This window comes from Bradyrhizobium algeriense (genome assembly GCF_003062295.1).
Lineage (GTDB): Bacteria > Pseudomonadota > Alphaproteobacteria > Rhizobiales > Xanthobacteraceae > Bradyrhizobium > Bradyrhizobium algeriense.
The window spans coordinates 56,305-169,121 of the sequence record NZ_PYCN01000012.1; the positions used below are offsets into that span (position 1 = coordinate 56,305).

At 63.1% G+C, this 112,817-nt stretch carries 107 protein-coding genes, 1 tRNA gene and 3 pseudogenes (2 of these 111 only partly in view); 48 read left to right on the top strand and 63 right to left on the bottom strand.

Annotation, left to right across the window (positions count from 1 at the left end):
• From acuI to C7G61_RS22610, 4 genes are all read left to right on the top strand, one after another.
• Positions 1-165, top strand: the 3' end of a protein-coding gene (gene acuI / locus C7G61_RS22595) for an acrylyl-CoA reductase (NADPH) (protein ID WP_108518538.1). The gene continues 822 nt to the left of window position 1, outside the view; 165 of the gene's 987 nt are visible here — the last part of the coding sequence; its start codon lies off the left edge, out of view; its stop codon occupies positions 163-165.
• A 107-nt stretch (positions 166-272) separates the two neighbouring features.
• Positions 273-905, top strand: a complete 633-nt coding sequence (locus tag C7G61_RS22600; protein WP_108518541.1) for a hypothetical protein — start codon at positions 273-275, stop codon at positions 903-905.
• A 161-nt stretch (positions 906-1,066) separates the two neighbouring features.
• Positions 1,067-1,300 carry a DUF6894 family protein gene (locus C7G61_RS22605; protein ID WP_108518543.1) on the top strand — a complete coding sequence of 78 codons (234 nt, stop codon included), beginning with the start codon at positions 1,067-1,069 and terminating at the stop codon, positions 1,298-1,300.
• Between the two features lie 170 nt (positions 1,301-1,470).
• A complete protein-coding gene (locus C7G61_RS22610; RefSeq protein ID WP_108518545.1) occupies positions 1,471-3,159 on the top strand; it encodes a methyl-accepting chemotaxis protein in 1,689 nt (562 codons plus the stop codon).
• Here the strand turns inward: C7G61_RS22610 and C7G61_RS22615 are convergent, their stop codons facing one another.
• The 5 genes from C7G61_RS22615 to ygfZ form a co-directional block, all read right to left on the bottom strand.
• On the bottom strand, positions 3,160-5,880 hold the full coding sequence (locus tag C7G61_RS22615; RefSeq protein WP_108518547.1) for a DUF2339 domain-containing protein: 2,721 nt from the start codon (positions 5,878-5,880) through the stop codon (positions 3,160-3,162).
• 257 nt (positions 5,881-6,137) lie between these two features.
• On the bottom strand, positions 6,138-6,644 hold the full coding sequence (locus C7G61_RS22620; protein WP_108518549.1) for a tyrosine phosphatase family protein: 507 nt from the start codon (positions 6,642-6,644) through the stop codon (positions 6,138-6,140).
• A gap of 148 nt (positions 6,645-6,792) precedes the next feature.
• Positions 6,793-7,404, bottom strand: a complete 612-nt coding sequence (locus C7G61_RS22625) for a YfbR-like 5'-deoxynucleotidase (protein WP_108518551.1) — start codon at positions 7,402-7,404, stop codon at positions 6,793-6,795.
• Positions 7,401-8,027, bottom strand: a complete 627-nt coding sequence (locus tag C7G61_RS22630) for a DNA-3-methyladenine glycosylase I (RefSeq protein WP_108518553.1) — start codon at positions 8,025-8,027, stop codon at positions 7,401-7,403. Before C7G61_RS22630 ends, C7G61_RS22625 begins: the two co-directional genes overlap by 4 nt.
• Positions 8,024-8,905 carry a CAF17-like 4Fe-4S cluster assembly/insertion protein YgfZ gene (gene ygfZ / locus C7G61_RS22635; RefSeq protein WP_108518555.1) on the bottom strand — a complete coding sequence of 294 codons (882 nt, stop codon included), beginning with the start codon at positions 8,903-8,905 and terminating at the stop codon, positions 8,024-8,026. The genes C7G61_RS22630 and ygfZ overlap by 4 nt, the downstream gene beginning before the upstream one ends.
• A 149-nt stretch (positions 8,906-9,054) precedes the next feature.
• Between ygfZ and C7G61_RS22640 the strand changes: the two genes are divergently transcribed.
• A complete protein-coding gene (locus tag C7G61_RS22640) occupies positions 9,055-10,389 on the top strand; it encodes a dihydroorotase (RefSeq protein ID WP_108518557.1) in 1,335 nt (444 codons plus the stop codon).
• Positions 10,390-10,444: 55 nt separating this feature from the next.
• Here the strand turns inward: C7G61_RS22640 and C7G61_RS22645 are convergent, their stop codons facing one another.
• The 5 genes from C7G61_RS22645 to C7G61_RS22665 all read right to left on the bottom strand — a co-directional run bounded on the left by C7G61_RS22645 (position 10,445) and on the right by C7G61_RS22665 (position 12,940).
• Positions 10,445-10,711, bottom strand: a complete 267-nt coding sequence (locus C7G61_RS22645) for a hypothetical protein (RefSeq protein ID WP_108518828.1) — start codon at positions 10,709-10,711, stop codon at positions 10,445-10,447.
• 152 nt (positions 10,712-10,863) lie between these two features.
• Positions 10,864-11,502, bottom strand: coding sequence for an HAD family hydrolase (locus C7G61_RS22650; RefSeq protein WP_108518559.1), 639 nt, complete (start codon positions 11,500-11,502; stop codon positions 10,864-10,866).
• A gap of 6 nt (positions 11,503-11,508) precedes the next feature.
• Positions 11,509-11,886, bottom strand: a complete 378-nt coding sequence (locus C7G61_RS22655) for a TIGR02301 family protein (RefSeq protein WP_108518562.1) — start codon at positions 11,884-11,886, stop codon at positions 11,509-11,511.
• 62 nt (positions 11,887-11,948) lie between these two features.
• Positions 11,949-12,368: an NUDIX hydrolase gene (locus C7G61_RS22660; protein WP_108518564.1), complete on the bottom strand. Its 420-nt coding sequence runs from the start codon at positions 12,366-12,368 to the stop codon at positions 11,949-11,951.
• Between the two features lie 98 nt (positions 12,369-12,466).
• Positions 12,467-12,940: a hypothetical protein gene (locus tag C7G61_RS22665; protein WP_108518831.1), complete on the bottom strand. Its 474-nt coding sequence runs from the start codon at positions 12,938-12,940 to the stop codon at positions 12,467-12,469.
• Positions 12,941-13,044: 104 nt separating this feature from the next.
• On the opposite strand from C7G61_RS22665, the gene C7G61_RS22670 reads away from it, so the two are divergent.
• Complete coding sequence (locus C7G61_RS22670; protein WP_108518566.1) at positions 13,045-13,803, top strand: SOS response-associated peptidase; 759 nt, start codon at positions 13,045-13,047, stop codon at positions 13,801-13,803.
• A 51-nt stretch (positions 13,804-13,854) separates the two neighbouring features.
• On the opposite strand, the gene C7G61_RS22675 is transcribed toward C7G61_RS22670, so the two are convergent.
• Genes C7G61_RS22675 through C7G61_RS22690 form a run of 4 tightly spaced genes read right to left on the bottom strand, consistent with a single transcriptional unit; the run spans position 13,855 to position 17,362 of the window.
• Complete coding sequence (locus C7G61_RS22675; RefSeq protein WP_108518569.1) at positions 13,855-14,436, bottom strand: NUDIX hydrolase; 582 nt, start codon at positions 14,434-14,436, stop codon at positions 13,855-13,857.
• A gap of 21 nt (positions 14,437-14,457) precedes the next feature.
• Positions 14,458-14,913, bottom strand: coding sequence for a GNAT family acetyltransferase (locus C7G61_RS22680; RefSeq protein WP_420836784.1), 456 nt, complete (start codon positions 14,911-14,913; stop codon positions 14,458-14,460).
• 2 nt (positions 14,914-14,915) lie between these two features.
• On the bottom strand, positions 14,916-16,355 hold the full coding sequence (locus C7G61_RS22685) for an FAD-binding oxidoreductase (protein WP_108518835.1): 1,440 nt from the start codon (positions 16,353-16,355) through the stop codon (positions 14,916-14,918).
• Between the two features lie 14 nt (positions 16,356-16,369).
• Positions 16,370-17,362 carry an L-threonylcarbamoyladenylate synthase gene (locus tag C7G61_RS22690; RefSeq protein WP_190241925.1) on the bottom strand — a complete coding sequence of 331 codons (993 nt, stop codon included), beginning with the start codon at positions 17,360-17,362 and terminating at the stop codon, positions 16,370-16,372.
• A gap of 69 nt (positions 17,363-17,431) precedes the next feature.
• Here C7G61_RS22690 and C7G61_RS22695 point away from each other — a divergent pair.
• Positions 17,432-17,508 (top strand) — tRNA-Pro (locus tag C7G61_RS22695).
• Between the two features lie 593 nt (positions 17,509-18,101).
• On the opposite strand, the gene C7G61_RS44005 is transcribed toward C7G61_RS22695, so the two are convergent.
• Together C7G61_RS44005 and C7G61_RS22700 are read right to left on the bottom strand one after the other, a co-directional pair.
• Complete coding sequence (locus C7G61_RS44005; RefSeq protein ID WP_145963669.1) at positions 18,102-18,404, bottom strand: hypothetical protein; 303 nt, start codon at positions 18,402-18,404, stop codon at positions 18,102-18,104.
• A gap of 146 nt (positions 18,405-18,550) precedes the next feature.
• The gene (locus tag C7G61_RS22700; RefSeq protein ID WP_108518574.1) at positions 18,551-19,639 is read right to left on the bottom strand and encodes a mandelate racemase/muconate lactonizing enzyme family protein; all 1,089 of its coding nucleotides are present in this window, start codon (positions 19,637-19,639) and stop codon (positions 18,551-18,553) included.
• Between the two features lie 530 nt (positions 19,640-20,169).
• Here C7G61_RS22700 and C7G61_RS22705 point away from each other — a divergent pair.
• A complete protein-coding gene (locus C7G61_RS22705; RefSeq protein ID WP_108518577.1) occupies positions 20,170-21,486 on the top strand; it encodes a hypothetical protein in 1,317 nt (438 codons plus the stop codon).
• A gap of 98 nt (positions 21,487-21,584) precedes the next feature.
• The gene (locus C7G61_RS44010) at positions 21,585-21,836 is read left to right on the top strand and encodes a hypothetical protein (RefSeq protein WP_145963670.1); all 252 of its coding nucleotides are present in this window, start codon (positions 21,585-21,587) and stop codon (positions 21,834-21,836) included.
• A gap of 234 nt (positions 21,837-22,070) precedes the next feature.
• On the opposite strand, the gene C7G61_RS22710 is transcribed toward C7G61_RS44010, so the two are convergent.
• Positions 22,071-22,385: a hypothetical protein gene (locus tag C7G61_RS22710; RefSeq protein WP_108518580.1), complete on the bottom strand. Its 315-nt coding sequence runs from the start codon at positions 22,383-22,385 to the stop codon at positions 22,071-22,073.
• Positions 22,386-22,613: 228 nt separating this feature from the next.
• On the opposite strand from C7G61_RS22710, the gene C7G61_RS22715 reads away from it, so the two are divergent.
• Together C7G61_RS22715 and C7G61_RS22720 are read left to right on the top strand one after the other, a co-directional pair.
• Positions 22,614-22,814: a hypothetical protein gene (locus tag C7G61_RS22715; protein WP_108518582.1), complete on the top strand. Its 201-nt coding sequence runs from the start codon at positions 22,614-22,616 to the stop codon at positions 22,812-22,814.
• Between the two features lie 927 nt (positions 22,815-23,741).
• Complete coding sequence (locus tag C7G61_RS22720; protein ID WP_108518585.1) at positions 23,742-23,987, top strand: hypothetical protein; 246 nt, start codon at positions 23,742-23,744, stop codon at positions 23,985-23,987.
• Positions 23,988-24,378: 391 nt separating this feature from the next.
• Here C7G61_RS22720 and C7G61_RS22725 read toward each other — a convergent pair whose 3' ends face one another.
• From C7G61_RS22725 to C7G61_RS22760, 9 genes and pseudogenes are all read right to left on the bottom strand, one after another.
• The gene (locus tag C7G61_RS22725; RefSeq protein ID WP_108518587.1) at positions 24,379-25,347 is read right to left on the bottom strand and encodes an ABC transporter ATP-binding protein; all 969 of its coding nucleotides are present in this window, start codon (positions 25,345-25,347) and stop codon (positions 24,379-24,381) included.
• Positions 25,344-26,336, bottom strand: coding sequence for an ABC transporter ATP-binding protein (locus tag C7G61_RS22730; RefSeq protein WP_108518589.1), 993 nt, complete (start codon positions 26,334-26,336; stop codon positions 25,344-25,346). Before C7G61_RS22730 ends, C7G61_RS22725 begins: the two co-directional genes overlap by 4 nt.
• Positions 26,336-27,256 (bottom strand): ABC transporter permease, encoded by a 921-nt coding sequence (locus C7G61_RS22735; protein ID WP_108518592.1) that lies wholly within the window; start codon positions 27,254-27,256, stop codon positions 26,336-26,338. Before C7G61_RS22735 ends, C7G61_RS22730 begins: the two co-directional genes overlap by 1 nt.
• Positions 27,222-28,181 carry an ABC transporter permease gene (locus C7G61_RS22740; protein ID WP_108518594.1) on the bottom strand — a complete coding sequence of 320 codons (960 nt, stop codon included), beginning with the start codon at positions 28,179-28,181 and terminating at the stop codon, positions 27,222-27,224. Before C7G61_RS22740 ends, C7G61_RS22735 begins: the two co-directional genes overlap by 35 nt.
• Before the next feature lie 27 nt (positions 28,182-28,208).
• Positions 28,209-29,999, bottom strand: a complete 1,791-nt coding sequence (locus C7G61_RS22745; protein ID WP_108518596.1) for a peptide ABC transporter substrate-binding protein — start codon at positions 29,997-29,999, stop codon at positions 28,209-28,211.
• Positions 30,000-30,248: 249 nt separating this feature from the next.
• Positions 30,249-31,667, bottom strand: coding sequence for a M20 family metallopeptidase (locus C7G61_RS22750; RefSeq protein ID WP_108518598.1), 1,419 nt, complete (start codon positions 31,665-31,667; stop codon positions 30,249-30,251).
• A gap of 181 nt (positions 31,668-31,848) precedes the next feature.
• A pseudogene (locus tag C7G61_RS22755) lies at positions 31,849-32,241 on the bottom strand (MFS transporter); the annotation flags it as partial.
• The gene (locus tag C7G61_RS44780; protein WP_190241934.1) at positions 32,205-32,381 is read right to left on the bottom strand and encodes a hypothetical protein; all 177 of its coding nucleotides are present in this window, start codon (positions 32,379-32,381) and stop codon (positions 32,205-32,207) included. The gene C7G61_RS44780 and the pseudogene C7G61_RS22755, both read right to left, overlap by 37 nt.
• 108 nt (positions 32,382-32,489) lie before the next feature.
• Entirely contained in the window at positions 32,490-33,245 is a 756-nt protein-coding gene (locus tag C7G61_RS22760) for an IclR family transcriptional regulator (RefSeq protein ID WP_108518600.1), read from the bottom strand.
• 189 nt (positions 33,246-33,434) lie between these two features.
• Here C7G61_RS22760 and C7G61_RS22765 point away from each other — a divergent pair, with 189 nt between their 5' ends.
• The 4 genes from C7G61_RS22765 to hemC all read left to right on the top strand — a co-directional run bounded on the left by C7G61_RS22765 (position 33,435) and on the right by hemC (position 38,568).
• On the top strand, positions 33,435-34,448 hold the full coding sequence (locus C7G61_RS22765) for a tripartite tricarboxylate transporter substrate binding protein (protein ID WP_108518602.1): 1,014 nt from the start codon (positions 33,435-33,437) through the stop codon (positions 34,446-34,448).
• An 84-nt stretch (positions 34,449-34,532) separates the two neighbouring features.
• The gene (locus C7G61_RS22770; protein ID WP_108518604.1) at positions 34,533-35,315 is read left to right on the top strand and encodes an enoyl-CoA hydratase/isomerase family protein; all 783 of its coding nucleotides are present in this window, start codon (positions 34,533-34,535) and stop codon (positions 35,313-35,315) included.
• Positions 35,316-35,323: 8 nt separating this feature from the next.
• Complete coding sequence (locus C7G61_RS22775; RefSeq protein ID WP_108518607.1) at positions 35,324-37,432, top strand: acetate--CoA ligase family protein; 2,109 nt, start codon at positions 35,324-35,326, stop codon at positions 37,430-37,432.
• 161 nt (positions 37,433-37,593) lie between these two features.
• Complete coding sequence (hemC, locus tag C7G61_RS22780) at positions 37,594-38,568, top strand: hydroxymethylbilane synthase (protein WP_108518837.1); 975 nt, start codon at positions 37,594-37,596, stop codon at positions 38,566-38,568.
• A gap of 185 nt (positions 38,569-38,753) precedes the next feature.
• Here hemC and C7G61_RS22785 read toward each other — a convergent pair whose 3' ends face one another.
• The 10 genes from C7G61_RS22785 to C7G61_RS22830 all read right to left on the bottom strand — a co-directional run bounded on the left by C7G61_RS22785 (position 38,754) and on the right by C7G61_RS22830 (position 47,883).
• The gene (locus tag C7G61_RS22785) at positions 38,754-39,779 is read right to left on the bottom strand and encodes a D-alanine--D-alanine ligase family protein (RefSeq protein WP_190241926.1); all 1,026 of its coding nucleotides are present in this window, start codon (positions 39,777-39,779) and stop codon (positions 38,754-38,756) included.
• Positions 39,776-40,543: a putative zinc-binding metallopeptidase gene (locus C7G61_RS22790; RefSeq protein ID WP_244608419.1), complete on the bottom strand. Its 768-nt coding sequence runs from the start codon at positions 40,541-40,543 to the stop codon at positions 39,776-39,778. The genes C7G61_RS22785 and C7G61_RS22790 overlap by 4 nt, the downstream gene beginning before the upstream one ends.
• A gap of 497 nt (positions 40,544-41,040) precedes the next feature.
• On the bottom strand, positions 41,041-41,517 hold the full coding sequence (locus C7G61_RS22795) for a Crp/Fnr family transcriptional regulator (protein WP_108518613.1): 477 nt from the start codon (positions 41,515-41,517) through the stop codon (positions 41,041-41,043).
• A gap of 78 nt (positions 41,518-41,595) precedes the next feature.
• Positions 41,596-43,317 (bottom strand): SulP family inorganic anion transporter, encoded by a 1,722-nt coding sequence (locus C7G61_RS22800; protein ID WP_108518615.1) that lies wholly within the window; start codon positions 43,315-43,317, stop codon positions 41,596-41,598.
• Positions 43,318-43,357: 40 nt separating this feature from the next.
• Entirely contained in the window at positions 43,358-44,194 is an 837-nt protein-coding gene (ppk2, locus tag C7G61_RS22805; RefSeq protein ID WP_108518618.1) for a polyphosphate kinase 2, read from the bottom strand.
• Positions 44,195-44,384: 190 nt separating this feature from the next.
• Positions 44,385-44,609, bottom strand: coding sequence for a hypothetical protein (locus C7G61_RS22810; RefSeq protein WP_108518839.1), 225 nt, complete (start codon positions 44,607-44,609; stop codon positions 44,385-44,387).
• Positions 44,610-44,931: 322 nt separating this feature from the next.
• Positions 44,932-45,318 (bottom strand): ester cyclase, encoded by a 387-nt coding sequence (locus C7G61_RS22815; RefSeq protein WP_108518842.1) that lies wholly within the window; start codon positions 45,316-45,318, stop codon positions 44,932-44,934.
• A 224-nt stretch (positions 45,319-45,542) separates the two neighbouring features.
• Complete coding sequence (locus C7G61_RS22820) at positions 45,543-46,343, bottom strand: SDR family NAD(P)-dependent oxidoreductase (RefSeq protein WP_108518620.1); 801 nt, start codon at positions 46,341-46,343, stop codon at positions 45,543-45,545.
• On the bottom strand, positions 46,344-46,898 hold the full coding sequence (locus tag C7G61_RS22825) for a carboxymuconolactone decarboxylase family protein (protein ID WP_108518623.1): 555 nt from the start codon (positions 46,896-46,898) through the stop codon (positions 46,344-46,346).
• 40 nt (positions 46,899-46,938) lie between these two features.
• Positions 46,939-47,883 carry a hotdog family protein gene (locus C7G61_RS22830; protein WP_108518626.1) on the bottom strand — a complete coding sequence of 315 codons (945 nt, stop codon included), beginning with the start codon at positions 47,881-47,883 and terminating at the stop codon, positions 46,939-46,941.
• Between the two features lie 189 nt (positions 47,884-48,072).
• Here C7G61_RS22830 and C7G61_RS22835 point away from each other — a divergent pair, with 189 nt between their 5' ends.
• The 6 genes from C7G61_RS22835 (at position 48,073) to C7G61_RS22860 (ending at position 56,588) form a co-directional block, all read left to right on the top strand.
• On the top strand, positions 48,073-51,546 hold the full coding sequence (locus C7G61_RS22835; protein ID WP_108518629.1) for an indolepyruvate ferredoxin oxidoreductase family protein: 3,474 nt from the start codon (positions 48,073-48,075) through the stop codon (positions 51,544-51,546).
• Positions 51,547-51,699: 153 nt separating this feature from the next.
• Positions 51,700-52,137: a hypothetical protein gene (locus C7G61_RS22840; RefSeq protein WP_108518632.1), complete on the top strand. Its 438-nt coding sequence runs from the start codon at positions 51,700-51,702 to the stop codon at positions 52,135-52,137.
• A 178-nt stretch (positions 52,138-52,315) separates the two neighbouring features.
• On the top strand, positions 52,316-53,902 hold the full coding sequence (locus C7G61_RS22845) for an alkaline phosphatase D family protein (RefSeq protein ID WP_108518634.1): 1,587 nt from the start codon (positions 52,316-52,318) through the stop codon (positions 53,900-53,902).
• 180 nt (positions 53,903-54,082) lie between these two features.
• Positions 54,083-54,523: a GlcG/HbpS family heme-binding protein gene (locus C7G61_RS22850; RefSeq protein ID WP_108518637.1), complete on the top strand. Its 441-nt coding sequence runs from the start codon at positions 54,083-54,085 to the stop codon at positions 54,521-54,523.
• Between the two features lie 23 nt (positions 54,524-54,546).
• Complete coding sequence (locus C7G61_RS22855; RefSeq protein WP_108518640.1) at positions 54,547-55,563, top strand: Gfo/Idh/MocA family protein; 1,017 nt, start codon at positions 54,547-54,549, stop codon at positions 55,561-55,563.
• 77 nt (positions 55,564-55,640) lie between these two features.
• A complete protein-coding gene (locus C7G61_RS22860) occupies positions 55,641-56,588 on the top strand; it encodes a tripartite tricarboxylate transporter substrate-binding protein (RefSeq protein ID WP_244608420.1) in 948 nt (315 codons plus the stop codon).
• 35 nt (positions 56,589-56,623) lie between these two features.
• On the opposite strand, the gene C7G61_RS47050 is transcribed toward C7G61_RS22860, so the two are convergent.
• Positions 56,624-56,752: a hypothetical protein gene (locus C7G61_RS47050; RefSeq protein ID WP_274542286.1), complete on the bottom strand. Its 129-nt coding sequence runs from the start codon at positions 56,750-56,752 to the stop codon at positions 56,624-56,626.
• Between the two features lie 283 nt (positions 56,753-57,035).
• Here C7G61_RS47050 and C7G61_RS22865 point away from each other — a divergent pair, with 283 nt between their 5' ends.
• Positions 57,036-58,208: a thiolase family protein gene (locus C7G61_RS22865; protein WP_108518642.1), complete on the top strand. Its 1,173-nt coding sequence runs from the start codon at positions 57,036-57,038 to the stop codon at positions 58,206-58,208.
• 370 nt (positions 58,209-58,578) lie between these two features.
• Positions 58,579-59,859 carry an amidohydrolase family protein gene (locus C7G61_RS22870; protein ID WP_108518645.1) on the top strand — a complete coding sequence of 427 codons (1,281 nt, stop codon included), beginning with the start codon at positions 58,579-58,581 and terminating at the stop codon, positions 59,857-59,859.
• 18 nt (positions 59,860-59,877) lie between these two features.
• Here C7G61_RS22870 and C7G61_RS22875 read toward each other — a convergent pair whose 3' ends face one another.
• Positions 59,878-61,530 (bottom strand): FAD-dependent oxidoreductase, encoded by a 1,653-nt coding sequence (locus C7G61_RS22875; RefSeq protein WP_244608421.1) that lies wholly within the window; start codon positions 61,528-61,530, stop codon positions 59,878-59,880.
• Positions 61,531-61,719: 189 nt separating this feature from the next.
• On the opposite strand from C7G61_RS22875, the gene C7G61_RS22880 reads away from it, so the two are divergent.
• A complete protein-coding gene (locus C7G61_RS22880; RefSeq protein WP_244608422.1) occupies positions 61,720-62,592 on the top strand; it encodes a Bug family tripartite tricarboxylate transporter substrate binding protein in 873 nt (290 codons plus the stop codon).
• 74 nt (positions 62,593-62,666) lie between these two features.
• Here C7G61_RS22880 and C7G61_RS22885 read toward each other — a convergent pair whose 3' ends face one another.
• Both C7G61_RS22885 and C7G61_RS22890 read right to left on the bottom strand, forming a co-directional pair.
• Positions 62,667-63,911: an aminotransferase-like domain-containing protein gene (locus tag C7G61_RS22885; protein WP_108518652.1), complete on the bottom strand. Its 1,245-nt coding sequence runs from the start codon at positions 63,909-63,911 to the stop codon at positions 62,667-62,669.
• Positions 63,912-63,998: 87 nt separating this feature from the next.
• Positions 63,999-64,517 carry a DUF3124 domain-containing protein gene (locus C7G61_RS22890; RefSeq protein ID WP_190241928.1) on the bottom strand — a complete coding sequence of 173 codons (519 nt, stop codon included), beginning with the start codon at positions 64,515-64,517 and terminating at the stop codon, positions 63,999-64,001.
• A 76-nt stretch (positions 64,518-64,593) separates the two neighbouring features.
• On the opposite strand from C7G61_RS22890, the gene C7G61_RS22895 reads away from it, so the two are divergent.
• The 4 genes from C7G61_RS22895 to C7G61_RS22910 all read left to right on the top strand — a co-directional run bounded on the left by C7G61_RS22895 (position 64,594) and on the right by C7G61_RS22910 (position 70,061).
• Positions 64,594-66,321, top strand: a complete 1,728-nt coding sequence (locus tag C7G61_RS22895) for a cation:proton antiporter (protein ID WP_108518658.1) — start codon at positions 64,594-64,596, stop codon at positions 66,319-66,321.
• 219 nt (positions 66,322-66,540) lie between these two features.
• Entirely contained in the window at positions 66,541-67,617 is a 1,077-nt protein-coding gene (ribB, locus tag C7G61_RS22900) for a 3,4-dihydroxy-2-butanone-4-phosphate synthase (protein WP_108518661.1), read from the top strand.
• 173 nt (positions 67,618-67,790) lie between these two features.
• Positions 67,791-69,005, top strand: coding sequence for an acyl-CoA dehydrogenase (locus C7G61_RS22905; RefSeq protein WP_108518663.1), 1,215 nt, complete (start codon positions 67,791-67,793; stop codon positions 69,003-69,005).
• Between the two features lie 132 nt (positions 69,006-69,137).
• A complete protein-coding gene (locus C7G61_RS22910) occupies positions 69,138-70,061 on the top strand; it encodes an MBL fold metallo-hydrolase (RefSeq protein ID WP_108518666.1) in 924 nt (307 codons plus the stop codon).
• A gap of 139 nt (positions 70,062-70,200) precedes the next feature.
• Here C7G61_RS22910 and C7G61_RS22915 read toward each other — a convergent pair whose 3' ends face one another.
• A complete protein-coding gene (locus C7G61_RS22915; RefSeq protein WP_108518668.1) occupies positions 70,201-71,049 on the bottom strand; it encodes a DUF1499 domain-containing protein in 849 nt (282 codons plus the stop codon).
• Between the two features lie 447 nt (positions 71,050-71,496).
• Here C7G61_RS22915 and C7G61_RS22920 point away from each other — a divergent pair, with 447 nt between their 5' ends.
• Entirely contained in the window at positions 71,497-72,753 is a 1,257-nt protein-coding gene (locus tag C7G61_RS22920) for an SEL1-like repeat protein (RefSeq protein WP_244608423.1), read from the top strand.
• 84 nt (positions 72,754-72,837) lie between these two features.
• Entirely contained in the window at positions 72,838-74,028 is a 1,191-nt protein-coding gene (locus C7G61_RS22925; RefSeq protein ID WP_108518849.1) for a TAXI family TRAP transporter solute-binding subunit, read from the top strand.
• 172 nt (positions 74,029-74,200) lie between these two features.
• Here C7G61_RS22925 and C7G61_RS22930 read toward each other — a convergent pair whose 3' ends face one another.
• On the bottom strand, positions 74,201-75,829 hold the full coding sequence (locus C7G61_RS22930) for a fatty-acid--CoA ligase (RefSeq protein WP_108518670.1): 1,629 nt from the start codon (positions 75,827-75,829) through the stop codon (positions 74,201-74,203).
• A 155-nt stretch (positions 75,830-75,984) separates the two neighbouring features.
• Here C7G61_RS22930 and C7G61_RS22935 point away from each other — a divergent pair, with 155 nt between their 5' ends.
• Positions 75,985-77,070, top strand: coding sequence for an extensin family protein (locus C7G61_RS22935; protein WP_108518673.1), 1,086 nt, complete (start codon positions 75,985-75,987; stop codon positions 77,068-77,070).
• A 28-nt stretch (positions 77,071-77,098) separates the two neighbouring features.
• Here C7G61_RS22935 and C7G61_RS22940 read toward each other — a convergent pair whose 3' ends face one another.
• Positions 77,099-77,788, bottom strand: a complete 690-nt coding sequence (locus C7G61_RS22940) for a L,D-transpeptidase (protein WP_108518676.1) — start codon at positions 77,786-77,788, stop codon at positions 77,099-77,101.
• A 388-nt stretch (positions 77,789-78,176) separates the two neighbouring features.
• On the opposite strand from C7G61_RS22940, the gene C7G61_RS22945 reads away from it, so the two are divergent.
• Together C7G61_RS22945 and C7G61_RS22950 are read left to right on the top strand one after the other, a co-directional pair.
• A complete protein-coding gene (locus C7G61_RS22945) occupies positions 78,177-79,154 on the top strand; it encodes a magnesium transporter CorA family protein (RefSeq protein WP_108518678.1) in 978 nt (325 codons plus the stop codon).
• Positions 79,155-79,283: 129 nt separating this feature from the next.
• Positions 79,284-79,502, top strand: coding sequence for a hypothetical protein (locus C7G61_RS22950; protein WP_108518681.1), 219 nt, complete (start codon positions 79,284-79,286; stop codon positions 79,500-79,502).
• A 166-nt stretch (positions 79,503-79,668) separates the two neighbouring features.
• On the opposite strand, the gene C7G61_RS22955 is transcribed toward C7G61_RS22950, so the two are convergent.
• Both C7G61_RS22955 and pdxH read right to left on the bottom strand, forming a co-directional pair.
• The gene (locus tag C7G61_RS22955; RefSeq protein WP_108518684.1) at positions 79,669-80,421 is read right to left on the bottom strand and encodes an SDR family NAD(P)-dependent oxidoreductase; all 753 of its coding nucleotides are present in this window, start codon (positions 80,419-80,421) and stop codon (positions 79,669-79,671) included.
• A 115-nt stretch (positions 80,422-80,536) separates the two neighbouring features.
• Positions 80,537-81,178 carry a pyridoxamine 5'-phosphate oxidase gene (gene pdxH, locus C7G61_RS22960; protein WP_108518686.1) on the bottom strand — a complete coding sequence of 214 codons (642 nt, stop codon included), beginning with the start codon at positions 81,176-81,178 and terminating at the stop codon, positions 80,537-80,539.
• A 122-nt stretch (positions 81,179-81,300) separates the two neighbouring features.
• Here pdxH and C7G61_RS22965 point away from each other — a divergent pair, with 122 nt between their 5' ends.
• Positions 81,301-81,708, top strand: coding sequence for an RT0821/Lpp0805 family surface protein (locus C7G61_RS22965; protein WP_108518688.1), 408 nt, complete (start codon positions 81,301-81,303; stop codon positions 81,706-81,708).
• A gap of 147 nt (positions 81,709-81,855) precedes the next feature.
• A complete protein-coding gene (locus C7G61_RS22970; protein WP_108518690.1) occupies positions 81,856-82,821 on the top strand; it encodes a DnaJ C-terminal domain-containing protein in 966 nt (321 codons plus the stop codon).
• Positions 82,822-83,290: 469 nt separating this feature from the next.
• Here the strand turns inward: C7G61_RS22970 and C7G61_RS22975 are convergent, their stop codons facing one another.
• Both C7G61_RS22975 and C7G61_RS22980 read right to left on the bottom strand, forming a co-directional pair.
• Entirely contained in the window at positions 83,291-84,061 is a 771-nt protein-coding gene (locus C7G61_RS22975) for an anti-sigma factor family protein (RefSeq protein WP_108518692.1), read from the bottom strand.
• A 67-nt stretch (positions 84,062-84,128) separates the two neighbouring features.
• Complete coding sequence (locus C7G61_RS22980) at positions 84,129-84,617, bottom strand: RNA polymerase sigma factor (RefSeq protein ID WP_108518694.1); 489 nt, start codon at positions 84,615-84,617, stop codon at positions 84,129-84,131.
• A gap of 245 nt (positions 84,618-84,862) precedes the next feature.
• On the opposite strand from C7G61_RS22980, the pseudogene C7G61_RS22985 reads away from it, so the two are divergent.
• From C7G61_RS22985 to aroC, 5 genes and pseudogenes are all read left to right on the top strand, one after another.
• Positions 84,863-85,018: pseudogene (locus C7G61_RS22985) on the top strand (SDR family oxidoreductase); the annotation flags it as partial.
• Between the two features lie 11 nt (positions 85,019-85,029).
• Complete coding sequence (locus C7G61_RS22990; protein WP_108518697.1) at positions 85,030-85,629, top strand: histidine phosphatase family protein; 600 nt, start codon at positions 85,030-85,032, stop codon at positions 85,627-85,629.
• 46 nt (positions 85,630-85,675) lie between these two features.
• A complete protein-coding gene (locus tag C7G61_RS22995; protein WP_108518699.1) occupies positions 85,676-86,017 on the top strand; it encodes a type II toxin-antitoxin system TacA family antitoxin in 342 nt (113 codons plus the stop codon).
• The gene (locus C7G61_RS23000; RefSeq protein WP_108518702.1) at positions 86,005-86,535 is read left to right on the top strand and encodes a GNAT family N-acetyltransferase; all 531 of its coding nucleotides are present in this window, start codon (positions 86,005-86,007) and stop codon (positions 86,533-86,535) included. The genes C7G61_RS22995 and C7G61_RS23000 overlap by 13 nt, the downstream gene beginning before the upstream one ends.
• Before the next feature lie 90 nt (positions 86,536-86,625).
• Positions 86,626-87,714 carry a chorismate synthase gene (gene aroC / locus C7G61_RS23005; RefSeq protein ID WP_108518705.1) on the top strand — a complete coding sequence of 363 codons (1,089 nt, stop codon included), beginning with the start codon at positions 86,626-86,628 and terminating at the stop codon, positions 87,712-87,714.
• A 29-nt stretch (positions 87,715-87,743) separates the two neighbouring features.
• On the opposite strand, the gene C7G61_RS23010 is transcribed toward aroC, so the two are convergent.
• Positions 87,744-89,438, bottom strand: coding sequence for a GMC family oxidoreductase (locus C7G61_RS23010; RefSeq protein WP_108518708.1), 1,695 nt, complete (start codon positions 89,436-89,438; stop codon positions 87,744-87,746).
• Between the two features lie 119 nt (positions 89,439-89,557).
• Here C7G61_RS23010 and C7G61_RS23015 point away from each other — a divergent pair, with 119 nt between their 5' ends.
• Positions 89,558-90,742 (top strand): adenylate/guanylate cyclase domain-containing protein, encoded by a 1,185-nt coding sequence (locus tag C7G61_RS23015; RefSeq protein ID WP_108518710.1) that lies wholly within the window; start codon positions 89,558-89,560, stop codon positions 90,740-90,742.
• Between the two features lie 173 nt (positions 90,743-90,915).
• Here the strand turns inward: C7G61_RS23015 and C7G61_RS23020 are convergent.
• The 3 genes and pseudogenes from C7G61_RS23020 to C7G61_RS23030 form a co-directional block, all read right to left on the bottom strand.
• A pseudogene (locus C7G61_RS23020) lies at positions 90,916-91,451 on the bottom strand (REP-associated tyrosine transposase).
• A 125-nt stretch (positions 91,452-91,576) separates the two neighbouring features.
• Complete coding sequence (clpS, locus tag C7G61_RS23025) at positions 91,577-91,882, bottom strand: ATP-dependent Clp protease adapter ClpS (RefSeq protein ID WP_108518712.1); 306 nt, start codon at positions 91,880-91,882, stop codon at positions 91,577-91,579.
• Positions 91,883-91,930: 48 nt separating this feature from the next.
• Positions 91,931-92,248, bottom strand: coding sequence for a hypothetical protein (locus tag C7G61_RS23030; protein WP_108518714.1), 318 nt, complete (start codon positions 92,246-92,248; stop codon positions 91,931-91,933).
• Between the two features lie 199 nt (positions 92,249-92,447).
• Here C7G61_RS23030 and C7G61_RS23035 point away from each other — a divergent pair, with 199 nt between their 5' ends.
• Positions 92,448-93,320, top strand: a complete 873-nt coding sequence (locus tag C7G61_RS23035) for a DUF1194 domain-containing protein (RefSeq protein ID WP_108518716.1) — start codon at positions 92,448-92,450, stop codon at positions 93,318-93,320.
• A gap of 145 nt (positions 93,321-93,465) precedes the next feature.
• On the opposite strand, the gene C7G61_RS23040 is transcribed toward C7G61_RS23035, so the two are convergent.
• From C7G61_RS23040 to C7G61_RS23080, 9 genes are all read right to left on the bottom strand, one after another.
• Complete coding sequence (locus C7G61_RS23040) at positions 93,466-94,170, bottom strand: nucleotidyltransferase domain-containing protein (protein WP_244608424.1); 705 nt, start codon at positions 94,168-94,170, stop codon at positions 93,466-93,468.
• Between the two features lie 72 nt (positions 94,171-94,242).
• A complete protein-coding gene (locus C7G61_RS23045; RefSeq protein ID WP_108518718.1) occupies positions 94,243-95,490 on the bottom strand; it encodes a class I SAM-dependent RNA methyltransferase in 1,248 nt (415 codons plus the stop codon).
• Positions 95,483-96,238, bottom strand: coding sequence for a TlyA family RNA methyltransferase (locus C7G61_RS23050; protein WP_108518720.1), 756 nt, complete (start codon positions 96,236-96,238; stop codon positions 95,483-95,485). Before C7G61_RS23050 ends, C7G61_RS23045 begins: the two co-directional genes overlap by 8 nt.
• 17 nt (positions 96,239-96,255) lie before the next feature.
• Positions 96,256-96,819: a nucleoside 2-deoxyribosyltransferase gene (locus C7G61_RS23055; protein ID WP_108518722.1), complete on the bottom strand. Its 564-nt coding sequence runs from the start codon at positions 96,817-96,819 to the stop codon at positions 96,256-96,258.
• Positions 96,820-97,029: 210 nt separating this feature from the next.
• Entirely contained in the window at positions 97,030-98,976 is a 1,947-nt protein-coding gene (gene dxs, locus C7G61_RS23060) for a 1-deoxy-D-xylulose-5-phosphate synthase (protein ID WP_190241929.1), read from the bottom strand.
• Positions 98,977-99,307: 331 nt separating this feature from the next.
• Complete coding sequence (locus C7G61_RS23065) at positions 99,308-100,606, bottom strand: hypothetical protein (protein ID WP_108518726.1); 1,299 nt, start codon at positions 100,604-100,606, stop codon at positions 99,308-99,310.
• A 138-nt stretch (positions 100,607-100,744) separates the two neighbouring features.
• Complete coding sequence (locus tag C7G61_RS23070; RefSeq protein WP_108518728.1) at positions 100,745-100,996, bottom strand: exodeoxyribonuclease VII small subunit; 252 nt, start codon at positions 100,994-100,996, stop codon at positions 100,745-100,747.
• Positions 100,997-101,069: 73 nt separating this feature from the next.
• On the bottom strand, positions 101,070-101,996 hold the full coding sequence (locus tag C7G61_RS23075) for a histone deacetylase family protein (protein ID WP_108518730.1): 927 nt from the start codon (positions 101,994-101,996) through the stop codon (positions 101,070-101,072).
• Positions 101,997-102,085: 89 nt separating this feature from the next.
• On the bottom strand, positions 102,086-103,750 hold the full coding sequence (locus tag C7G61_RS23080; RefSeq protein ID WP_108518733.1) for a bifunctional metallophosphatase/5'-nucleotidase: 1,665 nt from the start codon (positions 103,748-103,750) through the stop codon (positions 102,086-102,088).
• A 237-nt stretch (positions 103,751-103,987) separates the two neighbouring features.
• Here C7G61_RS23080 and C7G61_RS23085 point away from each other — a divergent pair, with 237 nt between their 5' ends.
• From C7G61_RS23085 to C7G61_RS23095, 3 genes are all read left to right on the top strand, one after another.
• The gene (locus C7G61_RS23085) at positions 103,988-104,929 is read left to right on the top strand and encodes a ring-cleaving dioxygenase (RefSeq protein WP_108518735.1); all 942 of its coding nucleotides are present in this window, start codon (positions 103,988-103,990) and stop codon (positions 104,927-104,929) included.
• Between the two features lie 118 nt (positions 104,930-105,047).
• The gene (locus C7G61_RS23090; protein WP_108518738.1) at positions 105,048-105,254 is read left to right on the top strand and encodes a DUF1737 domain-containing protein; all 207 of its coding nucleotides are present in this window, start codon (positions 105,048-105,050) and stop codon (positions 105,252-105,254) included.
• Positions 105,255-105,772: 518 nt separating this feature from the next.
• Positions 105,773-106,579: a hypothetical protein gene (locus C7G61_RS23095; protein WP_244608425.1), complete on the top strand. Its 807-nt coding sequence runs from the start codon at positions 105,773-105,775 to the stop codon at positions 106,577-106,579.
• 331 nt (positions 106,580-106,910) lie between these two features.
• On the opposite strand, the gene C7G61_RS23100 is transcribed toward C7G61_RS23095, so the two are convergent.
• Entirely contained in the window at positions 106,911-107,126 is a 216-nt protein-coding gene (locus C7G61_RS23100; RefSeq protein WP_108518740.1) for a hypothetical protein, read from the bottom strand.
• A gap of 681 nt (positions 107,127-107,807) precedes the next feature.
• On the opposite strand from C7G61_RS23100, the gene C7G61_RS23105 reads away from it, so the two are divergent.
• The 3 genes from C7G61_RS23105 to C7G61_RS23115 all read left to right on the top strand — a co-directional run bounded on the left by C7G61_RS23105 (position 107,808) and on the right by C7G61_RS23115 (position 109,572).
• Positions 107,808-107,999, top strand: a complete 192-nt coding sequence (locus tag C7G61_RS23105; protein ID WP_108518742.1) for a hypothetical protein — start codon at positions 107,808-107,810, stop codon at positions 107,997-107,999.
• Entirely contained in the window at positions 107,996-109,117 is a 1,122-nt protein-coding gene (locus C7G61_RS23110) for a hypothetical protein (RefSeq protein WP_108518744.1), read from the top strand. The genes C7G61_RS23105 and C7G61_RS23110 overlap by 4 nt, the downstream gene beginning before the upstream one ends.
• A gap of 125 nt (positions 109,118-109,242) precedes the next feature.
• Positions 109,243-109,572 (top strand): GcrA family cell cycle regulator, encoded by a 330-nt coding sequence (locus tag C7G61_RS23115; protein ID WP_108518747.1) that lies wholly within the window; start codon positions 109,243-109,245, stop codon positions 109,570-109,572.
• 116 nt (positions 109,573-109,688) lie between these two features.
• Here the strand turns inward: C7G61_RS23115 and C7G61_RS23120 are convergent, their stop codons facing one another.
• Both C7G61_RS23120 and C7G61_RS23125 read right to left on the bottom strand, forming a co-directional pair.
• Positions 109,689-111,038 (bottom strand): hypothetical protein, encoded by a 1,350-nt coding sequence (locus tag C7G61_RS23120; protein WP_244608426.1) that lies wholly within the window; start codon positions 111,036-111,038, stop codon positions 109,689-109,691.
• A gap of 208 nt (positions 111,039-111,246) precedes the next feature.
• Positions 111,247-112,817: the 3' portion of an acyl-CoA dehydrogenase family protein gene (locus C7G61_RS23125; protein ID WP_108518749.1), read on the bottom strand. Its footprint extends 214 nt past the window's final position; 1,571 of the gene's 1,785 nt are visible here — the last part of the coding sequence; its start codon lies off the right edge, out of view; it ends in the stop codon at positions 111,247-111,249.

The window sequence follows — 112,817 nt, forward strand, 5'->3', positions numbered from 1 at the left end:
CCGCTGCCCCAGCGCAAGCTTGCCTGGAACCGCCTTGCAAGCGATTTGGATAAGGGGAAACTTGCTGATATTACTCAGGAAATAGCCCTCGACCAGGTCATTGGAACCGGTGCGCAAATACTCGCCGGCCAGGTCCGCGGTCGAATCGTGGTAAAAATTCTCTAACGGCGTTCAGACTTTACCAACCAACCTGCTCCAATGTTGCCACTGTTGATATGGTAAGCACGGGGTAAAGGCGGGCGCCCGCGCTATTGTTAAGTTGGAGTAGCTGCATGCTTGCGCGTTTGGTTCTGGGGGCCGTCACGGCAGTCGCGATGATCGTTCCTGCGCTCGCCGGGAGCATGAATGCTGACGAGGCGCGCAGGTTTGTGAGCGGCAAGGTTTTCGCCTTTACCTGTTTCGACGGTACCCGTGGCGCCGGCCGCATTCTCGAAGATCTCGGCGCAGCCGGTTCTGTCCAGTTCAGCGGCTCGGGCCCGATCCGCCATGTGCGCCTGCCCGGCAACACGCTGCAGATTCGCGGCCAGGCCGTTTGTGCTTCGATCAAGGGACTTCCGTTCGAGCCGTGCTTCAATCTCGACAAGCGCGACGATCGCTCGTTCCGCGGCTCCGTCTCGGGCATGGGCTTCGCCTATTGCGATTTCCGTCATCAGGGTGCCTCGCAGATGCTGATGGCGCGCTCCGTGGCGCGACCGCGCTCGCTGCATCGTCGGGACGAGCCGTCGCGCACGTCGGCTGACGCACGCGCTGAAGTAACGGGGCGGGTCGAGACGCCAACGGTCGAGAGCGCCAAGCTCGAGCCGGTGAAGGCCGAGCCGAAGCTGGAGCAGGTCAAGTCTGAACCGGCCAAATCCGAACCGGCCAAGACCGAGAGTGCCCCGGAGCTGCGCCGCTCGACCGATTGATCGCGCGGTAAGCCGGCCTCGGCTCCGGCGAATCCATTTCAGCTGACGAACGCCAACCCGTAGTCATACGGGCTGGCGGATTCACGTCCCGGTAGCGAATCTCATTCCAACTGGTGACCGGCAGAGAAGGCCGGGGGGCGGCCCAACCCATGAGATCAATCATGCCGGTGTATTTTTTTCGGATCAGCCACGGCAGCTACGCAGGCGCATCCGATCAGGGATCCGAATTCGCAAGCCGCGAGGCCGCCTGGACCGAGATGACCAAGGTCTGCGGTAACCTGCTCGGCAGCCTTTCGCGCAGCCTGAAACAGAACGCCGAATGGCAGATGGAGCTTCTGGACGAGGCCAAGAAGCCCGTGTTCAGGATTCGTCTTGTCGCCGAATCCGTCGGTTAGCGCTCGATCCGGCGTACGCCCCGGCGCCCGGTAATTTTACGGAGCGCCAAATTAACCATCGCTTGGAACCTGGCGCGTACCGTTGCCGAATATTCCCGGCGCATCGAAGATTTGACGGCAGTTCCTCATAATTCAGCGGCGCCTGTCTCCAACGCTTGAGAGAGCCAGCCATGTCCGCACTTTCCATTCGCGCCAAGGTCATCGCCGTGATCGCATTCATGCTGATCGCAATGTCCGGCATGGGCCTGCTGGCAATCCGCAGCATGCAGGTGATCAACGCCCATACGGTGGAAATCGCTTCGAGCTGGCTTCCGAGCGTCCGGGTGCTCGGTGAACTGCGCGCGAATATCAACCTGTTCCGCGTTGCACTCCGTGCCCATGTGATGGCGGAAACGCTGGAGGCGAAGGCCGCCAACGACAAGCGACTGGCCGGTATCCTCGAAAGGATCGCAAAAGATCGCAAGGCTTACGAGCCGATGATTACCTCTCCCGAAGAGCGCTCGATCTACGAGAACTGGGCGCGCGCCTGGGACAAGTACATCACCGGCGTTCAGGACGTGATCGAGTTGTCGCGTCAGAGCATCGGACGGATTCCCCATGAGGCGAGCGAAGCCATCTCCAAGAAGGTTGCGGTCATCGCCGCTGAATCCGATGCGTTCCTGGAAAAATCCATCAATCTCAACAATGCGGGCGCGGACACCGCGACCCGGCAGGCCGCGGAAGGTTATAATTTCGCGTTCTGGATTGTTCTGGGCGTTGTCGCCGCCGTCGTCATCTGCGGTGTCGGCGTGGGAATGTATCTCGTCCGCGACCTCTCGAGCGGAATTGCATCCATCGTGATGCCGATGCAGGCGCTGGGAAGCGGCGACCTGTCCGCCGCAGTAACGCGCCGCGGTGAGAAGACCGAAATCGGCGCGATGGCGGATGCCCTGCAGGTATTCAAGGATGCGCTGATCGCCAAGAAGGCCGCCGACGAGGCCGCCGCCCGCGATGCCGAAGCCAAGATCGAGCGCGGCCGTCGCGTCGACAGCATCACGCGGGACTTCGAAGCCATGATCGGCGAGATCGTCGAAACCGTGTCGTCCGCCTCGACCGAACTCGAGGCATCCGCAGGCACGCTGACTTCGACCGCGGAGCGCGCCCAGGAGCTTGCCACCACCGTCTCGGCAGCCTCGGAAGAGGCTTCCACCAATGTGCAGTCGGTCGCATCCGCCACCGAGGAAATGGCATCCTCCGTCAACGAGATCAGCCGGCAGGTGCAGGAATCCGCGCGGATGGCGAGCGACGCTGTGGATCAGGCGTCACGGACCAATGATCGCGTCGGCGAATTGTCGAAGGCGGCCGCCCGCATCGGCGATGTGATCGAGCTCATCAACAACATCGCGGGCCAGACCAATTTGCTTGCTCTCAACGCCACGATCGAGGCGGCACGCGCCGGTGAAGCCGGCCGTGGCTTCGCGGTCGTGGCGTCCGAGGTGAAGGCGTTGGCCGAACAGACCGCCAAGGCTACCGGCGAGATCGGCCAGCAAATCACCGGCATTCAGGCTGCGACCCAGGATTCGGTCGGCGCCATCCAGGAAATCTCGGGCACCATCGGAAAGCTTTCCGAAATTTCCTCCGCGATCGCAGCCGCCGTGGAAGAGCAGGGCGCGGCGACGCAGGAAATCTCCCGCAACGTGCAGCAGGCGGCGATGGGGACACAGATGGTCTCCGCCAACATCACCGACGTGCAGCGTGGCGCGACCGAGACGGAGACAGCCTCGTCACACGTGCTCACCGCGGCGCAGTTGCTGTCGGGCGACAGCAACCGTCTCAAGCTCGAGGTCGCCAAATTCCTCGAATCGGTGCGCGCCGCCTGATCAACTCCCTGTCGGTGTTGCCGGGGCGACCGGCGCTGCCTGTTGCCTGCGGAACAGGATCCGCTGGTACAGCCAGCCGATCGCCACCAGCACCAGGCCTAAGCACATGAACGACAGCGCGCGGTAGACGCCCGTGAGCGTCGACATGTCGATCAGGAAGGCCTTCAGGATCGTCAGTGCGATGACGACGGCGGAGGCCAGCCGCGCACGCTGCGAGTTGAAGAGAATGCCGATGCCGAGCAGCACCACGCCGAACGCCAGGTACGCGATCGAGTAAGTGTATTGTTCGGCGCCGGTGGTCGGGCCGACCGACATGACCGGGCCGTGATAAATTCTCCTGATTTCAAACGTCATATAGGCAAGCGCGAGAATGAGCGCTCCCGCCGCGATCGTGTTGGCGTAACTGACCGGGCGCCGGCCTGCGACAGCGTATGACAACAGCAGTGCGAGAACTGCGGGCAGGGCGTAGCCGAGCAGCAGCAGATTGATGACGGCGCCGCCGACGTCGATGTACCAGAGAATGGGGTTCTCCAGCATCAGCAGCCCGAACACCGCCGCAAGGCCTGCGAACGCCGTGAGCAGGATCGCGCCGGCATTGTGAATGACGCTGCCGGTACGGATACGCAGGCGCTCCAGCCCGATCGCCATTGCGAGCGCTACGCAGACTTGCAGCGCAACCTCGGTGAGGCCGGCGCTCTGGCGATAGACGTCGCCCTGATTGACGGCGTGGCGGATTTCCATGAACGCCAGCAGCACCGTGAACAGGATTGCCGCCGCCTCCACCGTCCGCAGCGGCGCGTCATCGCCGCCGCGGCGCAGCAAGATGCTGCCGGCCCAGAACGAGAGCGCCGGAATGCCGTAGCCCCACAATAGCCAGTTGAAGATCGGCGTGGTGCCGACTGCGGTGCCGACAATGCGCGGATCGTCAGCGATCCGCAGCACCACGATGGTGGCGAGGATCGCAGCAAGTACGCGCAGGAACGGAATCGGCCGCTGCGTCGAAATCCAGGCGGTACCTGCCGACATCAACGCCAGCGCAATCGTGAGCCAGCCTTTTTCCAACGCGAATGTCAGCGCCAGCGCCAGCGCGGCGAGCGAGCCGGTCGCAAACAGCGCGATTGAGGCCTGCAGTCCCGGACGGTCTTCGCGCTTGGCGAGGACCTCGGTCGCAGCGGCATAGGCCGCGGCGAGCGCGACCGCGAGAATCGCGAACGGGATCGAACGATCGAGATGGACGATGCGGGCGTAGAGTGCGACCAGCAGCGCCAGCGGCGTGAAGACCGCCGCGGCCGACCAGATCACCGGTATGATTGGTCCGACGGAGCGACCCTGCGCCAGGAAGCCCGCCACACCAAAACCTGCGGCGAAGATCGCGGCCGAAATCAGATGCAGCGACACCGACCCGTCCGTGGCGTTCGGTCCGATGTCTGACAACGGGCCGCCGGGCAGCACCAGCATGTCGGGATTGGCGCGAACGGCCCACTCAGCGAATACGACAAAGACCAATGCAGCGGCAGCCCCGACCGCGCCGGCGGCGGCATCGCTGCGCCAGGCGACCAGGAGACCGCCGGCCACCAAGAGGCCGAACACGATCATCGCGGTGTCGGCATGAAAACTGTTCAGCACGATCAAGGTGGCGCCGAGCAGATAGGCCGCAAGCGAGCCGGAAGAGATCGGCTCGACCTGTCCCTCGTCGGCGGGTGGGCCGAACATGAAGCCGGAGACCACGAGCAGGGCCGCAAGAATGAAACCGGCGAGCACGTGGAACGCATGCGGGCCGACCATCGACGGACCGCATTGCAGGCAGGGGAAGGTCCATAGCAGCGCAAACACGATGGTAGTGACCGCAAGCCAGCGCCACAGCCTGACACGCGCAAGTCCGAAAGCGGCTGCGGTGACGATCGCGAGATAGATGTAGAGCGCCCAGAAGTCCGGCTTGTCGGACGAGACCAGGACAGGCGTGACAAAGGCGCCGACGACGCCGAGACCGGCGAGCGCCGGCCCGTGCAGCAGCGCCGCGGCAAGCGTGCCCATCGCCACCAGTCCGAGCAGGATGAAGGCGGTAGCCGGCACCAGGAACTCGTACAGCGCATAGGCTGCATACACCGTGGCAAATGCCACTGCCGTTCCGGCGGCCGTCAGAATGGCCGGAATGTTGGCGATAGGCGTTGCTTCGATGGCGGAGATGCTTTCCTTGCGGCGGGTCCATTCGCCTGCCAGCAGCAAGGCGAGCGCAAACAAGCCGCCCAGCATCGTGCGCACGCCGGGGCCGAGCAGGCCGGCCTCGATCGAATAGCGCACCATGAAGAACCCACCGAGCGCCAGCGTCAGCCCGCCGATCCACACCACCCAGCGGGTACCGATGGTTTCCTCGAAGCCGCGGTCGGGCTGTGGCAATGGCGGCGGCGGTGTCGCCGCGCCGCCAACGGCCTGCTCTGATGTCTCGGGTGGCGCAACGGGGGCGACGGATTCTGCGTCGGGAACGAGGGGCGGTGGTGTCGGTGCGGCCGCGGTCGAGACCGGCGGCAGGGTCTGCTCGAACGCTTCAAATGGCGTCAGCGGCGGTGGCACGGGCGCGGCGGCGGCCGCCGGTGCCGACTGGATCGCATCCAGCCGCTGGCGCAACTCCGCCACCTGGTTCATGGCCTTTCGCGCGAAAATCAAAGCGACGATCGCGATCACGAGCGGCGCGAAGAAGAAAACGAAGGGTTCGTCGAACATGGAGCCTCCAGGCGGACGCGTCAGACCGTTAACCGGCCACGTCGGCAGCCCGGTCGCAATCCAGTGAGTGCAGTTTTGCCCGCTAAAAGTTCAAATGGGCCTGCGCCATCAGCACGTCATTCTTGTCCCGGACGCGGTGCAGCGCCCAGCGCTGCTCCGCAGAGCCGGGACCCGTGATTGCAGCGCATTGGACCCCGGATCAGCAGCGCACCACGCCGCAAGCACGGCGCGCTGCGCAGCATTCGGGGAACGCTGCGTCATTCCAGATCGAGCTGGAACGGCCGGCCTTCGACGGTCATGCTGCCCGGGCCCATCTCGTCGAGCGCGCGCAGCATCCGGCCCTCGCGCCCGAGCGCCTTGTCAGCGAGGCTGACGATCAGCCGGTTCGGGGAAGCGATCGGAGAGCGGGCGCGAATTTGCCGGGCAATCTCGATCTCGTTGCGATGCGGATTGAGTGCGCAGGCAGCCGCAAAGGCGCTCGCGGTCGAGCGGCTGATGCCGGCATAGCAGTGCACCACCATTGGCGCGCTGCGGTCCCAATTGCGGACGAAGTTCAGCACCCTCTCGATATGCTGGTCCGACGGCGCGACAAAACCGTCCATCTGCTCGGTGATGTCGTCCATCGACACTTTCAGATGGTTGGCCTCGAGCACCGAAGCCGGCCGCAGCACCTGATCGACATTGGCCATCACGGTGAGGATATGGCTGGCGCCGGTGGCTCTGACGGTCTCGGGGAGTGCGGCAAGCGAACAGATGTGAAGCATGGCGATCCTTGGGTAGCCCTTGCTGGCGATTATAAGCCGTAGTCCGTGGGGTGGGCAAAGCGAAACCGTGCCCACCACTTGTTTCAACGATCCTTGGAATCTGGTGGGCACGGCGCGAAGGCGCGCCTTTGCCCCCTACGGCGCCCGTTCAAGCAAGCAGCAGCTTGAATCGCGCCAAAAACTGCTTTTCGGCCCGGGCTGCGGTCCACGGCGTCAGATAATCGCGCACCGTGGCCTCGGGCAGGCCGGGATCCCTGCCGAACAGGCGCTTCGCCTCTCCTTCCGAAAATCCCGCCAGATGGGTGGCTTCGAGATAGGCCGCGCCGCGATCGGCCGCCTTGATGGCCTTGGTAATTTCGTCCGCCAGAACCGGCGGCAAACCAAAGCGAATATGGATCGCCGCCAGCAGGCGCTTCTCCACCACCTTGTAATCGCCGCCGAGCACCGCCTTGAACGGCGAGATCATGTCGCCGATGACATATTCCGGCGCGTCGTGCAGCAGCGCTGCAAGCCGGAAGCGGACGTCGACGCGCGGCATCTGCTCGCGCATGACGGTTTCCACCAGCAGCGTGTGTTGCGCCACCGAGAAAATATGCGCGCCGCTGGTCTGCCCATTCCAGCGTGCGACGCGCGCCAGGCCATGGGCAATGTCGGCAATCTCGATATCGAGCGGGGAGGGGTCGAGCAGATCGAGCCGCCGCCCCGACAGCATCCGCTGCCAGGCGCGATTGGCGATGCTGGTCGATCTTCGCGCCGTCATTTGGCCTTGAGGCGAGGCTTGCGAAGTTTGCCGCTGCAGGCCTCGTGGCAGAAGCACGTGACCAGATGGTCGTTGACCATGCCGGTGGCCTGCATGAAGGCGTAGACGATGGTCGGCCCGACGAATTTGAAGCCGCGCGCGCCGAGCTCCTTTGAAATCTTGACCGAGACCGGCGTCGAGGCCGGCACGCTGGCCGTGGTCTTGAACTGGTTGACGACGGGCTTGCCGTCGACGAAGTCCCACAAGAATTTTGAGAAGCCGGCGCCTTCTTCCATGATCTTCAGATAGGCCTTGGCGCTGTTGACGGCGCCTTCGATCTTGGCGCGGTTGCGCACGATGCCGGCATCGTTCATCAACGCGTGGATCTTCTTGTCGCTGTAGCGCGCGATCTTTTCCGGCTGGAAATCGTCGAACGCTTTGCGGAAGTTTTCGCGCTTGCGCAAAATCGTGATCCACGACAGCCCGGCCTGAAAGCCGTCGAGAATCAGCTTTTCATAGAGCGCACGGTCGTCATACTCCGGCACGCCCCACTCGGTGTCGTGATAGGCCATGTAGAACGGATCTTCGCCGGGCCATGGGCACCGTGTTTTGCCGTCGGCGTGCAGGCGCGCAGATTTGCTCATGCGACGGTCTGCTTCGGTGGGGTGCGAACGTCGTTCGGGTCGGTCAGCCGGATCGCAAGGCCGCCGGAGCTAAGCGACGCGCCGGCATCCAGCGCGTCCGCCACGCGATCGATCCGGAGCAGGGCCAGGCCCTTGCCACCAGCGGTCGAGCCCATGGTGCCGACTTGCTTGTCACCGGCGACAACCGGAATGCCGGTCTCGGGCGAAAAGTCTTCCAGCGTGACCCGCACGATCCGCGTGCGCGCGGTCCCGCGATGCTGCATCCGCGACACCACCTCCTGCCCGACATAGCAGCCCTTGTCGAAATCGACGCCGTGGAGGCGGTCCATATTGGCCTCATGCGGAAACGCGTCGCTATACATGAAATCGAGCCCGCCGCGCGGCACGCCCAAGGCGATGCGATGGGCCTCGTAGCCCTCGCTGTCCACGAGCTCGGCGCCGATCAGATCGGCGACCTTCTGCTTGAGATCTTCGGGCACGAGAATGCGCCAGCCAAGACCCTCATGCCGCGGATCGGCGAACGCCAGATCGGGCTTCACGGCCGGCTCGCCGTCCCACACCGCCAGCACGCCCATGCTGTCGGAGATGTTCTCCACCGCGACCTTGGCGCGCAGCTTGTAGAAGCCGAGCTTGTCGGCGAGGTTCTGGGCCAGCGCGCGGGGCGCATCGATCAGGAAGCCGCCGCCATGGCCAGCAGGGGCCTCGGTGATCAGGAAGTCGGCCGTGATCTTGCCCTGCGGCGTCAGCAGCGCGCCGAACCGGCCAAGGCCGGGCTGCAGCAGCGTGACGTCTGTGGTGACGAGGCCGTTGAGGAAGTTGCGGGCATCCTCGCCGCTGACCTTGACCACGCCCCGGTCCGGAAGAAACGCTGCTTTCATAAGCTAAATCAGCCTCTTTTGACGTGCTTTTTGAAGTTCCTGGGGAAACGCAGGTGGCGGATATCCCATCCGAAGTTAAGACGCTAAGGTGCCGCCAACAAGCCCCGCGGCGGCCTAGAAGCGGGTGCCTAAGGACCGATGAATCAGCGATGAATCAACGATTTGACACCATTCTAAAATCCGGCACCGTGGTCAATCAGGACGGCGAGGGCATCCGCGATATCGGCATTTCCAACGGCCGGATCGCGGCGATCGGCGGGCTCGGGCAGGCGTCCGCCGCCGAGACGATCGACTGCAAGGGCCTGCACGTCCTGCCCGGCGTGATGGACACGCAGGTGCATTTCCGCGAGCCGGGTCAGACCCACAAGGAGGACCTGGAGACGGGATCGCGCAGCGCCGTGATGGGCGGCGTCACGGCCGTGTTCGAAATGCCGAACACCGATCCGCTCACCGTCACGGAAGCCAACTTTACCGACAAGGTGAAGCGCGGCCGTCACCGCATGCATTGCGATTTTGCCTTCTTCATCGGCGGCACCCGCGAGAACGTGCAGGATCTTCCCGAGCTGGAGCGTGCGCCCGGCTGCGCCGGCGTAAAAGTGTTCATCGGCTCCTCTACCGGCGCGCTGCTGGTCGAGGACGACGAAAGCCTGCGGCGTATCTTTCAGGTGATCCGCCGTCGCGCTGCCTTTCATGCCGAGGACGAATATCGCCTCAACGAGCGCAAGCCGCTGCGCATCGAGGGCGATCCGCGCTCGCATCCGGTGTGGCGGGACGAGACCGCGGCGCTGATGGCGACGCAGCGGCTGGTCAATCTCGCGCGCGAAACGGGAAAACGAATCCATGTCCTGCACATCTCGACCAAGCAGGAGATCGAGTATCTGCGCGATCACAAGGACGTCGCGTCCTGCGAGGCCACGCCGCATCACCTCACCATGGCCGCGCCCGAATGCTACGAGCGGCTCGGCACCCGTGCGCAGATGAACCCGCCGGTGCGCTCGGCCGATCACCGCGAGGGTATCTGGTACGGCATCGAGCAAGGCATCATCGACGTGCTCGGCTCGGACCATGCGCCGCACACGCTGGAGGAAAAGGCCAAGACCTATCCGGCTTCGCCTTCGGGGATGACCGGCGTGCAGACGCTGGTGCCGCTGATGCTGGATCACGTCAATGCCGGGCGGCTGTCGCTGGCGCGCTTCGTCGATCTCACCAGCGCGGGCCCCGCGCGGCTCTACAACATCGCCTGCAAGGGCCGCATTGCCGCCGGCTATGACGCCGACTTCACCATCGTCGATCTCAAGCGCACGGAGACCATCACCAACAAGTGGGTGGCCTCGCGCGCCGGCTGGACGCCCTATGACGGCGTCCGCGTCACCGGCTGGCCGGTCGGCACCTTCGTGCGCGGCAGGCGCGTGATGTGGCAGGGTGAGGTGACGACGCCGTCAACCGGCGAGCCGGTGCGGTTTCTGGAGACGTTGAAGGCGTAGGGCACAATATTGCTTCGTCATCACCCGCGAAGCGGGCGATGACAGCGTAGTCGATCTACTGCTTCGCCAATTTCAGCGAAAACTCACCGTTCTTCACGCGAGTCGGCAGACCTTCCACGAACTTCGCCACTGCGTCCTCGCCGTAGGTCGAGACCAGTTCGGCCAGCGCCGTGAACAGGCACGCCTGCGCGAGACAGTCGCCATCGACACCATCGTGCCGCGCTTCCGCCCAGGCCTCGCTCAAATAGCTCAGCGCAGTCTGCTTCTGCTCGAAGTCGGGAAGCGGGTCGCGGGCGGTCGGGAACGAGGCTGGGCGGCTCATGAAGCTCAACGAAATCTGCGCGCGAACCAGGGCGGAACGCATCCTAACGCGACAAGCTGTAGCACGCGCGACAGGCTCGCCTAGGCCACATCTTTAGGAAGGGTTAACGGCGCTGCTCGAATTTCAGGCGACGACAAAAGTTCCCGCGCGTCTCACGCAATGCAGCCGAGGATCGCTCCCGGGGTCGCGCAAACATGGTGCGCGCCGGCCTCCAGCAACTCGTCCCGGCTGCCGTAGCCGTACAACACGCCGATGCCCTTCATGCCGTTGTTTTTCGCGCCGACCATGTCGTGGCTGCGGTCGCCGATCATCAGGGTTTTGGCCGGATCGACCGAAGCTTCCTTCAGCGCGTATTCGAGCAGATGCGACTTGTCCACACGGGTGCCGTCGAGTTCGGAACCGAACACGCGCTCGAAGTGATCGCGCAGCCCGAAATGATCGATGATGCGCTGGGCGAACACATGCGGCTTGCTGGTGGCGACGAACAGTCGGTGGCCGGAGGCGCAGAGCGACGTCAGCACCTCGCCGATGCCGTCGTAGACGCCGTTCTCATAGAGGCCGACATCGGAAAATCGCTCACGATAATACGTCACGGCGAGATCGGCCGACGTCTCCGCGCCAAGCAGCCTGACGAAGCTGGCGCGCAGCGGCGGGCCGATGCACCAGGTCAGTTCGTCCTCGGTCGGCATGGTCGGATGATCGAGCCTTTGCAGCGCATACTGGATCGAACGGGTGATGCCCGGCTTGGGGTCCGTCAGCGTTCCGTCGAGGTCGAAATAGATCGCGTCCATGGTTGCCTAGTTCGCGTAGCGCGCGGTGAGGTCGCGCGAGATCTTTGAGCCTTCCTCGATATATCTGCGGATCGCGACGGAGGCTGCAGGCGTGCAGGTCCGGTAGGTCTGCTGAAAGCCGTTATAGCCGCGGTTGAAACCCGCGATCATGCGGGCGCGGCGGTCGCCGGACGGGGTTTCGGCGTCGATCAGCGCCTGCATTTCGTTGCGCCATTTCGCCCCTTCATTGGAGCCGCAGATGCCCCGGAGGTAATGCAGGGTGCCGAGAATCTCGGCCAGCCGCTGCAGGTCGCCGTCAAACGGCGCGGCGGCATCCTGGGCCCGCACGGGGGCCAGGTGGCAGGCCGAAATGAGGATGAGGGCGGCGAGGGCGTGCTTGAGCATTTGAGGGCCGATATGCCCCCTCAATACGCCCGAGGCAAGGTGTGAGGCTCCGGGAACGGCCGCTAGACCAGCTTTCGGGCGGCCTCGATGACCTCCAGGAGGCCGCCGGTGACCTTGAGGTCGCCGAGCCCATCCGGCGCCAGCCATTTGAAATCGTCGTGCTCGTCGTTCAGGACGGGCTCCCTGGCCGTCCAGCGCGCCGCGAACGACATGATCAGGTAATGCCCGCCGCCGCCGGCCCCAGGCAGCACCTCGCGCCAGCCGGCCAGGCCCAGAATCTCGATTCTCAGGCCCGTTTCCTCGTCCACTTCGCGGTGGAGCGCCGTGTGCAGGGATTCGCCGAATTCGACCCGGCCGCCGGGGAACGAGTAAAAACCCTTGCCGGGCGAGCGGGCGCGGCGGACCAGCAGGACCTTGCCGTCACGAAAAATCGCGCCGCTGACGGCGAGTTGGGGGTGGGTCGGCTGGACAGGGGAAGCCAAGGGGGAATCCGGTAAGCAGGGAACTTGCGGTGCGAACGATCATGCCCGATCGGTTCGCGCAGGTCTAATACGACGAGACGGAGCGAGGCGTGGCGCGGCTAGTTCGACATCACCGCTTCGATGTCGCCCTCGGCGCTGCCGTTGATGACGCCGCCGGCCAGCGCCACCAGCGGCTTGACCCAGGCGGTGGCCTGCTCGGCCAGCGTGGCGCGGGTCTTGTCCTGTTGGGCCTCGCGCATGGCGTTGCCCACCGCGGTCAGGATCGAGGTCATGGTGGCGGTGAGATTGTCGAAATTGGCACGGACCTTGGGGTCGGCGCATTCATAGGCCTCGATCGCGAGGTCGCGGGCCTTGAAGTTGGAGGCCCAGAAGTGCTCGGCGTAAGACAGCGGGGTCCAGGTGAGAAAATCCTCCGCGCATTCCGGCATGTCCGGTACCATTTCGAGCAGCATGACGGCTTCGTTGAAATGATTCAGGTAGTCGGTGGCGAGCCCGGTGCGGGGATTGATGTTGGCGGCGCGCAATTGCTCCGCGCGCGCCTCGTCTATACGAGCCATCGTCGGTGGCGGCATCGGGCGATCGGATCGCACTTCTGTGGTGGCCATGAAGGTCATCTATCCCACTGTTAACATCGGGGGTTAACACCCATTAAACAGCGGCTTATCTTGTTCAGATAATGTGCGGACGTTTTGTAATTACCTCACCGCCTGCGGCACTCCGGCAGATCTTCGGCTATATCGAGCAGCCCAATTTCCCGCCGCGGTATAATATTGCGCCCACGCAGCCAGTTCCGGTTGTGATTCTGGAAAATGGCGGCCGCCATTTCCGGCTGATGCGCTGGGGACTGATTCCGTCGTGGGTCAAAGAACCCCGCAAATTTACGCTCCTGATCAATGCTCGTTCCGAGACGGTTCTGGAGAAGCCGGCGTTCAAGAATGCCATCAAGCGGCGGCGCTGCCTGATCCCGGCCGACGGTTATTACGAATGGCAGGATGCGAGCGGCCGCAAGCGGCCGTTTTTCATCCACCGGCGCGATGGTCGGCCGGTCGGCTTTGCCGCGCTCGCGGAGACCTGGATGGGGCCGAACGGCGAGGAGACCGACAGCGTCGCCATCGTCACCGCGCCTGCCAGCCGCGACCTTGCCGTGCTGCATCACCGCGTGCCCGTGACGATCGCGCCTGAAGAATTCGAACGCTGGCTCGACGGCCGCGCGTACGATGCAGACGATGTCATGCCGCTGCTGCGCGGGCCGACTGAGGGCGAGTTCGCCTGGCACGAGATTTCCACGCGCGTCAACCGCGTCGTCAATGACGACGCGCAACTGCTGCTGCCGATCACCGACGAGGAGCGCGCGGCGGAGGAGCCGAAGCCTGCGAAGAAGGCCGCGCCGCGCAAGGTGACGGCGGAGGATGACGGGCAGGGCTCGTTGTTTTGAAGCGTCATATTTGTAGGGTGGGCAAAGCGAAGCGTGTCCACCCTACGGTCCTCACCGAAAAATATGCAGCGCGGCGTATTGCAACAGCATGATCGTCTTCGCATCCACAATGCGGCCGTCTGATATCATCGCGAGCGCAAAATCGATCGGCAGTTCCAGCACCTCGATGTCTTCGCCTTCATCGGCGAGGCCGCCGCCGCTGCTGATGCGCATCGAGGGCTCGTATTCGGCGACGAAGAAGTGCAGCTTCTCGGTGACCGAGCCCGGACTCGAGAAGGCTTCGAAGATCTTCCTGATCTCGCCGAGCCGATAACCGGTCTCCTCTTCCGCCTCGGCCCGGATCCGCACCTCGGGCGCTTCGCCGTCCAATACACCGGCGGCGGCCTCGATCAGGAGATCGTCGTAGCCGTTGACATAGACCGGATAGCGAAACTGCCGCACCAGTATCACGGTGCGCTGCGCGATGTTGTAGGGCAGCACGGTGGCGCAGTTGCCGCGGTCATAGGTCTCTCGGGATTGCGTCTGCCACTCGCCGTTGGCGCGGCGATATTCGAACGTGGTTTTGTTCAAGAGGTAGTAGTCGTCGGAAAGGATCTCGACGTTCTTGACGCGGACGCGATCGGAGATGGTCATGGCTGCCCGTTCGTTTGGAAACTACGGCGTCGGCTCGCGGCCGTCGAGCCATTTGGCGAAGGTCACGGTCTGCTGGTTGTAATAGCCGAGCGACTGGTAGAATGCGTGGACCTGCGCATTGTCTTTGCGAACCATAAGTTGAAGCTTCAAGATGCCGGCCGCGCGCAGCCAGTCCTCGGCCGCGTTCATGATCGCACGGCCATAACCCTTGGCGCGGCGCTGTGGATCGGAGGCGACATAATAGACCCAACCGCGATGGCCGTCATGGCCGACCATCGCGGTCGCCACGATCGCGTCACCGTCGCGGCCGATCAGGATCGTTGAATTCGGCTCGCGGCGGGCGAGCGCAATGTCGGCTGCGGGATCGTTCCACGGCCGCGTCAGGCCGCAGGCCTGCCACAACGCGATAACGGTGGCGACATCGGCGTCCGCAATGTCGGCGATGGCGAGCGTGGGAATTATCTTCGCAGCCGTCACGGTCACAACACTTTGCCGGGGTTCATGATGCCGAGCGGATCGAGCATCGCCTTGATGCCGCGCATCAGCTCGATCGCGACCTTGTCTTTCACGTCGGGCAGTTCGTCACGCTTGAGCACGCCGATGCCGTGCTCGGCCGAAATCGATCCGCCCATCCGCATCACGATCGCGAATACCACCTCGTTGACCTCGTGCCAGCGCGACATGAAGTCGGCGGTGTTGCCCCCGATCGGCTGGCTGACATTGTAGTGGATGTTGCCGTCGCCGAGATGGCCGAACGGTACCGGCCGCGAACCCGGAATGAGTTTTACCACCGCCGCATTGGCTTCTTCGATGAACGCTGGCACCGCCGCGACCGGCACCGAGATATCGTGCTTGATCGAGCCGCCTTCCGGCTTCTGCGCGGCTGACATCTCGTCGCGCAGCTTCCAGAAGCCGGCGCGCTGGGAGAGACTGGCTGCGATCACGGCGTCGTCGACGATGCCTTCTTCCATGCCCTTGGCGAGGATCGCTTCCAGCGCGTCACGGGCGTCGTCGCGCGAGGAGGATAACTCCATCAGCACGTACCAGGGATGCTTGGTCGTCAGGGGATCGCGAATGTCGATGCCGTGACGCAGGCTGAAATCGACCGCGATGTCGGCCAGCAATTCGAAGCTGGTGAGGCTGCCGGCCGCCTCGTTCTGCGAGATCGAGAGCAGCTTCAGCGCCTCTGCCGGCGATTTGAGGCCGACATAGGCGGTCTCCACCGCACGCGGCTTTGGAAACAATTTTAGCGTCGCCGCGGTGATGATGCCGAGCGTGCCCTCGGCGCCGATGAAGAGGTTGCGCAAATCGTAGCCGGTATTGTCCTTCTTCAGTTTTGACAATCCGTTCAGGATCCGTCCATCCGCGAGCACAACCTCGAGCCCGAGCGCCATTTCGCGCGCCACGCCATACGCCAATGCAGCGGTGCCGCCGGCATTGGTGGAGAGATTGCCGCCGATGGTGCAGCTTCCTTCCGCGCCGAGCGACAGCGGAAACAGGCGATCGACCTCGGCCGCGTGCTGCTGCGCGATCTGCAGCACCACGCCGGCCTCGCACGTCATGGTGTTGGAAGCGGGATCGATCTCGCGGATCTTGTCCAGCCGCCGCATCGAGACGACGACTTCGCCATTGTGCGGGGTCTGTCCGCCGACGAGGCCGGTATTGCCGCCCTGCGGCACCAGCGCGATTTTGTGCTCGCTGGCGAGCTTGCAGATCGCGGACACTTCCGCCGTCGAGCCGGGCCGCAACACCAATGGCGAGCGGCCATGAAACAGGTCGCGTTCCTCGGTGACGTAGGGCGCGATATCGGCGGCATCGGTCACGGCATATTTGTCGCCGACGATGGCGCGAAACTTTGCGATCAGCTCGGCGGGAAGAGGCGGCACGGAACCTTTCTTGGAGCCCTGGACGATATTCATTTTCTTGTTCTCGTTCATTCTCGCCCGACTGCTGCGCGACGCAGCCGGTCGTTGATGGCTTCGCCCAATCCCTCGTTCGGGATGGGCATGACAGCGATGGTGCGCACGCCCTTGCCGTCGAGCGCGCGAAGGTGGCCGAACAGATTGGCGGCGGCCTCCGCAAGGTCGCCGCGCTCTGACAGATTCATCACTGTGGAGGTGGCGTCAATTCCCGAAATTGCTCCGAGGCCGAACGCGAGCAATGCTTCGCCGGGCTCCAGCGCTTGCGCGTTGAGGCGCACACGCGCGCGCGGCGCGTAATGGGACGTCAGCATGCCCGGCGCCAGCGGTTGCACGCTGTCGGTTCCGGCATCCGCCGGCGGCTGCACAAGCGCGCGGCCCAGCACGCGCACGATCTCCGCGCGCGGCACGCCGCCGGGGCGCAACAGCATCGGCGCATCGAAGCAGCCGACGACGGTGGATTCGACGCCGACGGCGACCGGCCCGCCATCGACGATCAACTCGATCCGCTCCGCAAGGTCGCTCTGCACATGGGCGGCGGTGGTCGGGGAAACGTGGCCCGAGATGTTTGCGGATGGCGCGACCACCGGGCCGCCGAACACACGCAGGATCTCGCGCGCCACAGGGTGGGCCGGTATCCGGATCGCGACCGTGTCGAGCCCGGCGGTGGCGAGGTCGGCCACCGCGCAGCTTTCCGTTTTCGGCAGCACCAGCGTCAGCGGGCCCGGCCAGAATGCCTCCGCCAGCGCGGTCGCAGCAGCGTCGAAGCGCGCGATTTTGCGGGCAGCGGCGATATTGCCGACATGGGCGATCAGCGGATTGAAGGCCGGCCGGCCCTTGGCCTGGTAGATGCGGGCAACCGCGGCCGGATTAGTGGCATCGGCGCCGAGGCCATAGACGGTCTCGGTCGGAAACGCGACCAGGCCGCCTTCGGCCAGGATACGCGCCGCCGCCGCCACGGCGGGCTCGCCGGCGGGCAAAATCTGGGTCTTCAGGGCAACATTCACTGTGATTAATTTCCTTAATCCGGCTGCTTGCGGTCGCCGACACCCAAGGCTATAAGCCGCGTTCCAAGTCGGAGTGTGGCTCAGCCCGGTAGAGCACTGCGTTCGGGACGCAGGGGTCGCAGGTTCGAATCCTGCCACTCCGACCAATTATTTTATCATTTATTCTTGCCATTCATTTTTCAGGGCTTTTTCTGATTGCTGGCGGTTCCCGAGTCAACCGGGAAGTCAACCGCGGATTCCCTGGCCTGAAACGAAACATAAACATGCGTTCTCGCGGCCCAATAAGCCCGAGGTTTGCCTGACCTTGTCCCTCAAACGAGAGGGAGCAGGGAATGCCGGATGCTTGCTGCACCCGCGGTCTCGTGTGCAAGATGGAGGTAGAGGCGCACACGAGCATACAGCCGGAGCCCGCCGGCATCCCCTGCGCAATGGCTTGACGGCTTATGCCGCGCTCCCTGGAGACGAATTCGTCTTGCCTCCATCGCTGCCCGCTTGATGGCTCAATCGATCCGGTCGGATCGAATTCGCCACCGGCAGCTTGGCACCAGCCACGGGTGTCGGGACCACACGGTTTTGCCGTACGCTTCAGCGCCGTACGTCTTGCGCGATGTATTCGCTCACGGATAACCGCCCTGCGAACAACTTCTCGCGCCTGACGCTGCCGCGTCCACCACATCCCGCCTCGCGTTCGTGACGATCGCGGACGTCGTGTGTACCGGTCCCGTGCTGAAGCTCAGTATTAGCGCGGACTGGTGCTAGTCCCGGAATCCCGGCCGGAACTCGCAGCACCCGAACCCGTCGTTGTCTGACTGCTGCTCGGATTGGGATGCCCGGGTGCATGCGCGGAAGCACCTGGTGTTTCCTGTTGTCCCACAAATCCGGACTGTCCGGAGTCGCGGGTCTTGATGCCTTTATCCGCTTCTTCTTGCATCTGCTTGTCAGATTGCATCTGTTGGCCAGGCGCCGTCGACTGCTGGGCCAGTGCCGGCGCGGCGATGGCAATGCCAAAAGCCACTGTCATGGCGAGAATTGAAGGTCGCATGAACCATCCTCCTATTGTTTCCTCTCCGCACAACGCGCGAGGCAGCGATGGTTTCCCCGGAGAACTTCGAAGGAGGAGAGCGCAGGAACCCGCGAACAGCCAGGTCGAGATTTACAGGACCGCTCAGCTTGGCGCAGCCACTGCGATCATTGTGCGAGCTGCGCCAATCCTTTCCAGTCGAAGCTGATTCCGTGGCCGGGCCGCGTTGGTGCCAATGCCGTGCCTTGGTGGAGTACGAGCGGGTGCTCGATATAGCGATCGAGCCCAAATCCGTGCGCTTCGAGATAGGAACGATTTGGGCAGGCCGCGAGAAGGTGGACCGTGACGTCGTGTGCGCCGTGACTGGTGACCGGAAGATTGAACGCTTCCGCAAGCCGCGCGACCTTCATGAAGGCGGTGACGCCGCCGCAATTGGTGACGTCGGGCTCGGGATAGGACACCGCGCCGGCTGCGATATAGTTCTTGAACTCCCAGAGCGAGCGCAGGTTTTCGCCGGCCGCAATCGGCACGCCGCCGGCAGCCATGATGCGGGCATGACCGGCAATATCATCCGGAATGATCGGCTCTTCGAGCCAGGTGAGGTCGTAGGGCTGCAACGCGCGCGCGGCGCGGATGGCTTCCTCGACGGTCCATTTCATGTTGGCGTCCGCCATCAGAGGAAAGCCGTCACCGAGATGTTGGCGCATCGCCTGCACGCGCGCGACGTCGGATGCGAGATCGGGGCGGCCGACCTTCATCTTGATGGCGCGAAAGCCCTTGGCAAGATTATCATCGGTTTGCTTCAGCAGCGCCTCGACGGAAAGATCGAGGTCGATGCCGCCGGCGTAGCAGGGCACACGAACGTCGAAGCCACCGAGCAGACGGAACAGCGGCAGATTGGCGCGGCGCGCCTTCAGGTCCCACAGGGCGATATCGAGCGCCGAGAGCGCAAGCACGGGCGGTCCGCCGCGCCCGCCATAATGCAGGCCCCACCAGATATGATGCCAGATGGCCTCGGTGTCGTCGGCGTGCCGGCCCTCGATCAGTTCAGGGATCTCCCGCTTGAGGATGTCGGCTATCGCGCCGCCATTACGCCCGACGGTGTAGGTGTAGCCCGTGCCTTCAGCCCCGTCTGAATCGCGAACGCGGCATGTCACCAGTTCGAAGGCTGCGATTTCGCCATGCGTGCTGTCGGAGAGGGTAACCGTCAGCGGGATCCGATAGAGTTCAGTCTCGACCGTTTTGATTGTTGTCATTGATTTCCACCCGATTTTTCTTCGTGCATATTGAATTGGGCGCGCCGATAGGTTGGTTTGACCCCCTTTCACTTTTGTCCACTTTACCGTGGTCCCGTTTAACGCACCACGTCCGGCACCGCGGACCTTAAGTTTGCGTAATCTCATTGCAGCCAGGAACGTCTGGACCATCTAGGTGACAGGCGGGAGCGTTAAAACCTGCCCTTCAACTGACACCCAGCGGCCGTGCTCAGAAAAGGCGAGCTGGGTTCTTTTGGATTTAGCGCAGGTCTTGCCTCATTGGCCTCAGAGGCGACGATGATTTCTACCTCTCAATTTCGAGATGCCCGCTGGTTGCAAAAAGACGATCGGCTCTTGCGCGCGATGTCTGAGGCCGGGGAGGGCCCGCTGATGACGGCCAAACCCAATCGGCCAACGACGTCCGTCAAGGTGCGTGCCGTCGACTCCGGCTCTGTCTCGCCAGCTCTATTCGAAGTGAACCCGATGCGGCCTTGAAACGTTAGATCAGGCACCCAATCGGCGGAATTTACGTGGAGAGCGTCAAGGCATATCTAGATCGGAAGTACCAGGAACTCAGGCTGATCAATGGCTGCCTGAGACACCCCTTGCCGTTGACCTGCCCGCGGTCGGTCAGCGAAGTCATTCGGCACAAGTTTCAGCTCACCGCTGCCCTTAAGGCAGAGCACGCCCTGCATGACTGGAACGTCACCGAGACGGCTTGGGCACATCCCGGCCAACAGCGCATCGGCCCCTTCGAATTTCGATACGACTACCAGCGCGCCGATCTCGATGTGCGCGGCCCCTCCTTCTACGAACGCGAGTGCGGCGCGATCGATACCATCTATACGGCTTCCGGCATGGCCGCGATCTCGGCTCTGCTGTTGGCGTCTGCCCGGGTGACCGGAGGGGCGGACATTGTGGTCCTGCCTGGTGCCTATGGTGAGACGCAGGAGTTCATCGAAGGCTATGCCGATCGTTTGCGGATGATTGCGCTGAAGCGTCCCTTGGAAGAGGGCGCTGCTCGGAGATCGGCTTCATCGCGGATAATGTTGCTGGACTCCTCCGCATCCGCTTCCGCGTTTGATGCCGGGCTTCAGTCCACGAAATCGGCGCCTGATCTCTTGATCTTCGATACCACCTGCTTCTCCAGCGCGTCAGGGCGCATCCGGCGGGTGTCGGGACGTGCTCGTGAATTGGCTATCCCCGTTGTCATGGTGCGTAGCCATACGAAGCTGGATTCGCTCGGGGCAGAGTACGGTCGACTGGGCTCCGTGACTTTCGTCAATTGGGAAAGGAACGTACCCCGCGGATCGAAGCTCAGGGAACTTCCGGTCGAAACGCGAAATGCTGTTCGGCTATTGGGCGGCGCGGCGCTGCCGGCGCATTTCCCTCCCTACATCGGCGCACCGTTATATCGCGAGCTGACGAACAAACGAATCGCGGCCATTTTGCGCAACAGCCGTCGTGCCAGCCGGTATTTTGCGACTGCTCTCCCAGGCTTGACGGCCGAACTCCATTTCGTTCACGGCCTCTACGTCACGATCGGCAGCCATCAGCCGCTTGATGAGGCAACGGCGAGACGGACGGCTGCGGAAATGAGCAACGATCTCGCCCGGACGGGTTTGCCAATCCAGCACGCAGGGAGTTTCGGGTTTGATTTTGCAGGGGCAGAATGGTTCCATAATCCCACGACTGATCGCTATAGCATCCGCATCGCGGTGTCCGATCTTCCCACCACGATCTGGGATGATCTTGGCGAAGCGATTGCCCGGTGGTGGTCGACGCACCAGCGCAGGAGACTTGAGAACCCATCTCACCGTTCCATGCCGAGTGCATTCTCTACCTGAGTATGCAGGGGCGCGAATTGGGGTAGTTTCCGTTGACGGACGTTTGAAACCTGCGCACGGCCCAAAGGTCACGTACAAATAAGTCACGTACAAATACGGTGAGCCAACGGTTCCCGTTTCCAAATCAAGAAATCAAGCGCAAGCTTCCCCTGTGCGCTGTGGGCAACAAGACAAGCTTAATGATTGAGCCGCAGATTCGTCTTAGGTTGCACTTGGGAACGACACCCGGCGTCAGCAGGGTGTTCATGGATGGAGGCTTGGATGCCCAGACAATTTGGCTTGAAGGCAACATCATCAGCCGCACGGCCGGCGTCCGCAGGATCATCCCGCGCAACGCCGGGCCGGAATGAACCGGCGGCTGCATTGAAGAGCCGTTCTCCGGGCAGTTCCGCTCCGGGCAGTTCCGAGGCGTCAAAGCTCGCTTCGCAATGCTCGGAGCTGCCGTTCTCACCGGCGAGCTGGCGCGGCGGCTGTGATCGGCGATCCATCTCGGCAGAGTGAAAATCCTCGCGCCGAAATCCTCCGCACCGAGGCGCGCTTGCCTTTGCTTTGGCCGCGCCGCGTCGATCGCGGCGGTCTCGACCTTACGTGCTCCGCTCGGGAAGGTCGCCAAGGAGATTTGACAGCTTGACCGCCAGCTTTCGCAGCCGGGCATTCTCTTCGAGCAGCACCCCGACATTATCGGTTTTCTGATGCTGCGCGTCATCACCCCGAAGTCCGTCGACTTCGTCGAGCAGGGGCGCCAGGGCGGTGAGAAGTTCGTCGCTCTGAAGCAGTGCTTCATTTGCCTGACGCACGTCATTGCCTTCACGCAGCGGCACGACATTGTCGGCATGTCCGACATTTCGAAATGAATCGCGGCGGGCTTGTTTGTCTTGCGGCGGATATTCGATACTCATGACACATTCCTGTTCACAAGGTGGCCCGGTCGTCGGTTCGACGACAACCTTTCCATTGAGTCGAGGGCGAATTTGCGTCGGAAAGGGAACAAGGATGAGGCTCGCCGGAAAGTCACACGTCCTTTGATTCACACGGCAGATCTAATTAGGCCAAATTTTTGACGTATCGCGAACCATTCTGACGTCCGCGCGGCTGGGGAGCAAACCATCTTATTTTGGGGCGTATCGATGACCGATTTCCTGACCAATGCGGATCACTGGCGCAAGCGCGCGGAACTGACAAGGGCGTTAGCCGCAAACGCCGTCAAGGACCAGGGGCGTTTGCTCAAGGTGGCGGAGGAGTACGACCGTCTGGCGGCTCACGCCGAACGGCGACGCAGTGCGATGGTCCCGGCTGGTTCCTACGCTTCGGCAAGCCGCCCCGAGTAAGTCCTGCTCCATCGAAAAACCGTCGGAAGAGGCGGGCATTTCCGCTTCAGTTGACGCATTCCGATGCTGTCGCCGCGGAGGAGTGCACCGCCAACCCCAGATGTGTGACCTGTAAAACACAACCGCGGGGTAACGTTCAAAGCATTGTGATCATGCGATTGCAGGAGAATCAACGAATCACCTAGACCGTTAGCGGGGCTGGGAAGCGGAGAGTTAGTATGAGAGTCGCTTCCTTAGAAAGTGTACTGACGGCGGCTACGCTGGTGTTGGCCATCGTTATCGTGCTGTGGGGAATCAAGATTTTCCACGGTGTATGAGCAGGCGTGCTGGCGTCGAACTGGAAACCTCCGGTCAAGAAGAGGTTCGCGACAAAGGCGTCACTTCCGCGGCGGCGGAGGCCTTTTCATTTTTAGTTGCCGACGCATAGTTCGCCGGAGGCTTGTCCCTTCCGACGCGTATCGAGTTTGGTTTACGGCCTGGCGCGAATTCCGCACAGGCCGCGAGAGGCATTGGTTGCAAGTCCGGCATGCATTTTGGTTATTATCTAATGATCGCAGCGCTCGTTCTCATGGGGCTGGAAGTTCTTTACGCGCTTTATCAACTGGCCACGTTTCTTTGAGAGAAACTTTTCGGCTCTGATTGAATCAGAACCCGTCCTAGATTGTTGTTTTGATGCGTTTTCCTGATGCGGAGCCGGTCCTGGTCCGAGGACATGCTCTGCTCGAAGGCGCCACACATCGCACGCGCAGGCTGCAGCGCCAGCCTCCGCGCGCTTCAAGATTCGCCGCAATCACGCCGCTTTAGCGCCGGGGTCGCGTCCGCGCGCTTCCAATTTTAGTCGCAAAATTGCCCGCCGACTCACCTCATTCTCCGCGCGCGACAAAGAGACTGGGGGCTCGTTCCGCATTTTAAAATTGGAGTATCATCATGCGAGTAGACCATCCGCAGCTTAATAAGCGAGACCGACGCGCAGAACCCTCATTTTGGGTTGAGGAACCGACCGACGACGCTCTTTCACTGCTTGAGAATGCCCTTCGCGGGGACGAGCCCGCCCTTCGTCACGACGACCAGGCCGACGAAGCTCATTCGCTGATCGAAGAGAATGCCCGGCTTCGGGAGCTTTTGGCTCAGCTATCGGACGTCATTCGCAAAAACGGCGTTCACCAGCGCTAACGCGCAACGAATTGATCGCGGCCCCGCCCCGGCAAGAGTGGTTCAACCACTGCCGCGGCGGGGCCGCTCCATTTTCGATGATTGAATTCACGCGAACGCGCCCGCACGGGACGCGGCGAATAATCGGACGGCACAGGCGCCGCCGGCAAGCTTCGACAAAAAGCGAACCGCCTGCCGCAGCTGACAGTGGCCCGCTTCAAAGCGGTCGTTCAAAAGAAACGACCCCAGCTTCGGGGGCTGGGGTCCACTGGGGTCGTTCTATGCCGGGGCGCGCCGATCCCCATGCCGACCCGGCATGTGCCCGAGGTAAATCTGATTCCAGCCGCTGTCTGTAGGGAACCCGACAGTGGCCTCATTCAAAAAAACGGTGGCCTATTTCAGCCAGTACCTGTCAGGCCAGATGGCAAGCCACGAAATGCCCGTCGCTGCCTTGCTTCAGTTCGGGCGCGCTTTCGCGGCAGCGCGGCTCGGCGATCGGGCAGCGGGTGTGGAAATGACAGCCGCGCGGCGGGTTCATCGGGCTCGGCACATCGCCTTGCAGGCGGATCCGCTTGCGCTTCACCTTCGGGTCCGGCACCGGCACGGCGGAGAGCAGCGCCTGGGTATAGGGATGCTGCGGATGGCGATAGAGATCGCGCGCGCTCGCCAGCTCGACGATGCGGCCGAGATACATCACCGCGACGCGGTCGGAAATATGCTCCACCACCGAGAGATCGTGGGCGACGAACAGATAGGTGAGGTTGAGTTCGGCCTGCAGATCTTCCAGCAAGTTGATCACCTGCGCCTGAATCGAGACGTCGAGCGCCGAAACCGGCTCGTCGCAGACGATGAACTTCGGCTCCACCGCGAGCGCGCGCGCAATACCGATGCGCTGGCGCTGGCCACCGGAGAATTCGTGCGGGTAGCGCCGCATGTGCTCGGCCTTCAGCCCCACCTTGACGAGCAGGCTCGCCACGCGGTCGTCCCGTTCGCTTGTCGAGGAGGCGAGCTCGTGGATGGTGAAGGCTTCGCCGAGGATCGCAGCGACGGTCATGCGCGGATTGAGCGAGGCAAACGGGTCCTGGAACACGATCTGCATGTTGCGCCGCATGGCGCGCAGGTCGCCGCCGGAAAGGCCGCGCACGTCGCGTCCGTCAAAGACGATCTCGCCTTCGCTGGGCTCAACGAGGCGCAGCACGCAGCGCGCCGTGGTGGATTTTCCGCAGCCGGACTCGCCGACCAGTCCGAGCGTTTCGCCGCGATTGACCGCAAACGACACGCCGTCCACCGCGTGAACGCGTCCGACCTCGCGCGAAAGGAGTCCGCCCTTGACGGAAAAATGCTTCTTCAGGTCGGTGACTTGCAGCAGGGGTTCGCTCATGAGCTTGCTCCCTGCGTCTGTTCGAGGTGGCAGGCCATGCGATGGCCCGGTGCGACCTCGCGCAGAACCGGTTCCGTTTCGGAGCAAGGACCGAAGGCGTAGCGGCAGCGCGGCGCAAAGCGGCAGCCGGGGGCGGGATTGATCAGCATCGGCACGGTGCCGCCGATCGCTTCCAGCCGGGTCTTGTGCGCGCTGTCGAGATCGATGCGCGGGATCGAGCGGATCAGGCCCTGCGTGTACGGATGGCGCGGGCTTGCGAACAGGCTGTCGACATCGGCCTCTTCTACCACCTTGCCGGCATACATGACGACGACGCGCTGCGCGGTCTCCGCCACGACGCCCATCGCATGGGTGATCAGCATGACCGCCATGCCGAAGCGTTCCTTCATGTCCTGCAACAAATCGAGGATCTGCGCCTGGATGGTGACGTCGAGCGCGGTGGTCGGCTCGTCGGCGATGACGAGTTTTGGCTTGCAGGCCAGCGCCATCGCGATCATGACGCGCTGGCGCATGCCGCCCGAGAACTGGTGCGGATAATCATGCACGCGGCCTTCCGCATTGGGAATCTGCACCAGCTTCAGCATCTCTATCGTGCGGGCCAGCGCCTCCTTTTTCGAGAGGCCCTCATGGCGGCGCAGGCTTTCGGCGATCTGCTCGCCGATCGACAGCACCGGGTTGAGCGAGGTCATCGGCTCCTGGAAGATGAAGCCGATCTGCTTGGCGCGGATGTCGTCAAGTTCGTGGCTTGTGAGCGGCACGAGATCGCGGCCCTCGAACAGGATCTGGCCTTCGACGATGCGGCCCGGCGGCATCGCGATCAGCTTCAGGATCGACATCGCCGTGACGGTCTTGCCGCAGCCGGACTCGCCGACCACGCAGAGCGTCTCGCCCTTGTTCAGCGCGATGTCGACGCCGTCGACCGCCTGCAGCATGCCGTCGTCGGTGGAGAAATGGGTTTTGAGGCCCTTGATCTCGAGCAGTGGCGCCATCAGATCACCCGCCTTGCATCGAGCGCGTCGCGCATGCCGTCGCCGATGAAGTTGATGGCAACGACCGCGACGAAGATGGCGCCGCCCGGAAACAGCGCCCAGTGGGCGGCGATGTCGAGAAAGTCCTTGGCGTCGAACAGCAACCGGCCCCAGGTCGGAACGTCGGGCGGGAAGCCGAGGCCGAGAAACGACAAGGTCGATTCCGCGATGATGGCGGCGGCGACGTCGATGGTGCCGGCAATGATCACCGGTCCGAGCGCGTTGGGCAGGATGTGACGCACCACCTGCCGCAGCGGACTGGCGCCGAGCGCGCGGGCGGCTTCGACAAAATCCTTTTCGCGCAGCGAGAGGAATTGCGCGCGCACCAGGCGGGCGACCGGCATCCAGCGCAGCCCGCCGATGACAAGCACGATCAGGATGAAGATACCGCCTTCGGGGCCGAACACGGCCTTCAATCCGTCGCGGAACAGGTAGATCAGGAGCAGCAGCAGCGGCAGTTGCGGCAGCGAGAGGAAGAGGTCGGTCAGCCACATCAGGGCATGCCCCAGCGCGCCGCGGGACATGCCGGCGAGCGCACCGATCACCGTGCCGACGATGACGGCGACCGCCATCGCGGCCAGCCCGACCGCGAGCGAGATGCGTCCGCCGTAGATCATGCGCGCCAGAATGTCCTGTCCGAGATCGTCGGTGCCGAAGGGATGGGCGAGCGAGGGGCCTTCAAGGCGGGCGTTGAAATCGATGTCGTTGATGCTGACGCGCCAGACGAACGGGCCGAACGCCACCGCCAGAATCAGGACGATCAGCAGGACCGCGCTGACCACGGCGAGCTTGTGGCGGCGATAGCGCCGCCAGGTCTCGCGCCAGGGCGACCAGGCCGGCCGCCGCTCAACGGAGGGAGATGCGAGGGTCAAGCCAGCCATAAAGGACATCCGCGATCAGGTTGAAGAGCACGACGAGACAGGCGAAGACGAACGTCACGGCCATCACGACCGGCGTGTCGTTGGAGAGAATGGAGGAGATCAGGAGCGAGCCGATACCCGGAATGCGAAAAATCTGCTCGGTGACGATGGCGCCGCCGAACACGGCGGGCATCTGCAGCGCGACCAGCGTGACGACCGGGATCATGGCGTTGCGCATCGCGTGCTTGACGATCACCCGGGCCTGCCCGAGGCCCTTGGCGCGGGCGGTGGTGACGTAGTCGAGGCGGATCACGTCCAGCATGGCCGAGCGCACGAAGCGCGTCATGGAGGCGGCCTGAAACAGGGCGAGCACCATCACCGGCATGATAGCCTGCCGGACCTGTTCAATCACCCAGCGGAACCCGGTCGCCTTGATGTCGGTGGTGTAGACGAAAGGCAGCCAGTCCAGCGTGATTGAAAAGAGCAGGATGAACAAAAGACCGGTGAAGAAGGTCGGCAGCGAAAAGCCGATAAAGGCGAGCGTGTTCGCGATCTGGTCGAAGATCGAATAGGGCCGCGTCGCGGCATAGACCCCGACCGGGATCGCAATCGCGAGCGCGAGCAGTTGCGCCGAGCCGATCACGTAGAGCGTCGTCGGCAGGCGCTGCAGGATCAGCGTGTCGACGTTCATCCGGCTGACAAAGGAAAAGCCCCAGTCGCCCTGCAGCATGGCGGTGATCCAGTGCAGGTAGCGGAGGTAGATCGGATCGTCGAGGCCGAACTTGGTCCGAAGCGCCGCCGCGACTTCGGGCGGCACGTTGGGATTGGTCGCGAGCTCACTGAAGGGATCGCCCGGCGCCAGCGCCAGCACGATGAACAGCACGAGCGAAATGCCGAGCAGGCTCGGCACCGCGATCAGGAGACGACGCAGGATGTACTGACGCATGAGAAACGATCCGCCTAACGCCGGCTATCAGGTCTCTCGATACCAGTCCTGGATATTGTCGGTGTCGTTGGTCCAGCCGCTGAGCACCGGGCGCAGCGAGTTGGTTGCGGCGCCGACCTTCAGGCGGTGCATCACCGGGATGACCACCGTGTCTTGCCACATGATGTCGTTGGCCTTGATGTAGAACGCGGCCCGCTTGACCGGATCGACTTCAGCCTCGGCCGCGTCGATCGCAGCGTCAAACTCCGTGTTGACCCAGCGCGGGAAATTCCTGCCCTGCCACTTGTTTTCCTTGGTGGCCACGAAGCGCGAATGAAAGCGCCGCATATGCTGGGCCGGATCCGGCTGGGTCATCGGAATCTGGAACATTTCGATGTCGGCATAGAATTTGGAATAGGTGTCCGGGTTGGCGACATCCGAAGAGAAAAAGACCGAGGCCACGACCGATTTCAATTCGACGTCGATGCCGGCCTTCTGGCAGGCCTGCTTGACGATGGCCTGGGTCTTCTGGCGCGGGCCGTTGATCGCGGTCTGGTACAGCAGCTTCAGCTTCTTGCCGTCCTTCTCGCGGATGCCGTCCGCGCCGACTTTCCATCCGGCCTCTTCCAGCAGCTGGGTCGCCTTCTCGATGCTGAATTCCCATTTCGTGTTCTTGGAGACGAACTGTTCGGGACCGTTGAGGAAGCTGGCCGTGGTGCGCCCGGCGCGACCGTAGATGTGCTTTTGAATGGCATCGCGGTCGACGAGGAGCGCCAGCGCCTTGCGAACGGCCGGATTGGAGAGCAGGGGATGCTTGGTCTTCATCGACGAACGTTCGCCGTCGACCTCGGTGTTGGGATCGGTGAAGTTCAGCGCAATGAACTCGATATCGCCGCCGGTCGAGTAGACAGTCTTGCCCTTGCCGCCCTTCTCCAGACGCAGCAGGACATCGTCTTCCACCTGCATGTTCCAGGCATAGTCATATTCGCCGGTCTGAATCACCGCACGCGCCGCCGAGACGGCATCTCCGCCGCCCTTGATCTCGATCGTATCGAAGTAGGGGCGGTTCGGCATGTGGTAGTCAGGATTGATTTCCCCGCGCACGACGTCGCCCGGCTTGAACTCGACGAACTTGTAAGGACCGGTGCCGACGGGCTTGAGATTGTTCGGAGCCTCGCGGGATTTGGCGCCTTTGTAATCTGCAAACAGATGCTTGGGCAGGATGCAGCCGACCACCGCGACAAAGGCATCGGCCCAGAACGGGGTGGGGTTCTTGAACAGGATGCGGACGGTGAGATCATCAACCTTTTCGACGGTGATGTCCTGGTAAACGCCGATGGTCAGCGCTGAGGTGGCGGGATCGCGGGCGTATTCCCAGTTGAACACGACGTCATCGGCGGTGAACGGCTTGCCGTCATGCCATTTGACGCCTGGCTTGAGCTTCCAGGTCACCGACTTGCCGTCGGCAGCGAGGCCGCCGTTCTGAATCGACGGAATTTCCGCCGCCAGAATTGGGTTGAGGTTGCCGGCGGAATCCCAGCTCGCCAGCGGCTCATAGAACAGGCGCGAGCCGTCCTGGTCCTTGGTGCCGGTGGCAAAATGCGGATTGAGCAGGGTCGGTCCCTGCCACCACAGCAGTTTAAGCGGGCCGCCGCCGCCGCGCTTGGTCGGCTTGTAGGTCGCGGGACTCTGCGCCATCGCCACACCGCCGATGGCCAGTATCTGCGTCGCCATGGGTGCGGTGAGACCGAAAGCAAGCATCCGCTGAACGAAGCTGCGGCGGTCCATGCGCCCGTCCTTTACTTCGTCGATCATGGTTCGCAGTTCGTTGTCCAGCATCGTTGTCCCCGTCTGGTTTTGGCATTGCGCAGTGCGCCGCCGGGCGGCAGCGTTAAGTGTCCCCGGGTAAGATGGCACATCAAATGGCCCTGAGGTCAACGGCTGGCTGTCGACAATCGGCAGGTTGGAAGGGGCGTGTGATTTTTGCTTGGGCAGAAACGCGCTGCGCCGCACACAGCTTCAGCAATCCGGCGCCAAAGCGCGCTGAATCGCGCTCTGCACTGCAAAAAATTTGTTCACCGGACCCGGTCAGGTCAGCGACATATCCAGCGGCGGCGCGACGCTGTCCGGCAGCGGGCTGACATAGGGCGTCCGGGTGGTGCGCTTGTTCAGGTCGGCCTTGGCGGCGGCGATCAGGTCCGGTTCCGTCAGCGCCCTGACGCCGAGCCCCGCCATCGCCTTGGCGGCTTGCACCATGGCCTTGTGGGCGTGCGGGCTCTTGCCCTGCGCCACCACCTGCCAGGTATGGAACGGGGTGCCGATCGCGACCGTCGGGGCATGGACCTGAACGGTCGGCACGACCCAGCTCACGTCGCCCACATCGGTCGAGCCGATCTGCGGATTACGTTTGGCATCCAGCGGGACGATGAAATCGGCCAGCGGCCGGTCGGTCGGCTCCATGCCGATCGAGCGATAGACGGACGCGATATCCTTGTCCGTCAGCGTGGAACGGATTTTTGCGGCGAAATCCTTGTCGGTGTCATCGAAATGCGGCGGGCCGAGTTCCTCCATGATGCGATGAAGCGCCGCCTCGAGCGGGCTGTTCGGCAACAGGTTGGAGACGGCGGAAATGATCTTCATCTCCACCTTGGTTTCGGTCATCAATGCCGCGCCCTGCGCGATCTTGTGGACGCGCTCCACCAGTTCGTTCATGCCGGGCAGGTCGCGGTCGCGGATCGAATAGCGCACGCGCGCATGGGCCTGCACCACGTTGGGGGCAATGCCGCCGGTGTCGAGCAGGGCGTAATGGACGCGGGCGTCGCTCGGCATGTGCTCGCGCATGTAATTGACGCCGACATTCATCAGCTCGACCGCATCCAGCGCGCTGCGGCCGAGATGCGGCGAGGCGGCGGCATGCGAGGTGCGCCCGGTGAAGATGAAATCGGCGCGCGTGTTGGCGAGCGAGGGCGTCACCACCACTTCCCAGAAGCTCGACGGGTGCCAGGTGATCGCGATGTCGGCGTCGTCGAAGGCGCCATCGCGCACCATGAAGGCTTTTGCCGCGCCGCCTTCTTCCGCGGGGCAGCCGTAATAGCGCACGCGCCCCGGCGCTTTGTGTTCGGCGAGCCAATCCTTCACGGCGGTGGCCGCAAGCAGCGCGGCGGAACCGAGCAGATTGTGGCCGCAACCATGACCATGGCCGCCGGCCTCCAGCGGGCGAGGTTCGGCCACGCCGGCTTCCTGGCTGAGGCCGGGCAGGGCGTCATATTCGCCGAGAAAAGCGATCACCGGCCCGCCGTCGCCCCATTCGCCCATCACCGCGGTCGGAATGCCTGCGACCTGCTCGGTGATGCGGAAACCCTGATGGCGCAGCTCGGCCAGATGTTCGGCGGACGAGCGCGCCTCGGTGTAGCAGACCTCGGGCATCGCCCAGACCCGGTCGGCCAAGGCGACAAAGCGCGGCTTGATGGTGTCGACGCCACGCCAGATGTTACTGCGATTATCCATCTTCCGATTTCCAATTCTGAAGGCGATCTGAGCTGAGGAATTGTTATCAGCTTCGCCAAACGATGCCCAGTGCCGGGCGGACTGTAGCCCGGGTGGAGCGAAGCGTAACCCGGGATGCTCGCCCGCAAACATAGAACCCCGGATTGCGCTTCGCTCCATCCGGGCTACGAATTTGGGCCGGTCACACCTTTATGCCATGCGGCCTGAACAGCCGGCCTTTCTCCACGACCAGCACCACGCCGAGCGCCGCCAGCGTGCAGAGCAGGAAGCCGGTCGCGAACGGCACCAGCGTGCCGTCGTAATCCTGGCCGATGGTGGCGCCGATGCCGATGGCGAGTAGCGTGGTGATCGAGCCGTACAGCGACGCGGCGGTGCCGGCGATATGGCCCTGCGGCTCCATGGCGAGCGCGGTGAAATTGGCGATCATCAAGCCGAACGCAAACATCATCGATATCGAGAGCACCATGAACAGCGGCAAGGGCAGCATCTGCATTTTCGCCGCCGCCAGCATGGTTGCGGCGATGACCACGAAGCCGATCAGCGCGCCGTGGGAGAGCACGCGCATGCGGACGCGATGTCCGGCAGCGCCGGCAGCATCATGTCCATCGCGAGCGGATTGAGCGCCATGATGGAGGCGATCACGATCACGAATTCCGGGAAGCCCATCGGGCGGTGGCCTGAAGCGGCCAAGGCATTGGCACTGGTGTCGGACAACAAAAAAATCCTTTTGAAGGCGGCACCCTATGGATTTTGATGCGCTGCACAAATAACGTTTTCGGCATGGCAGACCATCGGTAAGTAGGTCTTGAACGCGCAACACGCTTATTTGCCGGCGAGTGCCTCATTGCACCTCTTTGCAAACGCCAGGAGATAGGCACCCATCTCGGCGGACAGCCGTGAGGTGGGTTGCACATTCTGCGTGCTCATATTGAGCGCGTACACCGGGAGCCCCTTGACGATGATCGGTGTCGCAACAGCCAGAACGCCGCGCTGCCACGAGACGGCGCAATAGCCATCGCGCTTGACGGAGCGGATCGATCTTTGCACTTCGGCCAGCAAATTCTGCGTTGCGCCGGCACCGCGCCGCTTGAAGGTCGCAAACAGTTTGGCTCTTTCTTGTTCGGTTATCCCCGCCAGATAGGCCCGCCCGAGCGAGGTTAATTCCATGGGCACCTGCTGCCCCGCAACGACATTGCGCAGAACAACGCGTGGGTTGAATCGGACGGATTCCAGATAGACCATCATCGAGCGGTCCGCGGTGGCCAATCCAACATTCATCTTCCGCCGCATGGATTCAACGCGCATCATCGGCCCCAAGGCGTTGAGGATCGGCGAACTCATGCGCATCGCATGCCCGAAGCTCATCACTGCCGCGGCCAGCCTGTAGGCGCGTTCGCTGCGAACATCGTCCAGCATGCCGGCCTGGACCAGCGTGCGAGTTAGCCGGCTGACCGTCGCTCGCGGAATTCCGGTCCGCTCTGCGATCTCTCCGTTTCCGAGAACATCGATTCCCTGACGGAACGCCCGCAGGATTTCGACGCCCCGCTGCAACGAACGATTGCCGCCAGCAGAGTTCATGCGTGCCGCCCTCTTGCCATAGCCGCCTTCTCAGCTCGTCTAACGGATAAGTGCCAATTCCACTAGATGGAAATGGGGCCAGCGGAGGCGGGATTGCCCGTGCTAGCTGCATGGACGGCCCGGACACAGAAGCCGCCGTGACAGACGCATTTTCCAAAATGCTCGAACAACAGCCAAAGGGAGGCACGCATGCAGAAGAGCAAGGTAACCCATCCTTCAGGACCCGCAGCGCGCCGGTGCCCGCGGATCATTCTTGCCGTCTTGTCGGCGATGGGGGTATTGGGGGCTGCCGCGCCGGTCCAAGCCGAATACCCGGCCAAGATTATCAAGATCGTCGTTCCCTTCTCCTCCGGCGGCGGTACCGACATTATCGCTCGAACGCTGGCTCAGGAAATTTCGTCCGACCTGGGCAAGTCAGTCATCATCGAAAACAAGCCGGGTGCCGGCACCGTCATCGGAACCCAGACTGTCGCGACCAGCGAGCCTGATGGCTACACGCTGCTGCTGGCAAGCTTCGCCCATGCGGTCAATCCGAGCTTGAACAGCAAGCTTCCGTTCGATCCGCACAAGGACTTCGCCGCCGTCTCGCTGATCGCGCGATCCCTCAACATCGTCGTTGTGAACCCGGCATCGAAGATCAAATCGATTCCCGACCTGATCGCTGAAGCCAAGGCTAACCCCGGGAAGCTCAACTACGGCACGTTCGGGACGGGAACTTCGGCCCATTTGGCGGGAGAACTGTTCAAATCGATGGCGAATGTGAACCTGACAACGGTGTCCTACAGGGGCGCTGCGCCGGCAATCACCGATCTCCTGGGCGGCCAGATCGATGTCATCTTCACCACGGTGGCAAGCGCAGCCTCGCTTGTCGGAGGTGGACAGCTCCGGGCACTGGCTGTCACGACTGCCGAGCGCTCGCCCGCGTTCCCCGATTTGCCGACGGTCGCCGAAGCCGGGTTGCCAGGCTACGCCGCTGAGAGCTGGTACGGATTGTACGCGCCGGCCAAGACGCCTGCGCCGATCATCGAGCGTCTGAACAAGGCCGTCGCAAAGGCCGTTCAGTCCGTCGCTTTCAAGCGACTCGAGAGCAACGAAGGCCTGATCATGGTCGGCAGCTCCCCCGAAGAACTCGATCGCTATGTTCAGGACGAGGAAGCCCGATGGCGCAAGCTGATCAAGGACGCGAACATCAAGGTGGAATAGCCCCGCGCAACGTCGCGCAATGTCCTTCCTTGGCAAGGCCGCGCCGTGAGCAGCGAAATTCAATCACCGGTTTGAGAGGTAACGATGACTAGCCTGGTCGAGTTGTCCGTTGAGGATTCAGTCGCGATCGTGAGGTTGAACAGGCCGGATGTGCGCAACGCCATCAACGATGAAATGCGCGCGCGGTTCATCGCCGCGCTCGATCGGGCAGCCAATGACGAGGCCGTGCGCGCCGTCGTTTTGACCGGAAACGGCACGTCGTTCTGCTCGGGTGGCGACATTTCCGGCATGCGCGAGCGGCTGCAGGCGCCGTCCGGCAAGGTGGCATTCAATGGCTGGCGGCGGCAGCAGCAGACCCACAAGAGCGTTGCGGCGCTCCACGGCATGGGGAAGGTGACTGTCGCTGCCGTGAACGGTGCGGCCGCGGGTCTGGGATGCGACATGGCGCTCGCGTGCGATTTCATCGTGGCCTCCGAAGAGGCCGTGTTCAGCATGAGTTTTGTTCGTCGTGGGTTGGTTTCCGACGGTGGAGGAATGTACTTCCTGCCGCGGCGGGTAGGTTTGTCGCGCGCGAAAGAGATGATCTTCACCGGTCGTTCCGTGGGTTCAACAGAAGCTCTCGCGATGGGACTGGCGGATCGCGTGCGTCCGGCTGCGACGCTCGTGCATGACGCCGCAGCATGGGCGCGCGATCTCAGTCGGGGTTCTATCGCGGCGATCGCTCTAACAAAGAGCATTATGGACCGCACATTTGAAACTGCGGAAGAGCAGGTCTTTGCGCTCGGCCGGGAAGCCCAGGCCATCTGCTACACGACGTCCGAACACCGGGAATCCGTCGCGGCATTCCTCGACAAATCCGCGCGATAGGGGGCGATATGGATTCGCTGGAACGCTTGATCCGACCGAAGAGCGTGGCGATTATCGGCGCTTCAGCCGATGCCGGCAAACTGACCGGCCGTCCGCTGGCCTTTCTGGAGAAGTATGGCTACGGGCATGAAGTCTTCCCGGTCAACCCGCGCTATCGATCGATTGGACGCTATCCGTGTTTTCCGGATATCCGGTCGCTGCCGCATGCTCCCGATGTCGCCATCGTCCTGGTCGGCTCCAGCCGTGTTCCGGACGCTGTCAAGGATCTGGGAGCCATCGGAACGGGCGCAGCGATCGTTCTCGCCGGCGGATTTGGTGAAAGCGGCGCGGAAGGAATGGCGCGGCAGCAACGGCTGAAAAGCGCGGCCGGCACCATGCGGGTTCTTGGGCCGAATACGATCGGCCTCGTCAATGTCACCGACGGCATCGCCCTCTCCGCGAGTGCGGCGCTTCAGGTCAACGAGCTGGTGCCCGGCTCCATCGCGCTGGTTTCCCAAAGCGGGGGAATCCTAGGGTCGCTGCTGTCGCGAGCCGATGCCCAGGGCGTCGGGTTTTCCAAACTGGTCGCAACGGGAAACGAATCCGACATCGACGTGTCCGATCTGATCAACTACCTGGTCGATGATCCCGCCACGAAGGTGATCGCGCTCTATCTGGAGGGCCTTCGCAAGCCGTTGCAGTTTCGGCAAGCGGCATTGCGCGCAGCGGAAGCCGGCAAGCCGATCGTGGCTTTCAAGGTCGGGCGATCGGAGTCTGGTATCCAGTCAGCAAGTTCGCATACCGGGGCACTGGCGGGATCGGACGTCGTCTACGATGCATTGTTCAGGCAACTCGGCATCATCAGAGCACTGTACTTCTCTGACCTGCTCGATATCCCGCTCGCGCTGAGTTCTGGGCGCCGACTGAAAGGCCGCCGCGTCGCCGTGGTAACCTCGACTGGCGGCGCGGCGAGTTTGGTCGCTGATGCAGCCGGCCTGGCGGGGTTCGAAACCCCGGCTCCAGACCCGATGACTGCTGGCCGCCTGATGGCTCTGAACATTCCCGATGCCGTGCTGGATCGAAACCCCATCGACGTTACCCTCGCGGGCGTGAAATCCGAGTATTTTCGAGATGTGCTCGACAGCGTGCTCGAAAGCGCTTCCTACGATGCAGTTGCCGTCATTCTGGGTTCGTCTTCGATCACGGAACCGGAGACCGTCGGCGCGCCGTTGCGTGATTGTTTCGCCCGGACCGACAAGCCCGTTGTGGTATTTGCCGCCCCCAACGCGCCGCACGCGGTCAAGCATCTCAATCTCGCGGGCATACCAACCTTTGCCGCGCCTGAGGCCTGCGCTACGGCATTTTCCGCAATGTGGCGCATTCACCGAAAGACCTCGCCGCAAACCGGTGATCCGGCCATGCCCGTGGCCGTCGGCGCCGACATCCGGTGCATGCTGCGTCCCGGTCCTCTCAACGAGTATGAGAGCAAGGCGCTGTTTGAGAAATTCGGCGTTCCGGTCACCCGTGAGATCTGTGCCGCCACGCCCGAGGAAGCTGCATCTGCAGCGGCACGGTTCCAGGGCAACGTCGTCATCAAGGCCCTGTCCCGCGACGTGCTTCACAAATCTGACGTCGGCGGAGTCGCCGTCAACATCCCTCCCAGCGATGTCGCGGCCACTTGCACGCGGATGGCAGAAACATTCTCGCTGGCGACGAAACGAAAGGCGGAAGGATTTCTGGTCCAGGAACTGGTGACCGGCGCGATCGAACTGATCCTGGGTCTTAAGCATGACAGTCAGCTTGGACCTTCGATCCTGTTGGGCATGGGCGGCATCGCCGCTGAACTTTACAAGGACACCGTCGTGAGGCTGGCGCCGCTTTCGCGAAGGGATGCGGAGGAAATGATCGGCGAGCTGAAATCCGCTCCGCTGCTGAGCGGCTTTCGCGGTCGCCCGGTTGCGGATGTCGAGGCCCTTGTCGACGCCATGCTTGCATTTTCGAGCATGGTATCCTCGATCGGGACGAACCTGCTGGAAGCGGAGATCAATCCCTTGTTTGTCCTGCCGCGGGGGGATGGCGTGAAGGCGGCGGACGGTGTCGCGGTGGTGGCGCCGGACAAAGCCGGGATCGGAGGTTAAAAACCTGGCGAAACAGGTTGTTGCGGTGCACAATGGTCGCTCCTAAACGAACGGCTCGCTATTAGCCAAAGAGTTGTTCTGGTGGGCGGCTTGCTCTATCCCCTACGCATGAAACAACAACTTGATCGCCTTCGAACGGAGACCTTGTGTCAGGACAGACCTTGAAGATCGGCACGCGCAAGAGCGCGATGGCGCTGGCGCAGACGGAAGGGATCGCGCGGCTGTTGCGCGCGTCCGATTCCGCGCTCGACGTCGAGATCGTCAAGTTCGAAACCCGCGGCGACCAGGACCAGACCAGCAAGCTGCTGCGCCATGGCGGCAAGGGCGGGGCGTTCGTCGCCGAAATTCGCGAAGCCATGCGCGGCGGGCAATTGCAGGCGGCGATGCATTCGCTGAAGGATGTTCCGGGCAATGAGGAGACCCCGGGCCTGATCATCGGAGCGACGCTGCCGCGCGACGCCGCCAACGACGCGCTGGTGCTGCGTCCCGGCCTTTCGCTCGATGAATTTCGCGCATCGAAAGGCAAGGGTTTCAAGATCGGCACCAATGCGGTGCGCCGCGCGGCCTATCTGCGCCGGCTGTTTCCGGAAGTGACGGTTATCCATTTCCGCGGCGCGGCGGACACGCGCGTGGCAAAACTCGATCGCGGCGACAAGCAGCGGCTTCCCGATGGCGGCGAGGTGGGGCCTGCGGATGCGCTTGTAATGGCGCGGTCGGGGCTCGAGCGCATCGGCATGACGTCGCGCATCGTTCATGATTTTTCCGTGCACGAAATGCTGCCGGCGGTGGGGCAGGGCATCGTCGCGGTCGAATGCGTCGAGAACGACTGGCTGACGCGCGAGCGGCTGGCGAAGATCGAGGATACGCAGTCGCGCCTCTGCGCCGAGGCCGAGCGCGAGGTGCTCTGGGTGTTGAACGGCCATTGCAACTCGCCGATCGCCGGCCACGCTACGCTGGCGGGCCGCGAGATGACGCTGACCGCTGCCGTGCTGGATGAAACCGGCGACCGCTTCATCGAGGTATCGCGGCAGGGCGCTGCAGACCGGCCGCGCGAACTCGGCCGTGCGGTCGGGCTGGAGTTGCTGGACAAGGGCGCAGCCGAGATTATCGCGCGGACGAGGCCGGACGAACATTAGGGCGCGACCCATAGATCGAGCTTGATTGCTACGCGATGTTCGATATGCGCCGATCGCGGACCAAATTCCGCATCGATTTGGGCTGTCGGATCAGAAGCTAAAACATCCTCAGGACTGCGAGTCTTCGAGAAGACCAAAACAGCCGGACATAGATGAATCGGGAATCTCTCTTCCGCATGCCCGTCTCAGCCTACGGATGCGCCGGCGTTTGCCCGGCTTTTTCCGAGCGCAAGAATGCGATGCAAGAGGTCCGGGTAATCAAGTCCGCCATGCTGGGCCGCTGTAGCGAACTCCTGGCTCTTCGCGATTTCGGGATTGGGGTTCGCTTCAATGAAATACAGGGTGCCGTCGGCAGAGAGGCGAAAATCGATGCGCGCGTATCCATCGAGCCCGAGTGTTCGGTAGATGCGTTTCGCTGTTCGCTGAATGCGGGCGAGTACCTCCGGCGCAAGGTTCTTGGCCGGCCCATCCATAATTCCCACGCGCTCCTGATAACCGGGATCGTGTTTGACCTTCTCGGTGGCTATGGCCTGGCCGCCCATAGTGCCGAATTTCAATTCCCAAACCGGCAACACTCGCAACCGATTGTTGCCGAGCACGCCGACATAAAGCTCACGTCCCTCGATATATTGCTCGGCGATCGCGGCGGTCCCGATCCGCTCATGGACGAAGGCGACGCGCTCTGCGAGCTTCTCGTCCGTATCGACGACGGACGCCTGCGAGATACCCCGGGATCCATCCTCGTTCAGGCTCTTGACGATTAACGGCAGCGCAAGACGCGCTGGGCGTTTGACCTTTCGGCGCATCGGGAATACGGCGAAGGCCGGCACCGCGATCCGGCGATGGTGCACCAATGTCTTGGACAGATCCTTGCCGCGCGCCAGGATCAGACCACGCGGGTTACACCCGGTATACGGGATCTGCATCAGTTCGAGATAGCTTGCGACGTGCTGGTCATACGTGGGCTCGTTGTGAAACTGCTCCAGCAACGTGAATACCACGTGCGGCTTGAAACTTTCGATCTCCTCGCGCACCGGCTTGATTTCCTCCTGCGCACCGAGCGGGCGAACATCATGGCCGGCCGCACGCAAGGTGCTCACGACGTCATATTCTGTTTTCCATTCGTTGATTTGCCGCGCAGTGTATCCCTCGGTGGAGTCCGGGGGCACAAAGTCCGGATGCATGAGCACCAGAACGCGCAGGCGTCTCATAGCGCGATCCATTTTCGCCGCGAAGGACCGAACAGCGCGTGCATGGTCTTGGCGGTCAACAGGACAGTGAAGTCAGCCACAAGCTTCCGATCGGAGCCGACAGCGCGCAGATTGAGCTCTCGGCAGCGGGAGATCATGTCGTCAAGTACAGCATCAAGCGTAAGCTGGTTCTCGCCTGTCCACCGCGCAACCAGCCGCCTGATGTGGGCGCGGTGCCGCCTGATGAATGCAGAAGCCGGCTGCCCCCGGCGATGCCGTGGATCGGCGGAAAAGAGCCGGGAGAGGTCGCGGTCGTAAGTCTTCGGTGGCCTGAAGGCGTAGAACGCCTGCTTCTTTTTATAGTGGTCGCCGAGTGTCTGGCCGAGTTCATGCAGCGGATCGACACGCTCCCGCGTCGTGACCAGCGGCCGCTTCCCGGCGATTTCCTCCATCAGTTCGTCGACATATTCGAGCTTGTTCAGCGCCGGCCAGCCGGCATAGCGTGTCCGCCAGTTCGAACGCGGCCGCAGCCACACCGCGAAGGTTTCAGCGAAATCCTCGTCCGGATGGCTCTGCGCGTACCAGAGCCGAAGATGCTGAACATATTGCCGGCTGGCCGGATTGGGCCGGTAGTAGCGCGGGTAGTGTTTTGAGGACCGGCCGAACAGCTGCTGCCAACGCCGGCGGCGCTGCAACTGATAGCCGTGCTGGATGGCATGGCCTGCCTCATGGCGGAGGATGGCCATGCATTCGGACCAGGTGCCGCCCTCGACGTCGAGCATCATTTTCTTCTCCAGCTTCATCAAGCGGGGATGGCTGAGATAGAATGGGACGGCAATGCCGGGCACATCTGCCGGACTAAACCATTCGCTCGACATCCATGTATGTGGCCGCAGCCGGATGCTCCGCTCTTCAAGCTCTTCATAAAGAGTGCTGATACAATCCTCGAGCCAAGTGCCTTCGACCGCAACCCTCAGACTACTGAGGCGTTGCTGGAGCAACTGCTCATCCGATAGCTTTTCCCAAGCATATTTCCGGCGGGGCATAGGCCTCTGGAAGTCATAACAACTCGGTACTCAGATGGTGTCATAGGATGCTGCTGACAACAACCGCCGGGTCTCCGCGGCGCGCCGTTGTTTAGCGACCCACGTCGGCCTTGGGGTCCTTCGCTACCGGGGCGGTGCAGCGGCAAGTCCAGCCATGTCCACTGTGAGGCCGAAAGCGGAAGTCAATTCAGAACGTTGGGCGGCCACGCTACGGGCCGTTGCGGGTTGTATCTGCATCATCTATTCGCGTGAAGGACCAGCTCTGCGATGCGGCTGTCGGCGCGGCGGAGCCGCCGGCAAAGTTCACGGTTGATATTCTGCATCACCAGCACATAGGCGTGGATGTCGGCCTTGTAGTACGTGTAGAGGCTTCGGGCCGTGAGCTCGTACAGCACGGTTGCGCTCTCGGCTACGACGGTGGCTGACCGGTTCTGCATTTCGATGAGCGTCATTTCGCCGAAGAAATCGCCGGGCTCCAGACCCGATATCCGAATGGCGCGCCCCAAATCACCGAGCTTGCTCACCAGGAGCTGGCCCGAGTGAACAATGAACATTGAGCGCCCCGGTTCGCCTTCCGCGACGATCGTGGCGCCGGCGTCGAAGCGGCGCTCGACCAACATTGAGGCCAGGAGATCGAGGCTAGCGTCCGAGAGGCCACCGAAGAACGGTGTGGCGCGCAAAAATGCTTTCAGATCGGGCGGGCTGACAGCCATTGATCCAATATACGCTTGCTCCCCGCAGCGGCAAGTTCGGAACCTGCTTTCGCGGCCGCGTGATTGCCGCGTCACTTTCTAAGTTTTGACCTGGTCCTCCCAGTCCTCCCACTCCACGTCATTGATTTCCAGGTAGCTGGAAACGGCTGCGCCAACGGTCGGGAAGAAATATTGCTCGCCAAGCTGCGAGAACAACCCAAATCGCTTCAGCTTGTCCTTTACCGGATCTTTGAGTTCGGCAAAGCACAACTCGATGCCCTGCGCGTGCAACGCCTCGTCCAATTCGGCGACTATATCGCCGGCGGAGACGTCCACGCTGGTGACGGGTTCCGCCGCAACGACCAGCCAGCGCACGGGCGTCGGCGATTTCGCCACGGCGTCCAGGACGCGCTCCTTGAAGAATTCGGCGTTGGCGAAGAACAGAGGTGCATCCCACCGAAACAGGACCAGCCCGGGGATTTGGCGTGCATCCGGATATCTCGTGATGTCGTGATAACCTTTGACGCCATCGGCGCGACCCAACACGGCAGAGTGCGGGCGCCAGCCGTCCCACAGGAACTCGATGATGGCGATCGCGATTGCGAGCCCAATTCCCGGAATCACTCCGAATACGGCCACCCCGACAAAGCAGACCATCGACAGCCAGAACTCCCACTGCTGAATCCGATAGATTCGTTTGAGGTCGGTGACCTCAAACAAGCCGATCGCAGCGGCGATGACGACAGCCGCCAATGCAGCGGAGGGCAAATGCTGAAGCAGGTTTGGCGCCACCAGCAGAAGGGTGGCGATGGCAAGCGCGCCGACGACACTGGTTAGCTGGGTGCGGGCGCCGGCGGCTTCGGCAACAGGCGTACGCGAAGAGCTGCTGCTGATCGGGAAACCTTGAAAGAATCCGGTTGCCAGGTTGGCGGCGCCAAGCCCCACCATCTCCTGGTTGGGATCGACATGCGTGCCCAATCGCGCGGCATAGGAACGCGAAAGCACGCTGGTGTCCGCAAACGAAACCAGGGCAATGGCGCAGCCGCCGACCAGTACCGGGACGATATCGCCGTAGGTGATCCAGGGGATTGCGAAACCCGGCAATCCCTCTGGAAGGGGACCAATGACCGCCACGCCGTAACGGGCCCCAAGGTCAAGCGCGCCGACGACGGCGGTCGCCGCAACCACCGCAATCAGAATGCCTGGCAGCCGCTTGTTGTTCTGGAGCAGCAGGATGACCATCAGCGTGCCGAGCCCAATCCCGAAGGCGACCCAGTTTGTCTTTCCTTCAAGAATCGCATCGGCGATCGCCCACAGACTCCGCAAGGGTCCTTCGCCCTTGATCGAGAAGCCGAAGAGGTTTGGCAATTGGCTGATCAAAACGGTCAATGCAATTCCGTTCATATAGCCGTACCGAATCGGCTTGGAGAGCAACTCGGTGACAAAACCCAGGCGGGCGATGCCGGCCAGAATGCATACCGTCCCTGAAACGATCGCCATCATGGCGGCGAGCGTTGCGGCGCGGAGAGGATCACCACCGGACAGCGGAACGACAACGCCGAGGATAACAGCCGCCAGCGCCGAGTCCGGTCCCAGAACGAGGATGCGACTGGGGCCGAACAATGCGTAGACCAACAGCGGCACGATCGTTGCGTACAGACCGTAGATGCCAGGCAAGCCCGATGCCACCGCGTAGGCAATTCCAACCGGGACCAGCATGGCCGCCAGCACGAGCCCAGCGAGGATATCGTGCCTAAGCCACGCCGCCTCGTATCGACGCAGCGTTTCGATGCCCGGCAGCCAGTGCATCCAATGCTTCATCGGCCGTCACTTCCAGGCCCGGCCACACCGCGCCGAAACGTCAGTAGCGGCTCGGAACCGGGTGGCCTGCGCCCAGACCCACGGTAGCACTCTTAGGCTGCCGTTGCGCCTTGGGAATCTTCGGCAGGTCTACGTCGACCTTCTTGTATGGGATGCTCTCGAGCAGATGCCGGATCAGGTTCAGCCGGGCCCGACGCTTGTTGTCAGCGGGGACGATGTACCAGGGCGCCCAAGACGTGTGGGTGGCCTTGATCATGCGCTGGTAGGCCGCCGTGTAGTCCCACCAGCGCCGCACCGATTCGGTGTCCATCGGACTGAGCTTCCAGTGTTTCATCGGGTCTTTGATCCGCGCCTCAAACCGGCGCCGTTGCTCGTCCTGACTTACGTCGAGAAAGTATTTGCGCAGGATGATGCCGTTGTTGACGATCATCTCCCGCTCGACAACGGGGACCATCGCTAAGAACCGCTCGTAATCCTCATCGGTGACGAAGCCCATCACCCGCTCGACGCCGGCCCGGTTGTACCACGAGCGGTCGAACAGGACGATCTCGCCCGCCGCCGGAAAATGCGCGACGTAGCGCTGAATGAAGAGTTGGGTCTTCTCTCGGTCGGACGGGACGGGCAATGCCACGTGGCGGTAGACGCGCGGGCTGGTCCGCGCTGTGATCCGGCTGATGACGCCGCCTTTGCCCGCGGTGTCCCGGCCCTCGAAGACCACAATGATGCGTGCCCCCTTGTCTTTGACCCAGGTCTGCAGCCGGGTCAGCTCGACCTGAAGTTTTGCGAGTTCCTTCTCAAATTCCTTGCGGCTCACCTTGCCCGACGCGGTCCCCGGCGCCTCAACTATCTCGCCCTTCTTCTGCTTGTCCTTCAACATCTGGCAGCCTCCCGGGCTACTACCGACAGCTATTCGGTCGCACAGGACGATCCTGATACCGAACGGGAGCAGAGCGCCGCGCTGCTTTGTTGACCTAGATCAAAGGACGTCCGCGATGGCTCATTCGCGTCAAACTCCAAAACCCGAGGCGGTCAATCCAAAATCTTGTGCTGCAGCGCAGTGCCGCGAATCAGGCTGCCAGATCCTGCAACAGCAGCGATGAGCCTCTGATCAGCACCTTGCGTCCCTTCGCGGTGATGGCGGGTGTGTCGCCGTTCATGGTGGCGAGTTCGAGCGCGATCAGGCCGTCGATCGTGTAGCGGCTCATGCGCGGCAGCTTTGATGCTGGCGTACGCAAGGCCTTCAAGGTTTCCCACTGGGACGGCGTCAGGTCGTAGTCGAATTCTTCGTTCATGGTGCCTCGGCATTTCTTGCAGCGCTTGCCACAATTCTTGAGGTGCCTCATAGCGAGCGCACATGAAATTCGTGCGACTGCAACGAGTCGGTATTTCGACAAGCGACGATGCGCTGTCACATCATCGTGTCACTGGAATCGATTGAATGTGTCGAATCACACAGATGGCCGGACAAAAACGCTGGCGCAAAATTGCGTGAATACGGGGCGCGTCAAAAAGACCGCCCGATCGCCGCACCCCTTAAGAGAAAGTTACTAACAAATAGTAAATTTTAGGAGCCCGGCTTCTTCGCGCCGGCGGAACGCGCGGCCATACTGGCCGCTAAAGCTGGGCTTCGATGGCCACCTTGTCTATCACCGACCATACTTCGCGAATCTTGTCTTCCCGAAACTCGTAGAAAACATTCTCGGTGAATGAAATTCTCTTGCCGCCTACATGGAGGCCAAGGAAGCTTCGCTTCGGTGTGCAGTCGAAGCTCAGCCGGCTGGCAATACGAGGTGGATCGGCAATCAGCATCCGGATGTTGAAATGAAGGTCCGGAATTTCATCAAAGTCTCTCTCCAGCATTTCGAGATAACCCGATAAGCCGATCCGCCGGCCGTTGTGGACCACGTCGTGATGAACGAACTGGCCCAGCATCGGCCAGTCCTGTTTGTTCAGGCAGGCAATGTAGTTTCGATAGAGGTCGGAAAGGTCGGCTTTGGTCACGGCAATGGGGTTGCTTTTTGCGGGAGCCGGTGCAGGAACGAACAACGTTTTGGAAATCGATTAGGTTCCCTTCCTGCGAAACGCCGCCGTAGCTGCCGTAGAGTGGGCAAAGCGACTTGTCCGCCGTAGCTCAACGAGCGAAGGCGGAAGCGTGCCCACCATTTCGAGCGAAGTATTCGATGGTGGGCACGGCGCGAAGTGCGCCTTTGCCCACCCTACGATTCCTATCCCCGCCGCACGCTCGCCCCGCCGTCCACCGGCAACGTCACGCCGGTAATGAAACTTGCTTCATCCGACGCCAGAAACAGTGCGGCGTTGGCGACGTCCCAGCCGGTGCCCATCTTGTGGCGCAGCGGCACTTTTGCATCGCGTTCGGCCTCGACCTCGGCGCGGCTCTTCTTGAACTCGCGCGCGCGGGTATCGACCGCCATCGGCGTATTCATCAGGCCCGGCAGGATGACGTTGGCGCGGATGCCGTACTGGGCGTTCTGGTAGGCGAGCTGTTCGGTGAAGGCGATCATCGCCGACTTGGTCGCCTTATAGGCCACATAGGGATAGGTCGTGATCGCGGCCATCGACGAGATGTTGATGATCGCGCCGCTCTTTTGTTGGCGCATGATCGGGATCACGTGCTTGGCGGCCAGCACGCAGCTCTTCAGGTTGATCGCGACGCAGCGGTCGAACGCTTCCTCTGAAATGTCGAGCAGTTCGGCGTCGCCGCCGGACAGGCTGACGCCGACATTGTTGTGCAGCACGTCGATGCGGCCCCAGCGCGCTTGCGCGTCCGCCACCATCGCCTGGAGGTCGGCATTTTGGGTGACGTCAGCCTTGAACGCCGCCGCGGCGCCCTGTTTGGCGGTGATCATGTCGACCGTCTCCTGGGCGGAGGCCAGATTGTGATCGACACACAGCACCTTGGCGCCTTCGCGCGCAAAGGTCAGCGCGGTGGCGCGGCCGTTGCCGATGCCTTCGCCGGGGCTCTGTCCGGCGCCGACGACGATGGCGACACGATCTTTCAGGCGCATTCATTCCACTCCCGGGATCGGGTACTGTTGCAGTACCTCTTTGTAATAGGGTTCGTTGTCGATCTTCATGGTCGCCAGCACGCGGACCACGGCGCAGTAGAACGCGATGGTGAGCACGAGGTCGACCATCAGCTCGTCGGAGAGTTTTTGCTTGATCTCAGAGAAGGTTGCTTCCGACATCGCAAGTTCCCGCACCATCTCACGGGCGCCACGGAGGATCGCCTTCGCCAGCGGTTCGAGTTTTGAGGGCTTGCCCTCGGTCTCGGCCATCAGGGCGGCGATATCGTCATCGGTGACGCCGAACTCCTTGCCGATCTTCACGTGGTGGGTGAACTCATATTCCGATTTCTCCATCCAGCCGACCTGGAGGATCGCCAGTTCACGCAAGCGCGGATCGAGCTTGCTGTTGAAGCGGATATATCCGCCGATGCCGTTGAAGGCGCGCGCCATGTCGGGAGAGTTCACCAACAGCTTGTGCAGGTTGGTGTTGCGCTTGAGCATGTCGCGGTATTCGGGGGCGACCTGGTCGGCTTCGAGATAGGGCAGGCGGGCCATTTTGTTGTTGTCCTTGTTGGCGATAGCGGATGAGGCTCACCTAGCCGTAGAGCGCTTTGTGCTCCTGCTCATAGTTGGCGTAGGAGTCTTTGATGCTGGCCATGTTCAGCAGCATCGTGGCGACCGGGTTGTCGTCTTTCGCAAACACCGTCGTGCGCATCCACACGCTCTCGGTGCGGCGGCTGCCGCTCAACGCGACGACCTCGCGCTCGGCGGTGTAGTTGTCGCCGACAAACAATGGCCCGCGCAGCAGGCGGATTTCCTGGTCGGCGAACAGCCCGACCGCCGGACCGCGGACCGGCAACCGGTCCTCGCGGGCGCGGTACTGAAACAGCACGCTCAGCATCTCCATGGGAATGATCGCCCGGCCCCAGGGATTGTGCTCCTGCGAATAATACGCCGAAGGCTCGGTGATCACCTTCAGCTTCTGCTCAAGCGAAAACGGATAGAGGTCGCCCATGTGCTGGTCGAAATCCATCTTCACCGTCTGGCGGGGTGTCTTCATGCCAACCTTGAGGTCGGCGAGAATGACGGGATCGGCGAGCGGCTTCAGTTCGCCGATCCGCCGGGAAAGCGCCGTGTCCGAACCATCGCCGCCGACCGACGCGGTGCCACGCAAGATCTCGGTGCCGTCGCGCTTGGTCATGCCGATCGCGCAGATCCTCTCGCCCGGCTTCGGCTTTTCGATATTGGCCTGCACCTCCTCGCCCTCGAAGGCGGGGTTGCGGTAGTGGGCCGACAGGCATCCGGTCTCGAACCAGGGCTGGCCCCAGATCCGCTCGCACAGCGGCGCGAACTGGCTGAAATGGGTCGGGCCCTCGATGGTGCCGCCCTGAAACCCCAGCTTTTGCGCGGTCGCATCGTCGTGGATCGAGGCGTGGGAGTCGTAGACCTGCGCATGAAGCATTTGCTTCGGGCTGCGCCACGGCCCCACCAGCAGATTGCCGCTTTCCAATAGTTCGGTCGTGAACGCCGCTTCTGTCATCCCTGGTGTCTCCCTTTACTCCCAAGCGTTTCAAAGAAGGCGGATTTCGGCAAGAGCGATCCGCACGACAGGCGAGATATGTCCTGCGGCCATGAATTCACGCTGGGCACGCATAGCAAAACCGGTGCATTCTGTTCGCAATTAGACCGGTTCAAATAACCGGCGGAACGTGCGACGGGGAGCGGACGAATGGCATTGATGGAAGTTGGTCTGGACGACAAGTATCGTCTGGACGCGAAGCGGATTTTTCTCTCCGGTACGCAGGCGCTGGTCCGCCTTCCCATGTTGCAGCGCGAACGCGACCGCGCGGCGGGGCTCAACACCGCAGGTTTCATATCAGGCTACCGCGGCTCGCCGCTCGGCATGTACGACCACGCGCTGTGGCGCGCCAAAACCTTCCTCAAGCAGCATGACATCGAGTTCGCACCCGGTCTCAACGAGGATTTGGCGGCCACCTCCGTGTGGGGCAGCCAGCAGGTCGGCATGTTTCCCGGCGCCAAGGTCGATGGCGTCTTCGGTATCTGGTATGGCAAGGGCCCCGGCGTCGACCGCTCGATGGATGCGCTCAAGCATGCCAACTCGGCCGGCACCTCGCCGAACGGCGGCGTGATTGCGCTCGCCGGCGACGACCATGGCTGCCAGTCCTCCACGCTCGCCCATCAGAGCGAGCAGGTGTTCGCCGCGGCATTGATGCCGGTGGTCAATCCGGCGACGCTGCAGGATTATCTCGATCTCGGCATTCTGGGCTTTGCGCTGTCGCGCTATTCAAGTTGCTGGGTCGGCTTCAAAGCGATTTCCGAAACCGTTGAAAGCTCGGCCTCGATCGTCAGCGATCCTGACCGCATCAAGATCATCATGCCCGATGATTTCGAAATGCCGCCGGGCGGACTTTCCATCCGCTGGCCCGATGCGCCGCTGGAGCAGGAGCGGCGGCTGCACGGCCCGAAGATGCAGGCGGTGGCGGCGTTCACGCGCGTCAATCGCTTTGACCGCATCGTGCTGGATTCCAAGCCCGCCCGGCTCGGCATCATGGCGACCGGCAAGGCCTATCTCGACCTCCGGCAGGCGCTGGCCGACCTCGGGATATCAGACGCCGAGGCGCAGGCGCTGGGACTGCGCATCTACAAGGTCGCGCTGACCTGGCCGCTGGAGGAATCCGGAGCAAAGGCGTTCGCCGAAGGTCTGCAGGATGTGCTCGTGGTCGAGGAGAAGCGCGGTTTTATTGAGGACCAACTCCTTCGCATTCTCTATAACGTCGATGCCTCGAAGCGGCCTTCGGTGGTCGGCAAGCGCGACGAGAGCGGCGCGATGCTGCTGCCGAGCGAAGGCGAATTGACGCCGACCATGGTCGCGGCGGCCGTCGTGGCGCGCTTGCGCAAACTCGGCCATCGCAGCCCGGCGCTGGAGCAGCGTCTGGCAAAGCTCGAAGCCTTCGACCGGCCGGCGGACGGCATTGGCGCCGCCAAACTTCAGCGCACGCCGTATTTCTGTTCGGGCTGTCCCCATAACACCTCGACCAGGATCCCCGAGGGCAGCCGCGCCATGGCCGGCATCGGCTGTCACGGCATGGCGCTGTCGGTGCCGAACCGCCGCACGCAGACGATCTCGCATATGGGCGCGGAAGGCGTCACCTGGATCGGGCAGGCGCCGTTCACCAGCGAGCCGCACGTGTTCCAGAATTTGGGCGACGGCACCTACACACATTCCGGCCTGCTCGCGATCCGCGCGGCGGCGGCTTCCGGCGTCAACATCACCTACAAGATCCTTTATAATGATGCTGTCGCGATGACCGGCGGCCAGCCGGCCGAAGGCGGCCTGACGGTGTCGCAGATCGCGCACCAGGTTTCGGCGGAGGGGGCAAAACGCCTCGTCATCGTTTCCGACGATCCCGAGAAATACCCCAGCAATTACTTTCCATCAGGCGCGACCGTTCATCATCGCCGCGAACTCGACGCGGTGCAGAAGGAACTGCGCGAGGTCAAGGGCCTCACCGTCCTGATCTACGACCAGACTTGCGCTGCCGAAAAGCGCCGCCGCCGCAAGCGCGGGCTCTATCCGGATCCGCCGAAGCGCGTATTCATCAACGAGAGGGTCTGCGAGGGCTGCGGCGATTGCTCGTCTGTTTCCAACTGCGTTTCCGTGCAGCCGCTGGAAACCGAGTTCGGCCGCAAGCGGCGGATCGACCAGTCGAACTGCAACAAGGACTTTTCCTGCATCGAGGGCTTTTGCCCGAGTTTTGTCACCGTGCATGGCGGCAGACTGAGGAAGGCCGATCGCACCGCGGCCGATCCGTCCGCGCTGTTCGCCGATCTGCCGACACCGGCCACGCCCGCGCTCGATGGCGCCTACAACATCCTCGTCACCGGTATCGGCGGCACCGGCGTCATCACCATCGGCGCGCTGCTCGGCATGGCCGCCCATGTCGAGGGCCTGGCGTGCTCGACGCTGGATTTCACAGGGTTATCGCAGAAGAACGGCGCGGTCATGAGCCATGTCCGCATCGCGCCCGAGGCGGACGATCTCGCAACCGTCCGTATTGCGCCGGGCGGCGCCAACCTCATTCTCGGCTGCGATATCGTGGTCGCCACCAGCATCCCGGCGCTGAGCCGGGCCGAACGCGGCGTCACACGCGCGATCGTCAATGCCGACCTGTTGCCGACGGCAAGCTTCGTCATCAATCCCGACATAGACTTCGAGGCGGGGACGATGCGGGAGTCGCTCAACGGGGCCGTCAGTGCCTCCGACCTCGACATTCTGGACGCCACCGGGCTTGCCACCGCGCTGATGGGCGACAGCATCGCCACCAACGCCTTCATGCTCGGCTTCGCGTTCCAGCGTGGCGCGATTCCCCTTTCGCTGGAGGCGATCATGAAGGCGATCGACCTCAACGGCGCGGCGATCGACATGAACAAGCTGGCGTTCTCCTGGGGCCGACTCGCCGCGCACGATCTGCAGCGCGTCGTCACGGCTGCCCGCTTCAAGAATTCGGGCGCGGCGCCGGTCAAGCGGACGCTCGACGAGAGCATCGCGTTCCGCGCCAAGTTCCTGACGGACTACCAGAATGAGGCCTACTCGAAGCGCTACCTCAGCGAGGTCGAGCGCGTTCGCGCGGCCGAAGCAAAGGGCTCGCCCGGGTCGCATGAACTGACCGAAGCGTTTGCAAAAGGCCTGTTCAAGTTGATGGCCTACAAGGACGAATACGAAGTCGCCCGGCTTTATTCCGACGGTGAGTTCGCAAAAGCGTTGAAGGAACAGTTCGACGGCGACGCGAGCGTCAAGGTCAGTCTCGCGCCGCCGCTGCTGGCGCCGCGCGACAAGGTGACCGGGCATCTGCGCAAGCGCGAGTTCGGTTCCTGGATCTTCCGCGCCTTCGAACTCCTGACGTGGTTCAAGTTCCTGCGCGGCACGGCATTCGATCCGTTCGGCTACACGGCCGAGCGTCGGATGGAGCGGGCGCTACCGCGTGAATATTCCGCAATGATCTTCCGCCACGTCGACAAGGCGAAGCCGCAGGATTGGCCGCGTCTGGTGGCGCTGGCGAAATCCGCGGAACTCGTTCGCGGCTACGGCCACGTCAAGGAAGCCAATGTCGCGAAGTTCCGCAGCGAGTGCACGCGCGTGGAGGCCGCGATCGGCCAGCCGGTGGCGCAGGCAGCTGAATAAGTTTCGCTTATCCGGCTGTTCCTGGCTGTGAACTTTTCCACAGCCAAGATCATTCACCAGTAATCTTGCGGGCGGGATCGGCTGGCATTGTGCGGCCGGCTGCCTACATGATGGCCGTTCTTCAGATTTTTGGTTGATTTCAGGAGGCCTTCGATGGTCCTGAAAAGCGCCTTTGCGGTAGCACTTTGCACGGGGCTCCTGATGTCGGGCAGCACCACGCTGGCAGACGACTACAAGGCCGGCGAGCTCATCGGCCTCGATCTTTCGCAGGCCGTGCTCTCGCCGAAGCGGCTCGGCCCGGAGACGCGATTCGCTCCGGTCCGGATCGAGGCCAGGAACGATGCCCGGCCGGTGAAGACGGAGCGCGTGGTTGTGCCGAAGGAAGCCGCGCCCAAGCCTCAAGTAGCGCGTCAGGTGGCTGCTCACATAGCACATGAGCGCGCCGAGAAACCGCGTGTGGAGAAACCGCGCGGGGCCGCCCGCACCACACTGGCGCGGCGTCATACCAATCCGCTCGACGCGCAGGCGCGCGACACGCGGATCCAGACCTGGCCGTGCAAGTCCGGCGGCATCTGCGACTGGCAGCGGTAGTTCATTCGTAGGATGGGTAGAGCGAAGCGAAACCCATCTTGCTTCCGCGCAAGGATTGATGGGTTTCGCTTCGCTCTACCCATCCTACGATTCCACGTCATCCATCTGTCGTAAAACCTTCGGCCAGGAGTCAAATTGCTCGGGCACACCTTCGTCGTGATTCGACGAGGGTGCTTCGATGCCGATTGCGATACGCGCCGGGCAAAGTCTGAACCGGCGTCAATTGCTGGTCCGCTCCGCCGCGACATTTGCCGTTGCCGGTCTCGGCAGCCTCGCCAGACCACATCTCAGCCGCGCCGCGGATCGTCCGCTCATCGCCGGCGGGATTCAGTCGGGCGACGTCTCGGCCGACTCTGCAGTGATCTGGGCGCGCACCGACCGGCCGGCGCGGATGCAGGTTGAATGTTCTGTTGTCGAGAGCTTCAAGACCATCCTTCGCATCGTTACCGCCGATGCCTTGCCGGACAGCGACTTCGTCTCAAAAGTTCTGCTCGATGGCCTGCCGGCGGGGCAGGACATTTTCTATCGCGTGCGCTTCGACGATATCAGCGAGAGCGGCATCGAAGGCGAGGCGCAGGTCGGGCATTTCCGTACCGCGCCCACCGCGCGAGGCCATATTTCGTTTGCGTGGTCCGGCGATACCGCCGGCCAGGGTTGGGGCATCGATCCCTCGCGCGGCGGTATGCGCACCTACCGCACCATGCTCGACAACCGTCCGGACTTCTTCATCCATTCCGGCGATCACATCTATGCAGACTGTCCGGTGGAACGCGAGCTGAAGCTGCCCAATGGCGAGATCTGGCGCAACATCGTCACCGAACAGAAGTCCGTGGTGGCCCACAGCCTCGAACAGTTCCGCGCCAACTACAAATATAATCTGCTCGACGACAATCTGCGCGCCTTCAACGCCGAAGTACCGATGTTCGCGCAATGGGACGACCACGAGGTCACCAACGACTGGGCGCCGATCGGCACCGCCGACGAGACCGGCCATGCCGAGGACGGCTCTTCGCTTCTGGTGGCGCGGGCGCGCCGCGCGTTCCATGAATTCATGCCGATGCGCGCGACGCCGGCGCAGGACGGCCGCATCTATCGCAAGATCGCCTATGGCCCGCTGCTCGACGTCTTTATGATCGACATGCGCAGCTACCGCGATTCCACCTTTAACAAGCGCGACGACCAGAGCGAGACCCGCATCCTTGGTGCGGCGCAACTGGCTTGGCTGAAGCGCGAGCTGGTGGCTTCCGACGCGACCTGGAAGGTGATCGCCGCCGACATGCCGATCGGCCTGATCAGCGAGGATGCCATTGCGCTCGGCGATGGCCCGCCGGAGCGGCGCGAGCACGAGATTGCCGATCTGCTGTCGTTCATGAAGCGCGCCGGCATCCGCAACACGGTGTGGCTGACCGCCGACATGCATTACACGGCCGCGCATCATTACGATCCGAACCGCGCGGCGTTTCAGGATTTCGAACCGTTCTGGGAGTTCGTCTCCGGCCCCTTACATGCGGGCACCTGGGCGCCGGCCCCGCTCGACAACACGTTCGGGCCGAAAGCTGCGTTCCAGAAGGGCTGCAGCGCGGAGCAGGGCGAGAATCTCGCCCCCTGTTTCGGCCTGCAATTCTTCGGCCGCGTCGACATCGACGGCAAGACCGAAGTGATGACCGTGACGTTGAAGGACGTCGACAACCGCGACCTCTGGTCGGTCGATATCGAGCCCCGCCCGGACGCGCGGCCCGGCCGGATCATGGCGCAGCATATATGACGCTTCGATCGCGAGACCGTTGGATCAACCCCTCCATGTTCGCGCCGCATAGTTTGGCTAGGCTTCGCCGCTTGCCGACGCGTGCGGTACAAGATCGCATCCGGAAGTTGCGTATTAATTCTTGAAGGAGGCGCAGCGGTGGCGCACACTTCGCCTGTCCTTGCCGACCGGAGCGCTGCCATGTTTGTCGCCGATAGCAAGCGCCTGACGCATCAGGGCGCGAAGATGATCATGGCGACGGCGGTGGAATTGGCCGGCCAGGCCAACATCGCGATCTCCTGTGCCATCGTGGATTCCGGCGGGCATGTGATCCTGATCGAACGAATGGACGGCGGTCGCTTCCATACCGTGCACTCCTGCACCACCAAGGCGGTTTGCGCCGCGTCAAACCGGCGCCCGACCACGGCCAAAGGCGCGGCCGGCCAGGACCTCGACGTCAGCCATGCGATCGGACTTGCGCTCGCCGCCGGACCGGAACGGTGGACGGCCATGGAAGGCGGCGTACCGGTGCTGGTTGGCCGGGAATGTATCGGCGGCGTCGGCGTGAGCGGCGGTGATTGGGAGACCGATTTGCGGATCGCCAAAATGGCCGTCGAGTCGATCGGCGCGAATTGGGAATAACATCGTCCTGGGGGAGGGCAGTGATGAGTGCCGATCCGCTCCGCGTGGCCTGTATCGGGATGGGATGGTGGTCCGACGTTCTGGCGGATGCCATCCAGCGCTCGGGCCAGCTCGAGATCCGCGGCTGCTACACCCGGTCCGAGGAAAAGCGAAAGAATTTCGCGGCAAAATACCGCTGCCGGCCGGCCGCGAGCTATGAGGCGCTGCTGGCCGATGCCGAGATCGAGGCGATCATCAACACCACGCCGAACGACGTGCATCTGGCGACGACCTGTGCGGCCGCCGCCGCCGGCAAGCACGTCTTTCTGGACAAGCCGATCGCCAACAGCATTTCCGACGGTCGCGCCATCACCGAGGCCTGCCGCAAGGCCGGCGTGGTGCTGGCGCTCGGCTATCAGCGGCGGCGCGAGAGCCATTTCCGCTGGATCAAACAGCAGATCGACGCCGGCCGGTTCGGCAAGCTCGTCAATGCCGAGGCCAACATCAGCCGCGACCGCCTCGGCAAGATCGATCTCACCTCGTGGCGCTACCAGGCCGCGGGAATGCCGGGCGGCGTGATGCTGCAGATCGGAATCCACTATATCGACGTGCTGGAATATTTGATCGGGCCGATCCATGCGGTGCGCGCGCAGTCGGCGCAACTGGTGCTGCCCGGCGACAATCCTGATGTCGCGAGCCTGATTCTGGAGCACGAGAACGGCGCGCTTTCCACACTGAACGCGAGCTACGCCTCGGCGTCCGAATACTACCTGATGAATGTCTACGGCAAGGACGCCACCGCCTACTACGATTTGCACAACGGGCTTCGCCTGCTCAAGCGCGGCGAGACCACGCCGGTGGTGGTGCCATGTGCTGAGAATGACACCCTGGTCGAGGAGCTGGAGGAGTTTGCGGCCGCAGTTCGCGGGCAGGGCCGGCACGAAGTCGGGGGCGAGTACGCGACGCGATCGCTCGCCGTGGTACGCGCCGGCATACTCTCGGCGCGTGAGGGACGTTCGGTCGAGATTGCCCAAATATTGAACGGCGATGCGAAAATGTGACGGCGCAGAGCTAAGGATAGGAGCGCGTTATGAAACCTGGCATTTGTGTCTGGAAAGCTTGTGTTGGAGCTTGCGCGGTGGCGGTGGTATTGGCCGGCATGGTCGGGGAGGTAGCCGCGCAGGACTACCCCTCCAGGGCGATCACGGTGGTCGTGCCGTTCCCGCCCGGCGGCGCCAGCGACGTCGTTGCGCGCATCGTCACCAACCAGGTGTCGAAGATCCTCGGGCAATCCATCATCATCGAGAACGTCAGCGGCGCCGGCGGCACCGTCGGCAGCGCGCGCGTGGCGGCGGCTGCGCCCGACGGCTATACCTTGCTTGCCGCGGCGATGGGCTCGCATGTCGCAGCACCGGTGCTGACGCCGAACCTCAAATACGATCCCGTTGCCGACTTCGTGCCGATCGGCTTCACCGCCCATTCCCCGGCAGTCGTTATCGCGCGGAAGGATTTCCCGGCACAGGATCTCAAGGAATTCGTCGCGGCGCTGCGGCAACGGGGCGACGCGGTGAAGCTGGCCCATGGCGGCATCGGCGCGTCCTCGCATATGGCGTGTCTTCTCTTCACGGCGGAAATCGGCGCGGAGCCGGCGCTTGTCGCCTATCGCGGTTCAGGCCCGGCGTTGAACGATCTGGTCGGGGGGCACGTCGATTTCATGTGCGAACAGTCGGTCAGCGTCGCGGAGTCGGTTTTGGCCGGCTCGGTCAAGGCCTTCGCGGTGTCTGCCGCGAAACGCCTTGAAACGCTGCCTGACGTTCCGACCGCGAAGGAGGGCGGCATCAACTACGAGATGAGCGTCTGGGCAGGACTGTTTGCGCCAAAGGGCGTTTCGCCCGAAATCATCGCCAGGCTTTCCGAATCGCTCGACCAGGCGCTTGATGAGGCTGTCGTGCGCGAGCGGATTGCCCAGCTCGGCGGCTCGATACCGGCAAAGGACGAACGCAACCCGGCTGCATTCGATCGTTTTGTTCGGTCCGAGATCGCACGTTGGTCACCCATTCTTGCGGCGGCCGGAACGGGGAAATGAGGCGCGTGCCGAAGCGGTGGATCGGTGAGGACCGCTCAGGGCCTCGCCACCAGATAACCGACCACCACCATCAGCACGGAAATCGTCATGACCACGCCGAGTACGGCGGCGATGATCGCGGGCAGTTGATGGTTGTCCAGCCATTGTCGCAACGCCCTTACCATCGCACCCTCCGACCTGGTCCTGATTGTTCCCCACCTTGCACGCGGGCGATTTCAATAGCGATCAATTTCGCTCAGTGAAATAGCCCGTCCATGCGTCTTTCGTCGCGCGCCTGCAAAAGCCGGAAGATTACCCACGGCCTTGCCGAAGCACAGGCGTTGTGTAATTCCCGGCTCCGGGCCGGCGTCGCGGGTAATTCTTTTCCGCGGGCCGGAATTCGGGTTTTTGCTACACACGGGCGCGGCTCCAGTCCATACTGGATCGCATCAAAGGGAGGTCTTCAAAATGCGTGAAGCTGTCATCGTTTCCTATGCACGTACCGGGCTGGCGAAGTCCGGCCGCGGCGGGTTCAACATCACCCCGCCGATGTCGATGGCGGCCCACGCCATCAAGCACGCCGTCGAGCGCGCCGGCGTCGAGAAGGAATATGTCGAGGACTGCTATCTCGGCAATTGCGCGCATGGCGCCCCGAATATCGGCCGCCAGGCCGCATTGCTCGCCGGCATGCCGAAGTCGACCGGTGGCGTATCCGTGAACCGCTTCTGTTCGTCGGGACTGCAGACCATTGCGATGGCCGCGAACTCGATCCGCTCCGATGGTGCCGATTGCATCGTCGCCGGCGGCGTCGAGAGCATCTCGATCCCCGGCGGCGGCTCGCCCAAGGAATCGATCGACCCTGATTTGCTCAAGGCCGCGCCCGACATCTTCATGGCGATGATCGACACCGCTGATATCGTCGCCGAGCGCTACAAGCTCAGCCGCGAATATCAGGACGAGTACTCGCTGGAATCGCAGCGCCGCATGGCGGCTGCCCAGCAAGCCAACAAGTTCAAGGACGAAATCGTCCCGATGAAGACCAAGATGAAGGTGGTCGACAAGGCGACGAAAGCGGAAAGCATCGTCGACTACACCGTCGATCGCGACGAGTGCAACCGCCCCGAGACCACCATGGAAGGCCTTGCCAAGCTCGAGCCGGTCAAGGGTCCCGGCAAGTACGTCACCGCGGGCAATGCCAGCCAGCTCTCGGACGGCGCGGCCGCCGTCGTTCTGATGGAAGCCAAGGACGCCGAGAAGCGCGGCCTCAATCCGCTGGGCCGTTTCGTCGCCTGGGCGGCGGCGGGCTGCGAGCCGGACGAGATGGGCATCGGGCCGATCTACGCCGTGCCGAAGCTGTTGAAGCGCCACGGCCTGAAGATCGACGACATCGATCTCTGGGAGCTCAATGAAGCCTTCGCCAGCCAGTGCCTCTATTCGCGCGACAAGCTCGGCATCGATCCCGAGAAGTACAACGTCAACGGCGGTTCGATCGCGATCGGTCACCCCTTCGGCATGACCGGCGCGCGCCTCACCGGCCACATCCTGCAGGAAGGCCGCCGGCGCAAGGCGAAGTGGGGCGTCGTCACGATGTGCATCGGCGGCGGCCAGGGCGGCGCAGGCCTGTTCGAGATCTACAGCTGAGATTGTCGAACGTAGCGACCAGCAAACAAATAGAGAATGGCCCCGCGAGGGGCCATTTTCCGTTCTTGGTGTGCCGCGCTTGTTCAGATGCTTGCGTCGCGCGCGTCGGCCGTTCGACCTTTGGATAGTTTCGTAGGATGGGTGGAGCGAAGCGATACCCATCAACGCCGGCGCTTGTGGGCGATGGGTATCGCTTCGCTCCACCCATCCTACTGGATGTAGCCGTCAGTGGATCAAAACGCGCCGGTCTGCCCACTCATGGATCATCGGCACCACGATTGACTTTGCGTGGGACGATGCACGCGCTGCTTGCGGAACGCCGGTCCCCGGCGCATCATCGCAGCATAAAAAATCAGGGGGGAGCGTTGCCATGAGCGGGGTTTCACGCCGTCATTTTCTGAGTCTGACCGGCTCGGCCGCGGTCGCAGCCATATCGGGCCCTGCCAACGCCGCGATGGGGCCGAACGACAAGTTCGATCTCGTGATCAAGGGCGGCGACGTGCTGGATCCCAGCCAGTCGCTCAGGGGCAAGCGCGACATCGGCATTCGCTGGGGCGTGATCGAGGCCGTCGAGAACGAGATTCCGGCCGCCCGTGCCGCCAAGACCATCGACGCCGCGGGCAAGCTTGTAACGCCTGGCCTGATCGATCTGCACTCCCACGTCTATCCTTACGGCTCTGCGATCGGCATTCCCGCCGACGAGCTGGTGCAGGCGCAGGCCACCACCACGGTGGTGTCGGCGGGCGATGCCGGCGTCAACAATCTCGCCGCGCTGCGCCGTTACATCGTGGCGCAATCGCGGGCGCGGATTTACGCCTTCGTCCACATCGCCAACAACGGCCTGTCCGGCTTCCCGGTCGCCGAACTCTACAACATCGATTACGCGCAAGTGGAGGCCTGCGCGATGGCGCTGGCCGAAAATCCGGATTTCCTGCTCGGCGTGAAGGTCAGGATGTCGGAGAACGTCATCGCCAGGCACGGCCTGGAGCCGCTGAAGCGCGCCATCAAGGCCTGCGAGATGTGCGGCTGGCCGGCCAAGATGATGGTGCATATCGGCGGCGTCGAGACCAAGGAGCTGATGTCGGAGATTCTCGACCTGCTGCGCCCGGGCGACGTGCTGACCCATTGCTATTCCGGCGCGCCGAACATCGCCGGCGTCTTCACCAACATCGTGCAGGACGGCAAGCTGCTGCCGGCGGCGCTCGCCGCCAAGCAGCGCGGCGTGATGTTCGATGTCGGCCATGGCGGCGGCAGTTTTGACTTCACGGTAGCGGAGGTGGCGATCCCGGGTGGCTGTACGCCGGACACGATCTCCTCCGACATCCACGTCTTCTCCGGCAATTCGCCGGGCATGCCTTACCTGCCGAACGTGATGAGCAAGTTCATTCCGCTCGGCCTTACATTGGAGCAGGCGGTGGCGGCGGCGACCGTGACGCCTGCGAAAATCATCAACCGTGCGCCGAAGATCGGCACGCTGCAGATCGGCGCGCCCGGCGACGTCGCGATCATGGAGCTGGTGGAGGCGCAGACCTCGTTCGTCGACACCCGCAACAACAAGCGCGAGGGCAAGCTATTGCTTAAACCCGTGCAGACCGTGATCAACGGCGTTCCGTTCGGCCGGCCCTACCAGGCGCCGTTCGCGGTGCGCTAAGGAACCGCGCCGCTTGTCTCAGGCAGAAGCGGTGTCAACGGTCCGGCCGAGCAGCTTGTTGACGAGTGGGGCGGGGTCATCGGCTATAGCGTCGCCGCGCCAGGCGACGTGCTGATCGGTGCGTGCAAGAATGAGCCTTGGGCTGCCGGGTGGCTGTGCTTCGTCGCCGGCTACATCGACAATTTCAAACGGAACACCATTGGCGCGCATCGCATCAGCCAATGGCGCAACCGCTACACCCGGATCGTACCGCAACAGCGTGTAGCCCGGCCCGAGCGCATCATAGACCGGCTGTCCGTCGGATAGTTTCGCGAACGGAAGCCGGCAGCCCGGCGTCGAGGACGGCGTGAAATCCGCCATCGTAAAACCTGGCTGTTCGGCGCCGTCATAGGCGATGATCGGGGAGCGGTCGTAGAAATAGCCGAAGTTGAGGCCGGCGCAGCAATATTGCTGCACGTTCAGATCATAGGCGGCTTGCCCGACTTGCTTGCGGACGGCGTCGCCCGATGGCCCCGGCTGCTCGATTTCATCGGGAACGGTGCGACGCTGGCTTAGCACCTTGCCGGCCATCTCCATTGCAAAGCGGGACACCTGTTCGGTGATGGGAAGGCGTTCGGCCTCATAGGCATCGAGGATGGCGATGTCGGCCCACCCTTCCAGATAGGCCGCCAGCAGCCACGCTAGGTTGGTCGCGTCCGCGATCCCGGCATTCATGCCGTAGCCGGCATAGGGCATCCACAAATGCGCGGCGTCGCCGCAGATGAACGCGCGGCCCTTGCGAAACCGGTCAGCGACCAGGCGGCGGCCGACCCAGTCCTCCTTGCTCAGCACCTCGTATTCGAAATCGGGGCCGACGCCGAGGATGGCGCGGATCGAGGCGTCGCGATCGACAGATTCGAAGGTCTCGTCCTCGCGATTGAGGTGGTTATGGATCAGCCATTTTTCGCGGCCGTCGATCGCAACCACCGTGCCGCAGCGCCGCGGATTGAGCGACAGCGTCATCCAGGCGGGGTGGTCCATCAGGGCGAGTAGTCCGGGCGCGTGTATGTAGGTCGATTGCACGCGCTGGATGATTGGCGTTCCCTGCAGATTGGCGTCGATCGCCCTGCGAACGAGCGAACGCGCGCCGTCGCAGCCCACGATGAAATCGGCATGAATTTGGAGGGCGGTTCCAGTATCGAGATTCCGGACGGTCGCAACGACGCCGTCATTGCCTTCGCTGAAATCCTCGAACGCGGTGCGGTTCAGAATCTGAAGCCCGTCGATGGAAGCCGCGTGCGCGAACAGCACGGGTTCCATGTAGATCTGGTTGATGCGGTGCGGCGGCTCGGCCGTCGGCCAATCGGTATCCGGCCCATTGGTGGCGGTATAACGATCGCGCCGGCAGGGAATCAGGATGCGCGAGAGCTCGATGCCTGTTGCCGTGGTGCGGTAGGAGCAATCGTTGGGGTAGTCGGCCGGCAATCCGGTGTCGCGCAGCTTCTGCGCCAACCCTAACCTGCGGAAGATTTCCATCGAACGCGACGAGACATGGTTGCATTTCACGCTTGGCGGTTCCCCGGCGGCGCGGGTTTCCACGATAGTTACGGATATTCCCCGCGTTGCGAGGTCCATTGCCAGAGTGAGTCCGACCGGACCGGCCCCCACCACCAGAACGCGAGTTTTCACCATGTCGCTTGCTGCCATGTCGCTTGCTGGGTTGGGACGATCATGCATAAACTACATGCCACAGAGATCATCGGGGGACCCTGAATGTTTCCGTCGATCCGGCGAGGCATGATCCATGCCCTTGTTGTTGTTTTGTCGCTGTCAGCGATTGAAGCAGCAAACGCATATCCTGATCAACCGATCAAGATCATCGTGACGTTTCCACCCGGCGGCAGTGCCGATATCGTGATCCGCGCCCTGCAGCCGGCGCTCGCGGAATCCCTGAACCAGCCGATCGTCGTCGAGAACCGGGCGGGCGCGGGCGGCAATATCGGGATCGGGGTCGTGGCGCAGGCCGCGCCTGACGGATACACGCTCGGCGTCGCGGCTGCCGGCGTGCTCACCGTCAATCCCCATCTTAATCGTGCCGCGATGCCGTTCGATCCGGTCAAGGACCTGGCGCCGGTGACGCTGCTGGCGGAAATCCCGTTCGTGCTGGTGTCCTCGCCACAGTCGGCCATTGCCTCGGTCGCAGACCTCATCGCCAAGGCCAAGGCGCAACCGCAGGGCCTGTCGATCGGCCATGGCGGCAACGGCACGGCGATGCACCTGACCTCGGCGTTGTTCAACCGGAAGGCCGGCGTCGGAGTTCAATTGATCGCCTATCGCGGCACCGCGCCGGCGACAACGGACGTTCTTGCCGGCCACGTCCCGCTGGCGGTGCTGGATATTCCCGCATCCAAACAATTGATCGGCGACGGCAAGCTGAAGGCGCTCGGGGTTTCCGCCGCCAAGCGCGTCGCCTTCCTGCCCGATGTGCCAACCTTGGCCGAGCAGGGCCTGAGCGGATTCGAATCCGTCGGCTGGTTTGGGATCGTCGCGCCCGCCGGCACGCCGCCCGAGATCATCAGCACGTTGAATGCCGCCTTCGTGAAGGCGTTGAGCGATCCCGCCGCGATCGAGAAAATCCGCGTTCTCGGCGCCGAACCCGCGCCCTCGTCGCCCGAGGCTTTTGCAAAATTCATCCAGAGCGAAAGCGCGAAATGGGGGAAGCTGATTGCCGAAGCGGGGATCAAAAGCGAATGAATCGCTGAGGCTCAAGGTCGCAGGTTGTCCCACTCGATGCGACGATCCAGCGACCAGAGAAGCCCGGCCCGAACTCAGCTCCGCGCGCGCTTCTCCACATTCGCAATCCGCGCAGGCACGCCGAACTCCTTGCGGCAGACTTCGGCGAGCAGGGCGACACCCTCGCGGATCTGTTCGCGCGATGGGCTGGCGAAGCACAGCCGCAGCCGGCTGCCGGCATAGGCCTTGTCGGTCGACCATTCCGGCCCGGGATTGATCGCGACGCCGGCGACGAGCGCGGCCTGATAGAGTTTCAGGGTGTCGACATTGTCGGGGAGTTTCACCCACAGGAAGATGCCGCCTTCGGGCGCTTCGAATTCGGCCGCGGTGCCGAACTGCTCGTTGAGCGCTTCCATCAGCGTGTCGAGCTTGGCGCGCAGGCCACGCGTCAGTTTTGGCACATGAGTGGAAAAATGCGGCGCGCAATATTCCGCCAGCACCATCTGTTCCAGCGCGCCGCTTCCGGCGTCGGTCTTCAATGCCAGCATCCGCGACATCATTTCCCAGGGCGCGACGATGAAGCCGACGCGCAGGGCCGGCGCAATCGATTTCGAGAACGAGCCGATGTGGATGACGCCGCCGTGCCCGCTCATGGCGTAGATCGCGGGCGGCCGCTCGCCGTTCCAGATCAGGTCGGCATAGCAGTCGTCCTCGAAGATCGGCACGCCGTATTGCTGCGACAGTTTCAGCATCTCCGCGCGGCGGGTCTCCGGCATGATCGAGCCAGTCGGGTTTTGCACGGTCGGGATGGTGTAGATGTATTTCGGCGTGATGCCGCGGCTCTTGTGGTCGGCGAGCGCGGCCGCCAGCGCGTCCATCCGCATGCCCTGATCGTCCAGGGGAATGCCGACCGCCTTGACGCCGAGCCGCGTCAGCCGGGTCAGTGCGCCCTGATAGGTCTCCTGCTCGACCAGCACGGTGTCGCCGCGCGCCAGCAGGGTCTGGTTGACGAGATCGAGCGCCTGCAGCGAACCCGAGACGATCGTGATGTCGTCGGCGGCGCAGGCGATGCCGGCGTCGCGCTTGAGTTTCGTCGTGAGGAATTCGCGCAGGGGACGATATCCCTGCGGGCCGCTGGCGAGGCCGTAGGTCGCGAGCGTCTTGCCCTCGCGCCTCAGCACGGCACTGACAGCCTCGATCAGGCCGTCGACCGGAACCTGGTCGGGATCGTTGTTGCCGCCGACGAAACTGTATTTGGCAAGGCCGGTCCACCGCGCGGCCGGGGCCGGCAATCCAGCGGGCAGCAATGGCGCGAAATCGAAGGGGGTTGCGGCAGACATGGATGTTCACTCCCGTTTTGTTTTTCGTTGAGAAGGCTGCGGAGCCCTCTTGCAGGCTAGTTCTCGCAGGCTAGTTTCTTGACAGGGCTAATTCTTGATGACCTTGATCGGCCGCCCCTGGCTGATGAAGGCATAATGCCCAGCGCCGACGCCGCCGACCATCAGCGCCTCGACCGTGGGCTCGGCGATTTCTCCCGTGGCCGCCCAGTCGACCACGAAATTGGCTCCCGTTCCGCCGCGCACGTCATTCGCGGCGATGAAGACTTCGACAGTTGCGAACGGTTTTAGCGCAACCGGCGACTTGAGGTAGCTCTCCACCATCTTGCCTGATGTGTCGAAATAGGCGATCCGCTTCAGCACCAGCGGGCGGGTTTCGGAAGCGTTGTGGACGCTGAGCGTGACCGAAAAATCCGCCCGCAGCTTGCCCTGGCTCATCGAGACGCTGGAATAGACCGGCACGTAGAATGCACCTGTGACAGCGAGGCCTTCCGCAGGCACCGCGGTGAGCGAGGCGGCGAAGTTCTGTTCGATCGCGCCGGTCTGTGCGCCCGCGACGGGGGAATAGAGTATCGACAGCGCGGCCAGAATCGCGAGAAAAGCCCCCATTCCATGGCTGTGACACATTGCTTGTTTGACCCCCGCGCCGGGACCTCTAGGTTGGGGTAGGGGCAAGATCGGACCTATGCACGAACTTATTCGCGATATCACCTTATGTATCCTGTTCGCCTGGGTGCTCGGCCTGTTGGCGCATTTCTCCCGGCAGCCGCTGATCCTGGCTTACCTTATCGCCGGGTTCCTCATTGGTCCATTCGGCATGGGCTGGGTCAAGTCCCAGGAATCGATCACCGTCATCTCAGAGCTCGGCCTGATCTTCATGCTGTTCATGATCGGGCTGGAAATCGACCTGAAGAAGATCGTGCGCGCCGGCAAGGTCATTCTGTTCGCCGCGGGCGGGCAACTGATCGGCGGCGTCCTGCTCGGGATATTGTTCTTTGTCGGGATCGGCCTGTCGATGGGCAATGGCCATTTCGACGCGCTCTATCTCTGCATCGCCTGCGCGCTGTCGAGCACGGTCATCATCGTCAAGGTGCTGTACGAGAAGCGCGAGCTCGACACGCTGCCGGGGCGGATCACGCTCGGCGTGCTGGTGCTGCAGGACGTTTTTGCGATCCTGTTTCTCGCCGTGCAGCCGAGCCTCGGCAATCTGCAGGTCAGCGTGATCCTGTTGTCGATCGCCCGCGTCGGCGTGCTGGTGGCGACCGCTTTGGTGCTCAGCCGCTACGTGCTGCCGCGGCTGTTTCACCAGATTGCGCGCCGGCCGGAACTGGTCCTGCTCGGCGCGCTGGCCTGGTGCTTCCTGATCGGCGAGATCGCCGAAAAACTGCATCTGTCGCGCGAGATGGGCTCGCTGGTGGCGGGCGTTTCGTTGTCGACATTCCCCTATGCGCTTGACGTCACCGCCAAGGTGACCACGCTGCGCGACTTCTTCATCACGCTGTTCTTTGTCTCGCTCGGCATGACGATCCCGATCCCCGGCGCGTCGGTGATCGGGCTGGCGCTGATGATTGCCGCTTTCACGGTCGTCAGCCGCGTGGTGACAACGTTCGCGCCGCTCTATCTGATGAAGCAGGGCCTGCGGGCGAGCCTCTTGCCGGCGATCAATCTGGCGCAGATCTCGGAGTTTTCGCTGGTCGTGATCCAGACCGGCGTTGCGGCGCACCATATCAGCACCGAGACGTCGAGCGCAGCATCGTTCGCCTTCGTGGTGCTGGCGGTGTTGAGCACCTTCGTCATGGGCCGCAGCGACCAGGTCACGCGCGGCCTCATTGGTCCCCTGAAGCGGATCGGCTTGCGCGATCTCGATCACAAGCATGAGGCCGACGCCGGCCATGAGGGCGGGCACGAGGAGGCGCGCCGGATCGTCATCCTTGGCTTCTTTCGCGCCGCCAGCGCGCTGCTGAGCGAGATCGAGCGCCGCAGTCCGGCGGTGCTCGAGCAGATCACCGTGATCGATTTCAATCCGCTGGTGTTCCGGACCTTGACGGACCGCGGCATGCACGTGGTCTATGGCGACATTAGCAATGTGGATACGCTGGTGCATGCGGGCGTCGGCAAGTCGGAGCTGATCATCCTCAGCATCCCGGACTCGCTGTTGAAGGGCGCCGACAATGAAAAGCTGGTCCGGCATGTCCGCGCGCTGAACCCGACCGCGAAAATCGTCGCGACCGCGGAGATTCTTGCTGATGTCAACGATCTCTACGAAGCGGGCGCCGATTACGTGACCGTGACCCGACTCAGCGACGCTGACGAGCTCTATAAAGTCATCGAGGCGGCCCAGGCCGGGCTGCTGGAAGACAAGCGCGCCGAGACCGACGTGCTGCTCAGCGAGCGCCGCGAAGTGCTGCCGTAGCAATGGCAGCTGTGTAGCGCGCGTAGCCCGGATGGAGCGCAGCGCAATCCGGGACTCTGGCAAAGGGCTCGACTTCCCAGGATTGCGCTTCGCTCCATCCGGGCTGCGGGCCGGCATCCTGGTATGCCTGCGGGCGACGTTCTGCCCTGCGTATTGATGCTGGCGCAGACCATTAAGTCCGGCTAATGCACTGGCTGAAGATAGCGAGATTTTGAGAAAATGGCCGATACCATCCAGGAAGTTCTGCAAGCCTTTGCCAAGGGTGAACTCGTCGTCGTCACCGACGATGACGATCGGGAGGGCGAGGGCGATCTGATCGTCGCCGCCTCGCTCTGCACCGCGGAGAAGATGGCGTTCATCATCCGCCACACCTCCGGCATCGTCTGCGCGCCGATCACCACCGACGACGCCCGCAGGCTGCGGCTCGATCCGATGGTGGCGCACAACGAGTCCAACCACACCACCGCCTTCACGGTCTCGATCGACTACAAGCCCGATGGCGGTACCGGCATTTCGGCGGATGAGCGCGCCTCCTGCTGCCGCGCGCTCGCCAATCCCAATGCCGGCGCCAACGACTTTGCCCGGCCCGGCCACATCTTCCCGCTGATCGCCCGCGACGGCGGCGTGCTGTTGCGCTCCGGCCATACCGAGGCGGCCGTCGATCTCTGCAAGCTCTCAGGTTTGCCGCCGGTCGGCGTCATCTCCGAGTTGATGAACGACGACGGCACCGTGATGAAGGGCGAGCAGGTCGCGCGCTTCGCCGCCACCCACAAGCTCAAGCACGTCACGATCGCTGACATGATCGCCTACCGCCAGGCGCGCGAGAAGCTGATCGAACGGGTCGCGACCTTCACCACCGACAGCCCGATCGGGCCGCTGCAGGGCTATGCCTATCGCTCGCCGTTCGACGAGATTGCGCATGCCGCCTTCGTCTATAACGGCGTCGGCGACGGCAAGAACGTGCTGACGCGGCTGCACAAGCCGAACATAGTGAAGGATCTCTTCACCGGGCAGGCGCGCATGCAGGTCGTGCTGAACCATTTCCAGAAGGCCGGTCGCGGCGTGCTGGTCTATCTGCGTGACGGCGCGGCCGGAGTTCCCGTCGAGCCGGTCGGCGAACAGAAATCGGCGGAGGCCGATCGCAACCGGCAATGGCGTGAAGTCGGCGTCGGCGCCCAGATCCTGCGCGATCTCGGCATCACCTCGATCGTCAACCTCACGTCCTCCGTGCACGACTACAAGGGACTATCCGGTTTCGGCATCGAGATCGTCTCCAACGAAAAGTTGGAGGGATAGGGCGTTGTCATTCCGGGGCGATGCGTAGCATCGAACCCGGAATCTCGAGATTCCGGGTCTGGTGCTTGCGCACCATCCCGGAATGACGACAACCCAATCCATTTGCGCTTCGGCCGATAGCGCATTATTTTGTTAACAATTTCCATGAGGACAGTGATGCGAAAGGGATTTTCATGAGCGTGCGGCCTCAGACCAAGGACAAGCCGACTGCTGCGGGTTTCCAGTGGGACGACCCGTTCCTGCTCGACGACCAGCTCACCGAAGACGAGCGCATGATCCGCGACACCGCGCGCGCCTATGCGCAGGACAAGCTGTTGCCGCGCATCGTCAAGGCCTATCTCGAAGAGAAGACCGACCGCGAGATCTTCAACGAGATGGGCGAACTCGGCCTGATCGGTATCACGCTGCCGGAGGAATATGGCTGCGCGAACGCGAGCTACGTCGCCTATGGCCTGGTGGCGCGCGAGATCGAGCGCGTCGATAGCGGCTATCGCTCGATGAACTCGGTGCAGTCGTCGCTGGTGATGTATCCGATCTACGCCTATGGCGACGAGAACCAGCGCAAGAAATACCTGCCCAAGCTCGCCACCGGCGAGTGGGTCGGCTGCTTCGGCCTGACCGAGCCGGATGCCGGTTCCGATCCCAACGGCATGAAGACCCGCGCCGAGAAGGTGTCCGACGGCTACCGCCTGACCGGCAGCAAGATGTGGATTTCCAACGCGCCGATCGCCGACGTGTTTGTGGTGTGGGCGAAGTCTGCCGCGCATGACAACCAGATCCGCGGCTTCATTCTCGAAAAGGGCATGAAGGGCCTGTCGGCGCCGAAGATCGGCGGCAAGCTGTCGCTGCGGGCGTCGATTACCGGCGAGATCGTGATGGACGGCGTGGTGGTGCCGGAGAGCGCGCTGCTGCCCAACGTATCGGGCCTGAAGGGGCCGTTCGGCTGCCTCAACCGCGCCCGCTACGGCATTTCCTGGGGCGTGCTGGGCGCCGCCGAGGACTGCATGCACCGCGCCCGCCAGTACACGCTCGACCGCAAGCAGTTCGGCCGGCCGCTGGCGGCAACCCAGCTGGTGCAGAAGAAACTCGCCGACATGGAGACCGAAATCGCGCTGGGCCTGCAGGCCTCATTGCGCGTCGGCCGCCTGATGGACGAGGGCAAGATGGCGCCGGAGATGATCTCGATCGTCAAGCGCAACAATTGCGGCAAGGCGCTCGACATCGCCCGCGTGTCCCGCGACATGCACGGCGGCAACGGCATCCAGATCGAGTATCACGTGATGCGCCATACCGCGAATTTGGAAACCGTGAATACCTATGAAGGCACCCACGACGTCCACGCCCTGATCCTGGGCCGGGCGATCACGGGTATTCAGGCGTTTTCGTAAGCCGCTAGCTCGTCATTCCGGGGCGGGCCGAAGGCGCGAACCCGGAATCTCTCGCGCCGTATTCTTTTTTCCCACCTCGGGATTCCGGGTTCATCGCTGCGCGATGCCCCGGAATGACGCCAAGAAAAACCCATGGCCGACAACGACGACATCCCGTTCAACCGCGACTTCCCGCTCAAGCCGGGTGTCGTCGATGAAGCCCGCCCCGGCGTGCGGCGCGTTCTCTGCAACAATCCGAGCCCGTTCACCTTCACCGGCACGGTCAGCTACATCGTCGGCCAGGGCAAGGTCGCGATCATCGATCCCGGCCCTGATGACGAAGCACATGCCAAGGCGCTGCTGGATGCCGTGCGCGGCGAAACCGTGACGCATATTCTCGTCACCCATACCCATCGCGACCACTCGCCGAATACGGCGCGGATCAAGGCCGCCACCGGCGCGCCCGTCTATGCCGAGGGGCCGCACCGCGCTTCGCGGCCGCGGTTCGAGAGCGAGAAGCACAATCCGGAGTCAGGTGCCGACCGCGATTTCAGGCCCGACATCGCGGTCAAGGACGGCGACGTCATCGAAGGGCAGGGCTGGGCGCTGGAGGCGGTCGCAACGCCGGGCCACACTGCCAATCATCTGGCGTTCGCGTGGGGCGAGCGGAAGATCAATTTCGTCGGCGATCATGTGATGGGCTGGTCGACCTCGATCGTCGCACCGCCGGACGGATCGATGATCGACTACATGGCCTCGCTGGCGCGGCTGGAAGCCCGCGAGGAGGATCTGTATTTCTCAGGCCACGGCCCGGAAATTCCGGAGGGGCCGCGTTACGTCCGCTTCCTGACCCGGCATCGCCAGGCCCGCGAAGCCTCGATCCTGCATCGCCTCGCCAAGGGCGAGGCGGATATTCCGACCATGGTGCGCGCGATCTATATCGGCATCGACCCGCGGCTGACCAACGCCGCCGGCTATTCCGTGCTGGCCCATCTGGAAGACCTGGTCGCGCGCGGGATCGTCGCGACGGATGGCGATCCGGTGATCGGGGGAGTTTACCGGATGGCGAATGGTTAGGTCGTCATTCCGGCATGGTGCGTAGGACCAGACCTCAGATGTGCAATTGCACATCGGGGAATCTCGAGATTCCCCGATGCGCAATTGCGCACCTGAGGTTCGCGCTAAGACGCGCCCCGGAATGACGCGCTTTCGCGCGTCACTTCTTCACCGTCTTCGCCTGCGCTTTGGCCGGCGCCTGCGGCTTCTTCTGCGTCGGTTTGGCGTTGTCGACAGCGGAATTGATGTCCTCGATCAGCTTTGTCACGCGGGCGGCATTGCTGCCGAGGTCGCTTTCGAAATAGCGCGAGGAGGAGCGGATATCGACGCGTGATTCCTCGCCGTCGGGCGTGATGCGGATCGAGATGTCCTCGCGGAAACCCATGATCGGCGTCCGCGCCACCGCCTCGATGCGGCCGATACGGCGCGGCGGCTGCGGCGGCCGTTCGTCGATGACGAGCCATTTGCGCTTGGTGACCAGCGCCAATGTCACCTCATAAGCCCGCTGCGGCGGCACTTCGAGCTCCACGGTCTCGATATCGGGATAAGCGGTACGCTGCTGTTCGGCCGAATAGAGCCCGGCATAGACCGCGGAGTTGGCGCCTTCGCCGCTGCGTAAGCGCGCCAGCGCCTCGAAGCGGGGCGGATCGATCGGATCGGTGGTGATGTCGTGGATCGGCGGCAGCTTGCGGTATTGCAAAGCGAGGTAGGCCGGGTAGGCGAGCAGCACGGTGCTGATCAGGAATGCCAGCAGGATCCGGCCCATGCCGCGCGACCCGTTCTGCCAGATCGCGGCAAACGCGGCGAGGCCGACCAGGATCGACAGCACGGCGCAGCCGAGCGCGCCGAAGAAGGTCGCCAGCGCCGGCTTCATCTCCAGGAAGCCGAAGCGGACGATGAGGATCGAGACCACCACCGCGACCACGGCGAAAATGGCGAGGTTGCGCGACCAGGTGGCGAGGCTGGACACGGGCTCCGACTGGTAGGGAGCGGAAAACCTTCGGGCCATCGGTTGAATCTGCCGGGTTGGAGTCTTGGCCGGCGGGCGGGCCGGGCAAACTCGCAGCTTGAGACCACGGCGGGGCGCGAATTTCAAGGTTTGCGCGATACTAATCGGGTTGTAGCAACCTTGCCGGTTAACCATCCCTGTAAATTGATTATTAGTTGTAGATTGAAGTCGGTCCAACTTTCGTCTACCTATCGCCGCCGGGTTGTCGTATTTGCCGCCACACGGGACTGTCCTGCACTGGACACCGGCGGAACTGCCAACCAGAATGGGGAAACGGCGGATGTTCGCCGGAGGCGCTGCAGGATGATCTCAACTCCCGGTCCTTGTTGCCGGGCGGAGCCGCAGGGATGCGGTTGCGCCCTTCCGGAGTTTCTAGGGATCGCTTAGGGCGCAATCGGTGTACGTCCGCAGGGCCGGTGGAAGGCCCTATCAGGGCGGGTGTTCAGTATGAGTGATGCAAAGCACGAAGGATATGTCGGCCCGAACGATCCGGAATATTATGCGCCGCGCGAGCTGAGGGAGCGGGCGACCAGCGAGCAGCCGAGCCCGACGCTCATGCAGAACAACGATGGGTGGCGTCCGCGAATGCCGACGGAAGGACCGTCCTTGCAACCATTTGGCAAGCCTCCACGCCGCCAGGATTCCGAAATGTTCACCAAAGCCGTCGCCCAGGCCATGCAGGAGGCGAGGGACATGGCGCCGGTGGAAGCGCCGTCCGTGCTCCGCGATCTGTCGGGGCGGCGCGCGCTGTTCCAGCAGGTCATCCGCTTCTCGATCGCGGTGGCGATTGCGGCGAGCATCGCGACGCTTCTCGTGATGGCCATTCCGTCTTCGCAACGCCCCGCCGGCCAGGACAACGCGTCGCTTTCGGCCGCCTGGCAGTCGGTAAAATCGTCGGTGACCCCGGCGCCGCAGCCGCCGGCGCCACAGAAGCGTACGGCGACCCTGGCGGTGCAGGACGGCAGCGGCTTCGCCAACGATCCTGTGCCCCTCGGCATTCATGTAGGCGCTCCGCCGCCCGGCGCGTTCGTATCCATCAACGGACTGACGGCCGGCGCGCGGCTGACGTCCGGAAAGCGTGTTGGCTCCGAGTGGCGCGTGTCGGCGACGGAGATTTCCGGCGTTTCAGTCATTCCGCCTGAAGGATTCAAGGGCCAGATGCTGGTCACGGCGGAATTGCGTGATGGTGACGGCGTGGCTCTCACCGGCACCTCGACGCGGCTGACCTGGCAGGCGGCGCCAAGCGTTGCAGCACCAAGCCTTGCCGCGGTAGCGCCAAAGGTCGCCGCGGCGCCGCCGGCTCCCGTGTCGCCGCCAATTGTCGTGCCGCCGCCGGTCGCCGTAGCGCCGCCGGTCGCCGTGGCCACCGCCGCGCCATCGGCGATGCCGGTCCCGCCGCAGGCGGAGGTCGTGCGCAGCCTCGATCCGAGGGAAGTCGCTGCTCTGATTAAACGCGGACAGGATCTGCTCGCCAGCGGTGACGTCCAGTCGGCGCGGCTGTTGCTGATGCGCGGCGCCGAGGCGCGGGATGCGCGGGCGGCCTTGCTCGTCGGCACCACCTATGATCCGGCGCTGCTCAGGCAGATCGGCGCGGACGGTCCTCTGGCGGACGCCGCGCAGGCCCGCACGTGGTATCAGCGGGCCAAGGAATGGGGCGAACCCGACGCGCAGCGAAAGCTGGAAGCGCTGGCGCTCTCGCGTTGATTTCGACGCGGCGCGTTCGCGCGCGCCCGTCAAGGTTTTTTTTGAGTACCGGAGTTTTTTAAGTACCGGAGTTTTTCCATGACGATGCGATACGCTACCAGCGTGGCGTCTCGCTGCGCGGTCGCGCTGGTGTGCGCGACATCGGCCTTCGCCCAAGGTAACCCTCAAGGCAACAAGGGCGAGATCGATCCGGCCGCAGTGAGCGACGGACTGAAGGCAATATTCAGCTATTCCTCAGGCAACAAGAGCACGCGCGAGCGGCTCAACGCCAACACCGTCACGGTCATGACGGGCACGATCGGCGGCACCTACGTCCAGTTCGGGGCCGACCTCGCCTCGGTGCTCGACGACGGCGACCAGATGCGCGTGCTGCCGATCGTCGGTCGCGGATCGGTGCAGAGCATCGCGGACATCCTTTTCCTCAAAGGGGTCGACCTCGGCATCATGCGTGCCGACACGCTCGATTACCTGGAAAGGAAAGGCTACACCGGCAACATCCGCGGCCAGTTCGCCTATATCACCAAGCTCTACAATGAGGAGATGCACGTCGTCGCCGGGACGTCGATCCGCAGCCTCGCCGACCTGAACGGCCGGCGCGTCGCCGTCGACCTGCCGAACGGAGGCACGTTCGTCACCGCGATCACCATCTTCGAACGGCTGGGCATCAAGCCGGTCTACGCCTTCATCGAGCAGCGCGTCGCCTACGAAAAGCTGAAGAACGGCGAACTCGATGCCGTCGTAGCCGTGCAGGGAAGCCCGTCCAGGGCCGTCAGCCAGGTGAAGGGTGACAACCTGCATTTCGTCCCGATCCCCTATAGCGGGCCGCTGCAGAGCGATTATCTGCCATCCGTGCTGAAGGCCGAGGACTATCCGTCGCTGATTCCGCCCGGCGGCCGCGTCGACACCGTCGCGGTGCCGGCGATCCTGGCCGCCTACAACTGGTCGCCGAAGACCGAGCGATACGGCAAGGTCGAGCATTTCGTGAAAATATTCTTCGACCGCCTGAAATCGCTGCAGCAGCCGCCGTTCCACCCGAAGTGGAAGGAAGTGGTGTTGAGTGCGCCCTTGAAGGGATGGACGCGCTTTCCGGCGGCCCAGGAATGGCTCGACAAAAATTCCACTGTTGCTTCCGACACGCGCCAGAAGTTCGATGCGTTCATGGCCGCGCAGGCCCGTGACACCGGCGGGCAGGCCACGCGAACGGCGGAGGACGACAAGGCGCTCTACCAGCAATTCCTGAAGTGGAAGGAAAGCCAGCCGGGAGCCAGGCGGTAGCGTTGGTTGCTGCCGATCGGGCGATGCACGTCAAGGGCGTGCCGCCTCGTGCCCGACGTACCGCGCCGTTCCGATTTTCTCGTTTGCGGGGAATAGATCCTAATCTCCGCATAATATGCGGAGATTAGCTTTTGCGGGAAGGCAGCCCTCTGAATCGAGAGCCGGCTTTGCCTCACGCCGCCGCGTTCGGGAAGCGGTAGCTCTTGAACTGTTCGCGCAACGCCGTTTTCAGGATCTTGCCGGTCGCGGTGTGGGGAATGCCGTCGACGAAGGCGACGTCGTCGGGCATCCACCATTTGGCGATCTTGCCGTCCATGAATTTCAGGATGTCCTCGCGCGTCGCTTGCTGGCCTTGCTTGAGCTGGACGATCAGAAGCGGACGCTCGTCCCACTTGGGATGATAGACGCCGATCACGGCCGCTTCCGCGACCGCGGGGTGGGCGACCGCGAGATTTTCCAGGTCGATCGACGAAATCCATTCGCCGCCGGACTTGATGACGTCCTTGGAGCGGTCGGTGATCCGCATATAGCCATGCTGGTCGATGGTCGCGACGTCGCCGGTGTCGAAGAAGCCCTCGTCGTCGAGAATATCTGTATCGATCTTGAAATAGGCCTTGGCGACCGCGGGGCCGCTGACCTTCAGCCGGCCAAAAGTCTTGCCGTCCCACGGCAGCTCTTTGCCGGCATCGTCGGTGATCTTCATCTCGACGCCGAACGGCGGATAGCCCTGGGTCTGCAGGATGTCGAGCCGTTCCTCGCCGGTGGTTTCGGCAAACGGCGGCTTCAGCGCGGCGACAGTGCCGATCGGGCTCATTTCGGTCATGCCCCAGGCGTGGCGCACGCGAACGCCCATGTCGACGAACGACTTGATCATCGTGCGCGGCATCGCCGAGCCGCCGCACACCACGCTCTTCAGGTGGGGCAGCTTCAGATTGCCGGCCGACATGTGGTTGAGCAGCATCAGCCACACCGTCGGCACGCCGGCGGTGTGCGTGACCTTCTCGGTGTCGAGCAGTTCATAGACCGAAGCGCCGTCGAGCTTGGCGCCCGGCATCACGAGCTTGGTGCCCATCGAAGGCGCGGAGAATGCGATGCCCCAGCTGTTGGCATGGAACAACGGCACCACCGGCAGCATTGTCTCGGCGGCGCTGGTGCCGAGGGCGTCGACATTGTTGGCCATCAGCCCGTGCAGCACGTTGGAACGGTGCGAATACAACACGCCTTTCGGATCGCCCGTGGTGCCCGAGGTGTAGCACATCGCGGCCGCGGTATTTTCGTCAAAGTCCTTCCAGTTGAACTTGCCGTCGGCTTCCGCGATCCAGTCCTCATAGGCGACCGCGTTCTTCAGCGTGGTCTGCGGCATGTGGGCCTTGTCGGTCAGCACGATGTAGCGTTCGACGCTCGGCAGCTGGGCTGCGATCTTTTCCAGGATCGGCACGAAGGTGATGTCGACCATCACCACGCGGTCCTGCGCGTGGTTGATGATCCAGGCAATCTGGTCGGGGAACAGCCGCGGATTGACGGTGTGGCAGATCGCGCCGATCCCCATGATGCCGTACCAGGCTTCGAGATGGCGCCAGGTATTCCAGGCGATGGTGGCGACGCGGTCACCGAGCTTGATGCCGTCGCGGTCCAGCCGTTGCGATACTTTCAGTGCGCGTGCATGAATTTCGGCGTAATTGGTGCGATGAATGGGGCCTTCGACCGACCGCGTGACGACCTCTTGCGTGCCGTGGTACTTCGCCGCGTGTTCAATAATCCGATGGCACAGCAAAGGCCAGTCTTGCATCAGTCCGAGCATACGCACTTTCCTCCGATGGTTTTGTTCGTTGCCGCACGATCCGCCGACTCTACGGGCGGATCGGGGGGTTGGTTCATGGAATTGACATGAACTCTACCGCGCAGAAGGCAAGCCGAAAATGGGCTAATGGCACCTTTCGCCGGATTGGAGCGGCAATGGTTACCGTTGCCGTCGCGGCAATCCTGATTGGCATGCCAGTCGAGACGGCCTGGGCGGCGAAACGGTCGCGCGCTGCGCCGTGGGACGACTTGTTCAGGCATTTATCGCCAAGGGAACGGGGAGGGCCGCGACCGACGGCGCGGCGTGCGGCGGCGCCGGTGCTGCCGGTGCCGCTGCCGAAGCCTCGCCCGTCCGAGGCCCCTTCGGCCGAGCGCGACAAGCCGGACAAGGAGCAGCTGGCCTCTCCCCCGAACGGCAAGCCCGACCAGCAGGCCGTGCCGGCGCCGCCGCCTACGCCACAGCCGTCGGCCTGCCGGCTGGCGCTGACGGACCAAGTCGCCATTGCGCCCAGCATCCCCGACATCAAGGGCGCCGGCGGCTGCGGCGGCGAGGATCTGGTGCGGCTGGAGGCGATCGTGCTGCCGGACAAGCGGCGGGTTTCGGTGAAGCCGGCGGCGATCCTGCGCTGTACCATGGCGTCCGCGCTGGCCGAGTGGATCCGCAGCGATATCGCGCCGCTGGCGGAGCGCCTCGGCAGCTCCATCTCCGATCTCGACAATTTCGACTCGTTCGAGTGCCGCGGCCGCAACCGCATCGTCGGCGCCAAGCTCTCCGAGCACGGCCGCGCCAACGCGCTCGACGTTCGCGCCTTCAAGTTCGCCGACGGCAGCTTGATCTCGCTGACCGATCGCACCGTGCCGCGGGGATTGCGCGAGAGCGTGCTGCATTCCGCCTGCAAGCGGTTCTCGACGGTGCTGGGTCCAGGCTCGGACTGGTACCATGAGGACCATATCCATCTCGACCTGATGGAGCGGCGTGGCAATTACCGGATCTGCCAGTGGGACGTGTGGGACCCGCTGCCGCAGAAAGCGCCGCTATTGCCGGCCGAGCGGCCCGACGAAGCGCCGCCGCGCGAGGTCGCCGCTAAACCGGACGACGCCAAGTCTGATGCGAAGTCTGACGCGAAGTCCGATGCCGAGCCGGACGCTGAAAAATCGAATGCCAAAAAACCTGAAGAGGCCGAACCGCCGCGCGAGGAGAAGCCTGCAAAGAAAAAGCGCCGGCAAAACCGGCGCTCTTGATCTTCGGCTGCGGTCTAACCGGAGTCGGCTACTGCGGCGTCGGGCCGTTGTGGCCGCCGCCCTGCAGCGCCATCTTGGAATTGAACGGCGAGTCGCCCTGCTTGGGTTCGAGCACGACGACGACCGTACCCTGCTTCACCCGGCTGTAGAGGTCGATGACGTCCTCGTTGGTCATACGGATGCAGCCCGAGGAGATCGAGGCGCCGATATATTCCGGCTGATTGGTGCCGTGGATGCGGAACAGGGTGTCCTTGTTGCCCTGGTAGAGGTAGAGCGCGCGGGCGCCGAGCGGATTATCGACGCCGCCGGGCACCGAGGCCGGCAGGCCTTCGATGCGCTTGTGAATGTCGGCGGTGGGCGTCCATTTCGGCCATTCGGCCATGTTGCCGACTTTGGCGATGCCGGAGAACGCGAGGGCTTCCTCGCCGACGGTGACGCCATACCGGATCGCCTTGCCGCCGTCCTGAACCAGATAGAGATAGTGGTTATCGGAATCGACGACGATGGTGCCGGCCAGTTCCTTGCGGTGATAGTCGACGATGGCGCGGCGGAACGGCTCTGCCGGCGGAACCGCGGCGTAGCGCGCCTTGGCAAGCTGGGCCTTGTCGTTCGGCTTGAGGGTGGCTTCAGGGGCGGCCTGATAGGTGGTTGCCGGCATGCAGCCGGACAACGCAAGGCCGGCGGCGAGCAGCCCCAAGATTACTTTCAACGACGACATGGCACACTTCCAATCGAAAGTCTGGCGTTCGCGGCAACAATGTTGCGCCAAAAACGCGACGATTCCATTAATCCCATTATCGGCAAAAGCTGGCATTTATGCCAGCGTTTGCACGCCCGTTTCGCGCTGCGGAAGCGCGGCTGTGGCTTTTATGCCGCAAATTTTGCGACCTATGGTTGAGTTCCGGACAGGGGGTACGCCGGGGCCGAATCTCGGCCGCGTGGGCGCCGCCTCACCGCCACAAATGTGGTCGGCGGTTAATGCGCCGGTCATCAAGCGCTTGCCAGAATCGGGCTTAGTGCCGCTGGGTGCTCTGGCGTTTTCAAGCGAAATGGGTACCGGTTCGCGTCGAGACGAGAGATTTGCTGCCCTGTTTCCGGAGTTGCCCATGTTTTCGGTGTTTGTTCCCTCCGAATCCGCCCTGAAGAAGCTGCTGGCCGCCGAGCCGGCACTGTTGCCGGACAATGCGGTCTGGATCGACCTGTTGAACCCCACGATGGAGGAGGACCGCGCGGTTGAGCGGCTGGCCGGGATCGCGGTGCCGACCCGGGAAGACATGCAGGAGATCGAGATTTCCAGCCGGCTCTATATCGAGAACGGCGCCCGTTACATGACCGCGACGCTGATGTGCCAATCCGACACCGATATGCCGAAAACGACGGCCGTCACCTTCATCCTGGCCGGTCACCGCCTGGTCACGGTGCGCTACGACGAGCCAAAGCCGTTTGCCCTCGTCGAGCACAAGCTGGCCCGCTCCTGCATGCCGGGGATCTCGGGCGAAATGGTGCTGATGGAACTGCTGGACGCGGTGATCGACCGCTGCGCCGACATTCTGGAGCGCGCCGGCGCCGAAGTCGATCAGGTTTCCCACGACATCTTCGAGCCTGAAAGCGCGCGCCACGGCCAGGCCAAGCGATATTCCCAGATCCTGATCGCGATCGGCCGCAAGGGGGATCTGGTCTCGAAGATCCGGGAGAGCCTGGTCTCGATCGGCCGGGTCGTCACCTTCCTGTCGGCGGTGGTGGAAGGCGTCAAATGGTCCAAGGACATGCGCGAGCAGCTCAAGACCATGCAGCGCGACGTCGCTTCGCTGACCGACCATTCGTCCTATCTCTCCAACAAGATCACCTTCACGCTCGACGCCATGCTCGGCGTCGTCAATCTCGAGCAGAACAACATCATCAAGCTGTTCTCGGTGATGGCCGTCGTCCTGATGCCGCCGACGCTGATCGCCTCGATCTACGGCATGAATTTCAAGGCGATGCCGGAACTCGAATGGGCGCACGGCTATCCGATGGCGCTCGTCATGATGCTCATGGCAGCGGTGCTGCCGTATTTTCTCTTCAAGTGGAAGAAGTGGCTGTAGATCAGCGGTTCCCTGCCGTTCCACACCTGCGAAGATCGACTCAATTCCACCGCTAAAATTTGAGCAGTGCGCTGAACGAATGATCGAAACTTGTCTGCGATAACGTATTTCTCAGGCCGCGAGGATCCCATGGTTGAGAAACTCATAATGTCGCCACGCAACGTCATCGATCTTGCGCGCTATCAGCAGGCCCGCGTCGTTGGCAAGGCGCAGGCGTTCTCGACGCGGCTTTGCCGGCACTGCGGTGCTGTGCTGGCGGACGGCGAGAACGAGGACGAGTGTTCGAGCACGCTTAACGTTGCTGCGACCACACTGCGCACGGCGCAACGAAAGTTTTACGCGGAGTGATGTTGCTTCCGCGAGCAAGAACCTCATTCCGAGGTACGAGGTCTTGCGCGCGTCCAGAAGGACGGCGGCGTGGGATGGGTGGAGCGCAGCGAAACCCATCAATGCCGGCGTTCACAGGCGATGGGTTTCGCTTCGCTCTACCCATCCCACGCGATCGCATCCTGCGCTAGACGTGCTGGCCGCCGTTGATGTGGATCTCTGCGCCGTTCACGTACGAACTGGTTTCCGTGCACAGCACATAGATGATCTTCGCGACTTCGTCCGGCGTGCCGAGCCGGTGCATCGGAATCTGCTGCTCGACGATCTTCTCGGTGCCCGGCGACAGGATCGAGGTGTCGATCTCGCCCGGCGCGATCGCGTTGACGCGGACGCCGACCCGGCCGAAATCGAAGGCCATTTCCCGTGTGAGTGAAGCAAGCGCCGCCTTCGAGGTCGCATAGGCCACGCCCGCGAACGGGTGCACGCGTGAGCCCGCGATCGAGGTGACGTTCACCACCGCGCCCTTGGCGTGCTTCAATTCCTCGATCAGCCCGCGCGCGATCATGACCGGCGCGAAGAAGTTGACATGAAAGACGTGGCTCCAGGTTTCGATATCGGTGTCCATGGTGCCGAGCCGGCCGCCGCCCGGGCCCTTCGGCGAGATCGCGGCGTTGTTGACCAGCGCGTGCAGTTCGTCGTTCTCCAGCCGCCTGCGGATCTCGGAGATCGCGCGCACGGTGTCGTCGTGGCTGCCGAGGTCGACCTCGATGTGGTCCTCCGGGCCTGCGCCCCATGGGCAGATTTCCGGAAAGGCATGCCGCGAGCAGGTGATGACGCGCCAGCCGGCCGAGGAGAACCGGATCGCGGTGGCATGGCCGATGCCGCGGCTGGCACCGGTCAAGAGTAGCGTGCGCCGCGGCGCGTTGGATGAAGAGGGCATTTAGATTCTCTCGTTCTCCGTCATGCCCGGGCTTGTCCCGGGCATCCACGTCTTAGGACTCGGTGAAACTAAGACGTGGATGGCCGGGACAAGCCCGGCCATGACGGTCTGAGTTTTAGGGATAGAGTCGCACCTTGCTCCAGGCTTGTGTCGGCGCATCGCGGCGGAATTCGATGCGGTCGTGCAGGCGGAACGGGCGGTCATGCCAGAATTCGATACGTGCGGGGTGAATGCGCCAGCCGCTCCACCCCTGCGGGCGCGGGACTTCGCTGATGACGTATTTGGCGGCGACCTTGGCGATCGCCTGCTCGAAGGCAAAGCGGCTCTCCAGAGGCTGCGACTGCTTGCTGGCCCAGGCGCCGATCTGCGCCTGCTTCGGGCGCGTGGCGAAATAGGCGTCGGCCTCCTCTGATGTCACCGGCGACACGTTGCCGCGGATGCGGACCTGACGGCGCAGCGACTTCCAGTGAAATAGTAAAGCCGCCTTAGGATTTGCGGCGAGTTCGCGGCCCTTCTGGCTGGCGATGTGGCTGTAGAACACGAAACCATCCGCATCATAGCCCTTCATCAGCACCATCCGGACGTCCGGCAGCCCGTCGCTGTCGACGGTCGCCAGCGCCATCGCGTTGGGATCGTTCGGTTCGGACTTCACGGCTTCCGCAAACCATTCGGCGAACAGCGCAAACGGTTCCTCGGCCGCGGTAAAATCACCCGATGTTAACGGTGCCGGGTGTTTGATGGAGGTCGTGTCCGTCATGGCAGGAGTCCCAGTTGCGTCCATTCGCGTCCCAGAGCGTGTTGCAGCCCCGATACGGGCTCGCTCTATATAGGGCATGGGGACGCGTTGGCCTATCGGCGATCGGGCCGAGCGGCGCAGTGATGACCTTGATTTTGATCGGTCTCGGCTCGGGCGGCTGCAGCCTGTCGCGCCCGGACGCCTATGCCAGGATGAACGCCGCCGACGTCACGGGTTCGCTGAGCAAGCAACCGGGCACGGCGCCGGCGCCGACCGAGAGCGACCTTGCCTTTGCACGCACCGCCGCCTCCGACGTGCTGACCAAGGGCGACAAGGATTCCAGCCAGCCTTGGGAAAATCCGGAAACCGGCGCGCGCGGCTCGGTGACGCCGCTGTCGCAGGCCTATTCCGCCGAAGACGGGCGCACCTGCCGGGATTTCCTGGCGAGCTACGTCAACGGCCGTGCGGAAAGCTGGCTGCAGGGCGCTGCCTGCAAAGCCGGCAGTGGCCGATGGGAGATCCACACCATCAAGCCCTGGACCAGGGGATAAGGCCTGAAAGGTTTTCGAGCCAAGCCTTTTTTCAAGCCAAGCCTTCAAGCTAGTTGCAAAAATGCAACTGGATCCCCAGATGAAGCCAAAGCGGGCGAATTGTCCTAAGCTTCAACAAACCGAATTCCCGTGAAGGAGACCTGACGGATGCGCGACCCCTATGAGGTCTTGGGGGTGCCGCGGGGCGCCAGCGCTGCAGCGATCAAGAGTGCCTATCGCAAGCTCGCCAAGAAGCATCACCCGGACAACAACAAGAACGATCCGAAGGCGGCTGCGCGCTTTTCCGAGATCAATTCCGCCAACGAGATCATCGGCGACGAGGACAAGCGCAAGCAGTTCGACCGCGGTGAGATCGACGCCGAGGGCAAGCCACGTTTCCAAGGCTTTTCTGGCAGCGGTTTTCCCGGCGGCGACCCGCGCGGCCGCGCCGGTGGAGCTGGTGGCTTCGAGTCCTACAGCTTCCGCACCGGTGGCGGCGCGGGCGGGGCGGGCTTTGAGGATATCCTCAACAGCATGTTCGGTGGCGCGGCCAGGGGTGGACGTCCGGGCGGCGGCCGGACCTTTGAATTCGACACCGGCGGGATCGGCCTCGACCTCGACCTGAACGTCGCCATGACGGTGTCGCTGGAAGAGTCGGTCAAGGGTGGGGAAAAGCGCGTCCGCCTGCCGACCGGCAAGGAGCTCAACGTCAGGATTCCGGCAGGCGTCATCGCCGGCCAGCAGATCCGGCTGAAGGGGCAGGGCGAAACCGCGCCGGGCCACCCGCCGGGCGATCTGCTGATTACGGTCAGCATCGCACCGCATCCCTTTTTCAAGGTCGAAGGCAGCGATTTGCGGCTGGATCTGCCCATTACGCTCTATGAGGCGGTGCTGGGCGGCAAGGTCCGGGTGCCGACGCTCGGCAGCGCGGTGGAACTGTCGATCCCGAAAAACACCTCCAGCGGTCGCATTTTCCGCCTCAAGGGCAAGGGTCTGCCCAAGGCGGGGGGAGCAGGGGACCTGTTCGTCACCACCCGAATTATTCTGCCCGACGGGAACGATGCCGAGCTTGAGGCATTGATGGAAAAGTGGCGCGACGGCCACCCTTATAATCCGCGCAGCGATTTCGGCTGAGTCGGGCGATTCGGTCGCGATTCGCGGTGTGAAAACACGTGTCGAACAGTACGGGGCCTGGCAGGAATTTTTCCCGACGAATCAGCCTATTTCCTTGAAAACAAATGGTTTCTTGGAAAAAGGGGCGGCCTCGAAAGGGGGACCAGCGCGGTACCAAACCCCGATCGAGGCCGCTTGCGCCGATCGGCGGATCGAACGCTGCTCATTTTCGCGTGATCACCCAGTGCATTAATGAGACGCGCTGGTGGTTTGATTCCAGATTTTCGATGTCAGAATTTGGACAAGCGGCGCGGTGTTGCCTATCCGCCGCTTTTCTTGCCGGTAGCCCGGATGGAGCCAACGGGTCGCGCGGATGCGCGCCCCGCGACGAGCGCAATCGCGCTCGCACAGTGATGACAGGCTCCGCGCAATCCGGGAACACGCCATCCGCTCGCACTGGTTTTGCTTCGCTTCACCCGGGCTACGCGGGTTAGCCCTTCTTCTCCATCTGATCGTAGATCGCCTGGGCGACCTGGGTCAGTCGCCCCCGGTCGACGCCGGTGGACACCACGGCATAGATGACGCCGTCATCAGCCCAGAACAGCGTGCTTTCCTTGCCTTCCGCCGCGTATCGCATCTGCGTCGCCTCGGCGTTCGATTTCGCGGTGTAGATCGTAAAACGTTCGCCCGAGGCGCTTTCGTACATCATGAAGGACGCCGGCCCCCCGGAGCCCGGCAGCAGCCGACCGCCGACCAGCTTCAATCCGGCATTCGTCAGTTCTGGCGCGCGGACGACCCAGCCGCAGCGCTTGGTCAGCCATTGCTGCAGATGACTGCGTTCGCTGCCCGGCACCTCGACGGGATGCCGCACCTCCACCACGTAAAGCCGGTGCGCTTCGATCGCGTGCACCGTCAGATTTTGGAAGGCGGAGGGCGCCGCCGTCGCGCCGCGCGCGAGCCAGCCGACGCTGCCGCCGACGATGAACGCCGCCAGCGTGGCCGCGATCGCGCCGTAGACCCATTTGCGCGGCTGTTGCACCAGCCGCTCGATCTCGAGCCGCTTCGGCACGGCTTCGTCGACAACCGAATCGTACCTGGCGTGCAGCGCGTCTGCCATCGCGCGCCACGACTGCACCCGCGCGGCATCGTCGGGATGCGAGGCGAGCCACGCCTCGACGTCACTGCTCCGTTCCGCCGGCAGCTCGTTGTCGACGTAAGCATGCAGCTCGTCTTCGGTGACGGGAATGTTGCGATCGGTCATTGTCGTCGTCTCTGTCTCTTCCTGATCCTGCGTCTATTCTCTGATCCGCCTGTACGTCACGTTTTCATCATTTCACCCGCCGCAGCGCCGCACGCTCGCCCTCGAGCGAAGCTTTGACATGCGCGCGTGCGCGTGCAAGCCGGGACATTACGGTGCCGATCGGCACGCCCTGGATCTCGGCGACCTCGCGGTAGCTCAGTCCTTCCAGCATCACGAGCAGCAGCACCGAGCGCTGTTCTTCCACCAGCGTTGCCAGCGCGCGGGCGATATCGCGGCCCTCCGCCTCGGTGCCGCTGGCGTCGGAGTTGTTGTCGAGCAGCGGCATGAATTGCGGCCGCCGCGCCAGCGACCGCCGCCGGTTCTTGTTCAAATTGGTCAGGATCGTATAGAGCCAGCTCCTGACGTCGCCGCCGAGAAACAGCCGTTCCGAACGCAACGCACGCACCAGCGTGTCCTGCACCAGATCATCGGCGATGTCGGCATCGCGCGTGAGTGCACGTGCATAGCGACGGAGCGCCGGAATCATGGCTTCGACACTTTGACGAAACGCGCTCATCGGCACCAGATTGCAAGAGTTGTCGAGGCGCGAACGCCTTACCCAACATAACACCCAATTGACGTGTCTATTCCAGCCATCGAGGCGTATCGGAAACAGCGTTAATCCGAAGCGCGGATTTGGGCTCGACCGCGCTGGAGTGCTGGTGTACCTCCAAGCCCGACAGGGAAGCTCGTTTGGAAAGCCGCATGTCGCAAAAATCAGGCCTGGTGCAGGGCAAGCGCGGGGTGATCCTCGGCGCCGCCAAGGAGGTCGGCGACAGCGCGCTGTGTCTGTTGTCGGACCTGTCGCGCGGCGTCACCGGCGAGGTTCACCATGTCGACGCCGGTTATGACGTCGTCGGCATGAAGCGTCCGGAGGCGCCGGACATCTCGCTCTCCAATTCGCTAGCTAAGGAATAGCCGAAAGTCCGATGCCCGCGCCCGTGATCTACTACATCCGCCATGGCGAGACGTCGTGGAATGCGGAAGGCAGGCTGCAGGGTGCGCAGGACATTCCGCTGAACGATCTCGGCCGCAGGCAGGCGGCCCATGCCGGCAATGTCCTCGCTGAGTTGTTGGCGCGCGATGGCCGCGACAAGGCCACGCTGCCGTTCGTCGCAAGTCCGCTCGGCCGGGCGCGGGCGACGATGGAATTGGTGCGCGGCGCCTTGAAGCTGCCGCCGGAAAAATATGCGCTCGACGACCGCCTGCGCGAGATCGGCTACGGCGTCTGGGAGGGCTCGACGCTGGCCGAGATGCAGGCCGCCGATCCCGTACTCTACGCAAAGCGGCTGACGGCGAAATGGACGATGGCCCCGGAAGGCGGCGAGACCTACGCCGAAGTGCAGGACCGGATGCGCGACTGGTACGATTCCGTGGAGGGCGACACCGTCGCCGTGGCCCATGGCGGCACGGCGCGGGCGCTGATGGTGGCGCTCGGCATCGAAACGCCGCAGAGCGCCGCGGACCTCCTGATCGAGCAGGGCGCCGTCTACGTGTTCCGCGACGGGGGCTTGCGGAGGTATAGTTGAATGATTTTGTATTGACATTGTATATACAGCCGTATATATCCCAGCAATGCCAAAGGACCGCTCCTCATCCTCCAAGGGCTTGGAAAATGCGACCATTGCTGTCGCAGAGCGCTCATCCATTGCGGATTCGAAGGGCAGCATTAACCTGCGCATCGAGGCCAATACCCGACAACTCATCGACGATGCAGCGGCGATCCTCGGCAAGACGCGCACGGAGTTCATGATCGAGACGGCCCGGCGGCAAGCGATCGACGTGCTGCTCGACCAGCGTCTATTCGTACTCGATTCCAAGCGCTACGATGCCTTCCTGCACGCGCTCGACAATCCCCCCGCGCCGGGACCGAAGCTGCGGTCGCTGCTCCGCCGAGCGCCGGCATGGCAGAAGTAGAAGACGCATCGGAACGCCCCGAGCCCGGATTATCGGCCCCTGTTCCCCTCACTGCCGAGCATAACCTTTCCGGCTTCGACTGCGGCGAACCTGCATTGAACGACTGGCTACGGCATCGAGCCTTGAAGAACGAAAGCCGTTTTTCGCGAACCTATGTCGTCTGCGAGGGCAACCGGGCGGTCGCCTATTTCTGCATCTCGGCCGGGGCGGTGGAGCGCGCGGCGGCGCCGGGCAAGGTGCGACGCAATGCACCCGACACGATTCCGGTATCGATCATCGGGCGGTTAGCGGTCAGCCGCGACCACGCGGGCAAGGGGCTGGGCGCCGACATCCTCGCCGACGCGCTTCGCCGCATCGCGGTCGCATCACAGAGCATCGGCATTGGGGCGGTTCTTGTGCATGCGAAGGATGAAGCGGCAAAGCGCTTCTACATCAGATGCGCCGAGTTCATCGAGTATCCGGAAGACAGCCGCACCCTGTTTCTCCCGATCGAAACCGTAGTCGCGGCCTTTAGCTAATTTGGGGGTCCCGGACGTCCGCAGAAGGTTATTTGACCCACGTAACGCGCCGCGTTACCACACGTCCAATCCGGCAATTTCGAGCTCCAAATGTCCCACAACACCTTCGGCCATATGTTCCGGGTCACGACCTTCGGCGAAAGCCACGGGATCGCGATCGGCTGCGTGGTCGACGGCTGCCCGCCGCTGATCCCGCTGACATCAGAAGATATCCAGCACGATCTCGACCGCCGCCGCCCGGGACAGTCACGCTTCACCACCCAGCGCCAGGAGCCGGACGCGGTCAAAATCCTGTCCGGCGTGATGGCCCATCCCGAGACCGGCGCGCAGGTGACGACGGGCACACCGATCGCACTGCTGATCGAGAACACCGATCAGCGCTCCAAGGACTATTCCGAGATCAAGGACAAGTTTCGCCCCGGTCACGCCGACTTCACCTATGAGGCCAAATACGGCCTGCGCGATTATCGTGGCGGTGGACGATCGTCGGCGCGCGAGACGGCGACGCGCGTCGCAGCCGGCGCTATCGCGCGCAAAATTCTTCCCGACGTGAAGGTGCGCGGCGCGCTGGTGCAGATGGGCCCGCACAAGATCGATCGCGACAAATGGGACTGGGACGAGATCGCGCGCAACCCGTTCTTCTGTCCCGACAAGAACAGCGCGGCGTTCTTCGAGACATATCTCGACGGCATCCGCAAGAGCGGCTCCTCGATCGGGGCTGTGATCGAAGTGGTCGCCGAAGGCGTGCCGGCAGGCTGGGGCGCGCCGATCTATGCCAAGCTCGACGGGGAACTGGCGGCGGCGATGATGAGCATCAACGCCGTGAAGGGCGTCGAGATCGGCGCAGGCTTTGGCGCGGCCGAATTGTCGGGCGAGGAAAACGCCGACGAGATGCGCACCGGCAATAACGGCACGCGATTCCTGTCCAACAATGCCGGCGGCGTGCTCGGCGGCATCTCGACCGGCCAGCCGGTGGTGGTGCGCTTTGCGGTGAAGCCGACCTCGTCGATCCTCTCGCCGCGCAAGACGGTGGATCGCGCCGGCGCCGACACCGACATCATGACCAAGGGCCGCCACGATCCCTGCGTCGGCATCCGCGCTGTGCCGGTGGGCGAGGCGATGATGGCCTGCGTGCTCGCCGATCACTTCCTGCGTCATCGCGGTCAGGTTGGCGGGTAGCGTCCGGACTTAAGGAATCCCGGCCTCCCTCACTGCATGGCGTCTGCGATCTTTTCCGCCGCCATCAGGACCGGGAAATTGGTGTTGGCGCACGGCACCACCGGGAAAATCGAGGCGTCGACCACGCGCAATCCCTGCACGCCCTTGACGCGGCCTTGGGTGTCTACGACCGCCATCGGATCGTCCGCCCGGCCCATCCGGCATGAGCAGGAGGCGTGCCACACGCCGATCGCCGCCTTGCGCACGAAGGCTTCGAGCACCTCGTCGTCGCGCATGACCTGCTCGAACGTAAAACCTTCGACGATGAAATTGTCGATCATGTAGTGGCGCAGCGCCGCCGGCCCGTCCATCAGCGTTGCGGCAATGGCGGTGAGGATCTTGTTCTTGGTGTTGACCACACCGATCTTGCGCACGCGGTCGGAATACGAGGCCGGGAATGGCTTGTCGGTGACGGCCTTGAGCGGCGCACTCATCTGCAGCGCCGCCATCTTGCGAAAGCCGCTCATCAGGCGATCGAGATCGCGCCTGTCGGACAACAGGTTGAACTCGACAATCGGTTCTATCCGCGGGTCGCGCGAGGCGAGTTTCACCTGCCCGGTCTCCGAATAGGTTTTGTTGACGAAGGTGAGCAGCGAGGCGATCTGCTCGCCGACTGAATGCCAGGCCGACTTGGTGAGGACGGCGACGAACATGTCGCCGGCCGGCGTGCCCGGAAGCCCCGAAGAGTAGCGCAGCCCCATCTGGATGTGACGCCTGGTGTGCTCGTTCATGCGTGCGCCACGGCGGACAAAGGACGACAACGCGATCGAGGGATGATCCATCAGGCCCTGGCCGACGCCCGCGAGGCCCATCAGGACCGGAATGCCCATCTCCTTCAGGTGCCCGACCGGCCCGATGCCGGCGCGCAGCAGATGCGCCGGCGAATGGATCGCGCCACATGAAAGGATGATCTCGCGACCGCGGAACTCTTGCTGGCGGCCATCGACCAGCGCCTTCACGCCGACGCATTGCGTGCCCTCGAACAGCAGCTCCTTGACCTCTGTGTTGGTCGAGATCGTCAGGTTGGCGCGCTTGCGGGTTTCGCGATCGAGATAGCCCATCGCGGCCGAGACACGCTGCTCGTCCTGGTTGGAGTGTGTCACCGGGAAGTAGCCGTCTGTGAACTCGCCGTTCTGGTCGGGCAGGAATGCATAGCCGGCGAGCTTGCAGGCCTCGCCCATCGCCTGCGAATGCCGTGTCCAATGCTGCTGCGGAATGCGGCGGACGGGGATGCGGCCGTCGTTACCGTGGAATGGCCCGTCGAAATCGAGGTCGCGCTCGACCTTCTTGAAGTAGGGCAGCACGTCGTTCCAGTTCCAGCCCGCGGCGCCGCGGGCCTCCCACTCCGCGTAGTCGGTCGGCGCGCCGCGGTTGGCCATCTGGCCGTTGATGGAGGACCCGCCACCCAGCACGCGCGCCTGCTCATACTTGCGCAATGGCGGGCGGCTCTCATCGGGGTTGTTGTGGCTGACGATCTGGGTCGTGACCTTGAGTTCGGTCCAGTGGAAGCGCGGATCGAAATACGCCAGCCCCGAATAGCTGTCGCGGATCTCGGGCGGCTCGTTGCCGGGCGGCGTGTCCTGGCCTGCTTCGCAGAGCAGGACTTTGTTGGCGCTTCTGGCGGAGAGCCGGTGGGCCATGACCGAGCCTGCTGATCCACCGCCGACGATGATGATGTCGTACACTTTGACGTTTCCTCTTGTTCTTTCGCCGTAAAGCTAGCGCAGCTCCGTCGTCGGGTCACGCGGCTGTCGTTGCGAGCGCGCTTGACGTTTCAAGGGGTTGCGCGGCAAATACCGGCGCCATGGATGCATCAAGACTGCGAGAGCTGACCGATTGGCTGATGGACGGCGGGAGATCCGCGGCCAGCCCCAAGAGATTTATGGCCGAGTGCTGCGAACGGATGGTCGCGGCGGGGCTGCCGCTGTGGCGTGTCGGCGTCTTCGTTCGAACCCTGCATCCCGAAATTTACGGGCGCAGTTTCATCTGGAAGCCGGGCGCCGAGGTCGAGATCGGGGCGGTCGACTACAATATCCTGCAGTCACCGGATTTTCACACCAGCCCGCTGATCATCGTGTTCCAGCAAGGGGTGGAAGTTCGGGCCCGGGTCGATGATCCCGCGAGCCGGCGCTTTCCGATCATCGACGACTTTCGCGCCGAAGGCGTCACGGATTATGTCGCGCTGCCGCTGCCCTTCATCGGCGGCACGGTGAATGCATCGAGCTGGACCACCAAGCAGCCCGGTGGATTCACAGACGAACAGTTGGTGGCACTGCGGAGTCTCGCGAAGCCGCTGGCACGGGTGGTCGAGATCATTAGTTTGAACCGGATGGCTGCGAGCCTGCTCGACACCTATGTCGGCAACAGCGCCGGCGAGCGCATCATGGGCGGTCAGATCAGACGCGGCCACACCGAGACGATGAATGCCGCGATCTGGCTCTCCGATCTGCGCGGCTTCACCGCATTGTCGGACCGGTTGCCGGCCGAGACCGTCGTGGACATTCTGAACCAGTATTTCGATTGCCAGGTCGCCGCGATCAAGAAACATGGCGGTGACGTGCTGAAATATATGGGCGACGGCCTGCTCGCGGTTTTTCCAATCGACGAATATGTCGGCGACGAGCAGCAGGTTTGCAGCCACGTGCTCGAAGCCGCCCACGAATCCCGCGCCAGCGTCGCCGACCTGCAGTATCCGATCGGCGATGCCGTCGAACGGTTTCGCTTCGGTGTCGCCCTGCATGTCGGACGGATTCTTTACGGCAATATCGGCGGCGGCAACCGGCTCGACTTCACCTGCATTGGACCTGCGGTGAATCTGGCGGCGCGGCTGGAAAAGATCGCGAGCCAGACCAAGCGCACCATCGTGGCGTCGGAAGGATTTGCCGGCATCTGCCGGGGAGGCTGGAGCGATCTCGGCGAGTTTCCGGTCGCCGGTTTCGCAAAAGCCGCACGCGTCTACGGCCTGACCGACGAAACCTCGGCGGCCTGAGGAATCCCGTAGCCCGGATGGAGCGCAGCGCAATCCGGGATTCGCGCCGCGGCCTGAGGTGTCCCGGATTACGCTGCGCTCCATCCGGGCTACGGGCGTTCGCGATCTCCGCTACTCTTACGGCTCGGTCGTGAACAGTTCGTAGCCCGGATGGAGCGAAGCGCAATCCGGGGTCAGTCTTTCCGTTCACCAAAATTGGCCATATCGGAGCGCCCATCGCCGCCCCAATCCGGAGCCAGAACACCCGCCCGGACATAGCGATGCAGCGAGGAGAACGGCCAGTCGGACGGCGACGTCACTAGCCGGTGCTTGACGGGGTTGAAATGCACATAATCGGTGCAACGTTCGAAATCCCGTTCATCACGAATGGTGTGTTCCCAAAAGCGCTTTTGCCAAAGCGAATATTCGCCGCGATGATCGCGCGAAATCGGCGCACCCGTAGCGGTGACGCTTCGCGTGAAGCCTCCCTTGATCCGTCGCCACCTATCTGAAAAATCGGCGTCGCCGGGTGGCAAAGTCAGAATTGCGTGCAAGTGGTCCGGGAGAATCACAATGGCGTCTGTAACGAAGGGCCGTTCACTTTGCGCTTTCCGAAATGCCGAACGCAGCAGGGCAACATGATCAATAGCGCGGATGACTTTCGGTCGTTCAGCGTGACCGTGAAGAAGAACGTTCCGCCGGGGACGAAGTTGCGCCGATAATGGACCATGTGCCAGTCTACCCCGGATTTCGCTGAAACGAGTAGCGCGGATGGAGCGCAGCGCAATCCGGGGACAGTTCGGGCCGCGGCGCGAATCCCGGATTGCGCTGCGCTCCATCCGGGCTACGGAAGAATCATTCCTCCGGCTCGGTCGTGAACAGTAGCGGGTAGCCTTTGGCGCGGCCGGCGTCGGTGGCGCGCGTCGCCTTGGTTTCGGCGACGTCCTTGGTGAACACGGCGACGACGCAGACGCCGCGGCGGTGCGCGGTGATCATCACCTTGTGGGCCTGGTCCTCGGTCATGCGGAATTCGGCCTTCAGCACCGTGACGACGAATTCGCGCGGCGTGTAATCGTCATTGACCAGGATGACCTTGTGCAGGCGCGGTCGCTCGGTCTTGGTTTTGACCTTGGTTTTTGGCGTGGCGGTGGTATCGGGCATTTCCAGTCGAGTCCGGCAAGCGAGCGAAATTCCAACGAGCCGCCGTGCTCAGTTGGCGCGGCAGTTCGCCAGGCGCTGCGCCATGGTCGGATCGCCGCGGCTGACGGCCGTCTCGATCAGTTTACAGGCTCCGGGCCGGTCCTGAAACGGGGGGTCGAGAGTTTCAGCTCGATCAGGGCTGGCCGCTTCAGGCTGCGTGGTGCCGGACCGAGGCGCTGGAAGCGACAACGCAACCACCGTGCCAAAGGCGAGCAGGCCGGTCGACACAATGGCTGTGCGCATTAACGGCGACGGGCTGTCATTCACTGGAAGTTTTGCGGGCGTAACCATGATCGTGCCGATGCGGCCCTTCTTGGCCGGTCGCATCACATCTGTCGCGCCGGGCACGCTAATCGTTCATTCGGAGCCGGATACCGGACAGGCGCATCGCTGCGCGGAACCAGCCGAGCAAGCGGGCTTGGACGAAGCCTGCTCCTAAAGCGAATGTGAAGGACAAATGATTTCAGCGCTTTGCGTTGGCCGTTTTGCATGTCACCATCACTGTCGTTCGACGGGAGGGCCGCAAATGCGCTGGTATGTCTCGATCGGGGTCGTGCTTGTCGCGGGCGTGCTCGCCGGCGGCGATGTGGCTGGTTTTGCCGCGCCGTATCAGACGAACCGGCCGGGCCAGCAGCCGAACGCCGCCAGCCGTCAACTGGCCGACAAGGAAGCCAATCCGACCGTCGACGTCGAACTCGTGCTTGCCGTCGACGTCTCCTATTCGATGGACATGGACGAACTGGCGCTGCAGCGGGAGGGCTACGCGCAGGCGATCGTCTCCAAGGAGTTCCTGCAGGCGCTGAAGAGCGGCCCGAACGGCAGGATCTCGGTCACCTATTTCGAATGGGCGGCATCGACCGACCAGAAGATCATCATCCCGTGGCGCCTGATCGACGGGCCCGAGACGGCGGACGCCGTCGCCAATGAAATCATCAAGACCCCGATCCGCCGCGCGTCGCGCACCTCGATCTCGGGTGCGATCCACTTCGCCATGCCGCTGTTCGACGAAAATCCGCACCGCGGCCTGCGGCGGGTGATCGATATTTCCGGCGATGGCCCGAACAACAACGGCGCACCCGTCACCATCGCCCGCGATGCCGCGTTGGAAAAGGGCATCGTCATCAACGGCCTGCCGATCATGGTGAAGGAGCCGTCCTATTCCACGATGGATATCGACAATCTCGATCTCTATTATGAGGACTGCGTCATCGGCGGCCCCGGCGCGTTCGTGGTCACGATCAAGGATCGCGACAAGTTCAAGGAAGCGATCCGCACCAAGCTGCTGCTCGAGATCGCGGGCCGCACCCCCGAGCGCCCCGTCGTGCCCACCGCCGGCCGTGAGCCGCGCGTCAATTGCATGATTGGCGAAAAGATCTGGCAAGACCGGTGGGGGAGGTGATGGGTATTCAGGCGAGGTTAGGCGCCTGCCGACATCTCCCTGATATCATGTTCCAGCGAACGCAGCGTCTGTAATGCCGCCTCGTTCTGTCCGGATCCGATCAATCGCCAGAGATCGGCGACCCGGCTCGTCAGGCTTTGAATTGTCACGGGAAAACTGGCGGCCGCAGCCAACGCGCTTTCTCGTTGATGAGATATTGCCCGTTGAGGGCAAACAGAACCTGTCCCAGGCAAGCCAGTGCACGATAGGCGCAGCCGGCAATATGCGTGCTGTCGCCGCGCGGCAGGGCGGTCTCGGCATTCTCGATGCTGAACGCGATTTCCCATTGAAAGCGCCGGATCAGGGCATCGCCCATTGCGCGCGGGTAGGGCGAAGTGCTCGCCTTCAACGCCGCGATCACTCCATCAGGATCGTGCAGGGGATGGCACTGCGCGATCTCACCCATCCATATCGCGGAGCAAAAGCCATGCGGATGGCCGGGTTGGTAATACATGCCAATGTCGCCGCTCCGGCACGTTTCGATCGTCTCCGTGACTTTCTTGATGCTCCGGTAGAGCAGGTCGACCTTGCGTCCGCCGATCACGAGCCACGCGCCGCCGACGATCCATGGGCCCCATTCCCCAATGGACGTCACGCGGATGGCGTCCGGGTCGTCGACGATGGCTTTCACCACCTCGCGGAGTCGGTCGGTATCCAAACCGACGCTGTCAGCATGGTAGAGGCCGATATCATAGTCGGATGCGTCGTGCGCCGTTCCGCGCGCCCGCGATCCGCCGAGCACGATGGCGGCAATGCCGGGGACAGCGGCGAGGAAGGGAGTGATGCGCGTGAGGAGCGGATCGTGTGACATGGGTGAGCTGCGGGGGACCGGCGCGCAGTATATCGAACGGCGCTGCGCCTCGCGATAGCCGTATCGCTGGCGTCAGCGCCTGAAACGCGCCACCAACTCGACATGCGGCGTGTGGCGGAATTGGTCGACCGGGGTGACGCCGTCGATCTTGTAGCCACCGTCGATCAAAATCTTTGCGTCGCGCGCGAATGTCGTGACGTTGCAGGATACCGCCACCACCGTCGGAATCTTGCTGGCCGCGAGCTGTGTTGCCTGCGCCTGCGCGCCCTGCCGCGGCGGGTCGAACACGACCGCATCATAGTCGCGCAATTCCTGCGGCATCAGCGGGCGGCGGAATAGATCACGCGCCTCGGCCTTGACCGGCTTCAGCCCCGAGGTGGACGTCGCGGCCTTCTGCAAGGCTGCGACCGCGTCGGCGTCGCTGTCGAAGGCGGCGATACGCGACTTCGCCGCCAGCCGCAGCGCGAAGGGGCCGACGCCGCAGAACAGGTCGGCAATATGTTTGGCACGCTTGCAATGGTCGGAGACCAGCGCCGCCAGCGTTTCCTCGCCCGCCACCGTTGCCTGCAGGAACGAGCCGGGCGGCAGCGCCACCTGAGCGGCGCCGATCGAAATCACCGGCGGCGTTCGCATCAGTACCAGTTCGCCGTGGCGCGTCAGCCGCGCCAGCCGGTGCTGTTCCGCGATGCGCGACAGCCTGGTGATCAAGGCGGTCGACAGCGGGCCGGAGCCGCGCACGTCGACATCGAGCCCGCTATTGGTCGCGGTGATCTGGATGTCGAGCGGCTTGCCGACCCCGATCAGCGGCTCGGCGATGGCCCAGGCCGCCTCGATCGCGCCGTTCAGATGCGGGTCGAGGATCGGGCAGCGGTCGATCGGAATGATGTCGTGCGAACCGGCCGCCGCATAGCCGACCTTGAGCACGTCGTGCGTTCCTATCCGCCCGTGCAGGGTGATGCGCCTGCGGCCCGCGCCATGGGCATCGATCAATGGCGCCACGTCGCAATCGATTCCCGCCTGCGCCAGCGTCGTCGCCACCAGCTCGCGCTTCCAGGCGCGATAGGGCTCAGTGTCCCAGTGCTGGATTGCGCAGCCGCCGCAGACGCCGAAGTGCGGACAGAACGGCTTGATCCGCTCCACGCTTGCGGCCTCGACCTTGAGCAATCGCCTGCGGTCGGGATGGTGACCGGGAACGGCTGCGGCCTCTATCGTTTCGCCGCCCAGCGTATAGGGAACGTAGATGTTGCCGCTGCCTGCGATGGCGACGCCATCGCCATGGTGGCCGACATGGTCGATCACGAGGCGCTCGCTGTCAGCCACGGCGCGCGCCCATGAAGAATTCGATATTGCCGTCGCCGCCGGTGATCGGCGAGGGAAACACCTGGATATCGGTGCAGCCGAGCAAAGTGGCAAATTCCGTGATGTCGTCGCAGATTTCCTGATGCACCATCGCGTTGCGGATGATGCCGTGCTTGGAGTGTTTCCGCTCCGCCTCGAATTGCGGCTTGATCAGCGCCAGGAGATGCATCGGCGCGGCGGCGAGCGACAGCGCCACCGGCAGCACCGCCTTCAGGGAAATGAAGCTGACGTCGATGACGACGACATCGGGCCGCGCCGGCAGCCGCTTGCCCTCGAATTGGCGGATATCGGTTTCTTCCATCGATACGATCCTGGAGTGATCGCGCAGCGAGGGATGCAACTGGCCGCGCCCGACATCGATGGCGAAGACGAGGCTCGCGCCGTTCGCCAGCAGCACCTCGGTGAAGCCGCCGGTGGAGGCGCCGACGTCGAGGCAGACATGGCCCTCGATCTCGATCGGATACAGTTCCAGGGCGCCTGCCAGCTTGACGCCGCCGCGCGAGACCCAGGGGTGCGCGGGCTGCGCGGACAATTCGGCACTGGCGGCGATCATCTCCGACGCTTTCAGCACCGGCCGCCCGTCGGCCGTCACGCCGCCGGCGTCGATCGCGGCGCGGGCGCGCGCGCGGCTTTCGAACACGCCGCGCTCGACCAGGAGCACGTCCACGCGCTTGCGGGGAGAGGTTTCACTGTTGCTCGTCTTCGCCAAGGTCAGTCCGATTTGCCTCAGTCCGATTTGCGGGTGGCGCGATCCGCCGCGAGCGCGACGCAGGCCTCGAACGAGGTGAGATCGTGCCAGATATCCAGAGGCCGCTGCCGCGGTGTCACCAGTCTAGCACCATGCAGATCGAGCGTGTGGATCATCATGAGATTGTCGGGCAGCCCAAAATCTTCCACCGTCAGTCCGTCATCGTCGATCAGATGGCCGCCACCGGCTTTCGTGACCGCAAAGGATCGCGCGACCCGCTCGGCATAGACGGCGGGATCGTTGCTGTAGGCGAAGCAGAGCTTGCCGCGCCCGGCCATGTAGCCGAGTTCATAGACGGTGCCGGCGTCGGCACTGGGGCCGCGAAACGGCGTAAGGTTGGCAATGATCGCGTCCGCCGCGTCCATCATGGCCTCGTTACCCTCAAATATCGCGCGCGAAGCATCGGCGGCCGAAAGATCGACCGCGTTGTCGAGCGGATAGAGCCCGCGCACGCCATGGCGGGCGCAGATCGCGGCCTTGCGGCGCCCGATCTCGATGGCGTCCGGCAGGAACACATCGGGACCTGCCAGATAGATCTTCATGGGATTACCGGCGCCAAGAAATAAATAATGGGATCACGGCAGGGTTACGCTCCCTCTCCCGCTTGCGGGGGAGGGCTGGGGTGGGGGTGCCGCCGCGAGTCACACGGTTCGTGTGGATAGAGCTTCCCCCACCCGGATCGCATCTTTCGATGCGATCCGACCTCCCCCGCAAGCGGGAGAGGTGGAGCGAGGCCGCGGACAGACCTAAACTCAGGCGAGCTTGACCGTCTCGGTCTTGTAGTCCTTGCCAAGCGCGTCGAAGACCTTGGCGACGATGCCCTTGGCGTCGAGTCCGGCATGGGCATACATCGCGGTCGGCGAGTCATGGTCGATGAATTCGTCGGGCAGGATCATCGCTCGCATCCTCAAGCCGCCATCGAGCATGCCGTTGTCGGACAGCGTCTGCATCACGTGCGAACCGAAGCCGCCGATCGAGCCTTCCTCGATGGTGAGCAGCACTTCGTGGTCGCGCGCCAGCTTCAGCACCAGATCGACGTCGAGCGGCTTCATGAAGCGCGCGTCGGCGATGGTGGTGGAGAGGCCGTGGGCGGCGAGTTCGTCGGCGGCCTTTTCGCATTCGGCCATGCGGGTGCCGAACGAGAGCAGGGCGATCTTGTTACCTTGGCGGACGATGCGGCCCTTGCCGATTTCGAGGGGGATGCCGACCTCGGGCATTTCGACGCCGCGGCCTTCGCCGCGCGGATAGCGCACCGCGCTCGGGCGGTCGTTGATCGCAACCTGCGTCGCGACCATGTGCACCAGTTCCGCCTCATCGGATGCGGCCATGATGACGAAATTCGGCAGGCAGCCGAGATAGGCGCAGTCGAAGGAGCCTGCATGCGTCGCGCCGTCGGCGCCGACCAGACCGGCGCGGTCGATCGCAAAACGAACCGGCAGGCTCTGGATCGCGACGTCGTGGACCACCTGGTCGTAGCCGCGCTGCAGGAAGGTCGAGTAGATCGCGCAGAACGGCTTGTAGCCTTCGGTGGCGAGGCCGGCGGCAAACGTCACCGCATGCTGCTCGGCAATGCCGACGTCGAAGGTCCGGTCGGGGAAGGCCTTGTTGAAGATGTCGACGCCGGTGCCGGACGGCATCGCCGCGGTGATGGCGACGATCTTGTCGTCCTTCTCGGCTTCCTTGACGAGGCTCTGGCCGAACACGTTCTGGTAGGCCGGCGCATTCGGCTTTGCCTTCGCCTGGGCGCCGGTGGCGACGTCGAACTTGACCACGGCGTGATACTTGTCGGCGGAAGCTTCCGCCGGACCATAGCCCTTGCCCTTCTGCGTCACGACATGAACCAGGATCGGGCCGGTTTCCATGTCGCGGACGTTCTTCAGAACGGGCAGCAGATGGTCCAGATTGTGGCCATCGATCGGGCCGACGTAATAGAAGCCGAGTTCCTCGAATAGCGTGCCGCCGTCCATCATGAAGCCGCGGGAATATTCCTCGACGCGGTTGGCGCGGTTGGCGAGGATCTTGGGCAGACGCTTGTTGATCTGTTTGGCCGCCTCGCGCAGCGAGCGATAGGTCTTGCCGGAGTAGAGGCGGGACAGATAGGCGCTCATCGCGCCGACCGGAGGCGCAATCGACATGTCGTTGTCGTTGAGGATGACGATCAGGCGCGAGTTCATCGCACCCGCATTGTTCATGGCTTCATAGGCCATGCCCGCGGACATCGAGCCGTCGCCAATCACGGAGATAACGTTGTTCTTGCCGCCGGAGAGGTCGCGGGCGACCGCCATGCCGAGGCCGGCGGAGATCGAGGTCGAGGAATGCGCGGCGCCGAACGGATCGTAATCGCTCTCGGTGCGCTTGGTGAAGCCGGAGAGCCCGCCGGCGGTGCGCAGCGTGCGGATGCGGTCACGGCGGCCGGTCAGGATCTTGTGCGGGTAGGCCTGGTGGCCGACGTCCCAGATCAGGCGGTCGCGCGGCGTGTCGAAGATGTAATGGATCGCGGTGGTGAGTTCCACGACGCCGAGGCCGGCGCCGAAGTGGCCACCGGTCACCGAAACGGCGTCGATGGTTTCCTGGCGGAGTTCGTCCGCGACCTGACGCACCTGCTCGATCTTGAGCTTGCGAAGATCGTCGGGCGTGCGGATGGTATCGAGAAGCGGCGTTTTACTAAATGTGGTCACAGCGATATTCCAATTTTGCATGTCAGGGCGAAACGGCCCGACGCGAGACGGGAAGCGCGTTAACCGCGCCGTGAAATTCCAGACCCCGGTGCCATCTCGGCAGGCCGGTACCTGATTTGAAAGCCTAGATGCACTCCAGCCTAAACCATGTGATATGCATCACGTTAGTAGCTTCGAAACCCTTCCCGGTTCAGTTTCTTTAGCTATTTGAAGCGCTTACAGCCGTCGAAAGTCGCCCGGCAGGCGCTCTCCCCAGCCCATAGAACCGCAACCTTTACACCAAAGCCGCCGCCAAAGCCAACCCGGAGCGCCGATTCGGTGCCCTGGTGCGGGCCGGAAAAACCTCGGCTTTTCAACCGCTGCGGCGCGCAGATGGTTCCAATTTGCTCAAATCGGCGGCACTTGCGGCCGCCGTCGTGGCCGCTTCCAGCCTTTTCCAGGCCCGGTTGCGCACGCCGGAATCGCCGGTGGCGACATCAAGCGCGGCGTCGGGGACGGCCACGCGCGCGCTGAGCGGGACCGGTCCGCAGACGATCATGAAGAAGTCGTAGGCGTTGGGCAGTTCGTTGGCCATTACGAACTGGAAATGCACGCGGAAGAACTGCCAGCGAAACTTTTCGTAGTGCTCGGGTCGGATGATGTCGCGGAAGCGGACCGGCACGATCGTCGGGTTGCGCCTGGCGGCGCCGACGTCGATGCCGTGGCTCGTGATTGGATCGAACTGGTAGAAATTCATCACGTCCTTGCGGGCCTGACAGTCGATCCAGTCGATCGACGGCTCGATCGCGAGCTGCCGCAGATGGTCGCGGAATTGTTTCGACACGGCGTGATAGCCGACGATCGGGAAGTTGCCGCCGAGCGTCAGCAGCACGATCCGTGGACCGTGACGGCCGAGCGCGGGGTCGAGCTTCAGCGCGCGCGCCAGCATTTCCGTCGACAGGAACGATCCGGAGCTATGGCCGACGATGACGATTTCTTCGGCGTCGGTGCTTTTGGCTGTCTTGACCAGGTGCTGCGCGAAGCGGTCGATGCGCTGGTCCCATTCCGGGCGCTCGCGGTGCGAGAATTCCCAGGTCCAGATCGTGTCGCACAGGAGGTAGAGCACGTAAGTGGCGTTCTCGGTGTATTTCAGCACGGCCCCGAGCAGCCCCACGAAGATCGCGATCGCGGCCGCGATGCTGAAAGGATCGGGAATGCCGATGGCGTTGAGGCCCTTCTCGAACACGAAGGCGATGGCTGCAGCACCGGCGGCTTCGAGCAGCAGCACAAGATGCGGATAGGTGATGAACGTGGCAAAACGCCAGTTCGCCTTGCCGAAGCGGGCGATGGTGCCGGCGAAGACCAACCGCCAGTAGATCCACACCGCGCTGAACACCGTGCGCCAGATCGGCGACGCCAGGTCCTGCTGGATGAAATCCTCGAACCGGAGGAAATCGTAGGCCGTGCGGGTCTGCCAGTCCTCTGCCTTGGTATCGATGGTCCAGGACGCGATCTCGTCGTCGGCTACGACCTTGGGCCGGCTGATGGTGGCCTGGAGCTGGTAAAGCCGGCCGAACTTGCGCAGTTCAGTCCGGAACATGCGGTAATATTGCGCCAGCCCGCGCGGATCGTAGCCCTGAATATAGATGATATGGCGGTGCTGGACGCGCACGTACTGTCCCCGAGGTAATCGCCGACTATAACAGGCTGGGCAGGGCGCCAAGAACTAAATCGGCGACTAAATCGGCTACCAAATTGGCCGGTATTCAGCGTTTGGGGTGGGGCGGGGCCGATATTCCCACCGGTTGGATCACTGCACGTCGAGCGGCTCGGTCCCGGTGACCTGGCCGTTGGCATCGGTGGTGATTTTGTCCACGCGCGCCTCGGCCTGCCGCAGCAATTCTTCGCAGCGTCGCTTCAGCGCCTCGCCACGCTCATAGATCGCGACCGATTCCTCGAGCGGCACCTTGCCGTCTTCCAGCCGCTTCACGATCGATTCGAGCTCCTCGATCGCGCGCTCGAAGGAGAGTTTTTTGACGTCCATTTGGGTATTTTCGGCCATATCAAGTTCCCGAATGCGCCCCCTAAGAGCGCAGAATCAAATAACAATTTTGAGCGCCTATTGTGGCGGGGATTTACGCGCCCATCAATGCGGTGACATGGGCCGCAACCGACTCTTTCAGCCCCTGCAGGTCGTAGCCGCCCTCCAGAACTGACACAACCCGGCCACCTGCGCTTGCGTCGGCCTGGTCCATCAGCTTGCGCGTGACCCAGCCGAAATCATCGGCCTTCAGGTTGATCGAGGCCAGCGGATCGCGATGATGCGCGTCGAAGCCAGCGGAGATGATGATCAGTTCCGGCGCGAACTTCTGCAATTGCGGCAGGATCAGGTTTTCGAACGCTGAGCGGAACTTGGCGCTGCCGTCTTCGGAAGCCAGCGGCGCATTGACGATGGTATCATGTTCGCCGCGCTCGCCGCTGGCGCCGGTGCCCGGAAACAGCGGCATCTGGTGCGTCGAGCAATACATCACGGTCGGATCGTGCCAGAAGATGTCCTGCGTGCCGTTGCCGTGATGGACGTCGAAATCGACGATCGCCGCGCGGCCGATGCCGTATTTGCGCTGGGCGTGACGCGCCGCAATGGCGGCATTGTCGAAGAAGCAGAAGCCCATCGGCTTCGAGACCTCGGCATGGTGGCCGGGCGGCCGCACCGCGACGAAGGCATTCGGGTGGGCGCCGGACATCACAGCATCGGTCGCCGCCACCGCGCCGCCGACGCCGCGCATGACAGCTTCCCAGGTACCCGGCGACATCGAGGTGTCGCCGTCGATATAGATCATGCCGCTTTGCGGGGCGATATGCCGGAGTTCGCCGACATAATGCTCGCCGTGGCACAGCGTGACGGAATCCAGATTGCCTTCCGGCGCCTCGCTGCGCGTGAGCGGCTTGAAGCGCTCTTCACCCAGCACCTCCGCCACCGCGCGCAACCGGTCGGGACGTTCCGGATGCCCGGGGGGCGTGACATGGTCGAGACAGGCGGTATGCGTCAGAAGCAGCGTCATGCAAAATCCTGGCGTTGAGGCGCGCGCCGGCGAGGGATCGGCTAATCTAGGCGGTTAGCGGCCGCTCGGAAAGGCCCACGGCGTCAGGCTCAATCGATCCTGATAATGCGATCGGCGGCGGTCGCGCCGACCGGGCTGTTCGCCGCAAAATAGGCATGCAGCGCGTCGACGTCGTAAATGCCGACCTGCGGCGCGGTTCCCTGGGTGAGCGCGGTGAAACCGTCGCCGCCGACGAACAGGAAATTGTTGACGGTGACGCGATAGCTCGCGGCGGGATCGAGCGGTTGCCCGTTCAGCGACATCCGCTCGGCGATGACGCGTTCGCCGTCGCCCTTCGATCCGTCCCACGCATAGGCGAATCCCTTCGACACCTGCAGGATCCTTGGCCGCTTCGGATCGAGCCATTGCTGCTCCAGCATGTCCTTGATCTGTTTTCCCGTCAGCGTGATCGTCACCAGTTGATTGCGGAACGGCTGGCTGGCGAACAAATCGCCATAGGTCACCGCGCCGTTTTCCTTGTGCGTAATGTCGGTGCGGATGCCGCCCGGATTGGTGAAGGCGATGACGGCGCCGCCGTTCGCGGCCGCACTGGTGGCGGCGAGCTGCGCGTCTGCGATGATATCGCCGAGCGGGCTCTCGCCGGTATTTTTCGGCGTGCGCGACAGCGTTTCCGTCAGCGAACCCGCCGGACGGTTGGCGATGGGGGCCGCGACCCTGTCGTAGGCTTCGATGAGCGCGGTCTGGTCGAGATTCTTCGAAAGCGTCGCTGACCGTACGATGGTGTTGTCGGCTTTGGCGCTGACGATATCGCGCGTGACACGGTCGAGCTTGAGATCGATCGCGGTGACGAGCGTGCCGTATTTGTCGCCAGAAGTAACGAGCCGCCCGTCGATCTCGCAGACATAGGCGCGGTGGGTGTGGCCGGAGACCACGACGTCTACCGCGTGATCGAATTTTTTGACGATATCGACAATCGGTCCCGAAACGCCGGGGCACTCATTGTAGTCGCCTGTCGGCAATCCACCTTCATGGATCAGCACGACGATGGCCTCGACGCCGCGCGCCTTCAGTTCCGGGATCAGCGCATTGACCGTGCTGGCTTCGTCGCGAAATTCGAGGTCAGCAATGCCAACCGGCGAGACGAGGCCCGGGGTGCCCTTCAAGGTCAGGCCGATGAAGGCGACCGGAATGCCCTCGAAGCTGCGGATTTCGTAAGGGGGAAACACGGTCTTGCCGCTGCTCTTCTCGAACGTGCTGGCGGCGAGATAGCGAAATTTTGCGCCCGCAAACGGATGCGGTCCCTGGCATTTGTCGACCGGGTGGCAGCCGCCATGCTGCATGCGCAAGAGCTCGTCCTTGCCCTCGTCGAATTCGTGGTTGCCGACCGAGGAAATCTCCAGCCCCATCATCGACAGCGCCTCGATCGTCGGCTCGTCATGGAACATGGCCGACAGAAACGGGCTGGCGCCGATCAAATCGCCGGCCGCGACGAAGATCGTATTCTTGTGTCCTTCGCGAAGCTGGCTAACCAGCGTCGCCATGTGTTCGGCGCCACCGGCAGGGACGGTGATCTTCTTCGTCCTGTCCTCGGGATCGGCAATCGTGATCCCGCCCGGGGGCGGGCGAAGGTAGCCGTGGAAATCGTTGATCGCGAGAATGCGCAGGTCGACGGGGGCGGGGGTCTGGGCGAGCGATGATGCGGCAAGCGCCATCATGATCGCCAAGGCAAGGATGGGACGAAGGAGGGGGTTCATGACACTGACATTGGCAGGTAGCTTGGTGTTTCCTCGTCATCGCGAGCGTAGCGAAGCAATCCATGGCGCCGCATCAAGAGAGAATGGATTGCTTCGCTGCGCTCGCAATGACGGTGTCGGGATTTCGGGCGGCGATGCTGCCGCTGGCGATCGATCGGGGCGTATCCTACATGATCGCGCAGGAAGCCGAAATATCCCGGCCGCTTTTTGCCGGGAGCGAACAGCAAGGACAACGCAATGCAGCTAGGCGGAATTCATCATTTGACCGCGATCTCCGCGAAGCCGCGGGACAATCTGGCCTTTTACACTGGCCTGCTCGGCATGCGGCTGGTCAAGAAGACCGTCAACCAGGATGACGTCAGCGCCTACCACCTGTTCTACGCCGACGGCAAAGCCAACCCCGGCACCGATCTCACCTTCTTCGATTTCCCGGCCGCCCCCGAGCGGCGCGGAACCAACTCGATCTCGCGTACGGGCTTGCGCGTCGCGGGCGAGAAGACGCTGGGCTACTGGCGGGATCGCCTCAAGAACGCCGGCGCCGCGGCCCGCGATATCGTCGAGGTCGACGGCCGGCTGACGCTGCCGTTCGAGGACGGCGAGGGGCAAAGGCTGGTGCTGATCGACGATAGCGGCGCTGGTGCGGCCTCGCCGTGGGAGCGCAGCCCGGTGCCGGCAGAGCACCAGATCCGTGGGCTCGGTCCGATCGTGCTGACAGTACAGGAGCTGTCGCGCACCGCCTTCGTGCTGACCGAGGTGATGAACATGCGCCGCGTGCGCGACTACGCCGCCCACGGCGCGGAGATTCATGTGTTCGAGATGGGCGAGGGCGGCCCCTCCGCCGAGCTGCACGTGATCGAAGCCAAGGGTTTAGCCGTCGCGCAGCAGGGCGCCGGCGGAGTGCACCATGTCGCATTCCGCACGCCGGACGAGGCGCAGTACCACGCCTGGACCCAGCGCCTGAACCAGTTTCGCCTCCCCAACAGCGGCGAGATCGACCGCTTCTATTTCCGCAGCCTCTACTTCCGCGAGCCCAACGGGATATTGTTCGAGATCGCGACGGATGGACCGGGGTTTGCGACGGACGAGCCGATGGAGACGCTGGGTGAAAAACTGGCGCTGCCGCCGTTCCTGGAGCCGCGAAGGGCAGCGATCGAGGCGGGACTGAAGCCGATTTCGTAGATTTCGTAGGATGGGTAGAGCGCAGCGAAACCCATCAATCCTTGCGCAGAGGCATGATGGGTATCGCTCCGCTCCACCCATCCTACGGATTGAAGCTCGTGAACCTGTCGAGGACATCATGAAGGTCTACCGATATCTGACCGGCAAGGATGACGCCGCATTCTGCCATCGGGTGACCGATGCTCTGAACCGCGGGTGGCAGCTTTACGGACAACCCACTCTGACATACGACGATAAGCGCGGCGAAGTAATCTGCGGGCAAGCCATCACCAAGGACGTCGAAGGCAAGACCTACGATCCCGAAATGGATTTGTCGAAGCTGTAGCGCAGAAGACTTCGTAGGATGGGTAGAGCGAAGCGAAACCCGTCATCGTCGTCGTACGCTGTGATGATGGGTATTGCCGCGCTCCACCCATCTATGAATCCGTTGATTCGAAGGCTTGCCATGAACGCGTGAGGCATCCATTGTTGCGGCTGTTCGCCGTTTAGTTGCAAGGAAGTACCTTGTTTCATAAGCTTCAGCCGTTCGTACTTCTACTGTTTTTGACGCGGTCATAGGCCGCCAGTGCCGGCGATCTCATGATCGACGGCGTCCCCACCCACTCCCATCTGATGCAACTATTGCGACTACGAAGCCAGGGAATGCATTCCAGCAATGGAGCGGCGTTTGGGTTGGCGTGTGGCTCGGAAGCCCCAAACATATCCTGCTCGTTGAATCCATCGGCGAGGACGGCACCGCGCGTCGTATATGCGATTGGCGACAATTTCAGTAGCCAGCCGGGTGCAAATGGTTATTTTGTGCCACCGCCGCCGTCTTGGACCATCCTTTTGCGGTGAGATGTGATGATGGAAGATCACCCCCTTCTGAACGTGGTGGCAAACTGGCCAGGCCGTGTTTCGACACAGCTTGCCTTTGAGGCGCGCGGCTTCTTGGTCCACACGGCATGGCAGAATCGAATGATTGAGTTCTGCGGTGAACACCAGGCGGACTTGCTCAATCGATATTGGGATGAAGTCGCGTTGGAGACAATGCGGTGCGCAGGAAAGGTAATTTCGGACCAGCGGATATTTGGCATTGAACCAAAATACCGGTCTGCATTTTTGGACGAACTCTTTGCGGCCAGGGATTTTGTCGAGCCTCCATTTCGCTATCCCCCCCTTATCAGACGCTTGTTTGAGCACATTAAGAAAACTGGGGTTGATGCAGAGTTCAGGATGAGCGAAGCAGCCTTCATAAAGAAGCAGACGAAGGAGGAGAGCGAGCGCTTAGGAATTCGGACGACAGGTTGGACAGGAAAGAAGCGGGACGTCATTCCCTTCATCGATGAGTTTTGTTTGGCACAGGCATTTGAGCGCCGTCGTAACCGCTGGCATAAAAATCTAAGCTGCGGCCTTGTCTTCGAGGTCAGTACTGATCTCGGGGGGAGTCCTTATTGTACCCAAATGCCATTGATATTTCGGATATTCCACGCGGACGATCCCAAATTTGCGTTTGAGTTGGGAGGGAATGAGCCGTTTGATCAGCTTGTCTACGGAAGTCGATTATACGGGGGAGGAGGGGATGCCAGCGATTTTGTCTTGGGAGTTCGGGCTAACATTGAGCTGTTCGATGTAATCGCCGCATCCTTTGGGGCTTCTCAGCACGCTTAGAATCTTAAGCAGTCTTGGTTTCTTGCAAATTGCTGCGAAGCTCTTCACTTCAATCCAATAATAGGAAATTGCAGAACCTCTTCCTCGCAGCGAATTCCGCAACAATCTTGCGTGAGATTTGAATAGCTCGGAGTTGCGGTGACACCCATGGACTCGCTGTGCCGCGCCCGCCGCATCCTTCGAGCCAACGGTTGGCCGTTGCTCGCAAACACTGATTTCCCGAGCCCGCCACGCGCCGCGAGAAGGCGAGGTCATGTTTACGAACGTTGACGCAAGCAAATTCGTTATGCCCGGCAGTGAACCGCGCCAGCGTGAGCCAGCTTGCCGCGGCTCAGGCTTCGTTCTTCGGCGTGTACTTTCCGAGCACGCATTTGTAGCGCTGCAATCGCCAGTCGCGATACGGCCCCTTGGCGAGCCAGTCGGCAATTCCGATCTGCGCGTTGACCGCGCAGGCGCTCATGGTGATGCCGGACTGGTCACTGGTGGTGACGACTTTTTCGAGACAGAGCTGGCTGTTGCAGAGAACGGCGACGAGAGTGACGAGCATGGCGACCTTCGTTGATAAGGAATATCCAATTCGTTCAGCTTCATTCAGCCAATGCAGGGTTCATGCCAACATTGGTGCACGCCGTTTTTTTGGACGCTCCCTTACGCGAATTGACCTGTAAATACGCAACCCTTCCGTAGCCGTGCTTTTTTGCGCGGGACGGATACCAGCAAACGCCAGGGGAATGCGAACTGTGCTGAGAGTAGGGGCGGGCATGCACGATTCGCAAAGCGTAGAACTACGGGACCATGCCGGAATGGCCGTGACTGTCTTAACGCTGCAACAGTGCTGGATTGTCGTGTCTGGGCTCGCGATGATCGCACAGTTCGTAGGATGGGTAGAGCGCAGCGAAACCCATCACCGTCCCGGGCAGCAATATTGATTGACATCGCTGCGCTCCACCCATCCTACAAATTGGGCTCGCTCGCTACTGGGTTCGCTCGCGAACTCGCAAATTCAGATCGTCCGGTTGATTTCGTCCTCGAAGCGCATTTCAGACTCAATCCGGACATCGCGCGATGTTCGTTTCGCGCTCCACGTATGGAGCGGTTCCCTCCTGCGAGCAGGATGAGGCATTAGTGCAACAACCATCGTGCTAAATTCCGGAAGGCGAATCGTTGGGCAGCGCCAGCCTGCCCGTGGAGATATAATCGCATCGACGAATCCGAAAAGGAGTTTTCGATGGCGAAATTTGCGGTTGGCGAGCAAGTCGAAAACGTTGCCAACGATCACGAGTCGGGCACGGTTGTCGCGGTGTTTCCGACCGTTGACGGAAGCTTCAGGTATGCCGTCGACACGGAAGGTTACGGCACACTCCAGTTCTTCGCCGAGGAGAAGCTGGCGTTTGCCGTTACGAGGCAGGGGGCCACATGACACGCCGCGCAACCACGCAAGCGATCTCCGCGACCGAACCGACGGAGGGCGACAGCGATGCTGTGCGCATCAGGCATCAGCTTGACGCCTGGGCCAATGCCTCACATCGCACGCCTCGATTGGTGGCGACGCCTATGGAAGACGTAAGCGTTGAATCATCCGGCGAGGCGCCGTTGCCGGCGACGAAACGCAGCCGCGGCTCTCCGGCATCCAAGGCCGCTAAAGGCACCAAGGCCAAGGCAGCCAGGACAGCCAGGACCAAGACGACCGAGGCCAAGACGACCGAGGCCGATGGCGAGCCAGAGGCGCCCAACGCGCCGCTTGAGCCGCCAGAGTTTTCCGCACCCATCGTGCCGGAGGCCGTTCCCGCCACGCCGGAACGCGCGCGCGCCAGCCGCGCCTTTGCCCTTGCCGCAGCGCTCGCCCTGGCGACGGTTGCGGCCTATTTTTCCGTCGCGGGCATGGCCGAGATATTTCCCGGCGCGCCGGTTGCGGTCATGGTGCTCGCCGCCACGATGGAAGCCGGCAAGCTGGTGATCGCCGGATGGCTGGCCGCGCATTGGCGCCGGACCAACTGGAAAATGCGTTTCGTCATGGTGGCCCTCGTTGCCGGCCTTGCGCTGATCAATGCCGCCGGCGTGTTCGGCAAGCTGGTCGAGGCGCATGTCAGCGTGGCGGCCACGTCGCGTTCAGGCGTCACCGAGCGCATTGAGGCGCTCGACGCCCGCGTCGCGGCGCAAAAGGCGGCCGTTGCCGACCTGGACAGCCGCATTGCGCAGATCGACCGGGCCGTCGACGAATCGACAAGCCGCGGCCGGGTGACGCGGGCCATCAACATCGCGACCCAACAGCGCCTGACGCGGGATGGGTTGGATACGCAGCGGCAGGCGGCAACCGCAACGCTGGTCGGTCTGCAGGCGCAACGCGCGGCGCTGGCCGGTGAACGTTCCCGCGTCGAGGCATCCGCAGGCCCGATCCAGTATCTTGCGATGATGGTCGGCGTCGCGCCCGAAGTCGCGGTGCGGTGGCTGATATTGTTGATGGTGCTCTGCTGCGATCCGGCCGCGATCGCCTTGACGGTCGCGGCGGCTGGTTCGCGAGTTCGCGATCCGAAGTAAGAGCTGACCGCAGTCGTCAACTTCGCGAGTGATGATGGCTGCATTAACGACGAGATCAACCATCGGCCAACGAACCATCAGCAACGACTCGCCTGTCGCCGACATTCGGTGTATAAGTATCTCCCATGAGTTGGGATGCGAAAGACGTAGCACTGCTCAAAGAACTCTGGGCCGCAGGCTACAGCGCCGGTCAGATCGCAAGTCGACTGGGCTACAGCCGCAACGCAGTGAGCGCGAAACTGAAGCGCTTGGGCCACAAGCGGGGTCACAAGCCACCGACGGCCAACCCCAGGATCGTGGCCGTGCCGACGCGAAGGCAGACGCTCGCAGCAGCCTGCGCCCGACCGGTGGATAGGGTGGTGTCTACGCAGAAGCCTGTCGCAAAGCAGACCAGGGAGCTCACCAAGCGCGAGCTTTACGCCATGCTGGCCAATGCGGTCAGGAATACGGGCTGACGCTTGCTGCCGCCTGGTCGAGAGGATCGGTATGATTGATGCGCCCCTGACAGGAGCGCAGACAGGGCAAGCTTGCAGTCTTCCCGCCGGGGGCGGGAAGTGCGTGCTTGAACCGGTCACATGGTCCGGCCTTTGGACAATTTTGCGGTTCGCGCGCCTTTGGACAATTTTACGTTTCGCGCGCGTTTGGTCGCGCTGTGGTCGCCTCGAGCAGCCAGCCGCTTGCCTTTCTTGATTTTCGCTTCCACCACGTGCGTTTTCGGCTTCGCTTCGGCCACCTGAGTCTTCGCGCCGCCGCGGCGAGAGGTATATTCCTGGCCGTCGATCGGCGCCACGTGGGGCGGATCTCTATCGAGATAGGGCCGGCCGATGCCAAATTCCTTGCCGCGTTCGTCGACCCATTTCCAGAGCTTTTCAGTCGAGACCCATCGCTGCGCCCGGGTCGCGCCCTTGACGCTCACGATGTCGGCCGCAAGCCCGCGGCCATAGCCGCCACGGGTACTCCCACCGTGGTAGGATCGATTGGTTGCGGCCTTGAGGCCGGTGGCGATCGATTGACGGTAGTCATCGCGGAAGGCGCTGGTGATGCCGGGCTGCAGTCCAGCCTGCTCCGCCGCGTGGAGCGTATGAAACAGCTTTATCTTGAAACTCCGGTCCATGCCGCCGATCACGTAGTCCATCATCGGCATGCCGGCTTTGTCCGCCGCCTTCGGGTCCTTCCACCCAAACTCCTCGTCGACACGCTTGGTGAAGGTCCTGGTGACGGTTACCGTCTTGCCCTTCCGCTTGATCGTGACTTTCCGCCGCTCAGTCACCTTGATGGCGTCGATCTTGGGTGCCCGTTCGTAGAGCGCCCACAGGTACCGGTCGATGCAGATCTCGGCTACCAGGCACTCCTCGTTGATTTCGATGGTGCTCACCGCCGGCAGGGCAGGCTCAGGCGTCGTTGCGACTTCTTCGGGCGAAAACACCTGCGACGGATCGGTTGAGGCGACGACAAAAGGCTTCGGCTCATCCGGGCTTGCCGTCGCGTCGGCGGTTTTTTCTGGCGCGGGATCAGGCATGCTCGCCTGCTTGCCCTCGGCGGACGGTGTTTCGGGCGAAACTACCTGCGACGAATCCGGCAGCGAGGCCACGACAAAAGGTTTCGGCTCATCCAGGCCTGCCGTCGTGTCGTCGGCTTTTGGCGTGGCTTCGGCGGCCGTTGCCATCGCAACATCACCGATGGCGGCGTTCGCTACTACGGTCGCCTGCGGTATGACCGTGGGCTCAGTGCTTGCGACGAGAGATGGTTCGTGGCGTTCCACGATTGACTTCGCGCCGGCGTTCTCGACGGAAGCGCTGATGTGCTGGGTGGAAGCCGAACCGAAGCCTGCGAGCCAGGCGAGAACACAACTCGCGAGAGCCAAGCCCGCGACAAAATTGATGCGGCGCTGCGCCTTCGTTGCCAATCGCCATGGGTCCATGATCCGGCCTCCCCAGGCTCCGCATGAGCCCAATTACACAGCCAAGCACGCGACGACGCGCATTGTTCGCACTGCGAAATGAATGCGCAACTGCGGGAAGCTACGGGATCATCTAATTTTTTGAAAGTGTTGCCTCAATACAACGCGCGGCAGCATGGAACTTGCTGTGTCATTTTGCGACGCATGCGCATTCATGCGGCAGCGTCGCTTAGCCCAGCAACGCCGCATCCGCGCCGTTCACGGCTTCCGCGCTGTCGGTGACCGTCTTCTCCAGCGATCCCGCTTGCACGGTAACGTTCTCGGCAAAGAACCGCGCCACCGTCACGTAGCGCTGCGGATCGCCGCCGGCCTCGCCGTTGCCCTTCGCGGCCAGCGCTTCGCCGGCCAGCATGCAGCCGCCGAGCGTCGAGCCGAACAAGCGCAAATATGGCGTGGCGCCGGCGAGCGCGTCGTTCGGCGCGGACGCCACGCGTTCCAGCAGCCACTTGCTGGCGCGCTCCAGCGAGCCGAGCGCGTCGCGCAGTTTTGGTCCCGTGGTGCCGAACGCGGGATCGTTCGAGGCCTCGACCTGCTTGACGATGCCGCTGAGTTCATCGAGCAGGGCCCAGACCGATGCGCCGCCGTTCGCGGCGAGTTTGCGCGTGACGAGGTCGATCGACTGAATGCCGTTGGTGCCCTCGTAGATCGAGGTGATGCGCGCGTCGCGATAATGCTGCGCGGCGCCGGTCTCCTCGATAAAACCCATGCCGCCGTGGATCTGCACGCCGAGATACGTCACCTCGTTGCCGATGTCGGTGGAGAAGGCCTTTGCAATCGGCGTCAGCAGCGCGCCGCGCGCGGCGGCATCGGCCCGCACCTTGGCATCCGTGGCGCGCGTGGAAATGTCGAGCGCCACCGCCGTGGCGTAGCAGATCGAGCGGGCGGCGGCCGTCAGGCTGCGCATCTGCAACAGCATGCGCTTGACGTCGGGATGCACGATGATCGGGTCGAGCCCGTCGCCCTTCTTGCCGACGGCGCGGCCCTGCTTGCGCTCCTGCGCAAAGGCCAGCGCCTGCTGGTAGGCGCGGTCGGCGATGCCGACGCCTTCGAGGCCGACGCCGAGGCGGGCCTGATTCATCATCGTGAACATGCAGAGCATGCCGCGATTTTCCTCGCCGATCAGGTAACCGACGGCGCCGCCGTGATCGCCCATCGTCATGGTGCAGGTGGGGGAGGCGTGCATGCCGAGCTTGTGTTCGACGCCGGACGGATAGATGTCGTTGCGCGCGCCCAGCGAGCCGTCGGCGTTGACCATGAATTTCGGAATCAGGAACAGCGAAATCCCCTTGGTGCCCGCGGGCGCATCGGGCAGGCGGGCGAGAACGAAATGCACGATGTTATCGGTCATGTCGTGGTCGCCATAGGTGATGAAGATCTTGGTGCCCTTGATGCGGTAGGTACCATCACCAGCGCGCTCGGCGCGGGTACGCAGCGCGCCGACATCGGAGCCGGCCTGCGACTCGGTGAGCTGCATGGTGCCGGTCCATTCGCCCGAGACGAGTTTTTCCAGATAGATCTGCTTCAGCTCCTCGCTGCCATGGGCGTCGAGCGCCTCGATGGCGGAGAGCGTCAGCAGCGGGCAGAGGCCGAACGCGATGTTCGACGCGCTCCAGATTTCGGTGCAGGCGGCGTTGATCGCCATCGGCAGGCCCTGGCCGCCAAAAGCTTCCGGGCCCGACACCGCGTTCCACCCGCCGGCGATCCAGCGCTGGTAGGCATCCGGCCAACCGGGCGCGGTCG

Excerpts from the sequence above, each read along its gene's own strand:
- C7G61_RS22655 (WP_108518562.1), bottom strand. The coding sequence starts at position 11,886 with ATGCTCAAGCACGCCCTCGCCGCCCTCATCCTCATTTCGGCCTGCCAC.
- C7G61_RS23055 (WP_108518722.1), bottom strand. The coding sequence starts at position 96,819 with ATGAAGATCTATCTGGCAGGTCCCGATGTGTTCCTGCCGGACGCCATC.
- dxs (WP_190241929.1), bottom strand. The coding sequence starts at position 98,976 with ATGCAAAATTGGAATATCGCTGTGACCACATTTAGTAAAACGCCGCTT.
- C7G61_RS22850 (WP_108518637.1), top strand. The coding sequence starts at position 54,083 with ATGTTTGTCGCCGATAGCAAGCGCCTGACGCATCAGGGCGCGAAGATG.
- C7G61_RS22965 (WP_108518688.1), top strand. The coding sequence starts at position 81,301 with ATGACCTTGATTTTGATCGGTCTCGGCTCGGGCGGCTGCAGCCTGTCG.
- C7G61_RS22790 (WP_244608419.1), bottom strand. The coding sequence starts at position 40,543 with ATGATGCTCGACGTCGAGGGCGGCACCTGGTCCGAATGCATGGCCATC.
- C7G61_RS22915 (WP_108518668.1), bottom strand. The coding sequence starts at position 71,049 with ATGGCCCGAAGGTTTTCCGCTCCCTACCAGTCGGAGCCCGTGTCCAGC.
- C7G61_RS22870 (WP_108518645.1), top strand. The coding sequence starts at position 58,579 with ATGAGCGGGGTTTCACGCCGTCATTTTCTGAGTCTGACCGGCTCGGCC.
- C7G61_RS22955 (WP_108518684.1), bottom strand. The coding sequence starts at position 80,421 with ATGCCCTCTTCATCCAACGCGCCGCGGCGCACGCTACTCTTGACCGGT.
- C7G61_RS22685 (WP_108518835.1), bottom strand. The coding sequence starts at position 16,355 with ATGAATATCGTCCAGGGCTCCAAGAAAGGTTCCGTGCCGCCTCTTCCC.
- C7G61_RS22765 (WP_108518602.1), top strand. The coding sequence starts at position 33,435 with ATGCAGAAGAGCAAGGTAACCCATCCTTCAGGACCCGCAGCGCGCCGG.
- C7G61_RS22820 (WP_108518620.1), bottom strand. The coding sequence starts at position 46,343 with ATGCGCCTGAAAGATCGTGTCGCCATCGTCGTCGGCGCCGGACAGAGC.
- C7G61_RS22830 (WP_108518626.1), bottom strand. The coding sequence starts at position 47,883 with ATGACAGAAGCGGCGTTCACGACCGAACTATTGGAAAGCGGCAATCTG.
- C7G61_RS22980 (WP_108518694.1), bottom strand. The coding sequence starts at position 84,617 with ATGAGCGCGTTTCGTCAAAGTGTCGAAGCCATGATTCCGGCGCTCCGT.
- C7G61_RS22935 (WP_108518673.1), top strand. The coding sequence starts at position 75,985 with ATGGTTACCGTTGCCGTCGCGGCAATCCTGATTGGCATGCCAGTCGAG.
- C7G61_RS22970 (WP_108518690.1), top strand. The coding sequence starts at position 81,856 with ATGCGCGACCCCTATGAGGTCTTGGGGGTGCCGCGGGGCGCCAGCGCT.
- ribB (WP_108518661.1), top strand. The coding sequence starts at position 66,541 with ATGGCCGATACCATCCAGGAAGTTCTGCAAGCCTTTGCCAAGGGTGAA.
- C7G61_RS22770 (WP_108518604.1), top strand. The coding sequence starts at position 34,533 with ATGACTAGCCTGGTCGAGTTGTCCGTTGAGGATTCAGTCGCGATCGTG.
- C7G61_RS22710 (WP_108518580.1), bottom strand. The coding sequence starts at position 22,385 with ATGAGTATCGAATATCCGCCGCAAGACAAACAAGCCCGCCGCGATTCA.
- C7G61_RS44005 (WP_145963669.1), bottom strand. The coding sequence starts at position 18,404 with ATGCGACCTTCAATTCTCGCCATGACAGTGGCTTTTGGCATTGCCATC.
- C7G61_RS22865 (WP_108518642.1), top strand. The coding sequence starts at position 57,036 with ATGCGTGAAGCTGTCATCGTTTCCTATGCACGTACCGGGCTGGCGAAG.
- C7G61_RS23110 (WP_108518744.1), top strand. The coding sequence starts at position 107,996 with ATGACACGCCGCGCAACCACGCAAGCGATCTCCGCGACCGAACCGACG.
- C7G61_RS23100 (WP_108518740.1), bottom strand. The coding sequence starts at position 107,126 with ATGCTCGTCACTCTCGTCGCCGTTCTCTGCAACAGCCAGCTCTGTCTC.
- C7G61_RS22840 (WP_108518632.1), top strand. The coding sequence starts at position 51,700 with ATGGTCCTGAAAAGCGCCTTTGCGGTAGCACTTTGCACGGGGCTCCTG.
- C7G61_RS23040 (WP_244608424.1), bottom strand. The coding sequence starts at position 94,170 with ATGTCACACGATCCGCTCCTCACGCGCATCACTCCCTTCCTCGCCGCT.
- C7G61_RS22620 (WP_108518549.1), bottom strand. The coding sequence starts at position 6,644 with ATGCTTCACATCTGTTCGCTTGCCGCACTCCCCGAGACCGTCAGAGCC.
- C7G61_RS22795 (WP_108518613.1), bottom strand. The coding sequence starts at position 41,517 with ATGGCTGTCAGCCCGCCCGATCTGAAAGCATTTTTGCGCGCCACACCG.
- C7G61_RS22855 (WP_108518640.1), top strand. The coding sequence starts at position 54,547 with ATGAGTGCCGATCCGCTCCGCGTGGCCTGTATCGGGATGGGATGGTGG.
- C7G61_RS22995 (WP_108518699.1), top strand. The coding sequence starts at position 85,676 with ATGCCAAAGGACCGCTCCTCATCCTCCAAGGGCTTGGAAAATGCGACC.
- C7G61_RS22990 (WP_108518697.1), top strand. The coding sequence starts at position 85,030 with ATGCCCGCGCCCGTGATCTACTACATCCGCCATGGCGAGACGTCGTGG.
- C7G61_RS23090 (WP_108518738.1), top strand. The coding sequence starts at position 105,048 with ATGAAGGTCTACCGATATCTGACCGGCAAGGATGACGCCGCATTCTGC.
- C7G61_RS23000 (WP_108518702.1), top strand. The coding sequence starts at position 86,005 with ATGGCAGAAGTAGAAGACGCATCGGAACGCCCCGAGCCCGGATTATCG.
- C7G61_RS22675 (WP_108518569.1), bottom strand. The coding sequence starts at position 14,436 with ATGACCATCTCCGATCGCGTCCGCGTCAAGAACGTCGAGATCCTTTCC.
- C7G61_RS22930 (WP_108518670.1), bottom strand. The coding sequence starts at position 75,829 with ATGCTCGGACTGATGCAAGACTGGCCTTTGCTGTGCCATCGGATTATT.
- C7G61_RS22630 (WP_108518553.1), bottom strand. The coding sequence starts at position 8,027 with ATGAGCAAATCTGCGCGCCTGCACGCCGACGGCAAAACACGGTGCCCA.
- C7G61_RS22615 (WP_108518547.1), bottom strand. The coding sequence starts at position 5,880 with ATGTTCGACGAACCCTTCGTTTTCTTCTTCGCGCCGCTCGTGATCGCG.
- C7G61_RS22645 (WP_108518828.1), bottom strand. The coding sequence starts at position 10,711 with ATGAGCCGCCCAGCCTCGTTCCCGACCGCCCGCGACCCGCTTCCCGAC.
- C7G61_RS22725 (WP_108518587.1), bottom strand. The coding sequence starts at position 25,347 with ATGAGCGAACCCCTGCTGCAAGTCACCGACCTGAAGAAGCATTTTTCC.
- C7G61_RS23095 (WP_244608425.1), top strand. The coding sequence starts at position 105,773 with ATGATGGAAGATCACCCCCTTCTGAACGTGGTGGCAAACTGGCCAGGC.
- C7G61_RS23030 (WP_108518714.1), bottom strand. The coding sequence starts at position 92,248 with ATGCGACCGGCCAAGAAGGGCCGCATCGGCACGATCATGGTTACGCCC.
- C7G61_RS22700 (WP_108518574.1), bottom strand. The coding sequence starts at position 19,639 with ATGACAACAATCAAAACGGTCGAGACTGAACTCTATCGGATCCCGCTG.
- aroC (WP_108518705.1), top strand. The coding sequence starts at position 86,626 with ATGTCCCACAACACCTTCGGCCATATGTTCCGGGTCACGACCTTCGGC.
- C7G61_RS22735 (WP_108518592.1), bottom strand. The coding sequence starts at position 27,256 with ATGGCTGGCTTGACCCTCGCATCTCCCTCCGTTGAGCGGCGGCCGGCC.
- ygfZ (WP_108518555.1), bottom strand. The coding sequence starts at position 8,905 with ATGAAAGCAGCGTTTCTTCCGGACCGGGGCGTGGTCAAGGTCAGCGGC.
- C7G61_RS23080 (WP_108518733.1), bottom strand. The coding sequence starts at position 103,750 with ATGAACCCCCTCCTTCGTCCCATCCTTGCCTTGGCGATCATGATGGCG.
- clpS (WP_108518712.1), bottom strand. The coding sequence starts at position 91,882 with ATGCCCGATACCACCGCCACGCCAAAAACCAAGGTCAAAACCAAGACC.
- C7G61_RS23070 (WP_108518728.1), bottom strand. The coding sequence starts at position 100,996 with ATGGCCGAAAATACCCAAATGGACGTCAAAAAACTCTCCTTCGAGCGC.
- C7G61_RS22670 (WP_108518566.1), top strand. The coding sequence starts at position 13,045 with ATGTGCGGACGTTTTGTAATTACCTCACCGCCTGCGGCACTCCGGCAG.
- C7G61_RS22640 (WP_108518557.1), top strand. The coding sequence starts at position 9,055 with ATGAATCAACGATTTGACACCATTCTAAAATCCGGCACCGTGGTCAAT.
- C7G61_RS22785 (WP_190241926.1), bottom strand. The coding sequence starts at position 39,779 with ATGAGACGCCTGCGCGTTCTGGTGCTCATGCATCCGGACTTTGTGCCC.
- C7G61_RS22740 (WP_108518594.1), bottom strand. The coding sequence starts at position 28,181 with ATGCGTCAGTACATCCTGCGTCGTCTCCTGATCGCGGTGCCGAGCCTG.
- C7G61_RS23105 (WP_108518742.1), top strand. The coding sequence starts at position 107,808 with ATGGCGAAATTTGCGGTTGGCGAGCAAGTCGAAAACGTTGCCAACGAT.
- C7G61_RS22800 (WP_108518615.1), bottom strand. The coding sequence starts at position 43,317 with ATGAAGCATTGGATGCACTGGCTGCCGGGCATCGAAACGCTGCGTCGA.
- C7G61_RS22730 (WP_108518589.1), bottom strand. The coding sequence starts at position 26,336 with ATGGCGCCACTGCTCGAGATCAAGGGCCTCAAAACCCATTTCTCCACC.
- C7G61_RS22885 (WP_108518652.1), bottom strand. The coding sequence starts at position 63,911 with ATGTCTGCCGCAACCCCCTTCGATTTCGCGCCATTGCTGCCCGCTGGA.
- C7G61_RS22610 (WP_108518545.1), top strand. The coding sequence starts at position 1,471 with ATGTCCGCACTTTCCATTCGCGCCAAGGTCATCGCCGTGATCGCATTC.
- C7G61_RS22905 (WP_108518663.1), top strand. The coding sequence starts at position 67,791 with ATGAGCGTGCGGCCTCAGACCAAGGACAAGCCGACTGCTGCGGGTTTC.
- C7G61_RS22750 (WP_108518598.1), bottom strand. The coding sequence starts at position 31,667 with ATGGATAATCGCAGTAACATCTGGCGTGGCGTCGACACCATCAAGCCG.
- C7G61_RS22845 (WP_108518634.1), top strand. The coding sequence starts at position 52,316 with ATGCCGATTGCGATACGCGCCGGGCAAAGTCTGAACCGGCGTCAATTG.
- C7G61_RS22895 (WP_108518658.1), top strand. The coding sequence starts at position 64,594 with ATGCACGAACTTATTCGCGATATCACCTTATGTATCCTGTTCGCCTGG.
- C7G61_RS47050 (WP_274542286.1), bottom strand. The coding sequence starts at position 56,752 with ATGGTAAGGGCGTTGCGACAATGGCTGGACAACCATCAACTGCCCGCG.
- C7G61_RS22605 (WP_108518543.1), top strand. The coding sequence starts at position 1,067 with ATGCCGGTGTATTTTTTTCGGATCAGCCACGGCAGCTACGCAGGCGCA.
- C7G61_RS22950 (WP_108518681.1), top strand. The coding sequence starts at position 79,284 with ATGGTTGAGAAACTCATAATGTCGCCACGCAACGTCATCGATCTTGCG.
- C7G61_RS23075 (WP_108518730.1), bottom strand. The coding sequence starts at position 101,996 with ATGACGCTGCTTCTGACGCATACCGCCTGTCTCGACCATGTCACGCCC.
- C7G61_RS22920 (WP_244608423.1), top strand. The coding sequence starts at position 71,497 with ATGAGTGATGCAAAGCACGAAGGATATGTCGGCCCGAACGATCCGGAA.
- C7G61_RS22925 (WP_108518849.1), top strand. The coding sequence starts at position 72,838 with ATGCGATACGCTACCAGCGTGGCGTCTCGCTGCGCGGTCGCGCTGGTG.
- C7G61_RS22825 (WP_108518623.1), bottom strand. The coding sequence starts at position 46,898 with ATGGCCCGCCTGCCCTATCTCGAAGCCGACCAGGTCGCCCCCGAATAC.
- C7G61_RS23120 (WP_244608426.1), bottom strand. The coding sequence starts at position 111,038 with ATGGACCCATGGCGATTGGCAACGAAGGCGCAGCGCCGCATCAATTTT.
- C7G61_RS22945 (WP_108518678.1), top strand. The coding sequence starts at position 78,177 with ATGTTTTCGGTGTTTGTTCCCTCCGAATCCGCCCTGAAGAAGCTGCTG.
- C7G61_RS22760 (WP_108518600.1), bottom strand. The coding sequence starts at position 33,245 with ATGAACTCTGCTGGCGGCAATCGTTCGTTGCAGCGGGGCGTCGAAATC.
- C7G61_RS23115 (WP_108518747.1), top strand. The coding sequence starts at position 109,243 with ATGAGTTGGGATGCGAAAGACGTAGCACTGCTCAAAGAACTCTGGGCC.
- C7G61_RS22940 (WP_108518676.1), bottom strand. The coding sequence starts at position 77,788 with ATGTCGTCGTTGAAAGTAATCTTGGGGCTGCTCGCCGCCGGCCTTGCG.
- ppk2 (WP_108518618.1), bottom strand. The coding sequence starts at position 44,194 with ATGTTGAAGGACAAGCAGAAGAAGGGCGAGATAGTTGAGGCGCCGGGG.
- C7G61_RS22715 (WP_108518582.1), top strand. The coding sequence starts at position 22,614 with ATGACCGATTTCCTGACCAATGCGGATCACTGGCGCAAGCGCGCGGAA.
- pdxH (WP_108518686.1), bottom strand. The coding sequence starts at position 81,178 with ATGACGGACACGACCTCCATCAAACACCCGGCACCGTTAACATCGGGT.
- C7G61_RS22835 (WP_108518629.1), top strand. The coding sequence starts at position 48,073 with ATGGCATTGATGGAAGTTGGTCTGGACGACAAGTATCGTCTGGACGCG.
- C7G61_RS22625 (WP_108518551.1), bottom strand. The coding sequence starts at position 7,404 with ATGACGGCGCGAAGATCGACCAGCATCGCCAATCGCGCCTGGCAGCGG.
- C7G61_RS22665 (WP_108518831.1), bottom strand. The coding sequence starts at position 12,940 with ATGCCGCCACCGACGATGGCTCGTATAGACGAGGCGCGCGCGGAGCAA.
- C7G61_RS23015 (WP_108518710.1), top strand. The coding sequence starts at position 89,558 with ATGGATGCATCAAGACTGCGAGAGCTGACCGATTGGCTGATGGACGGC.
- C7G61_RS23035 (WP_108518716.1), top strand. The coding sequence starts at position 92,448 with ATGCGCTGGTATGTCTCGATCGGGGTCGTGCTTGTCGCGGGCGTGCTC.
- C7G61_RS22810 (WP_108518839.1), bottom strand. The coding sequence starts at position 44,609 with ATGAACGAAGAATTCGACTACGACCTGACGCCGTCCCAGTGGGAAACC.
- C7G61_RS22720 (WP_108518585.1), top strand. The coding sequence starts at position 23,742 with ATGCGAGTAGACCATCCGCAGCTTAATAAGCGAGACCGACGCGCAGAA.
- C7G61_RS22650 (WP_108518559.1), bottom strand. The coding sequence starts at position 11,502 with ATGGACGCGATCTATTTCGACCTCGACGGAACGCTGACGGACCCCAAG.
- C7G61_RS23085 (WP_108518735.1), top strand. The coding sequence starts at position 103,988 with ATGCAGCTAGGCGGAATTCATCATTTGACCGCGATCTCCGCGAAGCCG.
- C7G61_RS22875 (WP_244608421.1), bottom strand. The coding sequence starts at position 61,530 with ATGGTGAAAACTCGCGTTCTGGTGGTGGGGGCCGGTCCGGTCGGACTC.
- C7G61_RS22600 (WP_108518541.1), top strand. The coding sequence starts at position 273 with ATGCTTGCGCGTTTGGTTCTGGGGGCCGTCACGGCAGTCGCGATGATC.
- C7G61_RS22910 (WP_108518666.1), top strand. The coding sequence starts at position 69,138 with ATGGCCGACAACGACGACATCCCGTTCAACCGCGACTTCCCGCTCAAG.
- C7G61_RS22975 (WP_108518692.1), bottom strand. The coding sequence starts at position 84,061 with ATGACCGATCGCAACATTCCCGTCACCGAAGACGAGCTGCATGCTTAC.
- C7G61_RS22775 (WP_108518607.1), top strand. The coding sequence starts at position 35,324 with ATGGATTCGCTGGAACGCTTGATCCGACCGAAGAGCGTGGCGATTATC.
- C7G61_RS22745 (WP_108518596.1), bottom strand. The coding sequence starts at position 29,999 with ATGCTGGACAACGAACTGCGAACCATGATCGACGAAGTAAAGGACGGG.
- C7G61_RS22890 (WP_190241928.1), bottom strand. The coding sequence starts at position 64,517 with ATGGGGGCTTTTCTCGCGATTCTGGCCGCGCTGTCGATACTCTATTCC.